This is a genomic window from Nonomuraea sp. B12E4, from assembly GCF_039871825.1.
GTDB lineage: Bacteria > Actinomycetota > Actinomycetes > Streptosporangiales > Streptosporangiaceae > Nonomuraea.
This window is the reverse complement of the sequence record NZ_JBDPME010000003.1, coordinates 57,672-171,704: the sequence shown is the minus strand read 5'-3', so window position 1 is coordinate 171,704 and position 114,033 is coordinate 57,672. Positions and strand designations below refer to the sequence as shown.

Sequence of the window (114,033 nt, the reverse complement as noted above, 5' to 3'; positions counted from 1 at the left end):
GCGACCATGCTGGCGACCGGGTCGCCGGGCATGAAGCGCGGGATCATCCAGTTGACCGTGACGGCGACGAAGAAGGTCAGTCCGTATATGAGGAGTTTCCTACCGAAATAGCGGCGCACGCGTGTCTCTCCCTGAAGGCCCTCCGCCCCCGGGGCCGGCTGGGGGCGGAGGGAAGGGTCAGTCCGGCCTGAAGGTCAGGAGCCCGAGGGCTGGAGCTGGGTGAGCGTCTCGAAGCCGCCGAGTTCGAGCCAGTTGCGCCACATGACGGCACCGGTCTTGGGTGCGCTGCCGTTCGCGGCCGGCCAGTTCTTCCACACGCTGGTGCTGGCCTGCGCCCACAGGCCGTTGTACCAGAGCGGGATGATCGGCATGTCGTCGAGATGGATCTGCTGGAGCTGCGAGATGACCTTCTTCATGCCCTCGATGTCATCCGTCTTGATCTGGTCGAGCTCCTGGACGAGGCCCCAGGCCTTCTCGTTCTCGTACCTGGCGAAGTTGACCGTGTTCTGCTGCTTCTGGACGGGGAGCTGGAACATGTACTCGTAGTAGGTGTACGGCGAGTTGGACAGTTGCCGCTCGTTGTTGATGAGCAGGTCGAAGTCGCCCTTGGCGCGCCGTTCCACCAGTGCGTTGAAGTCGGGGAAGTCGGGGGTGATCTGGATGCCGGCGGTCTTGGCGCTGGCCGCGATGGACCTGGCGGCCTCCATCCAGTCGGTCCAGCCGGACGGCACGATGAGGGTCAGGGCGATCTTGGCGCCGTCCTTGTTCTCCACGTACCCGTCGCCGTCACCGTCCCGGTATCCGGCGTCCGCCAGAAGCTTCTTGGCCTTGGCCGTGTCGAAGGCGAACCCGGACCTGCCGACGACGCCCTGGTCCACGAACTGGTCCCACTGCGGCAGCAGGCCGGTCGGGCTGGAGGCCTTGACGAGGTTGCCGTACACGCTCTCCACGATCTGCTTGACGTTGATCGAGGAGGCCAGCGCCTTACGGAAGGCCGGGTCGTCCATCGGCTTGCTGGTCGTGTTGGGCACCAGCCACGCGGTGTTGGCCGACAGCATGTACGGCGGCTGGTCGTAGTAGGTCGCCAGGCCGAAGTCGCCCTGCACCAGGTTGGCCACGCCGGGCAGGAAGTTGTTGCTGAGGTCCAGCCCCTTCTGCAGCAGCATGGCCATCGCGACCTCGTTGCTGGGGGTGGCGATGTCGACGATGTAGCGGGGCTTGGGCTCCATGTTGAGCACCGACTTGCCCCACCAGTCGTCACGCCGCTGCAGCACCACGCGGTCCTGGTCCTTGCTCATGAACGTGTACGCGCCCGTGCCGACCGGGTTCTCGTTGACACCGTCGAGGACCTCGCTCTCCGAGCGGTCCTTCCAGATGTGCTCGGGGACGATCGAGCGGCTGTAGAGCATGAAGTCCCATTCCTGATAGTTCGCCTTCGAGAAGGTGAACCGTACGGTCTGGTCGTCGGGGGCCTCCGCGGTCTTCAACCAGTCCCACAGGTTGTGGTACGGGATCGTCTCCATCTTGCCGAGCTCGAAGGAGAAGACGACGTCCTTGGCGGTGAACGGCCGGCCGTCGGACCACTTGATCCCCGGGCGCAGCTTGACCTCGTACGTGGTGTCGTCGGTCCAGGAGCCACTGGCGGCCAGCCAGGGCGTCAGCTTGGCCGCGTTGGGGTCGTAGTGGAACATCGTCTCGTACACCAGGCCCTTGGTGCCCACGGCCGAGTCCCACTCCCTGATCGGGTTGAAGTTGGGTGGCGGGCCCCACTGGGTGCCTGTCGTGTAGAGCGTCTCGTTGCGCGGCAACGAGCCGGGATTGGCAGTTGCTCCGGCGCCCTGGTTCCGCGCTTGGGAGGCCGGCGGGGTCGGCGTGGATCCGCCGCCGGTGCAGGCCGCGGCGAACAGGCCCGCCGCCACGAGCGGAATCATGATCCGAGCCCGGTTACGCATCGCTTCACTCCTTCCCTCCGCGCCCGGCGCGGAGGTTCGCACGTCTGCTAGCACCCCGATGGGCCGGCTTTCCGACGGGGCCGCGCCCCTATGGGAGCGCTCCCATCCACAACGCTGAACGCGCTCCGCCGTGGAGACCGGTAAGCGGTCACTCTTCAGTAGCGAACAGGCCGGAGGGCCTGCTGAACCGGATAAGTACCGCGAACGTAAATTCCGTGTGTCCGTGCCGTCAAGGGTCGTGACGCTTTCGAGACGTCGCCCTGCAAACGCTCTCACGCACGCGGGTGCGCGTGTCCAGGCACGATACGAGGGGGCGGGAGCGAGGTTGGCTAACCGGTTCAATCGAGAACGCATCCGGAGCTCCAAATAAGCGCATCCCACGCCCGCGCTCCGCACAGCGGCGCGCTTCTCTCTCCCCCGCGGCACCCGGCGAGACCGGTCGGCCCACCACTCGGCCGGACACCACCAGCCGCATTCCAGAGTGGCGACGACAGAGGGGGCGACTACGCGACGGGATGAGCGGCAACCGCGACGGCGGCAGCGCACGGCGCGCCATGCCCCCCGGGGATTGGCGCCCCGGCCTCCCGACAGGAGGGAGGCCGGGGCGTTGTGGGTGCCCTGCTTCCCGGAGTAGAGCCCCACCCGTCCATTTTAGGGTGCTTTGTTAGCTTTTGGGCGAATTTCAGATTTTGAAGGTCAGGCCATGGGCGGGCTGGTGCGCCGAGGCGGTCCGGGGGCCGTCACCGGACCGTGTGTTCGGGTCAGAGCCAGCCCATGCGCTGGGCGGTGCGGATGGCCTCCAGGCGGTTCTGGGCGTTGAGCTTGGTCATGGCGCTCGACAGGTAGTTGCGGACGGTGCCCTCCGTGAGGTGCAGCTCGCCCGCGATCTTGGAGATCGTGGCCCCGTCGCCGGCCAGCCGCAGCGCGTCGCGTTCCCGCTCGGTCAGCGGGCTGTCGCCGGCCGCCATCGCCGCCGCGGCCAGCTCCGCGTCCAGGTAGCGGCCGCCCCCCTGAACCTTGCGGATCGCCATCGCCAGCTCCTCCGCCGAGGCGTCCTTGCCGAGGAAGCCGCTCACGCCCGCCGCCATGGCCCGGCGCAGGTAGCCCGGACGGCCCAGGCTGGTGAGAATGACGATCTTGCATTGGGCGCTGATCTGCTCGGCCGCGCTCAGGCCGTCCATGCCCGGCATCTCGATGTCGAGCACGGCCACGTCCGGCCGGTGCTCGGCCACGGCGGCCACGACCTCGTCGCCCCGGCCCACCTGCGCGACGACCTCGATGCCCTCCTCCAGGTCCAGCAGGGCCGCGATGGCCCCCCTGACCAGGTGCTCGTCGTCGGCGAGCAGCACGCGGGTGGTCATATGGCCTCCGTATGGCTAGGCGTCACGCGGGCACCGCCGCCCGCAACAGGTAGCGGCCCGCGTCCGACGGCCGCGCTTCCAGGGTGCCGCCCGCCGCTCGCACCCGATCGGCCAGTCCGGCCAGGCCGATCGGCGAGTGCTCGCCCACCGGGCCGCTCACCCCGTCGTTGGACATCTCCAGGACGCCGTTCTCGATGGTGATCGTGCAGCGTCCGGCCTTGCTGTGCTTGAGCACGTTGGTCACGCCCTCGCGTACGACGGTGGCCAGCAGCGTGCGGGACTCCGGCGGCAGCGTGCCCGCCTCGACCTGGACGGAGCAGCGTACGTTGGCCGCTTCCAGCACCGCCCGTACGCTGGCGAGCACCTCGTCCAGATCGATGGACCGGTAGCTCTGCACCACGGAGCGGACCTCGCGCAGCGACCGCCTGGACAGGTCGCGGACCTGGAACATCTCCTCCGCGGCCGCCGTCGCGTCCACCCGCATCGTGCGCTCCGCGTCCGCGGTCCGGGCCGAGATGTCGGCGAGGCTCTGCCCGAGCAGGTCGTTGAGGTCGCGGGCGAAGCGCAACCGCTCCTCGGAGACCGCCAGCCGGGCCATGGCCTCCTGGCCCTCGTGGGCGTCCACGGCCAGCCGCCAGAGCCGCAGGTTGGCCCACACCCCGCCGACGGCGAGCGTGGTGATGAACACCTGCACCGCCAGGAACAGCGGCTCGAAGGACCCGAGCAGCACCGTCATGGCGGCGTTGTAGACCACGATCGACGCGACAGACAGGACGACGACGGTGCGTTTGCGGACGAACGCCGCCATCAGCCCGAGCCACGTCGCTATCGGAAACAGCATCAGGCTCAGGAGCAAGCCGATCACCCCGGTCACCGCCAGGATCCCCGTCGGGCGCGCACCTCCTCTGACGGCGATCCTGAACGGCCGCGTGGCCAGCACCTGGAAAACCGTCAGCAGCACGGCGGCCACCACGAGGACGGGCCGTGGGAGGCCGCTCGACCACAGGATGACCAGTTCGACGTAGCCGAAGGCGCTGAGCAGGAGGAGGAAGTCGGTGGAATAGACGATCAGCCAGCGGGCCTTGTCCAGGTTGGTGGCCCGGTGCAGCCGCTTCACGCGGGCACCGCCGCGCGCAGCAGGAACTCGCCCGCCGGGGTGGGTGCCGCCGTGAACGAGCCGCCCGCCGTGGCCAGCCGCTCCGACAGGCCGCGCAGGCCGTAGCCCGGCGTGGCCACCGCCACGGCCACGGCCTCGTACACGCCGTCGTTGCGCATCTCCAGCACGCCCCCCTCGATCGTGATCGCGCACCGCGTGGCCTTGCTGTGCTTGAGCACGTTGGTGCCTCCCTCGCGAACCGCCCAGGCCAGCAGCGTCCTGGCGGCCGGCGACAGGTCGCCGGCCCGGAAGTCGATCTCACAGCGGGCGCCCGCGGCCTCCAGCGCGGCACGCACCCCTTCGAGCTCCTCATCGAGATCCAGCGCCTGGTATCCGTGTACGGCCTGCTGCACCTCGGCCAGCGAGTCGCGGGTCAGCCCGCGCACCTCGGCCATCTCGGCGAAGGCGCGCCCGGCGTCCTTGGTCGCCAGCTTGGCGGCCAGCTCGCTCTTCAGCGTGATGACCGACAGGCTGTGCCCGAGCAGGTCGTGCAGGTCGCGGGCGAAGCGCAGCCGCTCCTCCGCCACCGCCAGCCGTGCCTTCGCCTCGCGGCTGTGGTGGGCGTCCCTGATCACCCACCACAGCCAGCGCAACTGCAACATGCCCACGGTCAGGAAGGCGCAGCCGAACGTGCTGGCGGCCAGCGCGATCAGCCAGTCCTGCCCCGCCACCAGGGCGTTGAACGTGGCGACCAGGCCGGCGGCGGCCACCGTCAGCAGGGCCGTGACCAGCGGCCGCAGGTAGAGGGCGGCGACCGACACCCACAGCAGCAGCGCCTCGAACCGGGCCGCCAGGGAGTCCTGGCCCGGCGGCAGGAGCACCAGGGCGCCCGCCGCGAACACCCCGGCGAGCAGCAGCCTCGGTGTGGGGCGGGGTCTGTGCTCGTAGGCCTCGCGCAGCAGGAACGGGAAGAGCCCGAAGAAGCCGAGCACGAACACGATGGCGATCGCCGCGCGCTCGATGGAAAGGGTGCCGGCCATCACGTCGGCAACGGCGTCCACGAGGTAGACGAGGCCGTAGAGAACCACCATGGCGTCCAGCCAGTAAACGATGATTTTCTTCGCCGTGTCCGGACGTGCCGCCATCACGCCTCCCCCTGACAAGTTGGGAAAATCCTAGTTCAGGGCAGGCCCCGCCGAAGAACCCTTAATACGCGGGGTGCGGGCGCCACACCGCGCAGTGACAACCAGGCCAGCCCGTGCGAGGCGGCGTAGTCGGCCAGTTTGTGCGCGTCGGACTCGCTCAGGTCGTCCGCTGCCGCCAGCACCGGGGTCAGCGCGATGCGCCTCCAGGCCCGCTCCGGGTCCGCCAGCCCCTGAGCCTCCGCGACCTGGTCGCGGGCCGCCAGCACCGCCACCGCCACCCTGTGCAGGCGCCCGTCCGAGGCGGCCCGCCGCTCGGTGACGGTGCGAGGCTCACTGGCGGCCCGCCGCTCGGTGACGGTGCGAGGCTCACTGGCGGTGCGGCGTTCGGTGACGGTGCGGCGCCCGGTGACGGTGCGCGGCCCGAGCGCGGTACGCGGCTCCATGGCGGCCAGCAGGTTGACGGTGCCGACGTCGGCGCCCGCCTGGCGGGTGGCCCGCAACATCGCGACGTCGCCCGGGCTCAGCCCGTCCGGCCGCAGGCGCAACGTGAAGCTCACCCGCAGCCGCCGCTCGCGCTGCACGGCCCGGATGGCCCTGGCCCGGCGTTGCACCGCGGCGCTGTCCGCACCGTCACGCACCTCGAAGTCGACGGCGGCGGCGTCGAACGCCCCGACCACCCGGCGGTAGGCGGCGGCCAGGCCGCCGGGCCGGAGGCAGGTGTCGGCCAGATCCTCGCCGCCGGGCCCACCGAAGACCGGAGCGGCGTCGCCGCCCAGCGCCCTGAGCCGGCCGATCCGGTTGGCCACCGGGTTCTCGCCGGGGTCGAGAGCGCCCGTCCATTTGGGGGCGCACCCGTCGCCACCTGCCACGAGGTGGCCCAGCGCGTACCGGCGGACTCCCGTACGCCGGAACTCGACGGGCAGGTCGAAGCCGGGCTCGCGAGCGGTGTCGACGAACCCGACGAACCCCTCGAACCCGGGCGGCTCCGGCGTCCCGGACGGCGTGGAGTGCCGCCGCCCGGCGGGCGGGTCCTGCCGTCGGTCGGCAGGTGTCGCGGGCGGCAGAAGCTGCGACGGGGCGGGGAGGGGCCGGGTCACGGGCTTCGGCGGCGGCTCCGCGCCCGCCGGGAGCAGGCGGATCGCCACCCCGGTGGCGGCGGTGAGCACGAGCGCGCCCAGTATCGCGAGCGGGCGCGGGAGCAGGCCAGGCTCTCTCTGGTGCCGCGGCATCGGCCACCCCAGGTGATCGGTCGGCTACGTACGGCGCTTGGCCCCGTGAACGCTAGCAAGCACCCACGGCGCGGCGCGCCCCTTTTCCGGTTCGCGTCCGTTGTGTGCGGATAATGTGGGCATGAAGCTGCGGATCTTCACTGAGCCCCAGCAGGGCGCGACATATGACGACCTGCTCGCCGTCGCCCAGGCCACCGAACGGCTGGGTTTTGACGCTTTCTTCCGTTCGGATCACTACCAGCGCATCGGCTCCGGTGACCCCGGTCCCGGCTCGACCGACGCGTGGATCACCCTTGCCGCCCTGGCGAGGGAGACCTCGCGGATCCGGTTGGGCACCCTGGTGTCGCCCGCCACGTTCCGGTTGCCGGGGCCGCTGGCGATCAGCGTCGCCCAGGTGGACCAGATGAGCGGCGGGCGGGTGGAGCTGGGTTTCGGCACCGGCTGGTACGACCGGGAGCACTCGGCGTATGGCATCCCGTTCCCGCCGGTCAATGAGCGGTTCGGGCGGTTCGAGGAGCAGTTGGAGATCATCACCGGCCTGTGGACGGCGGGGAAGGACTACTCCTTCGAGGGCCGCTACTACCGGCTGGCCGACTCGCCCGCGCTGCCCAAGCCCGCCCAGCGGCCCCGGCCCCCGATCATCATCGGGGGCACCGGGGCCAAGCGCACGCCGAGGCTGGCGGCCACGTACGCGGACGAGTACAACGTGCCGTTCCACACCCCGGCCGACACCGCCGAGGCGTTCCAGCGCGTGCGCGCGGCGTGCGAGGAGACCGGGCGCAAGGTGCGGTTCTCCGTGGCGCACACCACCGTCGTGGGCGCCGGCCGGTCGGAGGTGGAGCGGCGCGCGGCCGCCATCGGCGAGACCGCCGACGACCTGCGTGAGCGGGCCATAGCGGGCACCCCGGCCGAGGTGCTGGCCAGGATCGGCGAGTACGCGGAGCTGGGGGCGGACACCGTCTACCTGCAGATCCTCGACCTGGCCGACATCGAGCACCTGGAGCTCATCGCGGCCGAGGTCCTGCCGCACGTCCAGTAATCGGTTGGCGGCGTTTCGCGCGGTTACGGCACACTTGACACGTGCTGCTGACGATCACCACCACCGTGAGGCCCGCCACCGACCTGGGTTTTCTCCTGCACAAGCATCCCGGCCGCGTGCAGGAGTTCCGCCAGTCGTTCGGCACCGCCACGGTGTTCTACCCGGAGGCGGGCGAGGAGCGCTGCACGGCGGCGCTGCTGCTCGACGTGGACCCGGTCGCGCTGGTCAGGTCGCGGGGCAAGGGCTCGCCCGACTTCAGCCTGTCACAGTACGTCAACGACCGCCCCTACGCCGCCTCCTCGCTGCTGGCCGTGGCGCTGGCCGACGTGTTCCGCACGGCCCGCGCCGGCCGGTGCACGGCCCGGCCCGAGCTGCCGGGCACGCCGCTGCCGCTGGAGCTGCGGCTGCCCGCGCTGCCCTGCCGGGGCGGGCCGGATCTGGCGCGGCGGCTGTTCGAACCGCTCGGCTGGGAGGTGGACGCGCAGGCACTGCCGCTCGACGAGGCCTTCCCCGAGTGGGGCCAGTCGCGATATGTCGGGCTCACGCTGCGTGGCGCGTCCCGCCTGGCCGACGCGCTCAACCACCTGTACGTGCTGCTGCCCGTCCTCGACGACGCCAAGCACTACTGGATCGCTCCCGACGAGGTGGACAAGCTGATCAGGGCCGGTACGGGCTGGCTGCACGGCCACCCCGAGCGCGGCCTGATCACCCGGCGCTACCTGGGACGGCGCCACTCCCTGGCCCGCACGGCGCTGGCCCGGCTGGCCGAGCTGGGAGACGAGACCGAGGAGCAACTGGAGCCCGCGGTCGAGGAGGAGCCGCCCACCGAGGACCCGGCAGCCGGGGAGGCGGCGGAGGAGGAGACGGCGGCCGACGAACCGGCCGTCACGACCCAAGCCGACGCGGGGGCCGAGGCTGAGGCGGGGGCTGCCGAGGTCAGGCCGAAGGCGCTGAACGTGCGCCGGCGCGAGGCCGTACTGGCCAAGCTGGCCGAACTGGGCGCCGTCAGCGTGATCGACCTGGGCTGCGGCCAGGGCGAACTGGTCGGCGCGCTGCTGGCCACGCCCAGGTTCGCCAAGGTCGGCGGCATGGACGTCTCCTCGATGGCGCTCACCGTCGCCGCCCGCAAGCTGCGCCTCGACCGCATGCCCGACTCCAGGCGCGCCCGGCTCACCCTGTTCCAGGGCGCGCTCACCTACACCGACAAGCGCCTGTCCGGTTACGACGCCGCCGTGCTCATGGAGGTGGTCGAGCACGTGGACCCGTCCCGCCTGGAGGCGCTCGAACGCGTCGTCTTCGGCCACGCCCGGCCGGCGCACGTGCTCGTCACCACCCCGAACATCGAATACAACGTGCGATACGAGTTCCTGACCGGGCTGCGCCACCCCGACCACCGCTTCGAGTGGACCCGAGCCGAGTTCACCGCCTGGGCCTCGCGGGTGGCCGGCCGCCACGGCTACCGGGTCGCGTACGAGCCGGTCGGCGACGAGGACCCCGAGGTGGGCCCGCCGACCCAGATGGGAGTATTCACCCTTGATCAGCGTTCCTGAGCTGTCCCTCGTGGTGCTCGTGGGCGTGTCGGGCAGCGGCAAGTCCACGTTCGCCGCCCGGCACTTCGCGCCCACCCAGGTCATCTCCTCCGACTTCTGCCGCGGCCTGGTCTCCGACGACGAGAACGACCAGTCGGCCACCCCCGCGGCCTTCGACCTGCTGCACCACATCGTCGGCGTGCGCCTGGCCAGGGGCCTGTTCACCGTGGTCGACGCCACCAACGTCCAGTACGCCGCCCGCCGCGGGCTGATCGACCTGGCCAGGAAGCACGATGTGCTGGCCGAGGCCATCGTGCTCGACGTGCCGGAGGAGGTGGCCATCGAGCGCAACGCCGCCCGCCCGGACCGTGCCTTCGGCCCCGGCGTGGTACACCGCCAGCGCAGGGACCTGCGCCGCTCGCTGGGCAGGATCTCGGGGGACGGGTTCCGGCGGGCCCACGTGCTGCGTGGCGTGGAGGAGATCGACGCCGCGGTGATCACGTACGAGAAGGGCTGGTCGGACAGGACCGAGCTGACCGGGCCGTTCGACATCATCGGCGACGTGCACGGCTGCCGGGCCGAGCTGGAGGCGCTGCTGCGCCGGCTCGGCTGGGAGGGGATCAGGCACCCCGCGGGCCGGACCGCCGTGTTCGTCGGCGACCTGGTGGACCGCGGCCCCGACACCCCCGGCGTGCTCAGCCTGGTGATGGACATGGTGGAGGCGGGCACCGCGATCTGCGTGATGGGCAACCACGAGCAGAAGCTGGTGCGCGCGCTCAACGGCCGCAAGGTCAGGGTGGCGCACGGCCTGCGGGAGTCACTCGACCAGCTCGCCACGCGGCCGCCCGAGTTCGTGGACCGGGCCAGGGCGTTCATGGACGGGCTGCGCAGCCACTACCGCCTGGACGGCGGCCGGCTCGTGGTCGCGCACGCGGGGCTCAAGGAGGCCTACCACGGCCGCGCCTCCGGCCGCGTACGCGCCTTCGCCCTGTACGGCGACACCACCGGTGAGACCGACGAGTACGGCCTGCCGGTCCGCTACCCGTGGGCCGACGAATACCGCGGCCGGGCGATGGTCGTCTACGGCCACACCCCCACGGTCCGGCCCGAATGGGTCAACAACACGATCTGCCTGGACACCGGCTGCGTGTTCGGCGGCCACCTGACCGCGCTGCGCTACCCCGAGCGCCAGATCGTCCAGGTCCCCGCCGAGAAGGTCTGGTACGAGCCCGCCAAGCCGCTCGGCCACGCCCACGGCCGCGAGCCGGGCATGCTCGACATCACCGACGTGACCGGCACCCGTTACGTCGAGACCCGGTTCGGCCCCAATGTCAAGGTCATGGAGGAGAACACGGCCGCGGCCCTGGAGGTCATGAGCCGGTTCGCGGTGGATCCGCGCTGGCTGGTCTACCTGCCGCCGACCATGGCGCCGCCGGAGACGTCCAAGCTCGACGGCTACCTGGAGCACCCGCACGAGGCGTTCGAGGAGTTCGCCGCCGCCGGGGTGCGCGAGGTCGTGTGCGAGGAGAAGCACATGGGCTCGCGGGCCGTCGCCGTGCTGGCCAGGACGCCCGAGGTGGCGGCGGCCAGGTTCGGCGTGACGGACGGCAGCGCGGGGGTCGTCTACACGCGCACCGGACGGCCGTTCTTCGCCGACACCGCGCCGCTGGTCGCCGGGCTGCGCGAGGCGTGCGAGCCGCTGTGGGCCGCGCTCGGCTCCGACTGGGTGGTGCTCGACTGCGAGCTGCTGCCGTGGTCGGCGAAGGCGGGCGAACTGATCAAATCGCAGTACGCCTCCGTCGGGGCGGCGGCCCGCGCCGCGCTGCCCGAGGCTGTCGCGGCGCTTGAGACGGCGGCCGGGCGCGGACTGGATGTGGGCGAGCTGATGGCCCGCACCCGGCGCCGTGCCGACAACGCTGCCCTTTTCCGCGACGCTTACGCCCGTTACTGCTGGCCTGTTGACGGCCTCGACGGGATCAGGCTGGCGCCGTTCCAGATCCTGGCCTGCGAGGGGCGGGCCACGGCGGTGGAGCCGCACGCCTGGCACCTGTCCACGCTGGCGCTGCTCGACTCGCCGCTGATCGCCAGGACCGAGCACGTCTTCGTCACGCTCGGCTCGCCCGATTCCCGGGCCGAGGCGACCGCGTGGTGGGAGGCGCTGACGGCGGCGGGTGGCGAGGGCATGGTGGTCAAGCCCGCCGCGTACCAGCCCGGCCGGGTGCAGCCCGGGGTCAAGGTGCGGGGCCGCGAATACCTGCGCATCATCTACGGCCCCGACTACACCGAGTCGCTCGACGTGCTGCGCCGGCGCTTCCTGGGCAAGAAGCGCTCGATGGCGCTGCGCGAATACACGCTCGGCCTGGAGGCGCTGTCGCGGCTGGCGGAGGGCGAGGCGAGCTGGCGGGTGCACGAGCCGGTCTTCGCGGTGCTGGCGCTGGAGTCCGAACCGGTCGATCCGCGGCTCTAGCCACGCATGGGCTAGTCTCGCCCGTGTGATTGACGACGTCCTCGGCCCCTCGCCGGACGTGCTGTTCTGCGGCATCAACCCGGGGCTCGTGTCCGAGGCCACCGGCCACCACTTCGCCAGGCCGGGCAACCGGTTCTGGCCCGCGCTGCACCTGTCCGGCTTCACGCCGCGGCGGCTCGCGCCCGCCGAGCAGCACCTGCTGCCCTCGTACGGACTGGGGATCACCAACATCGTGCCCCGCGCGAGCGCCAAGGCGGCGGAGCTGACCAGGCAGGAGCTGGTGGAGGGGGCCACGGAGCTGACCGCGAAGGTGGCGGCGGCCGGGCCCGAGGTGCTCGCGGTGCTGGGCATCTCGGCCTACCGCACCGCCTTCGGCCGGCCCCGGTCCCGCATCGGCGAGCAGGCCGAGCCGGTGGGCGGGGCCAGGGTCTGGGTGCTGCCCAATCCGAGCGGGCTCAACGCCCATTGGACCCTGGCCGCCATCGCCGACGAGCTGCGCCGCCTGCGGCTGTCCCTGAGCCGGCCGGCCTACCGGGCGGCGAAGTCCTGCGTCCAGTAGATCCGGCCCCGGGCGTCCTTGACGGCACCCACCCCGATGAGGTTGAACCGGCAGTTCATGATGTTGGTCCGGTGACCGGGGCTGTTCATCCAGGCCCGCACCACGGACGCGGGGGTGGGCTGGCCGGCGGCGATGTTCTCCGCCCAGCTCGATCCGCCGGTGAAGCCGGCCGCCCTGATGCGGTCCAGGAAGCCGCGGCCGTCCTGCGAGTCGTGGTCGAAGAAACCGTTCCTGGCCATGTCGGTGGAGTGGCCCGCGGCCGCGGCCCGGAGCCGCGGGTCGTGCGCGAGCGACCGGCAGCCGCCCTTGGCCCGCTCGGCGTTGGTCAGCCTGACGACCTCGTTCTCCTCCGCCGTGCCGGCGGTGCCCGACGCGGGTGGCGGCGTGCTGGGGCTGGGGGTGGGGGCGGGCGTGGTGGTGCCCCGGCCGGGCGCGCAGGACAGCTTGACGGGCTTGGACTTGACGCTGTTGCCGCGATAGTCGGTGGCGACCGCGTAGTAGGTGCCGCGGCGGCACGGGATGGCCAGGGTGATGCGGCCCTTCCTGCCGGCGCCGCTCTTGACGACGCGGTCGGGGCCCGGCACGGCGCGCAGGATGCGGATGCGCATCAGTGCGGGACGGAAGCAGCCACGGCGCACCGCGAACGACTGGATCTTGAGAGCGGTGCTGAGGCGAGGCTTGGCCACGCTCACGCGGCACGCGGCCGCCAGGGCCGCGGGAGCCGCGGGAGCCGCGGCGGCCGTCTCGGCCGCCGTCGCGGCCTGCGCCGGGCTGAGCGGCGTGCACACGGCCGCCAGGCTCACGAGTCCGGCGAGCGCGCCAAGGGGTCTACGCATAGGGGAATTCCTCCAGTTGCGACAGACGCCCCGGCCGCCGCGCCCCCGGCCACTCGTCCGTGACCGAAACCCGAGCAGGCGACCTCCCGATCCGGACGTCTGCTCGTGGGTACGCAGACGCCCCGCCACCGGTTCGGTGAGCTCAGACCACATTCACAGGTCGCCGATCCGAGCCCGTGCGCTGCTGAGGCGCGATGATCTTCGACCATGCTTCCTCCACCGCACTGACCGGCCTTCCCGGAACGCCGTCTGGAATGTGGGAGGCGACCACCGGATCCTGGGTATCGGGTGGGTTCACGTACCGGTCGCGATTCGGGCTGGCCGCTGGTAACACAGCTCTAAGCGTTGAGGACGCGTCTTTTAACCAGCTGGCGGCAGGCTCTGGCTGGCGAGCACCTTTGCGGAGTTCTCGTTCGCGCGTCCTGGTGACTCCACCAACAAGGTCTTCATGGACGGCTCCACCGGTGATCTCCAGGGGACGTGGACGCTCAACGGTTCATCCATCAAGTCGTTCATCATCGATCACCCGGTGCACGAAGACCGATACTTGGCGCATGCCTGCACCGAGAGCCCGAACGCGGGAGTCGAGTACTGGGGCGAGACGACCCTGGACGACGCCGGGCAGGCGATCGTCACACTGCCCGACTATTTCGAGGCGCTTACCCTGAAGGATGGCCGTGCTGTTGCGGTCAACACCCGCACCGATGAGATCCGCAACGCGTCGGCCACCTACCCGACGGACGGAACGTTCCGCATCCACGGCGCCCCCGGCGTCCGTATGACGTGGATCGTCGCCGCGCGCACCGGCCCGGAGGTCGCCGATCCAGCCAGAGGCGAGTATCACGTTCAGGAGGTGCCGCTGACGGCCGCCGGGATCGCGTCGATCGATTTGAAGCCTGAGCAGGTGGCCGAGTTGCTGGCCGAGCACGAATCTGGGGTGTTCACGCTGGTCGACGCTCGCACGGGCATGGACCTGTAGACGGTCGCCGTTGCGCGACACACCTCAAGGGTAGAGCGGCCTCCGTCCCTCCTGCGTGGAGGGCCGGAGGCCGGTTCGTTGCGGCTCGGTCTATCGGTTCGGGCGGCCCAGGTCGGCCCACCAACAGTCACCGCCCTCGCACGTGATGTCCGGCGGCTCGTCACTCGACGGCGCCTTCGCCTCCCGGTCGTGCGCGACCGGGGCCCTGCGCTCAGGGGCCGAGCGGTCGTCCGGCGTGCCGGCCAGCCCGACCAACGCCATCCCGAGCACGAGCAACCAGCCAATACCGCTGTCCTTGGACTTCAACGATCACTCCTCAATTCCGCGCAGCGCCACGGACACCCGAGCCGTCACACACATGGCACACACGCCACCGGTCCGAGAAAGGGCTGTAATGCGGCCGCCTGTGCACCGGCGGCACCTCCTCTCCCGGTGGGAGCAGATCGTGAGGGTCGTCAAGCGGCGTATCGACTCGGGTGAGTATCCGCCCGGCCGCATGATCACGGAGCGGGCCGTGGTCGAGGAGTTCGGCGTGGCGAAGGTCACGGCCAGGAAGGCGATCGCGGGGTTGCGCGAGCGGGGGTTGGTCTACACGCGGCCGAACTTGGGGTCGTTCGTTGGCCCGGAGCCGCCCGACGATGAAGATTGATCGTTTTGGCGCGACCACGCCCCGTCACCGATCCGGGTGGCGGGGCGTTTCATGATCGTGCGTCACCCATGCGTCATGATCTTGAGATGTCGTGAGACACCCTGAGACATGCAGAGACATATTGACATATTCTGTTGTCCCGCTGCTGGTCAAAGCCATGATTCACTCCTTGACCAGCAGGGCCACGCACTCCACGTGGTGGGTCATCGGGAAGGCGTCGAAGGCCCGCAGCTCCGTCAGGGGGTAACCGCGTTCGGCCAGCCAGGCCAGGTCGCGGGCGAGGGTGGCGGGGTCGCAGGAGACGTACACGATGCGCAGGGCGTCCAGCGCGGCGATCCGGTCCACCACGTCGCGCCCCAGCCCCGCCCGCGGCGGGTCCACCACCACCACGTCCGCCCGCTCGATCTGGAAGCGGTCCAGGGCCTCCTCCACCCGACCCCGCTCCACCCGGGCCTGCGGCAGGTCGCGCAGGTTGGCGCGGGCGTCGCGGACGGCGGCCGCCTCCGACTCCAGCCCGAACACCGCACCGGACGGCCCCACGGCCTCCGCCAGGCCGGCCGCGAACAGGCCCACCCCGCAGTAGAGGTCGAGCGCCCACTCCCCCGGCTCCACCGCCGCGTAATCCAGCACCGCCTCCAGCAGCGTCTCGGCCGCGCCCGGGTGCACCTGCCAGAAGCCGCTGCCGGCCACCCGGAACTCCCGGTCTCCCACGTGCTCGTGCAGCACGCCGGAGCCACGCCGTGGCACCGTACGGCCCTTGCCCTGGTCGAGCAGGATCGAGGCGGGCGCTTCCAGGTCGGGCACGGCGACGCTGCGCCGGGGCCGGGGGGAGACCACCACGGCCCGGTCGCCGCCCGAGGAGGCGATGACCTCGACGCCGGCCGCCCCCGGCCAGGTGTGCTGCTCCGCCCCGACCGCCTCCACCTCGGGGTGGGCGATCAGGCAGGCGTCCACGAGCTCGATCTCGTGCGAGCGGTGCCGGCGGAAGCCCAGCTCACCGTCCGGCCGGGCGGCGAACTGCACTCGGGTACGCCAGCCGAGCCCGTCCTTGGCGCCCGGCATCTCCTCCACCACGACCTCGCGCTCGATGCCCGCGAGCCGGTGCAACTGCTCGGCCACGACCTGCGCCTTGAGCCGTCGCTGGGCCTCCAGGGTGGCGTGCTGCCAGTCGCACCCGCCGCAGCGGCCCGGCCCCGCGTACGGGCAGGGCGGGACGACACGGTCGGGCGAGGCCTCAAGGATCTCCACCGCGTCGGCCCGCAGGAACCGGGTGGTCTCCTCGGTGACGTCGGCGATGACGCGTTCGCCGGGCAGGGCGTGGCGGACGAACACCACGCGCCCCTCGTGTCGTGCCACACACCAGCCACCGTGGGCGACCGGACCTACCGTCAGCTCGAGAGATGCCTGTTTCACACCGGGTACCTTAGCGCCCCCGCCGGGATGACTACTTTTCCGACTTGATCCGCTACGGTGGGCGATCGCTCAGCGGCTCCTGATCTGCTCCCCGTTCTCCTGCACCGACTCATACCAGGGGCGGCGCACCGACCCGGGCGCGAACGGCTCCGGCCTGCCCTTGAGCCGGTCGGAGGAGTGGAGCTGCCACGGCACGCTCGTCACCATGACCCCCGGCTTGAACAGCAGCCGCGCCTTCAGCCGCAACGCGCTCTGGTTGTGCAGCAGGTGCTCCCACCAGTGGCCGACCACGTATTCGGGGATGAACACCGTCACAACATCACGCGGCGAGCGCCTGCGCAGCGTCTTGACGTAGTCGAGGATCGGCTGCGTGATCTCCCGGTACGGCGAGTCCAGCATCTTCAGCGGCACCTGGATGCCCCGCCGCTCCCACTCCTCCTGCAGCTTGCGCGCCTCCTCGCCCTCCACGCCCACGGTGACGGCCTCCAGTGAGGAGGGCCGGGTGGCACGGGCGTAGGCGAGCGCGCGCATGGTCGGCTTGTGCAGCTTGGAGACCAGCACGATCGAGTGGTTGCGCGCGGGCAGCATGGCCGGCTCGTAGTCCTCGGAGAGCTCCAGCTCGGCCGCCACGTTGTCGTAGTGGCGCCTGATGGCCTTCATCATGAGGAACAGGATCGGCATGGCGATGCACACGATCCACGCCCCCACCAAGAACTTCGTCAGCAGCACGACCACCAGCACCAGCCCCGTCATGATCCCGCCGAAGAAGTTGATCACGCGGGAGCGGTGCATCTGGTGGCGGACCTTGGCGTCGGTCTCGGTCTTCAGGTGGCGCGTCCAGTGGATGACCATGCCGGTCTGGCTGAGCGTGAAGGAGACGAAGACGCCGACGATGTAGAGGTTCAGCAGGCGGCTGACGTCGGCCTGGAACCCCCACAGCAGCAGGCACGCGCCGAGCGCCAGGATGATGATGCCGTTGGAGAAGGCCAGCCGGTCGCCGCGGGTGTGCAGCTGGCGCGGCAGGTAACGGTCCTGCGCCAGGATCGAGCCGAGCACGGGGAAGCCGTTGAAGGCGGTGTTGGCCGCCAGGAAGAGGATCAGCGCCGTCACCGCCGAGATCACCACGAACGGCAGCGATCCGCCCCCGAACACCGCGTCGGCCACCTGCGAGATGATCGGCTGCTGGTAGTAGCCGGGGCCGACCGGGGTGCCGTCCGGCCGGAGCAGGTCCTCGGGGACCACGGAGGGCTCGGCCACCTTCACCCCCGCGGCCAGGCCGAGCGCGATGATGCCGCCGAACATGGTGATCGCCACCAGGCCCATCATGAGCAGCGTGGTTGCGGCGTTCTTGCTCTTGGGTTTGCGGAAGGCGGGCACGCCGTTGCTGATGGCCTCGACACCGGTCAGGGCCGCGCAGCCGGAGGAGAACGCGCGCAGGATGAGGAAGGCCGCGGCGAAGGTGGCCAGGTTGGTCTGCTCGGGTTTGACGGTGAAGTGCGCGCTCGGCGCGTGGATCTGCTCGCCCAGCACCAGCAGCCGGAACCCGCCCCAGAGGATCAGCGCCAGCACAGCGATCATGAACGCGTACGTGGGCACGGCGAAGGCCGCCCCGGACTCGCGGATGCCCCGCAGGTTGACCACGGTGAGCAGGATGACGATGGCGATGGCGACGGCGGGCTTGTGCTGGCCCACGAACGGGAGGGTGGCACCGACGTAGTCGACGCCGTTGGCGACCGACACCGCGACCGTCAGCACGTAGTCGACCATGAGGGCGCTGGCCACGGTGAGCCCGGCGTTCTTGCCCAGGTTGGTGGTCGCCACCTCGTAGTCACCGCCGCCGCTGGGATAGGCGTGCACATTCTGCCGGTACGACGCCACGACCGTGAGCATCACGACCACGACGGCCATGGCGACCCAGGGGCTGTAGGCGTAGAAGGAGACCCCGGCCAGCGACAGGATGACCAGAATCTCCTGAGGCGCGTACGCCACGGAGGAGAGCGCGTCGCTGGCGAAAACGGGCAGGGCGATGCGTTTGGGCAGGAGTTGCTCGTGAAGCTGCCCGCTACGCAGGGCGCGCCCCACGAGCACGCGTTTGACAAGATCCGTTACCTTCGCCACGTAACGAGATGCTAGCCCCACGCCGAGGCCCTAAACGCGGCGCTCCCCCATCAGGCCATACTGTTGTCCAGCAACCGGCCGACCGCGAGCATGCGGGGGGAAATGCATATAGTGATCATGGGGTGTGGCCGGGTCGGATCGACCCTGGCACACATCCTCGAGGACAGCGGCCATTCCGTCGCCATCATCGACCGCGACCCGCAGGCCTTCCGCCGGCTGCGCGCCGGGTTCCGCGGGCGCCGGGTGACGGGCGTGGGCTTCGATCGCGACGTGCTCACCGAGGCGGGTGTCGAGTCGGCCGCGGCCTTCGTCGCGGTCTCCAGCGGCGACAACTCCAACATCATCTCCGCCCGGGTGGCGCGGGAGACGTTCGGTGTCGACAACGTGGTGGCCCGCATCTACGACCCCCGCCGGGCCGAGGTCTACCAGCGGCTGGGCATCCCCACGGTGGCGACCGTGCGGTGGACGGCCGACCAGATCCTGCGCCGCATCCTGCCGGAGGGCGCCGAGCCGCTCTGGCGCGACCCCACCGGCACGGTGGTCCTGGCCGAGGTCACCGTGCACCAGGGCTGGATCGGCACCCGCGTCCTGGCCCTCGAAGAGCGCTCCAGGACGCGTGCCGCCTTCATCAACCGCATGGGCGAGGCCCTCACCATCACGGAGGACACCGTGATACAGGAGGGTGACGTGCTGCACGTCATCGCCACCGAAAGCGACATGGACCGGATCAACAAGGTGCTCGCCGCGGCGCCGGAAGAGGAAGAGTGATGCGCGTCGCCATCGCCGGGGCGGGCGCCGTCGGCCGCTCCATAGCGGCCGAGCTCCTGGAGAACGGCCACGAGGTCCTGCTCATCGACGTCGACCCGCGCGCGATCAAGATCGACAGCGTGCCGCGCGCCGAGTGGCTGCTGGCGGACGCCTGCGAGATCGCCTCCCTCGACGAGGCCGGGCTCAACAACTGCCACGTCGTGGTCGCCTCCTCGGGCGACGACAAGGTCAACCTGGTCGTGTCGCTGCTGGCCAAGACCGAATACGGGGTGCCGCGCGTGGTGGCCCGCATCAACCACCCGAACAACGAGTGGCTCTTCAACGAGTCGTGGGGCGTGGACGTGGCCGTCTCGACGCCGCGCCTGCTGAGCGCGCTGGTCGAGGAGGCGGTGAGCGTGGGCGACCTGGTGCGCCTGATGACGTTCCGCCAGGGCCAGGCCAACCTCGTGGAGCTCACCCTGGCCGAGGACGCGCCGGTGGTGGGCCAGCGGGCGGGCTCGGTGCCGTGGCCGGTGGACTCGGCACTGGTGGCGATCCTGCGGGAGGGCCGGGTCCTGGTCCCGACGGCGGACGACCCGCTGGAGGCGGGCGACGAGCTGCTGTTCGTGGCCAACCAGGAGGTCGAGCAGGACCTGGCCCACCTCCTTTCCCAGCACTGACGGCGCCCACCGGGAGGCGCCCCGCCCGGCGCCTCCCGGATTCCCCTGTTCACAGTCGTGGCGGCGAGGGAAGAGGGGGACGATGGACCTCACCGTGATCCGGGCGCGGGTCGGCGAAGCGCGCGTGGCCCGCCTGGCGACCGTCGGCGCCGACGGCGCGCCGCATCTGGTGCCCGTGACGTTCGCCGTGCGGGGCGAGGTCGTGGTGACCGCCGTGGACCACAAGCCGAAGACCTCCACCGACCTGCGGAGGCTGCGCAACATCCGGCACAACCCGAAGGTGAGCGTCCTCGTCGACCATTACGACGAGGACTGGACCCGGCTCTGGTGGGTCCGCGGGGACGGCACCGCGGCCGTCCACGACGGCGGACCGGCCTGGGAGGACGCCGTCGCCGCCCTGACCGGCAAATACCACCAATATCGGCAGCGCACGCCGAGCGGGCCGGCCATCGTGATCGCCATCAGCCGCTGGTCCGGCTGGGCGTACTCGGGTTAGCCCGATGGTCTCGGCACCCATCCGCCTCGGAGTCCCGCTCTCGCTGTCCGGCGGCTTCGCCCGTTTCGGCGCGCAGGCCCGGCGCGGCCTGCTGGTGTGGCAGTCCTTCCAGGACGGCGTGGAGCTGGTCATCGAGGACGACCGGAGCGATCCGGACGCCCTGGAGCACGTACTGCGGCGCCTGTCGCGGCGCTGCGACCTGTTGCTGGGGCCCTACTCGACGCGGCTGACGCGGCGCGCGGGCGATCTCGCCGCCGCGTCCGGCCTCCTGCTCTGGAACCACGGCGGTTCGGGCGACGACGTCGAGCGGGCCCATCCCGGCCATGTGGTCTCGGTGCCGACCCCGGCCAGCCGGTACGCCGATCCCTTCGTCCGGCGTCTGGCCGCCTTCCCGGCGGCTCCCCATCTCTGGATCGTCCAGGGCAGGGGCGGCTTCGGGCGGCAGGTGACCGCCGGGGCTGAGAGGATGGCCCGCTCGATCGGGCTGTCCTGTACCCGCCTGGGGCGTGGGGAGAGCCTGCCCCGGGAGATCGGCGAGCCTTGGAGCCTGTTCTGCGCCGGTGCCTTCGAGGAGGACGTCGAGACGGTGAGGCGGGCACGGGCGATGAGGACACCGCCGGTGGAGGTGTGCGCGGTCGCGGCGGGCGTCCGCGAGTTCGGCACGGCGATCGCCGACCCGGTGGGCATCCACGGCGTCGGCCAATGGGCCCCCGGCGCCGCCCCCGTGGCGGAGCTCGGCATCCCGGAGTCCGACTTCCTGCCCCGCTACGAAGATCTCGCCGGCGCCGTACCGGACTACCCGGCCGTACAGGCGGTGGCCGCCGCCACCATCGCCACCCACTGCGCGACGCTGGCAGACGGCACCGCACGGGAGGCACTCTGGTCAGCGGCCTCGGCCCTGGACACGACGACCCTCTTCGGCCCGTTCAGGATCGACCCGAGCACGGGCCTCCAAACCGGCCACCAGGCCCTACTGACCCGTTGGGCCACCACCGGACCGGTCATCCAGCGCTGACCCCGCCTCTCGGGGGGCGGGCAGGCGGCGGGATGTGACCGCCGCCTTGGCTCCACCCGGCTAGCTACCAGGCACGAACGCCGCCTACGGAACCTGCGCCCCCTCGCTCGGGACCTCGTCCCACACGTGCGCCCCGGCCGATTCGTTGGTGTCGGCCAGCACGCAGCCGGCCTTGTTGGCCGCCGCGAACATGGGCGCGACGAAGTCCAGGAAGCGCGGCTCCTGGCTGGCGCACGGAGTGCGATGCGGCCCGGCGAAGTCGTCGTCCGCCAGCGCGGGCCCCGCGGCCAGGAGCAGCGCGGCGGCGGTGACGGTCGCGGCGGTAACGGCTCGTCTGTACATGATGGTCCCCCGATACGATGGATGATGATCGTTCGGCAGCTTCATACCCTCGCAAGTGGATCAAGAGCTTAAGGGATTGACCCCGAGCTCTTTACCTCGCCAGTCCCGCCCCCACCCCGGACCCGCCGCACCGGGCCCGAGACGGCACGGCTGTCGATGAGAACCCGCGCCACCTGCCGCCAGGGCCCCTGTCTCGCTCCAACTACGCGGCCTCCGCGGCCGTTTCGTCATCTCCCAAGACCCCCCGGGGGGCCGGCCTGCCCCGTGGCATCCTGGACTTCTTGGACGTTCAGTCCAGAAGTTCGTGGAGCCAGGCACGCTCGGCACGGCTGGTGGCGCGGGCGATGACGAGCATCCCGCGACGGTAGGGGTCGTCCATGTCGCCCGCCCGCAGCGGCTGGTCCCGGTCGTAGAAGAAGCTCGCGGGCTGCTCCAGGAACTCCAGGCGGCGGCGCAGCACAGCGTTGCGGGCGGCGACGTCCGGAAGCAAGGAGAGGAACGCCAGGATGGTGAAATAGCGGGTGCTGTCGGTGATGTCGTGGTCAGCGGGCTCTCGCAGGCGCCGGAGCAGCTCGTCGTGGCCGTCCTCGGTGAGGCTCAGCACGTATCGCTGAGCGGCCGAAGCACCCGGCTCGGCCCGCCGCTCCAGCAGACCCGCCTTGGCCAGCCGGTTGATCGCCGGATAGAGGCTGCCGTCACTGACCGGCCGGGTGTGCCCGGACAGCCCCGCGACCTTCTGACGGAGCTGATATCCGTGTTGCGGCCCCTCGGCCAGGAACCCCAGGATCGCCAGCTCCAGCATGCTGATAGTGTGCCACATCGAACCGATGTATATCGAATCGAGGTATGGCACAATGATCTACACCGAGGAATGGGTCGCGGAGCAGGCACGGGCGTCCTACGAGCAGGGGCGGGCGTCGTTCGAGGTCCGTCCGGAACGGTCGGCGCTGCTGGTCATCGACATGCAGGACGAGTTCGTCCGGCCCGGCTGGAGTCCGTACTGGGTGCCTGCCGCGACTCGGATGGCTCCCAGGTTGCGACGGCTCATCGAGCGCTGCCGAGACGTCGGCGTGCCCGTGATCTGGACCATCTTCGACGACACCCACCTCGGGCTCGATCGCCCGCACGCCCTGCGCTACCTGCCGCACGCCCGCACCGAGTGGCGCAGACCGGGTCCGGGCGAGGTCTGGGACGAGATGGGTTACCGCGACGACGAGGTCCTGATCCGCAAGCCCTCCTACGGGGCGTTCTACGACACCCCGCTCGACACGATCCTGCGCAACCTCGGCCGGGACACCGTCATCGTCACCGGGACGCTCACCAACTACTGCTGCGGCACCACCGCCCGGCAGGCCTACGAGCGCGGGTATCAGGTCGTGTTCGGCGCGGACGTCACGGCCACCGACGACGAGTCCCGCCAGGAGCCCGAACTCGCCGTCCTCCGCAAGGGCTTCGCCCTGGTCCTACCGGCCGAGGAGATCATCGCACTGCTGAAGCCGACACCGCAGTCCGTCGCCACGCGCTGAAGGTCCCGCGGAGCCGCTGCCCGCCGGAAGGATCCGCTCCCGGAGCCCCAGGACCCTAACCCCGGGCACCATGACCACACATCAGGCGAACCCCCAGCCCACATGGCGTCGCCTCAGAGCGAACGAGGGTCGCCCGAGGTCGCGCGCCGTGGCCCCGGGGTGGACGTTGTCGCCCGGGGCCGTTGCCATTGCCTCAGGCCGGAGCGACCGGGGCTTTGATGGGGGTGCGGCCGCGGCCGAGGAGCCAGAGCATGGCGGCGAGGGCGGCCACCTGGAGCGGCCAGCCCATGACGATCTTGGCGAACCCGAGCGCCGCCACCGCCTCATCCCCACCGCCGAACAGGTAAACAGGCCCCTGTACGGCCACCCGCACCGCGCACGGCAGCATCAGCAGCCATGTCAGCCGCGTGCACAGCCTCACGATGCCGGGGTCCTTGTGCCAGCCGGTCGGGTCGCCGGTGACCGACCCGATCAGGAAGCCCACGACCGGCCACCGGGCGACGATCGATATCAGCATCGCCACCATGTATCCGGCGTTGTAGAGGATGCCGGGCAGAAAGTAGTCCTTCGCGTCGCCGCTGCGGCTGGCGAAGAACGCGCCGATCGCGATCCCGATCAGGCTGTTGATCACGAACTGCGGCGTCGACCGCTGCACGATCCTGACCAGCAGCAGCACCACCGACAGCGCGATGCTGATGATCAGGGACATCTTCAGGTCCTCGGTGCTGATCCACGTCACCGTGAACGTGATCGTCGGCACCGCCGCCTCGATGATGCCGCGCACCCCGCCGAAGGCCTTGGCGAGCTGGGCTCGCACCGCCGCCTCAACGGTGTCGTGGGCGACCTCTTCCGCCTCAGCACTCACCTGATCAACTCCCTGGGCGCAGCTCGTATCGCGGATTGAACATCACTTTGCGCCCATCCTGCATGCTGACCAGCCCCTCGGCCTTCACCGTGCGGCCGGGCTCGATGCCCGCTATCTTGCGGCGGCCGAGCCAGACCAGGTCGATCACGTCGGACCCGTCGTAGAGCTCGGCCTCGAGAGCGGGGGCGCCGCCCCTCGGGCGCAGTGTCACTGTACGTAGCGTACCCGCTACGCAGAACCGCCGACGACCGCCACACGACGCGATCGGCGTCGCGCCGACTTCATCGGCGTCCTCGCGCAGCTCCTGGGCCTCGATCTCGGACTGGGGCGATGCCAGCCGACTGAAGAACCCACGCAATCCCCCGCGTTTGGGGGGCTCTGCCGTACTCATGATGACTCAGCCTATGTGATATCAGCTCTCAGCGAATCTCTGAGATTTCAGGTCCTCGCTTGAACGGGTTGAGTCCCGGGCGCTGATCCGCCGTCTCACCCGCCTGCTCGTTGGGCCGGCGCAGCGGGATCGGCTCCTCGCGGGCCATCGGCTCGTCGCCGCGTACGACCACGACATCCTTGATGAAGTCGATGAACGCCCCGGAGACGGCCTCGTCATGCGCGCCCTCGCCGGAGATCACCGCGAGCAGGAACCACCGCGGCCCGTCGATCCCGATGTATCGGGCCGGCCGCGGCGCGCCCTCGGCCTTGATCTCGCCGCTCAGCTCGCTGCCGAACGGCCCCTCCTGCTCCGTCAGGTCCTTCGCCTGCGACCGGATCTTGGTCTTGACCTCGTCCCAGAGGCCCGAGCTACGCGGCGCGGCCAGGGCCTGGAGCTGCAGCGTGCTGTCCTCGTAGAGAATGACCACGCCGACGTGCTGGTCTCCGACGGAGGCCAGCCGTACGTCGAAGTCGGGGTTGTGCGGCAACCGCAGCCCCCCGAGGTCGATCCTGTCGTTGTCCGGATGGGGTTCGTCGGCGTCCCACGGGCCGGACGCACGCGTGGGGGCGGCCGACTCCTGCTCGAACGCCTGCTCCGGCTGCTCACGACGACGACGTCGGAACACTTTCCTCACTCTCCCTGCTCATCGGGCCGCCGACCGGCCCGATCTCCTCAGGCCGCCGAGACGACCATCCATTCACCGGACCGCCTACCGGCCCCATGCCCACCGGGCCGCCGTCCACCGGTCAGCGTCCCGTCGATCCGAACCCGTTGTCGCCGCGCACCGATCCCGGCAGGCGTTCGACCTCGTAGAAGGCCGCGCGCTCGACCCGCTGGACCACGAGCTGGGCCACGCGGTCGCCCCGCTGGAGCCGGAACGGCTCCTTGGCGTCGGTGTTGATCAGCGTCACCTTGATCTCGCCGCGGTATCCGGCGTCCACCGTGCCTGGCGCGTTGACCAGCGTGACCCCGTGCCGGGCCGCCAGCCCGGACCGCGGGTGCACGAACGCGGCGTAGCCGTCGGGCAGGGCGATCGCCACGCCCGTGCGGACCACGGCCCGCTCGCCCGGCAGCAGCTCGACGTCCTCGGCCGTGCGGAGGTCGGCGCCGGCGTCTCCCGGATGGGCGTAGGAGGGCATCGGCAGCTCGGCGTCGAGCCGGTGGATGAGGACCTCGACCTTGCTCAAGGATTCACCTCGTAGTCCTGGTGTTCTGCGACGATGGCGGCGAGGTCGCCGTGCTTGGCGAAATGCTCCATCCCCACCTCTATGAACAGCGCCGCCGCGCGGACGGCGACCGGTCCGCCGGGGGCGCCGATCCGCCCCTCAGCCTCAAGGTACGCCTTTCTGCCCGTGATGCCGTTGCACCAGGCTCGCAGGTGGAGTGTCGTGCCCACGGGAACCGGGAGCAGGTAGTCGGTCTCCAACCGTCCCGTCACATACGGCTTGTGCAACAAATAGACGGACATTCCGATGACCTCGTCCATCGCGGCGGCCAGCACGCCACCATGCGCCAGTCTAGGCGCTCCCTGGTGTGCCTCCCCCACCGTGAACTCGGCCTCCACGGTGGCGCCGTCCGGTGTCCTGGCCGTGAGGTGCAGTCCGGTCGGATGGTCGGTGCCGCAACCGAAGCAGCGGCTGTAGTGGGCGGCCAGCGGGGCACCCGGCGGCGGCGCGCCGGTGGGTGCCGCGGGCACTACGGCGCCCGGCGGCGGGGTGGTGAGGGGGGAACGCGTCACGGGTGACGAGGTTACTCTGTGTCCACCCGTCCGCCGTCCTCGGTGGCCGCTCTCCCCACCCGCGAAAGCCCCTGCCCCCGCCCCTCGGCGTCGCGCCCCTCGGCATCGCGCCCGGGGTCCGGGTCGCCGCCCCGCTCGGCGTCCTCATCGGCCGGCGCGCGGTCGTCGCCTGGCGAGGTCCCGTCGTCGGCGGACGTCTCCCCGAGAGGTGTCGGGGGCCGCGAGGTCGGTCGATGTCGCAGCTCCGGCAGCGCCCGGTAGATGACCGCGGCCACGGGCACCGCCACCGCGGCCCCCGCGATCCCCGCCAGGATGCCTCCGATGGACAGCACCAGGATGATCGCCAGCGGATGGAAGTTGAGCGCCCGACCCACGATCAGCGGCTGCAGCACGTGGTTTTCCAGTTGCTGCTCCACGATCAGGATGCCCAGGAAGATCAGCGCGAGAACGAGCCCCCTGGCGCCCAGCGTGACGAGGGTCGCGACCGTGCCCGCGAAGAAGATGCCGACGATGGGGATGAAACTGGCGAAGAAGATCAGCACGGCCAGCGGCGCCCACAACGGCACCCCCATCCCGGCCAGCACGATCCCCATGACCACCCCGTGCACGGCGGCCACGGCCACGGTGCCCTGGACGTAGTGGGAGAGCGTGGCCCACGCGGCCCGCCCCGCCCGGTCGACCCGCGGCGCCACCCCGCCGAAGGCCCGCAGGAACCACGCCCAGATCCGGTCGCCGTCCTTGAGCAGGAAGAACGTCACGAACAGCAGCAGCACGATGGAGGCCAGCACCTCGAACGCGACCGCGCCCGCGGACAGCACGGTGCCGGTGATGGCCGTGCGCTGCGCGTTGACCAGGGCGGCGACCTCGTCGACATAGCCGGTGATCTGCGCTTCCTTGAGGTGCAACGGCCCGGTGATCAGCCAGTTTTGCACCGATCGGGCGGTCGCCTGCACCTGCTGGACCAGGTTGGGGAACTCCTCGCTCGCCCGCGCCCCCACGAGCCAGCCGGTGCCGGCGAGCACGGCCAGGGCCACCAGCATGGTGATCCAGGTGGCGTAAATCGGCCGCATGCCCGCGTTGCGCAGGCTTCGGGTGAGCGGGAAGAGCAGGGCGGTCAGCAACAGCGCGATCGCCACGGGCAGCGCCACGAACGTGAGCCTGGCGATGACCTGGACGAAGAAGTAGACGACCACGCCGACGAGGATCAGGCACGCGCACCATGCGGCCATCGTGGCCAGCACGGGCGGTACGAGCTTGGTTGGGCGGTCGGGCAGCACGTGTTCAAGACTGGCACGTCCGGCCCGTGGATGCGCGCCCTTAAACGCCCGGTCCTGGTCAGGGGCCGCTTCGCTGTCCGAGAACGACCGCCCACTTCCCCCGAAGCCACCCGAGATCGGACACCCACCCACCGAAGAAACCCCCAAGACCGAAGACCCGCCCCGCCGTAAAACCGCCCAAGACCAGACGCCCGTCCTCGCCGGAGAATCGCCCGAGACCGGACGACCTACGAAGAATCGCCCGGAACCGAAGTCCCGCCCCACCGGAGAATTGTCCGGCAACGGATGCTCACCGCCCGAAGATCGGGTCTGTGCAAGAGATGAACCGCGTGTCACCGTCAAGGTCATGAAGGCAGTGGTGGTCCTGATCGTGCTCGCGTCCCTCATCGGCTTACCCTCCCCCGCATACGCCTCCCGCTCCGGCCTCGCGCTGGACGTCCTCTCCAGCCGCCCCGACCAGGTCACCGGCGGTGACGCCCTGGTCAGGGTCCGCCAGACCCGCGGCGGCGGCACCCCCAAGATCCTGCGCAACGGCGAGGACGTGACCTCGTCCTTCAAGAAGACCGCGGACGGCCTCACCGGCCTGGTCACCGGCCTGGCCGAGGGGGACAACACGATCACGGCCGTCGCCTGGCCGCACAAGCAGACCCTGAAACTCCGCAACCATCCCATAGCGGGCCCCGTCTTCTCGGGCCCGCACCAGTACCCGTTCCTGTGCAAGACCGAGCGCAGCGGCCTCGGCCCGCCGTCGGTGGACAACCAGGACGGCCAGGGCATGCGCGTCGCCGGCGGCTGGAGCCGCGACTGCTTCGCCCCCACGGTGACGGACCGGCTCTACCGTTCGACGGACGGCACGTACAAGCCCATGCCCGCCGGGCGCCCCGCCGACATGGCCACGACCACGCTGCTGGACGGCCGTACGGTCGACTTCGTGGTGCGCCGGGAGCGCGGCGTGATCAACCGCTTCCTCTACTCGATCGCCATGATCGAGGGCGGCTGGAACGGCAGGGCGATCTACCGGTTCGACGGCGGCGTGGCGATCGGCCACGACCAGGGCACGCTCGGCGGCGCCGCCCTCGACCCGTACGGCCTGGGCACGGGCTACGCGATCCTGCACTCCTCCGGCACCCGCACCTCCACCCACTACAACCTGATCCTGGGCGGCGAGACGGCCCTCATGCTCAAGGAGCGCTTCATCGAGCAGTACGGCGTCCCGCTCTACACGGTGGGCGTGGGCGGCTCGGGCGGCGCCATCCAGCAGTACATCTACGGCCAGAACTACGGCGACCGGGTGATCGACGCGGCGATCCCGCAGTATTCCTATCCGGACATGGTCACCCAGACCATCCACGTGGGCGACTGCGAGCTGCTCGAACGGTACATGGACCACAACCCCCGCTGGGCCAGGTGGGACGACAGGACCGCACTGATCGGCATGAACGCCAGTGACACGGTCGCCAACCCGTACACCGGCAGGCCCGGCTCGGACGAGTGCGTGGAGGGCTGGCGCGGCCTGACCCCGCTGACCATGAACCCGCTGTGGACCTCCAACAACGACCCCGAGTGGCAGCGCATGGACCCGCCGGGCGTCAAGGACACCGTGCAGTGGACGCACTGGGACGACCTGCGCAACGTCTACGGCGTGGACGAAAACGGGTACGCCCGCTCCACCTGGGACAACGTGGGCGTCCAGTACGGATTGCAGGCGCTCACCGATGGAGTGATCACCCCGGCCGAGTTCCTCGACGTCAACGCGAAGGCGGGCTCGTGGAAGGAGGCGCCCGAGATGGTCCAGGAGGGCTGCCCGTTCGTGCAGTCCGCCTGCCCCGCCGACCTCGACCCGTGGAGCGCCCGCAACATCGACCTGGGCGACCCGTCCCCCAGGCGCACCGGCGACCCGGTCGCGATCAGGAACGTGGAGCGCAGCGGCCTGGTGTTCAGGGGCGACATCGACATCCCGATCATCGACTGGCGCCACTACCTGGAGGACGAGCTCGACATGCACAACTCGCACCAGTCGTTCGCCTCCAGGCAGCGCATGCTGGACCGCGACGGCCGGGCGGGCAACCAGGTCATCTGGTTCACGGACGCGCGCCCGAACGGGGCGATGTTCGACCAGACGCCCGAGGCGCTGCGGGTGATCGACGCCTGGATGGCCAACATCCGGAAATATCCGGCACGCGGTGTGGTCGGCAACAAGCCGCCCCAGGCCGTGGACCGCTGCTTCGCCACCGACGGCACCCAGATCGCGGCGGGCCCGCACGTCTGGGACGGCATCCTCGACCGCCGCTCCCCCGGCACCTGCACCCGGCACTTCCCGCTCTACTCCACCAGCCGCATCGTGGCGGGCGGCCCACTGGAGGGCGGCGTCTACAAGTGCCGCCTGCAGCCGGTGGACCGGGCCATCGCCAACGGCCTGTACGGGCCCTGGAAACCGGCACAGGACGAGCGCGCACGCCTGAAGCAGATCTTCCCCACGGGAGTCTGCGACTACTGACCCACCGCGGGAGGCGGGCCTACCGGCCCGCCTCCCGCGCGGCGGCCGGCTCGGCCGGGTGCTCGCGCATCGCGCGGATGGGCCCCGTGAGCAGCCACGGCAGCGCCAGGCACGTGCCGCAGGCCGCGACCAGCAGCGTCGGCCTGATCCCGATCACCTCCCCCAGCACGCCGCCGATCAGCCCGCCCAGCGGGACCGTCCCCCAGACGAGGAAGCGCACGGTGGCGTTCATCCGCCCGAGCAGCGCCTCGGGCGTGATGGACTGCCGGAAGCTGAGCTGGGTGACGTTGTAGACGACCACTCCCGCCCCGTAGCAGAACAGGGTCACCACCAGCAGCCCCAGCCGCCAGTCGGCCGCCAGCCACGGCAGCACGAACGTCAGCGGCGCCGGCCCCCCGATCGCCAGCCACATCGCTGGCCCCGGTCCGAGCCACCGGACCAGCCTGGCGTTGACCAGCGCGCCGGCCAGCCCGCCGAGCCCGGTCGTGGCCATCATCAGCCCGATCGTGCCCGCGGCCAGGCCGAGCTCCCTGGACAGCAGCAGCAGGAGCATCGGCTGGGCCATGGCCCAGAACAGGTTCGAGGTGGCGGTGCACCCCGCGATGCGGCGCAGCAGCCGGTGCCCGAGCACGAACCTGACCCCCTCGGCGATCTCCTTGCCCAGCCGGGCGCGGCGCGCCTCCCGGCGGGCCTCCGGCTTGCGGATCGTCGACAGGCACACGGCCGACCAGGCGAACCCGGCGACCGTGGCGAGCAGCGCGTAGGGCGCGGTGAGGAACTGGACGAGGTAGCCGCCCGCGCTCGGCCCGCCGAGTTGCGCCACCGTACGCACGACCTCCAGCGCCGAGTTGCCCTCGACCAGCCGCTCCCGCGCGACCAGGTGCGGCAGGTAGCTCTGGTACGCGACGTCGAAGAAGACGGTGAACACGCCCAGCACGAGCGCCACGGCGTAGAGCTGGTGGACCGACAGCACCCCCAGCCACCACGCCAGCGGCACCGACAGGAGCGCCAGCGCCCGCGCCCAGTCGCTGACGATCATCACGACGCGCTTGCTCAACCGGTCCACGATCGCGCCCGAGGGCAGCCCGATCACCGCGAAGGCCAGCGTCTGGCACGCGGCCAGCAGGCCCACCTCGAATTCGGAGACCCGCAGCGTCGCGACCGCGACCAGGGGCAGCGCCAGCGTGAGGATCTGGGTGCCGACCTGGCTGGCGGTGTCGGCGAGGAACAACCCGCGGAAGTCGTGGTCGCGTAATAGCTCCAATCGGCTCATTCGACGAGCATCGGCGACCGATTGGGAAAAGTCAATCAGTCGCCCGACCACATAAGGTTGCCGTCCATGGGCACCACACGCCGCCCCGCCACCGAGGCCGAGGCCCGCGCGCTGGCCTCCGCCGTACGCCTGCGCATCCTGCGGCTCTGCCTGGACCGGGCACTCACCAACAAGGAGATCGCCGCCCGCCTCGGCGCGAACCCCGCCACGACGCTGCACCACGTACGCAAGCTCGTCGGCACCGGCTTCCTGGCCGCCGAGCCCAGCCGTCCGGGACCGCGCGGCTCCACCGAGATCCCCTACCGCGCCACCGGCAAGTCGTGGCAGATGGACGTCCGCGAGAGCGGCGTGCCCGGCGGCCGCGCGGCGATGCTCGACGCCTTCCTGACGGAGGTCAGACTGGCCGGCGTCGACGAGGGCGCCTACACCAGGCTGGGGCTGAGGCTCACCCCCGAGGGCAGGGCCGAGCTGGACCGGCGGCTGCAGGAGGTGTTCGAGGACTTCGCCGCCCGGGAGCCGGCACCGGACGGCGAGCCCTACTCGCTGTTCCTGGCCATCCACCGCGACACCACGCGCGAGGGCTGAGGAAACAGGAACGCCGGGCGCCCCGAAGGGGAGCACCCGGCGCCCTGCCATCCGGACGTCAGCCCAGGTGGAGCTAGTCGAGGAAGGCGGTGACCTTCAGCGCCTCACCGTATTCCAGGACGAACTCCTCCACGTGCCCGGCGGCACAGATGTCGTCCTGAGCCTGCCGGACGAGCCCGGCCTCCGGCCCGGAGACGGTCAGCCGGGACACCTCCGCCCGCATCGACAGCTTGGCCTCCGACTTGGCCTTGCGCACCTGCCGGAGCACCTCGGAGGCCACGGTCAGGACCGCCGGATCCCCCGTCCCGCGCTCGACCGCGGGCCAGGCGGCCTGGTGCACCGACCCCGCGCGCCACCACGACCACACCTCCTCGGTCACGAACGGCAGGACCGGCGCGAACAGCCGCAGCAGCACGTCGAGCGCCTGCCGCAGCGCGGCGTGGGCGGAGGCGGCCGCCGGGCCCGACTCGTAGGCGCGGGCCTTGACCAGCTCCAGGTAGTCGTCGCAGAACGCCCAGAAGAAGCGTTCGACGGCCTCCAGCGCCCTGGTGTGGTCGTAGGCGGCGAACGCCTCGCCCGCCTCCCGCACGACGTCCGACAGGGCCGCCAGCATCGACAGATCCAAAGGTTCGGTGACCCTGTCCGATCCTTGGCCATCGCTCTCAGCCAGCCCGAGCACGAACCTCGACGCGTTGAGGATCTTGATGGCGAGCCGCCGGCCGATCTTGAGCTGCCCGACGTCGAACGCGGTGTCCACGCCGTAGCGCCCGTTGGCCGCCCAGTAGCGCACCGCGTCGGAGCCGTGCTGCTTGAGCAGGTCGAGCGGGGTGACGACGTTGCCCTTGGACTTGGACATCTTCTTGCGGTCGGGGTCGAGGATCCACCCGGAGATCGCCACGTTGCTCCACGGCGGCGTGCCGAACTCGTAGTGCGACCTGACCATGGTCGAGAAGAGCCAGGTGCGGATGATCTCGTGGGCCTGCGGCCGCAGATCGGCCGGGTATGTCCGCTGGAAGAGGTCGTCGTCGGTGCCCCAGCGGCCGGCGATCTGCGGCGTCAGCGACGAGGTGGCCCAGGTGTCCATGACGTCGGGGTCGGCCATGAACCCGCCGGGCACGCCGCGCTGGTCCTCGGTGTAGCCGGGCGGCGTGTCGGAGGACGGGTCGATCGGCAGCACGTCCTCGGACGGCACGATCGGCTTGTCGTGCAGGGGCTGCCCGGAGTCGTCGAGCGCGTACCACACCGGGATCGGCACGCCGAAGAAGCGCTGGCGCGAGATCAGCCAGTCGCCGGCGAGCCCCTCGACCCAGTTGTCGTAGCGCACCCGCATGTGCGCCGGGTGCCACGCCGGCTCGCGCCCGCGCTCCAGCAGCAGGCGGCGCAGCTCGGCGTCGCGCCCGCCGTTGCGGATGTACCACTGGCGGGTGGTGACGATCTCCAGGGGCTTGTCGCCGCGCTCGTAGAACTTCACCGGGCGCGACACGGGCCTCGGCTCGCCGCCGAGGTCGCCCGCCTCGCGCAGCAGCTCCACGATGCGCTCCCGGGCGCTGTGCACGGTCTTGCCGGCCAGCTCCTTGTACGGCTCCTCCTCCACGCCCTCCGGCGGCTCGGGCAGCAGCCGCCCGTCCCAGCCGATGACCGGCCGGGTCGGCAGGTGCAGCTCCCGCCACCAGGTGACGTCGGTGACGTCGCCGAACGTGCAGATCATGGCGATGCCGGTGCCCTTGTCGGGCTCGGCCAGCCGGTGGGCCAGCACCGGCACCTCGACCCCGAACAGCGGCGTCAGCACCGAGGTGCCGAACAGGTCCTGATAGCGCTCGTCGTCGGGGTGCGCGACCAGCGCCACGCACGCCGGGATCAGCTCCGGCCTGGTCGTCTCGACCCAGACCGGGCCCTTCTCCCCGTAGAAGGAGATCCGGTGGAAGGCGCCGGGCCACTCCCGGTCCTCCAGCTCGGCCTGCGCGACGGCGGTGCGGAAGCTGACGTCCCAGAGCGTCGGCGCCTCGGCGAGGTAGGCCTCGCCGCGCCGCAGGTTGCGCAGGAACGCCCGCTGCGACACCGCCCGCGACTGGTCGCTGATCGTGGTGTAGAGCAGCGACCAGTCCACCGACAGGCCGACCCGCCGCCACACCTCCTCGAACGCCTGCTCGTCGATGGCGGTCAGCCGGTGGCACAGCTCCACGAAATTACGCCGGGAGATGGAGACCTCGCGTTTGCCGGGCTTCTCCGGTGGAACGAAGTCGGGGTCATAGGGCAGCGACGGGTCGCAGCGCACGCCATAGACGTTCTGCACCCGGCGCTCGGTGGGCAGGCCGTTGTCGTCCCACCCGATGGGATAGAAGACGGCCTTGCCGGTCATCCGCTGATAGCGGGCCATGATGTCGGTGTGGGTGAAGGAGAAGACGTGACCGACATGCAGCGAACCCGACACGGTCGGGGGCGGCGTGTCGATGGCGTAAACCTGCTCACGCGGCTTGGAACGGTCGAACCGGTAGACGCCCTCGTCCTCCCAGCGAGCTACCCATACCTGCTCCAAGCCATCGAGGGTCGGCTTTTCGGGCATGGCTGCATGGTGTAGTCGCTGCTGAGTCATGCCTCCTTATGGTACGGCTTCGCCGGGCCGCCAAGCGGTAGAGACTAGTGTTCGTTACAAAGGGGAAGGGAGAGCGGTATGGCGGAGGACAAGCCCGATATCGCCTGGCGGGTGATCGGCGGCTTGGTCGGTCTGGTGACCGCATGGGCGGCGCGGAAGATCCTCGGGTTCGCCTGGAAGAAGGCCACCGGCAAGGAGCCGCCGATCGACAACGACTCGCCCGAGGTGAGCATGGGCGAGGCCATCGGCTACGCCGTGGTCATGGGGGTGGGCATGTCCGTGGCGCAGATCGTGGTCAACCGGACCGCCAAGAAGCGCTACGACGCGTGGAAATCGGTGAAACAGGTGACTCAAGAGCATTGAGAAACTCGTTCGCCCAGCGGTCCACGTCGTAGGTGGCTACCCGGCGGCGCATCGTACGCATCCGCCGGGCCAGCTCGTGCGGCGTGGCCCGCATCGCCGTCAGCATCTGCCGTTTGACGTCCTCCACGTCGTACGGATTGACCAGGTAGGCCTGCCGCAGCTCGTCGGCGGCCCCGGCGAACTCGCTGAGCACCAGCGCGCCGTGCAGGTCGTGGTGGCAGGAGACATATTCCTTGGCCACCAGGTTCATGCCGTCGCGCAGCGGGGTCACCACCATGACGTCGGCGGCGAGATAGAGCGCGGCCAGCTCGTCGTGGTCGTAGGACTGGTGGAAATACTGCACCGGCTGGTAGCCGAGCTGGGCGTGCTCGCCGTTGATCCGCCCGACCTGCAGCTCGATGTCGTCCCGCAGCCGCCGGTATTCCTCCACGCGCTCCCTGCTCGGCGTGGCGATCTGCACGAACACGGCCTCGTTCGGCGCCAGCCGCCCGTCCTTGAGCAGCTCCCCGAACGCCTCCAGCCGCTGCCCGATGCCCTTGGTGTAGTCGAGCCGGTCGACGCCGAGCAGCACGTGCTCGGGATCCCCCAGCTCCATCCTGATCTCCTTGGCACGGCTCACGATCTGCGGGTCGCGCACCAGGGAGTCGAGGTGCGCGAAGTCCACGGAGATCGGGAACGCCTGCGTGGTGACCACCCGGTCGTCCAGGAAGATCTCGTTCCCCTTGTACGGCAGCCCGAGCAGCCGCCGGCACAACCGCCGGAAGTTCGAGGCCCCGCCGGGTAGCTGGAACCCCACCAGGTCCGCCCCGAGCAGCCCTTCGACCAGCTCCTTGCGCCACGGCAGCCGCCAGAACAGCTCGGTCGGCGGGAAGGGGATGTGCAGGAAGAACCCGATGCGCAGGTCGGGCCGGAGCTTGCGGAGCATGGCGGGCACGAGCTGGAGCTGGTAGTCCTGCACCCAGACGACCGCGCCCTTCTCGGCGGCCGCGGCGGCGGCGTTGGCGAAGCGCTCGTTGACGCGCCGGTAGGTCTCCCACATCGTCCGGTGGTAGACGGGCGGCGCCACCACGTCGTGGTAGAGGGGCCACAGGGTGGCGTTGGAGAAGCCCTCGTAGTAGAGCTCGACCTCGCGGGCCGACAGGGGGACGGGAATGAGGTTCATGCCGCCCTGCTCGAACGGCCCCAGCTCCTCGTCGGGCGCCCCGTGCCAGCCGGCCCAGGCTCCGTGGCGGCGTTGCATCACCGGGGCCAGGGCGGTGACGAGTCCCCCGGGGCTCCTGCGCCACGAGGCCGTCCCGTCAGGCTCGATCGTACGGTCCACCGGCAGCCGGTTGGCCACGATCAGAAACGAGCTACGGCCACTCACGCAGTTTCCTCCTCGGAGTCAAATACCAGGCGAACCGCGAAGCACGCGGCTCACGGCGTCGACCACCAACTCAGGACCCGCATGGGGGATGATCGCGGCGATGTGGCAGTCAGGTCTGACCAGCCATGCTTCATCGGGCCCGGCGTCGAGCTTCTCGGCCAGTGAGCCGGACCCGTCCATCTCCGCGAGCCCGCGTACGGCGAGCGGCGCCGTAATGACCTTGCCCAGGACCTGCGCAAACAAACGCGAATTGCACATTTCGCCCAGGAGAACAAGAAAGCCGTCCCGGCAGAATTCGCGCAGCCTTCCCGCTGGAAGGCTCATGTCGGGCAGGATGACGCCGGGCGCGGGCACGCACAACGCGCCCTTGGGCGGCCTGCCCCGGAACGGCCGTTCCGGTTCTGGCGTGGTGAGCGGCGAGTCCACGTACCAGTACGGCTCGGCGAACCGCCCCGAGTCCACCTCCTCGGCCCGCCCCCCTTCCAGCACCGCCCGCCGGTGCATGCGCTCCTCCACCGTGCGGGGCGCGAGGAAGCGCATGGTCGCGCCGGTGACCTCCAGGTTCTCCCTGGCGGCCGCGTGCCGCTCGACGTGGTACGTCTCCAGCAGATCCTCCTCGGCCCAGCCGTTGAGCACGAAGGCCAGCTTCCAGGCCGCGTTCTCGGCGTCGCACACGCCGGAGTTGAGCCCCCGCGCGCCGAACGGGGCCACCAGGTGGGCGCAGTCGCCGGCCAGCAGGACCCGGCCGACACGCATGCGGGAGGCGATGCGCGAGTGGAAGCGGTACGTGGTGTGCCAGAGCAGCTCGTACGACCGTTCTCCAATGATTTGCCGGATTTTTCGCGAAATATCGGCTTCTGTTGGGATGTAGTCGGGCGCGATCTGCCAGTCGATCCGGAACGTGCCCCCGGGGCAGGGGTGGATGAGCACCTGCCGGCCGGGGTTCCACACGGGGTCGAAGTAGAAGCGGCGCTCGCTCTCCCAGTCCGGCAGGTCGGCCTTGATGTCACAGATCAGGAACTGGTCCTCGAACGTCTCGCCGTCGAACGTGACGCCGAGCGCCTGCCGTACCGGCTGGGACCTCGCCCCGGTGCAGGCGAGCACGTAGGGCGCGCGCAGGGGCCGCTGCCCGCAGTGCACGGTGACGCAGGCGGCGTCCTGGGTGAGGCCGGTGACCTGGTGGCCCCAGCGGACCTCGATGAGCGGCTGGGCGGCCGCGGCCTCGTCGAGGAGCTGCTCGGTGCGGGCCTGGGAGATGTTCACGCAGGCCGGCAGCGGCTCCTCGCACTCGAACGTCCAGGAGAACAGCTCCTTGCCGCGGTAGTAGGTGCGCGCCGTGGTCCACGCCAGGCCCTCCACCGCCACCTTGCCCGCGCCGGCGGCGGCCCAGATGTCGAGCACGTCGCGCTGCTGGCAGATGGACTTCGACCCGACCCGCTCCCGGCCCGGACGCTGGTCGAGCACCAGCACCTGGATGCCCCAGCGGGCCAGCAGCAACGCGGCGCTCAGCCCGACGGGCCCGGCGCCGACCACGATGACCTGTGCCTGGGTGCTCATCTCTGGAGCCGGTCCCACACTTCGCGGTCGCGCTCGGCCGTCCAGATCCGCGGCCGCTCGACACCGTGGAGCTCGTCCCACAGCCTGGAGACGTTGAACGGCAGGCAGTGCTCGAAGATGGGCCAGGAGCCGTATTGCGGCGCCAGCGCCCCGTGGGTGCGGCGGAAGGCCTCCTCCAGGGTGCCCGCCGCGCCGACCTCGCGCAGCATCACGGCCAGGAAGTCGCGGGTCTGGGCGATGGCCGCGGCCACGCCCCGCTCGCCCCTGGCCACCACTCCCCTGCCGCCCACCAGGGTCCGCGCGCCGAAGGCGGCCACCCGGTCCAGCGTCGCCGACGACCAGTCGCGGTGGAAGGCGTCGCCGGTGTAGAGGGCGGCCTGGGACTCGACCAGGTCACCGGCGAACATGATCCGCTGCCGGGGCAGCCACGCCACCAGGTCGCCCTCGGTGTGGCCGCGGCCGCAATACCGCAGCACCAGGTCGCCGCGCCCGCCGCCCAGGTCGATGGTGAACCTGTCGCTGAACGTCGCCGTGGGCCACGTCAGGCCCGGGATCGAGGCGGGCTCCTTGAACAGGCGGGGCATCCTGGCGTACTCGCTGGCCCAGTCCTGCTCGCCGCGCTCGGCGATCAGCTCGCGGGTCTTCTCGTGCGTGACGATCACCTCCGCCCCGAACGCCGACGCGCCCAGCACCCTGACCGCGTGGTAGTGGGACAGCACCAGGTATCTGATCGGCTTGTCGGTGTGCTCGCGCAACCGCGCCAGCCACTCCCTGGCGGCCACCGGCGTGGCCAGCGCCTCGAAGCAGACGAGGAAGTCCTCGCCCTCGATCGCGCCCACGTTGGGGTCGCCCTCGGCCGTGAGCGCGTAGACGCCCTCGGCCAGCACCTCCAGCGACTGCTGCTTCTCGCCGAGATCCGCCGACGAGGCGAACGGCCTGGCCATCAGCCCTCCTCCCGGAACGCGCTCACCACTCGTAGAATCCCTTCCCGCTCTTGCGGCCCCGGACATCCCCGGCCCTCCCGCCGAGCACCTCATGCCCAGATCCCGCCGCCTCAGGCGGGGCGCCGGGCATGGCGGTCGGCCTCTTGACAGGGATCGGCCGGACGGTGAATTGTTTACCGAACATTCGGTCAGTTGACAAGGGAGGCTTGCGTTGGAGAGCGCGCGTCGCATGATGGCCGCCGACACCGCCTCCGCCGCCCTGGGCATCGAGCTGGTCGAGCTGGCCGAGGGCCGGGCGGCGTGTCGCATGGCCGTGACCCGCCAGATGGTCAACGGACACGACCTCTGCCACGGCGGATACGTGTTCCTGCTGGCCGACACGGCGTTCGCGTGCGCGTGCAACAGCCACGGCCCCGTGACGGTCGCGGCGGGCGCGGAGATCACGTTCGTCGCTCCCGCCCGCGAGGGCGACGTCCTGGTGGCCGAGGCGGCCGAGCGCACCCGCTTCGGGCGCAACGGCATCTACGACATCACGGTGCGCGGGCCGGGCGGCCGGGTGGTCGCCGAGTTCCGCGGCCGCAGCAGGGAACTGACCTGAGGGTGTGAGGCGCATGAGGTTCGGCGATCCCCCCGCGCGGGACGAGCTCGACCCGATCGAGCGGGTGTCCCGCGACGAGCTCGCGGCACTGCAGCTCCGACGGCTGCGATGGACGCTCGGCCACGCCTACGAGAACATCCCGTTCTACCGGGAGAAGTTCGACGGCGCGGGGGTGCACCCGGCCGACTGCAAGGAGCTCGGCGACCTGGCCCGCTTCCCCTTCACCACGAAGCAGGACCTGCGCGACCACTACCCCTTCGGCATGTTCGCCGTCCCGCGCGAGCGGGTGGCCAGGATCCACGCCTCCAGCGGCACCACCGGCAAGCCCACCGTGGTCGGCTACACCAGGAACGACGTGGACGCCTGGGCGGAGGTCATGGCCCGCTCGATCCGCGCGTCCGGCGGGCGTCCGGGGGACATCGTGCACGTGGCCTACGGCTACGGCCTGTTCACCGGCGGCCTCGGCGCGCACTACGGGGCCGAACGGCTGGGGTGCACGGTGGTGCCCGTCTCCGGCGGCATGACCGCCCGCCAGGTGCAGCTCATCACGGACTTCCGGCCCCGCGTCGTCATGGTGACGCCGTCGTACATGCTGGCTCTGCTGGACGAGTTCGAGGCGCAGGGTCTGGATCCGCGGGAGTCGTCGCTGCGGATCGGGATCTTCGGCGCCGAGCCCTGGACCGAGCAGATGCGCGTGGAGATCGAGGAGCGCTTCGACGTGCACGCCGTGGACATCTACGGCCTGTCGGAGGTCATGGGCCCCGGGGTGGCCAACGAGTGTGTGGAGACCAAGGACGGCCTGCACGTCTGGGAGGACCACTTCTACCCCGAGACGGTCGATCCGCTGTCCGGGGAGCCGGCGGAGGCGGGCGAGCTGGTCTTCACCAGCCTCACCAAGGAGGCCATGCCGGTCATCCGTTATCGGACGCGCGACCTGACCAGATTACTGCCGGGCACCGCCAGACCGGCGTTCCGGCGCATGGAGAAGGTCACGGGCCGGACCGACGACATGATCATCGTGCGCGGGGTGAACGTGTTCCCGACCCAGATCGAGGAGCTCGTCCTGCGTACGCCGGGCCTGTCGCCGCACTTCCAGCTCCACCTGACCCGCCCGGAACGGCTGGACCTGATGACCGTCAGGGTCGAGGCGCGCCCCGGCCTCACGGACCGGGAGGCGGCGGGCGAGGTGCTGCGTCAGGCGGTCAGGGACACCGTCGGCGTGCGCGTGGAGGTCGAGGTGGTGGACCCGGAGACGCTGGAACGTTCGGTCGGCAAGCTCAAGCGCGTCATCGACAGGCGGACAACCAGGGATAATTAGCGCTATGGCCGCTCCGACCCCGACCCGCCCGCGCAGGCGCGGACATGACCCCGAGTCCGTCCTGTCCATCGCCGTGGACGTCTTCAACGAGCGCGGCTACGACGGCACCAGCATGGAGGACCTGGCCAGGGCGCTCGGCGTCACCAAGTCGGCCATCTACTACCACGTGCCGGGCAAGGAGCAACTGCTGGCGCGGGCGCTCGACCGGGCGCTCGACGGGCTGTTCGCGATGGTGGCCGACGAGCCCGCCGGGCCCGCGATCGAGCGCCTGGAGTGGGTCGTGCGGCAGAGCGTGCGCATCCTCGCCGACCGGCTACCCTACGTGACGCTGCTGCTGCGGGTGCGCGGCAACAGCGTCACCGAGCAGGCGGCGCTGGAGCGGCGGCGGGAGTTCGACCGGTTCATCAGCCGCCTGGTCATGGAGGCGGCGGCGGACGGCAGCATCCGGCCCGACGTGGATCCGGCGCTGGTCACGCGGCTGCTGTTCGGGACGGTCAACTCGATCGCAGAGTGGTACCGGCCCACGCGCGGCGCCTCGCCGGACGACGTGGCGGACGCGCTGCTCAAGATGGCCTTCAACGGCCTGCGCGCCGAACCGGCCGCGCGCGGCTGACGGGCCCGGGGCCGGGGGTGGCTAGCCTTCGAGCTCGTCGTGCCGTCCTGGATCGACTTCCGGCTTCCGTTGGTCACGCGGCACCGGTTGCTTGACGCGCAGGTCGTCGCGTATGACCTGGCCCAGCTTCTTCGTCGCGATCCGGTTGAGCGCACCGCCCGCGATCGCGCCGGTCAGGAAGGGGCCGAACGTGGTCAGGTGGCGCCCGAGCGTCCGCATCAGGCGGTTGCGGAGAGCCGTCTTGGTGGCCGCGCCTAGCGCGAGCGAGACGGAGGTGGGCGCGAGCGGGTCGATGCCGCGCTGCTTGGCCCAGGCCGCGGTGAAGGCGACGGCCCGCTGGGTGCCGTTTCCGTCCACGCGTACGCCGTAGACCTCGTGCAGTTCGGCCAGCAGCTTGACCTCGATGGCGGCGACGACGATCGTCTCGGCGACGAGCTGCGCTGGGGCGGAGAGCAGGAGGGGCGGTGCGGCGAACTCGGCCGCCGCGAGCGCTCCGCCGATGGCGCCGACCGTCATCGTGGCCTTCTGGGCGGTGCGCACCAGATCATCGGCGAGCTCCTCGCCGGTCAGGCCGTGATGGTGCTCGGAAAGAGTGTGCAGATCCCTGATCGGGATGCGGGGCGCGATGTTGAGGAAGACGTCGGCCAGCCAGCGCCCCCGGCCCGCGCCGTTCGCGCGCGCCTTCTTCGCCCCGGTGGACAGGGCCTGGGCTAGTCGGCCGAGCAGCCTGCGCCGCTCGGCCGGCTCGAGCTCACCAGATGTGGCGAGCCTGCCTACGAGCTCGCCGACCTCATGATCGGGGTCGGCGACCTCACTGCCTGGTCGGTGGTGGTCCTTCTCCGGTACGGCCACGCGATTGCCTCCTTATCAGGCGGCGCACTCCCTGCAGACCTGCTGGCCGTTCCGCTCAGCGGCCAGCTGGCTACGGTGATGCACCAGGAAGCAACGCGAGCAGGTGAACTCGTCGGCCTGACGAGGGATCACCCGCAGGGAGAGCTCCTCGTTGGACAGGTCGGCGCCGGGCAGCTCCAGCGACTCGGCCAGGTCGGTCTCGTCGATGTCGATACTGCCGGACGACTTGTCCGTGCGCCGCGCCTGGAGTTCCTGGAGGCTGTCTTCTCCCAGGTCGTCGTCGGTCTTGCGCGGGCTGTCGTAGTCGGTAGCCATTGTGCTTACTCCATCCCCCTCATCTATATGTCTTCGCGCTCGTCGCGCGTCTTCTAACGTCCGGGAGGCCCATCTTGTGCCCGTTCCGTCGGGGAGATTTCCCATCGGTACCCCGCTGGAACGGACAACGAACCTCCCAACACGTCAGGGCCTGCTGCCGTCGGCAATGGTTAGCCAAATATGGCGAAACCCACAGCCTTGGCCGCATGCACCACCGTGTTCGACGGCACATCCAACCACATGTGCGCCGGGAACGAGACGCCCCCTGTGCATCAACACGCTGACGAACCGCCCGAGCATGCCGCCCGTCAGCGTCCGGGAAGCCGAATGGTGACCACGAGCCCTCCACCATCACGCGGCACCGCGGCCACATTTCCGCCGTGCGCCTGGACCACCGCACGGACGATGGACAGCCCCAGACCTGCCCCCTTGGCCGATTCCACGCGGTCCGCATGGAGCCTCCTGAACGGCTCGAACAAGCTGTTCACCTCGTACGCCGGGACGAGTTGCCCCGTGTTCGCCACCTGAACAACCAAGCCACTGCCCGCCATTCCCGTCCGGATCCAGACTTTTCCGTTTTCGGGAATGTTGTACTTCACCGCGTTCTCCAGCAGGTTGCTGATGCAACGCTCCAGGAGCACCGGGTCTCCTGTGGTAGGCGCGCTGACCAGTTCGGTCGATACGGTAACCCCGTGTTCCCCGGCGAAGGGCATGACCTGTTCCACCGCCGTCTGAGCGACTTCCTCAACGTCGAGCGGTTTGCGCACCGCGAGTTCGCGTTCGCTCCTGGCCAGCAACAGCAGCCCCTCGATGAGCTTCTCGTTACGCGCGTTGACTTCCAGCAGGGTCCGGCCGAGCGCTTTGAGATCCTCCGACGCCTCCGGGTCTGACAGCGCGATCTCCAGCACGGTCCGGTTGATCGTCAAGGGCGTTCGCAATTCGTGGGAGGCGTTGGCCACGAATCTCCGCTGGGTGTCGAAGGCGATGTTGAGCCTGGTGAGCATCGCGTCGAAGGTGTCGGAGAGCTCCTTCAGCTCATCGTTCGGGCCTTCCAGCGCGATGCGCTGGTGGGCGAGGGTGCTCTCGGACAGCTTGCGGGCGGTGGCGGTCATCTGGGCCACCGGGCGCATGGCACGGTCGGCGACGAAGTAGCCGATGATCAGCGCCAGGATGCCCACCCCGAGCAGCGCGAGGAAGGCGCTGTTGAACAGCGCGTTCCTGGCGTTCGCGACCGCCAGCTGCTGCCACTTGGTCCAGGAGTCCTGGGCCAAGCGATCCAGGTTGGGGGGCAATCCCGTGTCGAGGGTCGGCCACGCGTTCTCGATCGCCGTGCCCAGGATCATGTAGACCGAGAGGAGCAGCACCGCGGCGGCCGCGAAGACGAGCGCGCCGTAGGTGAGCGTCAGCCGCCAGCGGATGCTGACCTTCTCCGGGAGCCCCTTCATCCACTCCATGGTGCTGCGCTGGACGGGCGCCTGCCCAGGCGGGGGCGGGCCGTCCCAGGCGGGCGGCCCGACCGGCGGCGGTGCCTCCTGCACCCGCGTCGCCTTCCTCGACGAATGGGGGCTGATCATCGGATGCGTCGGCCCCGCTTCACGCTCCGGCCTGTCAGTCACAACTTGTACCCCACCCCGGGCACGGTCTCGATCACCTGAGGCTCGCCCAGCTTCTTCCGCAGTGTCATCATGGTCACCCGGACCACGTTCGTGAACGGGTCGATGTTCTCGTCCCACGCCTTGTCCAGCAGGTCCTCCTGGCTGACCACGGCGCCGTCGGCGCGCAGCAGCTCCTCCAGGACCGCGAACTCCTTCTTGGTGAGCACGACCTCCTTGCCGTCGCGCCGCACCAGCCGCTTGCCCGGGTCGAGCGTGATCCCACCGCGCTCCAGGACCGGCGGCAGCGCCGGGGCCGAGCGCCGGCCGAGCGCGCGCACCCGCGCCACCAGCTCGATGAACACGAACGGCTTGGCGAGGTAGTCGTCGGCCCCCAGACCGAGCCCCTCCACCTTGTCGTCCACGTCGCCGGAGGCGGTCAGCATCAGGATCCGCGAGGCGGTGCGCTGCTCCACCAGCCGCCGGCACACCTCGTCACCGTGGACCACCGGCAGGTCGCGGTCCAGCACGATCACGTCGTAGTCGATGTAGGAGGTCCGCTCAAGAGCACCGCCCCCGTCGTAGGCGACGTCGACCGCCATGGCCTCGCGCCGTAGGCCGGTCGCGATCGCGTCGGCGAGCACCCGCTCATCCTCTACCACCAGCACCCGCACGCTCGGTACACCTCTCTCCGATCAGGTCACTCATTCTGGTCACAGCCTCGATAAGCGCACGGTAAGGCATGTCCAGGGATGCGTGACCCCCTGGCGAGACGAACCACACGAAATTCATGTTTCGGCAGCGGACCAGCCGGGGTATGCATGCGGACACCCCATTCCCCGGTTATCTACCGGCTATGGGAAACTTCGCCCCACGCACAGCACGGACCCCCAGAGAGTAGGTGAGATGGGCGAGTTCACGACCACGATCGAACAACGCCTCGACCAGGCTTACAGGGGCCTGCGGGAGGCCCGTAGCGTCGGCGACGACTACCTCGCCGACACGCTCACCGCCGAGATCGAAGACCTGCGCCGCCTGGCCGACGATCATGGCATCCCGCTGCCCCGTTAGACGCACGAGACGGCCGGAGCCCCGCTCCGGCCGTCCCGTCCCGTCGTGCGCCCTCGTATCAGGCGTCCCGCTCGGGGTCCAGCGACACCAGCACATCGTGCAGTTCCCCGAACAACCCCGGTGCCGCGCACAACGCGAAGTCGGGGCTGACCGGCCGGCCGCGCAACCCGCCGAGCCGGGCGCCGGACTCGGTGGCCACCAGGCCGGCCGCGGCGAAGTCCCAGTAGTTGACGCCCCGCTCGTAGTAGGCGTCCACCCGGCCCGCCGCGAGCGAGCAGATGTCGATCGCGCACGAGCCGCCGCGCCTGATGTCACGCACCTTCGGCAGCACCGCCGCGACCACCTCGCCCTGGACGGCGCGCCTGGCCACCGAATAGCCGAACCCGGTCGAGACCAGCGCCTGCGCCAGTGGCACGCCGGTGTTGCAGCGCAGCCGTACGTCGCCGAGCCAGGCGCCGGAGCCGAGCGCGGCGGTGTAGACCTCGCCGCGCGCGGGCACGTTGACGACTCCGGCGACGACCTGGCCGTTGACCTCGACGGCTATGGACACCGCCCATTCCGGCAGGCCGTACAGGAAGTTGACGGTGCCGTCGATGGGGTCGACGATCCAGCGCACGTCCGATTCGCCCGGCTCCTCGCCGCCCTCCTCGCCGAGGATCCGGTCGCGGGGCCTGGCGGCCAGGATGCGCTCACGGATGAGCTCCTCCGAGGCCGTGTCCAGGGCGGTCACCACGTCCGTGGGGCTGGACTTGGTCGCGACCTCCTCCGACATGGTGGGGCGTTTGGCCAGCAGCATGTCCCCCGCCTCGCGGGCGATGTCCTCGGCCAGCCGCAGGAAGTCCGTCATCACGCCACCGAGTCCGGGCGCTTCCACTCCTGGCCCAGCACGTGCTGGGCGAGGAAGGCGAGCACCGTCTCGTACCAGGCGACGGCGTTGCCGGGCTTGAGGACCCAGTGGTTCTCGTCCGGGAAGTACAGGAACTTCGCCTCCACGCCGCTGCGCTGCAGGTCCCACCACAGGCGCAGGCCCTCGCCGATCGGCACGCGGTAGTCCTTGTCGCCGTGGATGACGAGCATCGGCGTGGTGATCTTGTCGAGAGAGTGGTGCGGGGACAGCAGGTCGTAGCGCTCGGAGCCGGGGGCGCCGAACTCGCGCTGCCAGTACACGGACAGGTCGGTGGTGCCGGCGAACTGGTCGAGGTTCCAGAGCGAGGCATGGGTGACGATGGCCTTGTAGCGGTCGGTGTGGCCGGCGACCCAGTTGGCCATGTAACCGCCGAACGAGCCGCCCATCGCGGCGATGCGCTCGCTGTCGATGTCGTCCCTGGCCAGCGCCACGTCCACGATCGCGTCGAGGTCGGCCATGGTGCGCGGGCCCCAGTCGCCCCAGCCGCGGTCGATCATCTCCTGGCCGTAGCCGGTGGACAGGCAGGGGTCGGGCAGCAGCACGGCGTACCCGTGCTCGGCCATGATCGCGGGCTGCCAGCGCCACGCCCAGTCGTTCCAGGAGGAGACGGGGCCGCCGTGGATCCAGAGCAGGAACGGGGCCGGGTTCTCGGCGGAGGCGCCCTCTGGCAGCACCAGCCAGCCGCGGATCGTGGTGCCGTCGTCGGCGGTGGCGGTGATCTCGGTGAGCGTGCCCGGCACCTCGGGGCGTACCGCGGGCGTGGGCAGGTCGGTGATCTCGCCGGTGGCGGTGTCGATCCTGGCCGGGGCGGGGGCGACGCGGATGCCGCTGCGCAGCGCGTAGACGGCGCCGCCGTCCGCGGAGGCGCTGAGCCCGAGGTAGGAGGAGTCGTCCTGGGTGAGCCTGGTGACCTCGCCGTCCAGCGGTACGCGGAAGATCGGGCGGCGGCCCCGGTGGTCGCCGGCGACGTAGACGGCCGTGGAGTCGGGCGCCCATTCGACGTCCGAGGGGAAAAGGCCGGGCGCGTACTCGCGGCCCTCACCGGTGGCCAGGCCGGCGATCCACAGCTCGTGGCGGGCCGAGACCGCAGCCCCGGTGACCCTGCTGCGGGCGCAGGCCACGCGGGTGCCGTCGGGGGAGACGGCCAGCGGGCCGCCGAAGTCGTAGCCCTCCTGGCTGAGCAGGGTGCGCCGCTCACCGGTGGCCACGTCGATGGCCACCAGGTCGGTGCGCCGCTCGCCGTTGGACAGGGGGACGTGCCAGGTCGCGATCACGGTGGCGCCGTCGGGGGTCAGCTCGAACGCGGCCTCGCGCAGCGCCTCGCCCGCGTCGGGGGTCAGGTCGCGTACGTCCTCCAGCCGGTCGGCGCCGAGCCGCGCCACGAACAGCCGGGTACGGCCGGGGCCGAGGTCGTGGTCCCAGTAGCGGATCGGGTAGCCCTCGTGCAGGATGGCGCTGATCCCAGCCTCCTTGCGGGCCTTGCGCTTCTCCTCCTCGGCCGCCTCCTCGCCGTCGAGCACGTCGGAGGAGAACACGACGACGTCGCCGGCCGTACGGACGCCGGAGACGCCGCCGGGACGGGCGGCCACCTGGCGGGCCTCGCCGCCGGTGCGGGGCAGCAGCCAGAGCGCGGGGACCTCGTCGGTGGAGTCCTTGACGGTGACGTCGGGCCGGGCGGAGGTGAACAGCACGTCGCCCGCGTCGGTGAAGACCGCGGCCGACTCGCCCTTGGCGGACCGGGTGAGCCGGTACGGCTCGCCGTCGGCCGGGCGGTCGAGCCGTCCTTCGAGCGGGACGGCCCAGAGCGCGGTGCCGAAGGACTTGCCGTCGGGGTTGAGGGACTGGACGACCGAGATCAGCTTCGAGCCGTCAGGCGAGAGCCGCAGAGAGAGAACCCGAGGGATGGCCACATAGTCACGTATGTCGTTGAATGCGCTCACCCGACCGAACTTACCTCGCGATCGTGGCCACCGGCATCCCGGCATAGGGTTGTCACGTGGGAATTTACGACGCGTTGCTGGTCCTTTCATTCGGCGGTCCAGAAGGGCCTGACGACGTGCTCCCCTTCCTGGAGAACGTCGTGCGCGGCCGCGGCGTGCCGCGCGAACGGCTGCTGGAGGTGGCCGAGCACTACCAGTCCTTCGGCGGGGTCAGCCCGATCAACGGCCAGAACCGCGCGCTGGTCGAGGCGCTGCGCCCGGTCGCGGGAGTGCCGGTCTACTGGGGCAACCGCAACTGGCACCCGTTCGGCGAGGACACCGTGCGCCGGATGCGAGACGACGGGGTCAGGAAGGCGGCGGTGTTCGCGACCTCGGCGTTCGCGGGCTACTCCAGTTGCCGCCAATACTACGAGGACATCGAGCGGATCTCCGTCGAGGACGGCCCCGAGCTGGTCAAGATGCGGCACTTCGGCGACCACCCGGGGTTCGTGGCCGCCATGGCCGACCACACGCGGGCGGCGCTGGAGCGGCTCGGCCGAGACGACGCCACGCTGGTGTTCACCGCCCACAGCATCCCGGTCTCCATGGCCGAGACCGCCGGGCCCGCGGGCGGCCTCTACGAGGCGCAGCTCCGCCGGAGCGCGGAGCTGGTCAACCGGGCGCTGGGCCGGACGGGGCCGTGGGACCTGGTGTGGCAGTCACGCAGCGGCCCGCCGCAGGTGCCCTGGCTGGAGCCGGATGTCTGCGACTACCTCCGCAAGACCGGCGCCCGTTCGGTCGTGCTGGTGCCGATCGGGTTCGTCTCCGACCACATGGAGGTGGTCTACGACCTCGACACCGAGGCCCGGCAGGTGGCCGCCGAGCTGGGGCTGCCGATGGAGCGGGCGGCGACGGCGGGCACGCACCCGCGCTTCGTCCAGATGGTGCGCGAGCTGATGGACGAGCCCGAGCCCGTTCCCTGCGCCCTCACCTGCTGCCCGCCGCCCCGCCGCCGTCCTCGGGCGGCTCAGGAGGGATAGGTGCGGGCGTAGGCCGCGGCGATGGCCATGACCTTGTTCACGTAGTCCCACGAGTGGTTGTAGAACCAGATCGCCTTGCGCAGCCTCTCGCCGCCCTGGCCCGCCTTGTTGGCGCACAGGTAGTTGGCCGCTCCGGGCACCGCGTCGTACGGGCTCCAGATGTCGGATTCGCCGTCGCCGTCGCCGTCCACGCCGTAGTGCTTCCAGGTGGCGGGCATGAACTGCATCGGCCCCAGCGCGCCCGCGCTGGACGGGCCGTTGTTGCGCCCGTGCCCGCTCTCCACCTGCCCGATCGCGGCCAGCACGGTCCACGACAGCCCGGGGCAGCGGGTGGCCGAGGCCTTGTAGAGCTCCAGGTAGCTGCCGGGCCTGCCCACGGTGACCGTCTGCTGCTGTTGCCGCGGCGGCGGCTGCTGCTGTTTGGCGGTGCGGTGCCTGGCGTCCAGCATGAGGACCTGGGCGCCCTTGCCGAGCGCTTTGCGTACCCGTGACTCGCTGATCGCGCCCGGCTTGCCGTGCAGCAGCACCGCCACTCCCGGCGCGAACCCCAGCGACCTGCCGACGTCCGCGCTCACCAGCCCGTCCACGCCCGTGAGCCCGAGCGTGGCCGAGGCCGCGGCGCGCAGCCGCGGACCGCCGTCCACCTGGTAGAGGGCGCCGAGGATCATCCCGAACTTGCGCATCGCGCCGGCGTCGGCCACCAGTTCCCCCCTGGCCAGCGCGCTCCAGACGGCCGGCTCGTCGGCCACCGGCTGCGGCGTCCACGAGCGGAAGGCGGCCGGGTCGACGGCCAGCAGGTTCAGGGTCGTGCCGGACACCTTGACCGCGCCCGCGTCCACCACGGTGACCTTCTGCACGGCGGGAAGCTTGCCCAGGGCGAGCTTGGTCTCCTGCGGCACGGCCGCCTGGGTGATCGCCAGCACCCGCGCCGGAGTCGAGGTCACCCCCGGCCCGCCCGCACCGAACTCCTTGATCGGCTCCTTGATCGGCTCCTGGATCGGCTCCTGGATCGGCGCGGTCGTGGGCACGAGCCGGTCCAGCCGGGTGTCGGGCTGCTGCCGCGGCTGTTTCCGCGCCGGCTCCTGGGCGGTTTTGAGCAGGTCGTCGCCCAGGTACACGGAGATCCCACCGGCCGCGGCGGCGACCACGAGCACGGCGAGCATCATCAACATGACCATGCGGAACGCGGGAAGACCGGACACTCGGGACACGTTAACCCACCCGGCCCATAAAACAGTTGCTCTCGGGATTGTCAGTGCGTCATGGTTAGCTCTCGCGAGTAAGGAGGAAATGGCGTGGTCGGGCCTTACCGGGGGTTGTTCAACAGGCCCGGCGTCAAGGGATTCGTGCTCGCGGGGCTCGTCGCGCGGATGCCGATGTCGATGATGGGCATCGGGATCGTGCTCCTGATCACGGCCCTCACCGAGAACTACGCCACCGCCGGCGCGGTCTCCGCCACCACCAACGTGGCCTTCGCCGTCATGGCCCCCCTGTCGGGGCGGCTCGTGGACCGGTTCGGGCAGGGCCGCGTCATCGTGCCCTTCACCGTCGTCAACACGCTCGCGCTGCTGTCCCTCATGGTCTGCGCCGGGCTGCGGCTGCCCGACTGGACGCTGTACGCCTCCGGCCTGGTCATCGGGGCCGCGACCCTGTCCATCGGCTCCATGGTGCGGGCCCGCTGGTCGGTCATCCACGGCGGCTCGCACAAGCTGCACACCGCCTTCGCCTTCGAGTCCGTGGCCGACGAGGTCGTCTTCGTCACCGGACCGGCGCTGGTCACGGTGCTGGCCACGGGCGTCAACCCGTTCGCGGGCCTGGTGGTGGCGCTGGTCTGCCTGTTCCTGGGCTCCATGGTGCTGGCGGCGCAGCGGAGCACCCAGCCGCCCGTCCAGCCGGTCAAGTCCGCCTCCGGCACGCCCATCCTCATCCCGGGCATCGCCCTGCTGGCGTGCGTCTACCTGGCGCTGGGCTCGGTGTTCGGGTCGGTGGACCTGGTCACGGTGGCCTACGCGGACGAGCACGGGGCCAAGGGGGTCGCCGGGTTCCTGCTGGCCGCGTTCGCGAGCGGGTCGATGGTGTCGGGCCTGTGGTTCGGGTCCAGGACCTGGCGGATCTCGCTGCGTAGCCGGTTCATCCGCGCGCTGTGCGTGTTCGTGGTGGGGCTGATGCCGATCATGTTCATCGGCGATCTCCGGCTGATGGCCGGGGCGCTGTTCCTGGCCGGGCTCGCCATCTCGCCGACGCTCATCACGGGCTTCTCTCTCACCGAGCGGCTGGTGCCTCCGTCCCTGCTCACGGAGGGTCTGGCGTGGATCTCGACCGCGATCGGCTTCGGGGTGGCGATGGGCGCATGGGCGGGCGGCCGGCTCACCGAGACGTACGGCGCGTCCGGCGCCTACGCCTTCTCGGCCGGAGCGGCGGCGCTGGCGATGGTGGTGGGAATCGGAGGTTCGGGTTTGCTGAGACTTCCCGAAGCGCCTTCACCCTCGGCGAGGTGATCCGCTACCGTCGGGAAGATCCCTCGCAACACCCATCACAATGGAAGCTTTTCTTATGTCCCGACAAGTCAGTTCACTTCTAGCCATCGCAGCGGTTTGCGTCACGCTGGCTCCGGCCCCCGCGTTCGCCGCGGCGCCCAAGAAGGCGCCCGTCGACTGTAAGCAGGTCAAGTGCGTCGCACTGACCTTCGACGACGGGCCCGGCCAGTACGCGGGGACGCTGCTCGACACGCTCAAGAAGTACAACGCGAAGGCGACGTTCTTCCTCGAGGGCCAATACGTCAAGAGCCGCCCCGCCTTCGTCAAGCGCATGGTCGCGGAGGGCCACGAGCTCGGTAACCACAGCTACACGCACCCGGACTTCACCAAAAAGGAGATCTGGGACATCCGCGCCGAGGTCAAGAAGACTCAGGACGAGGTCAAGAAGGCGGCGGGCGTCGAGCCCAAGCTGATGCGCCCGCCGTACGGGCTGACCAACCTGCCGATCTCCGACGTGGCCACCGAGTTCGGCATGCCGATCATCCTGTGGACCGCCGGTTCGGAGGACTGGGCCTCGAAGAACGTCGAGAAGATCAAGAAGCAGACGATGGCGGTCGCCAAGCAGGACAGCATCATCCTCATGCACGACTGGGTGAAGCAGACCGTCGACGCCATGCCGTCCATCATCCAGTCACTGCAGAAGAAGGGCTACCACCTCGTCACCGTGTCCGAGGTGATCAAGCACGAGGAGCTGAAGCCCGGCGACGCCTTCCCGGTTCCGGAGGGCTGGAGTAACAAGTGAGTATTGTTCGGGTTTAAAACCGAACGATATTCCGGAGGGTGCTCATGGCGTTCATCAACTGGGCGCGCAACCAAACGGGCACCCCCGCCGAAGTCCGGGCCCCCGCCCGCGTGGCGGACGTCGTACGCGCTGTGCGGGACGCCGCCGCCACGGGCCGGCGGGTCCGGATGGTCGGCACGGGCCACTCCTTCACCGGAGTGGCCCTCACCGACGGCATCATGCTGAGCCCGTCCGCGCTCACCGGGATCCGGTCCTGGGCCGGTGACCGCGTCACCGTGCTGGCGGGCACGCCGCTGCGGGTCCTGAACGACCTGCTCGCCGGGCGCGGCCTGGCCCTGTCGAACATGGGCGACATCACCGAGCAGACGGTCGCGGGCGCGATCCAGACCGGCACGCACGGCACCGGGCGGGACAGCGGCGGGCTCGCCGACCAGGTCGCCGAGCTGGAGCTGGTGCTCGCCGACGGCTCGGTGGCGACCATCGGGCCGGGCGAGGAGCTGTTCGACGCCGCCCGGGTGGGGCTCGGAGCCATCGGGATCGTGACCGCCGTGACGTTCCGCGTGGAGCCCGCGTTCCTGCTGTGCGGCCGGCGGCGCCGGCTGCCGCTCGGCGAGCTGCTCGACTCGCTCGACCCGCTGACCTCCGCCAACGAGCATCTCGACTTCTTCTGGCTGCCGCACACCGACGCCTGCCTGGTCAAGACGGGCAACAGGGACCCGGGTCCGGCCAGGCCGGCCGGCGCGGTCAGGCACTGGGTGGACACCGTGCTCCTGGAGAACGCGGTCTTCGGCGCCGCCTGCGCCCTCGGGGCCCGCTTACCCGGCCTCATCCCGCGGATCAACGCCGCCGGCGTGGCGGCGCTCACGGACTCGGAGTCGGTGGACGCCTCGTACAAGGTCTTCACGGCGCGGCGGGACGTGCGCTTCCTCGAGATGGAGTACGCGGTCCCGCGCGAACGTCTCGCCCAGGCCCTACGCGAGATCAGGGACCTGATCGAGCTCACCGACTGGAAGATCAGCTTCCCGGTGGAGGTACGGGTGGCGCCTCCGTCCGACGCCTGGCTGTCCGCTGCGTACGCGCGGCGCACGGCCTACATCGCCTGCCACATCTACCGCCCGACCCCCAACCCCGCCTACTTCGAGGCGGTGGAGGACATCATGATCCGCCTGGCCGGGCGGCCGCACTGGGGCAAACTGCACACCCGGGACGCCGCGTACCTGGGCCGGGTCTATCCCCGCTTCGCCGACTTCACCGCCCTGCGGGACCGGCTCGACCCGCGCCGCCTGTTCACCAACGACTACCTGGACGCGGTGCTCGGCTAGCGTTAGGTAAAGACCTGCCGCCCGCGCGTGTCCCTGCGCCCCTGCGGCCCGCGGCCCCGGCACCCTCGTAACTCGTGCCCCGTCGACTCGGCCTGCCCTCCGTGTACCTCGCCGCGGCCCTGGCTACCTCCGCCACGGCCGCCGCCACCACCGTCCCGCTGGCCATGACGCCCGCTTCGGGACTCGCGCTGCGCCCCGCCCCGTCAGAGCCCACCCGCCCGTACGTCGTCACCGCGCGTAGCCGGGTGGCCGCCCGCGATCTGGTCGGCGAGGTCCGCTGGCGGGTCCGCCGCTACTACACGGCCGCCCTGCCCGGATTCGCCACTTTCCTCACCGCGGCCGAGCTCGCCGAGCTGCGCGCCGACCCGCGGGTGCTCGCCATCGAGCCCGACCGCCAGATCCACCCCATGCCCATGGCGGCACCCACCCGTCCGCTTCCCGGCGAGGGCACCGGCCGGGGCACCACCGTGTACGTCGTGGACAGCGGCGTCGACCCTGACCGGGTCGCGTTCGCGGAGCGGGTCTGGCGCGCGTTCGACGCCACCGGCGGCACCGGCCGCGGCTGCGCCGGGCATGGCACCCGGGCCGCGCGGCTGGCCCACGAGGCGGCGCCCAGGGCCGGGATCGCCTCGGTGCGCGTGCTCGGCTGCGCCGGCTCCGGCACGCTGGCCGACGCACTGGCGGGGCTCGACTGGATCCACCGGCACGCACGCGGGCCGGCCGTCGCCGCCCTGGCCCTCGACGGTGCCGGATCCCCCGCGCTCGACGCGGCCGTACGGGCTCTGGCGCGCTCGGGCGTGTTCGTGGTCGCGGCGGCCGACGCGGGCGCCTGCCGGGTCGTTCCGGGCGGCGCGGCGTACTCGGCTCACGCCGCTCACCTGGCAGGAGTCGCCGCCCGGCACCTGGAGCGCCATCCTGCCGCCCAGCCGCCTGTCGTGGCATCGTGGCTCAAATGCGCCACGGCGCACGGCGCGATTGGCCAGAATCCATCTGGGGCTCCCCACCTCCTCGTGCGCAACGGTGGGCGCTAGAGGGATGGATCCGACAAATGTGACCGGCGTCACATCGCCCCGGGGCTATCCCAGGAAGGCGATGTTCGGACATGCCGGGTACGGTGCTGGCAGGCAACCGGCACACGCGAGAGACTCAAGGGTCCGGGGGAAGAATGGCGACGCTGACGAAGGGACTCGCATGCAGGAGCTCCGACTCGTCGCGGTAAGTGAGGACGGCACCTATCTCGTGCTGGCTACTGCCGGGCGAGGTACGCGCTTCACGCTTCCCGTGGACGACCGGCTCCGTGCTGCCGTCCGCGGCAACTTCTCCCGTCTCGGCCAGTACGAGATCGAAGTGGAGAGTCCGTTGCGCCCCAAGGAGATCCAGGCCCGGATCCGTGCCGGAGAGACGGCTGAGGAGATAGCCGCGACCGCCGGGATCCCGGTCGAGCGTGTCCGCTGGTTCGAGGGGCCGGTGCTGCAGGAGCGCGAATACGTCGCCCAGCAGGCGCAGCGGGTCGCCGTACGCATGCCCGGGGAGTCCGCGCCCGGCCCCACCCTGGGTGACCTCGTGGCGGAGCGGCTGACCAGGCGGGGCGTGCCCACCGACGAGATCGACTGGGACTCCGCCAAGCGGGACGACGGGCTGTGGCGGGTCAAGCTCGGCTACGTCTGGAACGGTCACACGCGCCACGCCGAGTGGCTCTTCGATCCGCGCAAGCGCCACGTGACGCCCCACGACGACGAGGCCATGCGCCTGTCGTCCGCCGACTTCGACCCGGAGCCGGCCGCCGTGGAGGACACCACGGTGACGCCGTTCACGCCGCGGGTGGCCAAGCTGCAGCCGGTGCCGCCGCTGCCGTCGGGCGCCGTGCCGTTCCCCTCGGTGGTGCGGCGCGAGCCCGCGGAGCCCGCGGTGGGGTACAACCCGCCGCCGCGGGGCGCGGAGACGTCATATGGGCGCGCCCCGGAGTCTCCCTCCCGCGATGCGGCCTTCGACCGCGCCTCCGCCCACCGCGACCCGTCCTCGGAGCCGCCCCTCCGCCACGAACCACCGGCCCGCGAGCCCTTCCGCCAGGAACCGGCCGCCCGCGAGTCGTACCGCCCGGACGTTCCCGCCCGCGAGTCGTACCGGCCGGAACCTCCCGCCCGCGAGTCGTACCGCCCCGACGCTCCCGCCCGCGAGTCGTACCAGCCGGAACCTCCCGCCCGCGAGTCGTACCGCCCCGACGCTCCCGCCCGCGAGTCGTACCAGCCGGAGTCTCCCGCCCGCGAGGCCGGCTATGGCCGCCCGGGCGACGCCTCGCCGCGCCGCGGCGGCCCCTCGACGTGGCTGCCCGACTTCAGCTCGGGCCGTCCGGGCGAGCGCGACACCGACTCGATCTACTCCCCCGCCACCCCCCCGCCCGCACAACCCCCCACGGCGACCCCGCGGCCACCCGCCACGGATTCACAGCCGCCCGTCACGGGCCCGCGCCAGGACACCACGGCACCGCAGCAACAGCCCACGGCACCGCCGCGGCCCCTCCCCCGCGAACCACACGCGACCACCGGGGAGCCGCAGGCCACCGCCGGGGAGCCGCAGGCCACCACCGGCGACCGGCCCACTGTGGAAGCTCGGCCTGCCGCTGGGGAGCCCCAGGCAGCCTTCGAGGAGCCGCCGGCACGGCCCGAAGCCGTCGCACCGGCCCCCGCCGACCCGGCTCCGACCGCCGACCTGACGCCCACGACCGCATCCCGCCCGCACGTCGAAACGGTCCAGCCGGAGTCGTCAGCGCAGCCCGCCCAGCCGGACGTGTCAGGAGAGCCCGCCCAGCCGGACGCGTCAGCGCAGCCCGCGCAATCGAGCCCGTCAGCGGAGTCGGCCACGCGGCCGAGCGCCGCCGAGGAGTCCGTCGCCCAGCCGGACAATGTCGCCGACCCGGTCGCGCCGACATCACCGTCCTCCGGTACGGAAGCCGGTGATGTCACCTCTGCCACCGCGGACACAGCCGAAACGCCTGAGGCCTCGGTCGCAGCCCCGACGCCGGACTCCACGACCGCCGCCGCCAGCCGGCCCGAAGCGGCCACGGAGCAGAAGGCAGAAACCGCCCAGGACACGCCCGAGACGGCCGACGCGTCCACCCCTGTCGCTCAGGCCGAGACGCCTGCCGCGCAGGACAGCATGCCTGCCGCGCAGGGCCAGACTCCGGCCGCGCAGGCCGACACGCCCGCCGCGGAGATCGGGACACCGGCCGCGCAGGCCGAGTCGCCTGCCGTGACGGAGGCCAGGGGCTCGGAGATCGAGGGCTCCAGCGACGCACCCACCGAGGCGGGGACGGCGGCGGAGACCCCCGACGGCGCTGCCGCCGCAACCCCCGACACCAACGCCGCCGCATCGGACACCGCCGCCTCACCGGCACCCGAGGCCACCGCCGACGTGGCCGCCGACGCCACCGCCGACGTGGCCGCCGCGGCGACCACCGGCGACTCGAGCGCCGATATCGCCGCCTCTTCGGCGTCCCCGGCCGTCGCAGGCACGACGCCGGAGGCCACCGCCAAGGCGCCCGATGTCGCCACCGACGCCGAGGTTTCCGGCGCCGCCACCGTCCAGAGTCCCGACACGGCCACCAGGACCCCCGACGTCGCCACCAAGACACCCGACGTCACCAGTAACGCCGAGGTTTCCGGCGGGGCCACGGTCCAGAGTCCCGGCACGACCGCCGGGACCCCCGACGTCGCCGCCGAGACTCCCGAGGTCGTCGCCAAGCCCTCCGAGGTCGCCGCTCAGGCGCCTCGCGGCAGTGACGCCGAAGCAACACCCCAGGTCGCGGAGGACGAGGCCGCGGGTGTTGCGGACGCCGCCGCGACGGCCACGGACGGCAAGAAGGCCAAGGAGACCAAGGAGGCTCAGGCCGCCGCACCGGAGGGCAAGCCGAAGCGGGGCGGTGAGGCTCGGCAGCCCGCACCCGGGGCAGAGCCGGAGAAGCCCGCCCAGGAGGCCAAGCCACCGGCGCCCAAGCCCAAGCCCGGTCCTGCGGTGCCTGCGGCACGGGCGGGAAAGGACGACGCCAAGGAGGACCCGGCCGTGCCGGTGCCGTCCCCGCCGCCCGCCCCTGCCGCCCGTCCGGCACGCAAGTCGCGAGGCCGCCGGGCCTCGGTCCCGACGTGGGACGAGATCATGTTCGGTGCCCGCCGCCAAGATTGATCATCCCAGCCCGGCCGGCAAGGGCGCATCACCAGAACGCCCCCGGCCGCAGGCACCCGTCCGTCGAACGGGGCGAAGGCCGGGCGTCAGCGCGCCCGCCGTCCGACCACGGCGTTCGGGAAACGCACCCGTCGCCGGGACGCGACGCTTCCGGAGCACGCCCGTCAGCCGAGCACAAGGTTCACGAGCGCGCCCACCACCCAGCACGACGCGCGCCAACGCACCCATCGGCCGGCACACCGCTTCCAAGCGTGACCGTCAGCCGAGCACAACGTTTCCCGAGCGTCAGCGCGCGATCTTCCAGCGTCAGTGGGGCCCGTCTGACTGCGGCATTCGAAGGGTCGAGGCGACCGGTGCCCGGGACCGTCCAAGGCGCCGGACCGCCCGTTGCACCCTTCGGAGCGTCGCGCATCAGACGGCAACGTTCCTGAAGCGGCCGGGGTGTCCGATGCTCGACAGGCGGGGGTGTTCGGGCGGGGCGTTCGTTACCCGGTGGGTGGGGGTGTCGCCGGTTGGGTGAAAGGGCTGAGCCACTCGGGGGTCACCTCGGCGGGGAAGGTCGCGCCCTGGGTTACCGAGACGTCGATCGCCGAGTAGCCGCGCTTGCCCGCGCCCACCCCGGCGGTCAGCGTGAGCACCCCGGCGCGCCGCTGGAACCACGTCTGCCGCAGCCGCCAGCCCACCACGGCCCGGCGTTCCACCACCGCCTGGGAGCGGCGCAGTGACCCCGACCGCACCGCCAGCCGTAGCCCGTCGTAGCCGTGTCCCAGGGACGCGTACCTGTCGAGCCCCAAGGGGACCCCCAGACCCGCCAGGAGCAGCGCCACCACCAGCAGGATCCACCACACCACCTGGCCCGTCGCCCAGACCGGGACGGCGGCGAGTGCCGCCACGGCGAGCCACGGGATGACGGCGCGGAACAGGCGGCGGTTGCGGGCCACGGGCGGGTGCGGGCGCAGCACGGACCGGTAGGGGCCGATGGCGTCCGCGGTCACCTGGACGGCCACCGCGCGCGGCACGTCGGGCAGGAGTTGCCCGCGCGTCTGCGAGTCGCCCAGCCCTGTCACGATGGCCCAGGCGCGGACCACCCCGGCCCACCGCTCGGCCAGGCCGTCAACGACCTCGTAGCCGCGCACCCGGCCCGACTCCAGCGACACGCTGCGCCGGTTGACCAGCCCGCGCTCGGCCACCAGGTAGCCGTCGCGGTGCTTGAGCCGGAAGTCCCAGTTGAAGACCGCGTACATCAGCCCGCCCACGAGCGGCATCGCCACCACCAGCAGCAGCACCGCGACCAGCAACAGGTAGGGGTGGGTCCAGAGCCACTCTCCCGCGCTCAGGGCGGCGTCCTGGCCGAACCCCAGCTCGTCCCCCCACTGGAAGGTCAGTCCCACCGCACCGCCCGCCAGCGCGAACGGGGTGAGCAGGTAGGCGCCCGACAGCGGCCCGTACAGCAGCCACTTGCGCGGCACGCTGATGATCGTGCGCTCGGCCGGCCCGGCCGCCTCGGCGTCGGGTACGTGCGTCTCGGCGCGGGCGGTGCGGCGCAGGAGCACCGTCTTGAGGCGTTCGGCCTCCGCCGGCGTGACCCCGTCGAGCTCGGCCTCCTCGTCGCCGCCGCTCGCCCCGGTGTCGATCTTGAGCACGGCCAGGCCAAGCAGCCGGTGCATGGGCGGCGTGGACACGTCCACCCCGCGGATCCGCTCCAGCGGGATGGTACGGACGGAGCGGCTGATCAACGACCGTTTCGTCTCCAGGCGGTCGCCGAGGATCTCGTAGGTGAAGGTGGCCCACCGGATGATCGCGAACATGACGGTGCCCGCCACGCCGAGCGCCGCCCAGCCGTACGACCTGGCCGAGAACCCGCCCACGAACAGCACGCCGACGAGGGGGAGCAGAAGCGAGGGCAGCATGCGTACCGGATGGATGAGGAGGACCTTGGGGCTCAGCCGCAACGGCGCCCGGCCCGGGAGCGGGGCGTCCGTGGCGGGCGTCGGGGGCCCGTCCGCGTACGGCCGCCGCTCCCCGCCGGGAGGCGGCTCCGGGGCGGGCATGGGGCCGTCCTCCTGAGGCGGCGGGCGGTGGGGGCCGGTCATGTCGCGTCGTCCCTGAGCTCCTCGGCCCGGTGCGCGAGCTGCTCGGCGAGGCCCGCGGCGACCTGAACGTCCAGGCCCTTGATCGTCGAGGAGCCGGCATGGGACGCGGTGCGGATCTCGAGCGTCGCAAGCCCGAGCATCCGTTCCATCCAGCCTTGCCCCTTGTCGACCGTCTGGATGCGGCTCACAGGCACGAACACCCACTCCCTGGTCAGGAAGCCCGACCGGGCGTAGACGACGTCTCCTGAGAGCTCCCAGCGATGCACGGCATACCGTACGAAGGGCTCGGCCGCCAGGAACGGCAGGATCAGCACCACGACCGCGCCGGGCAGCAACCACGAGTTGTCGGCGAACCAGCCGGGCACCCACGACCAGCCGCTCCCGCCGACCCAGCGCGCCACCAGGAGTGACCCGCCGAGGAACAACACGAACGCGATCAGTGCCTCCAACAGCCACAGGCGGACGGCCTTGGGCGAGACGCGATTCGCCGGATCGCGCAGCGGGCCTGTTGACGTCACAAGGCCAGCTTAGGGCGCGAACCCGGATCATGATCCGCCGTCGGAGGTGGTAGAAGATCCACCGATTTTCCCGGCGTGTCTGCCGACGGGCCGCTCGGCGTCGGTGCCATGCTCGGTGGCGGCCGGCCGCAGGCTGTCGAGCTTGGCCACATCGGCGGCGCCACGTTCGTGCCAGCCAGGCCCGGCCAGCGCGGGACCGCACCACAGCGCGAGCCTCTCACGCGACGTGGCAGCCGCCGTTTCGCGCCCGCCGCCTTGACGCGCCGGCCGTGCCCGCTGCTGCGTCGGGTGCTCGGGGTGGAACCCGTACATCCGGCACGATCTGACGTGCCTGGTTTTTGCCACAGGGAGACGACCGAAACAGTGTCCATTTTGTCGGCTCACGGCGCCAGATCGCGTCCCGCGGCCCGCCACGGTGAACCGGCAGGCCAGAAAGGGCCCCCCGGTAGACCACGTTTCGACTCCGCCCGGGATGACAGAGGTCATGGTTGTGTCGAACCTCACTACCCGGATGCCGCGATTCTGGGCCGTTTCGGATCCTTTACCGGCCACCGACCATCGAGAAACGGTCTGCGCACCGCCGAGAGCCGCGTAGCATCATCCGACATGGGGCTGTGTAACGCGGCATCGCGCATGCGGCGCATCGCTGTCAGTGTGACGGCGGTGGCTGCCGTGTTCGCCTTGGCCGCTTGCGGCAGCTTCATCGGCAGGTCCAGAGCCAAGGACATCGCGGAGATCAACGTCTCGAGCCCGGAGTTGCGCGAGGGCAAGCCGCTGCCGAGCGACTACTCCTGTCAGGGCGATCAGGGCAGCCCGCCGCTGCGCTGGTCGAGCCAGCCGTTGTCCGAGGCCAAGTCGATCGCGATCGTGGTCGACTCCCACACCACTTCCGATTCGGCCGTGCACTGGGTGATCTACAACATCCCGGCGACCACGACCGAGCTGGGCGCCGACGCCGCCAGTGACCCGCCCGCAGGGTCCGGTCAGGCCAAGGTCACCAGCGGCAAGGGAGGCTACGAGCCCCCCTGCAACCCCGAGGGCAGCTACCGCTTCACCGTCTACACATTGAGCGGCAAGATCAACCCGAAGAGCGCCTCCCTCTCCGGGATCTTGAAGCAGATCGCGGACCAGACCATCGCGCGTGGCCGCCTCACAGCTGTTGGCATCCAGTGAAGGAACGAACACGGCACGTAGTACCTATGTACCAATTCTTCACGTAGGGTGTGACAACTCTCATAGTGGTCCGACACAATCAGATCCAATTGTTAGGCACTGGTGATCAAAGGGGGCAGATCGCGTCGATGGCCGCGCGATCTCATCGGTGCCGAAGGGAGGCCATGGCTTTGAGGGTGGTGCAATGATCGCGGTCGTAGTGAGCTTGGTCGCTGTCGTGCTCCTCGTGCTCGTCGTCGTGGCACTGGGCATGCGTTCCATGAACCGCCGGGAGAGCTCTCTCCCTCCGGAACGGCTGAAGGAGATGGCCGAGAAGGAGGAGCAGACCCTGGCTCGTTCCACGGACGAGTTCGCGGCGCACGAGCCGCGTATGGCCAATTTCAGTCCTGACTTCAGCCCTATCGACGAAGTCAAGCCGAAACCGGTCCGCACCGGTCAGCGCGGCAGGCGTGGCGTCGACGAGTGGGGCAACCCGAGCACGGACGACGACGACGAGGAGTTCTGGGCCAACATCCGCAGTGACGCGGAGGAGGGCGGCTTCGGCGCCGGCGGCACCGTGGCGGCCAGGAAGGGCGCCTCCCGTCCCGTCGAGCGCGAGCGCCAGGCCGAGCAGCAGCGCGGTGAGCGGCAGCGCCCGGCCGAACAGCGGCCCACCGAACAGCGCCCCACCGAACAGCGCCCCACCGAACAGCGGCCCGCCGAGCCGCGGCCGGAGCAGCAGCGCCCCGCGGCGCAGCAGCGGCCCTCGGGAGGGCGGGGCGAGCGGCCCAAGCGCCGCAGCGAGCGGTCCAGGCCGCAGCCCGCGACCGCCTCGGTCGACCCCGACGCCACCACCGTCCAGGGACCTCTGCCGCAGCGCCCGGTCCCCGCCGGGGCCGCGGCCTCCGGCCTCGCCGACCTGGTCGAGCCGGCCAAGCGTGCCACCCCGGCCCAGGCCGAGCTGGCAGACCAGCGCACCATGACCTTCGCGGCGCCGCCCGGCGACGTGATGAGCATCCTCAGCCCGGGCGCCCAGCCGGTGCCCGCCCCCACCCGCCCCGCCGACCAGGCCCCCGCCACGCGTCCCAGCCCGGTCTCGACCAACGCCTCCTACCCGGCGGCCGCCGGCGGCGGCTCCTCGAACGGCCACTCCTCCCCCGGCAGCGGCTCGTTCCCGGCCACGCCCGCCCCGACCGGCAGCGGCTCGTTCCCTGCGGTGAGCCCCACGTCCAGCGGCTCGTTCCCGGCCGCGCCCGCCCCCATCCACGGCGCGCCGACGAGCGACCCGTTCCCCGCCTACAGCGGCGGCGCGGCCGACCCGCTCGACACCACCTGGACCGCCCCGCCCGCGGCCACCTCGTCCGGCTCCTGGCCGGCCACGCCCGACATCCTGGACGACCCCACCCCGGCCGCCGCCTCCTACGGCGCCGGAAACTCGTGGCCGGCGTTCGACCAGTCCGCCTCCGGCTCCTACCCGGCCTCGTACGAGGTGCGCTCCGGCTGGGCCGTGGCCGACGACTCCTCCGACCCGCTGACCGGTCCCTCCCCCGCCACGGGCACCCCCACCACGCCGAGCCGGGCGGTCTCGTCCTACGACGACGTGCTGTCGGCCCCGACGCCGCCCTCGTCGATCGCGTACGAGACCGGCGACTACACCAGCAGCCCCGCGGGCTCCGCGGCCGCCTGGCCGGAGCCGCCCTCGGGCACCGCGGGCTGGCCGACGTACGGGAACCAGGCGGCGCAAAACGGCGGCGGTCACGGGCGCACGCCCGAGCAGGACTACCCGCACGACTACTACCGCTGATCCCAGGCTCCCATCAGGTCGAAGGCAGGGACCGCTCCCTGTTGGGAGCGGGGGCGTGCCGAGCGGGAAGGCGCCCGAACGTGCCTTACGTCGCAGGCCCGTGCGGTTTTCGGCGAACATGCGGGCACGCCCCAAACGCGGAGGTGGCCTGGGCGAGCAACCTCAAGGGAGCCGGGCCTGTCCTCCGACGATGCCCGCGCGGCGTGGCGCGAAGCCATCCCCTTTATGGGGTGGAGGAGTCACTAATCCGTAAAACCCGCGTGACGCGCATCTAAAGCAGGGCCGACGGAGCAATAGGGTTTGCTCCATGTTCCGCGACACGCAGAGTAGCTGGCTGAGCACCCTCCGGCATGACGTGCCAGCCTCGCTCGTGGTTTTCCTCATCGCGGTGCCCCTTTCCCTGGGCATCGCGATGGCCTCGGGAGCACCCCTGGCAGCCGGGCTGATCGCCGCCGTCGTGGGCGGCATCGTGGCCGGCGCGCTGGGCGGCTCGGCCGTCCAGGTGAGCGGCCCCGCCGCGGGGTTGTCGCTGGTGGTCGTGGATCTCGTGCACACGTACGGGTGGCGGGCCACCTGCATGATCACCCTGATGGCCGGGGCGGTCCAGCTCCTGCTCGGGGTGTTCAAGGCGGCCAGGGCGGCACTGGCGGTGTCGCCGGCCGTCGTCCACGGCATGCTGGCGGCCGTCGGCGTGATCATCGCGCTCTCCCAGCTCCACATCGTGCTGGGCGGCAGCCCGCAGCGCTCGGCCGTGGCCAACCTCATCGAGCTACCCGGGCAGGTCGCCGACCTGCACGGGCACAAGGTCGCGATCGGCCTGCTCACGATCACGGTGCTGGCGCTGTGGACGCGCCTGCCCAAGCGGGTCAAGGCGGTGCCGGCTCCGCTGGTCGCGCTGCTCGCGGCGGCGGGAACGGCGTGGATCTTCGACTGGGACGTCACGCGCGTCGACCTGTCCGACAGCGTCACCGAGTGGGCCTTCCCCGTGCTGCCCAGCGGCGACTGGCACATGATCGTGGCCGGGGTGCTGCTGGTGGCGCTGCTGGCCGGGGCCGAGTCGCTGCTGTGCTCGGTGGCGGTCGACGGGATGCACGGCGGCCGGCGCGCCGACCTGGACCAGGAGCTGACCGGCCAGGGAGTGGCGAACATGGTCACCGGCGCGCTCGGCGGCCTGCCGGTGGCCGGGGTGATCGTCCGGAGCACCGCGAACGTGCAGGCGGGCGCTCGTACTCGCTGCTCGGCGATCCTGCACGGGGTGTGGGTGCTGACGTTCGCGCTCGTGTTCGGCTGGCTGATCAAGCTGATCCCGCTGGAGGCGCTGGCGGCGCTGCTGGTGTTCATCGGCGTGCAGATGGTGAACCTCGGCCACGTCAAGAAGGTGCACGGCCACGGCGAGGTGCCCGTCTACGTGGTGACGATGGTCGCGGTGATCCTGCTCGGGCTCGCCGAGGGCGTACTGGCCGGGCTGGCGCTGGCCGCGCTGCTCGCGCTGCGCCGCCTGACCTGGGTCACGGTGCTGAAGCGGGAGGACCGCGAGGGCCGGCTGCACGTGACGATCTCGGGCTCGCTGACGTTCCTGGGGGTGCCCAGGCTGACGCACGAGCTGCGGGCGATCGCCGCGGGCACGCCCGTGGACCTCGACCTGAACATCGACTTCATGGACAACGCCGCCTTCGAGGCCATCCACTCCTGGCGGCTGGACCACGAGCGCATCGGCGGCACGGTCGACATCGACGAGCTGCACGACGAGTGGTACGCGCTGGCGGCCAGCGGGGCGCGCATCTTCCCCGTCAAGTCGCCGCCGAAGGCGCCGGACCGGTGGTGGCTGCCGTGGGCCCACCGGACCCGGCGTCCCACCGATCCCGCCATCACCCAGGACGGCGCGGCCGCGCGGGAGGAGTGCCAGCTCACGGTGGGGGCGCGGGAGTTCCACCGGCGTACGGCGCCGCTGGTGCGGCCCATCTTCACCGAGCTCGCCCGCAAGCAGCAGCCGTCGCATCTGTTCATCACGTGCGCGGACTCCAGGATCGTGCCCAGCCTGATCACGGCGAGCGGGCCCGGGGACCTGTTCACGGTGCGCAACATCGGCAACCTGGTGCCGCGCCGGGGGGCCGAGCCGCACGACGACTCGGTGGTGGCGGCGATCGAGTACGCGACGCAGGTGCTCGGCGTGCACACGATCACGGTGTGCGGCCATTCAGGGTGCGGGGCGATGGCCGGGGTGCTGAGCGGCGGCGTGCAGGCGGGTAGCCTGCCGGGGCTGAGACGGTGGCTGCGGCACGGGAACCACAGCCTGGCCACGTTCATCGAGACCGAGGGCGATCGGCTGCACACGGGCGCTCTGGACGTGCTGTGCCGGGTCAACGTGCAGCAGCAACTGGAGAACCTGCGCACTTACCGGAAGGTCGACGAACAGGTCAGGGCGGGCAAGCTGGAGCTGGTGGGGCTGTTCTTCGACATCGGCTCGGCCCGGGTGCACATGGTGCCGCCGCTGCGGCTCGGCTCTCCCGCGCGGCCGCAGGTTCGCCGTGTGGCCGAGGAGCGAAGCCTCGGCGCTTCCGAGTAAATCTGCGCAGACCCGGGCCCGGGCACCGGGTTAGCGTCGCGGGTGCCGGCGAGGTTCACCAGGTGCCCATGGCGCTCCTCGCGACGCCGGTCCTGGCTCCCAGGGGCCGGAGGGGCGGAGGTGCCCACTGTCGAGCCGCGCCCGCGGGGCCGTCGAGGCCGGCGAGACAGTGAAACAACACCTCCGCCCCTCACCATGTACGTATTCGGGCGATTACGGAGAGAAACCCCGGGCACATGACCGTTTACATTGCCTTCGGGGGAGGATCCGACAATGGCCTACGAATCACGGCATGTGACCGGATGGGTCGGCTGGGTGTGGTTCGCCGCGGCGCTGATGATCATCAGCGGCGTCTTCAACATCATCAGCGGAGTGTACGCGGTCCTCAACAGCGACCTGTACTTCCGGATGCCGGCCCGGTTGCTGCTCCTCGACATCTCCGGCTGGGGCTGGGCCCATCTCGTCTTCGGGATCGTGCTCTTCCTGGCCGGCCTCGCCCTGCTGGCCGGCCAGACCTGGGCCAGGATCGTGGCCGCGGTGCTCGTCATGATCAACGCGATGACACAGCTCGTCTGGATCACGGTGAACCCGTGGTGGTCGCTGGCGGTCATCGCGGTGGACCTGCTGGTGCTGTACGCGCTGATCGTGCACGGCCGGGAGGCCCGGCCCTTCGGCGCCTGACAGCTCCGGGGCAGCCCTCCTCGTCAGGTCATCGGGGCACCAGCCGCACGCCGTTCGTGGCGCGAGCGCGCCAGGTGGTAGGCCGTACGCAGGAGCTCGCTGGTCGCCACTTCCGCACGGGGGCCCGGGTTCACCACTGCCAGCCAGCCGACGGTGCCGTAGACAGGGTGCGCGATCACGGTGTCGTCGGCTCCGGGGGCGGCCTCGGGGGCGGCCGCTTCGCGTGGCGCGTGTCCTGTCCACCGGACGAACTCGTCCTTCCCGGCGGCCACGTTGACGCGGAAGGCGCCCGGCCGGTCCAGGCGGGACGTCTCGTCGCCGGGGTGGTTCTTCGTCACGATCGTCGCGAAGGGCTGGCCCGTCGTCGGGACGACGCCGTCGGGCGAGTAGTAGAAGAACGTGTCGCCCCAGCCGATCTCCGGCGAGCCGTCGCCGGGCTCCGGCCTCAAGGTCAGGACGCCGTCGAGGCCGGCCACGAAGCTGATGATCTCGTCCATCGTCATGTGGTCAAGCGTCGCATTAAAGTGCTTGTGGAGACTTCAGGGCTATGTTCGCGGGATATCAGGGTGGCAGGTCGCAAATCGCAGGACATGCGTACTGTCGATGTCGCGCGGCGTTCCGGATACTCCGTTCAACAGGTACGCAATCTTGAGCGTGACGGCATGCTCCCTCCGGCGACGCGTACGGCCTCGGGCTACCGGGTCTATGGAGAGATACACCTGCGGTCCGCGCTGGCCTACCGGGCCCTCGCGGCGGGCGCGGGTCCCGTCGAGGCCAAGAAGATCGTCCGTGCCGTCCACCGGTCCCCCGCCTCGCGGGTGCTCGCCCTGGTCGACGCGGCGCACGCCCGGCTCGACACGGAGCGCGGCGACCTGAGGCAGGCGGAGGAGGCCGCCCGGGCGATATCCAGCGAGCCGATCGAGGACGTCCGGGCCTCGGACTCGATGAGCGTCTCCGAACTCGCCGCCGCCCTCGGCGTACGTGCCTCGACGTTGCGGCACTGGGACGCGGAGGAGCTCGTCGTCCCCGACCGCGACCCCGCGCGCGGAACGCGCCGCTACACGCCCTCCCAGGTCCGGGACGCACGGATCGTCCACCAACTCCGCAAGGCCGGTTACCGCATCGCCCCGCTCCGGGCCCTCATGCCGGAGCTCCGCCGCGCTCGCCGGCTGGCGGACGTGACCTCCGCGCTGGCCGCCAGGGAAGCGGGCATCACGGCTCGCTCCCGGGCCCTCCTCGAAGGCGGCGCCGCTCTCAGCGCCGTGCTCGGGCTCGCCACCGGCCGCTCGCTCACGGACGACGGGCCTGCCCCGGACCAAGGTCCGGAAAGACATGCCGCACACCTCTGGTCCGAGGGGCGGGAGTGACCTCCCATGACTTGGGGGTGATTCGGGAGTCATCGTATCTGTCTGACTGATATCGTCGCCGTGCTCCCAGACCGACGAAATGGACAGTCGTGAACTCGCCTCTTGACGCCACGAGCGAGCCCCAGACCCCCAGCGAGCCCCAGACCACGAGCAGTGATCCTCAGATCACGGTCACGGTCACCCAGCCACCGGTGACCGTCACGAAAACGCGCAAGGTCGAGGTCACCATCACGAAGACCGTGAAGACCACGGCCACCGCCACGGCCACCGCCACGGCGACCCGCACGATCACGGCCACGCCGACCCAGACACCCAAGCGGACGCCCACGGTCACGGTCACGGCCAAACCCACGCCGACGCAGACGCCCAAATCCGCGACCGCGACCCCTCCAGCCACCGTCACCGTCACCCAGCAGGTGCCGCAGCAGGTCGCGCAGCCACCCGTTCCGGCGCCCACGAGCAGCCCCGAGGAGTCCGAGGCGCAGGCCCCCATCGTGGCCGCGGAGCAGCCCCCCGTCGTGGCTCCCACACCGGCGCCGACCGCCTCTGAGCCCATCCTGGAGGCCCAGACGGAGCTGCCGGCGGCCGCGCCCGTTTCGGCCGAAAGAAATGTCCTGGTCGATTCGGCCGCCCTGCTGGTGATCGCCGCGATGCTGGTGTTCGCAGGCTGGAAGATCCTTCGGTACCTGAAGCGCAACGACGTGATCAGATAAGGCACCGCAGCCGATCCTGACCGCGAGTCACAGGGACGACGAAGTGAGTGGCTCGCGAGTGAGATCGAGCTCCGGCCGCTGTTCGTGCGGACAAAAACCACCCTGACATCACGGATAGTAGCGACGGCGACATGGAGGGTTGACGCTTTGCGGGAGCGGCGTCTCGGCCGCGCCCACCCGGAAGGAATCGTGCATGCGTGTCCCCATTGCCGCCATGGCCCTGACCGCCGCAGGCGTCATGGCCATGGCCCCGCTCGCTCCGGCGCAGGCGGCCACGGGCTACGTGGTGATCAACGACACCCGCTACGACGACCCGAGCGGCTGCTACCCGCTCAACCACCTCGACCGCGCCTTCGTCGTCAACCACACCGGCGAGCGCGCCTACATCTACCACGACCCCGCCTGCACCAGGCGGTTCCTCGCCGAGGTCGTGCCGCCCGGGGACACTGAGGTCTTCTGGGGTGCCGGAAGTCTACGGATCGACTGACGCCGTACCCACCGATCCACGCCCGCCGCGGCCGGGACCGTCCGTCGGCGGGCCGGGGTCCTTCGTGGGGCGGCACGAGGTGCCGGGAGGCTGTCTAGCGTTGCTTGAGGCGGAGCGCTTCCTTGCGGTTTTCGGCCTGGACGGAGCGCTCGTGCTCCAGCCACTCCGGGTTCTCGGCTTTCAGCGCGTCGATCTCAGCGGTGGTGAGCGGTTCGGTGATCCCGCCTCTGAGCAGACCGGAAATGGAGATCCTGAGCTTCGCGGCGATGACCTGCCTGGGGTGCGGGCCGTTGCGGCGCAGGTCGGAGAGCCAGGCGGGTGGCTTCGCCTGCAGCTCGTTGAACTCGTCCCTTGAGACGACACCCGCCCGGAACTCGGCGGGCGTGGCCGAGAGGAGGACGCCCAGCTTCTTGGCCGCGGTCTCGGGCTTCATGGTCTGGGTGGTCTTCGGTTTCGGCGAGGTCATGGGCCAAGCGTAGTCAGTCGGACCGGGTTCCCCGAACATCAGTACTCTGAGCAAGTGACTGAAGGAGAGACCGGCAGGGTGTTTCGGCTGGCGTACGTGCCCGGAGTGACACCCGCGAAATGGGTCAACACCTGGACGGAGAGGATGCCCGACGTGCCGGTTACCCTGGCCGCGGTTCCCGCCGCCGAGGCTGTGGGACTCCTGCGGGACGGCGGCGCCGACGCCGGGTTCGTCAGGCTGCCCATCGACCGGCAGGGGCTCAGCGTGATTCCCCTCTACGTGGAGACCACGGTGGTCGTGGTGCCCAAGGACCACGCCGTGGCCGCCGCCGACGAGGTGCTGATCGCCGACCTGGCCGACGAGGAGGTGCTCCATCCTCTGGACGACACCATCGAGTGGGCGGTCCGGCCCGGGCTGCCCGCTTTCACCCGCCCGGCCACGACGGCGAGCGCGGTCGAGCTGGTCGCGGCCGGCACCGGGCTCCTCGTGGTTCCGCAGTCGCTGGCACGCCTCCACCACCGCAGGGATCTCACTTACCGGCCGGTGCCGGACGCGCCGCAGTCCCAGGTCGCGCTGACCTGGCCCACGGACGCGACCACCGACCTGGTGGAAGACTTCATCGGCATCGTCCGTGGCCGGACGGTGAACAGCTCGCGGGGCCGTACCCCTGCTTCCCCCGCGGAGAAACCGGCACAGCGGCAGGCGCAGAAACCTGTGCAGAAGGGCTCCGGTCGCCGGGCCGTGCAGGCCGGCCGTAGAAGGAAGGGCCACCGGCATCGGTGAGCCGCGACCCGGCCGGACCCGGCCGGGTGGCCGGTGCGACGTCCCCTCAGGATCCGTCGCCCGCGCGGAGGCGGCCTCGTTGCCTATGGGGTGATGATCGACACGTTGGCGTGCCAGGCCACGGGGAGTGGCCTGAGAGACAGCGTCCGCTCGCCGGGCCTCCAGGTGACGATCATGCTCGCGTAGCCGGTCTCCCGCGGATCGGCGTCCGCGGTCGTGACGAATGCGCCCGCGAGCACCAGCCGGCCGTCTGGCGTCCAGCCCATCCTGCGGGTCTTGACGTCGACGGGCACGGGCATCGACGGCACGCGCGTCCATCTCAGGGTCTCCGTGTCCAGCACCCGGACATCGAGATACTCCTGCGGCCCGCCGGTCGGGGCGAGGAACGGGACGGCGATGTACCTCCCGCCCGGACTGACCTCGCCGTCCTTGACCCCACCTGCGGCGGTCGGCCTGCCGGTCGGCCGCTCCTTCTCGGTGCCGGGGACCACCAGGGCGAGCGGCTGCCCGGAGAGAAGGCCGTAGCCATTGACTGCCGCGGAAGCCGCGTTCTTGAAGAAGCTGCCGATCTCCCCCCACAACTGTCCCGTCGGGTCGGCGTAGGTGACCGGGTTGTTGTTGCTGTAGGTGTAGGCGTTCATCTGCTGCGGGTCGGTCAGGTCCATGACCGGGTCCGCCGAGACGAACCGGCCGATCGACGGGTCGTATTCGCGTGCCCCCAGGTGGGTGAGCCCGGTGGAGGCGTCGATGGTGCCGCCGACGAAGCCCTTCTGACCGGGGAAGCCCACTGGCGCGCCGCGCGCTGCACCGAACGGCGTCTGGCGGCGCTGGGTCACCTTCTGTGTGCCGTTATCGATGGCGAACTGCGAGGTGCTGACGGCGTCGACCTGCTCACCGGGGACTGGCCCCGGCCATATCCGAGCCGCGGTCGCGAAGCAGTGCCGTACGGTGTCGATCAGGGCCCGCAGGACGGTCCGGTCAGCTCGACGGGCGGGGCCTTGCGGGTGCGCCGTCCGGCCGAGGTGCGCTCCTTGTGGTGGTCACGCAGGGCGATCTCGATCGACGCCAAGCCCGAGAAGACCTGGCGGAACAGAGCCGGAACAAAGGAGCATGAACCCTCAAGCTCCTGGTCAGAGGGTGTGTGACGAGTCGGCCTGTAGGCCGGGTTCTGTCCTTCGTGTGAAGGGGCGACCATCCATCTAGGGCCGCCGTTGCCGGCGGCCTCGAGCGGTCTACCCGCGCGGCTCGGGCGGGCAGCCCTCGAACGTCGCGCGCGGGACACTCCGTGGAGCGTCCCTTCTTGACCTTGCTCCGGGTGGGGTTTACCTAGCCGCCCACGTCACCGTGGGCGCTGGTGGTCTCTTACACCACCCTTTCACCCTTACCCCCCGTAGGCCGGGGGGCGGTCTGCTTTCTGTGGCACTGTCCCGCGGGTCACCCCGGGTCGGTGTTACCGACCACCCTGCCCTGTGGAGCCCGGACCTTCCTCGGCGGGCCCGTGGGCCCGACGCGGTCGCCCGGCCGACTCGTCTGCAGAACTGTACCAAGTCTCGCACTATTCCCGGCACGACACCGGCGTCTGGGGGACGATGGCGTCGGCGGCCGTGCCGGGTGTTCTGGCGGTATCCGGCACGGCCCGCTCGTTCAGCGGGGGCGCCCGGTCAGGTGCGAGATGTCGTTGAACGACTTCACCACGGCCGGCCCGTCCGCGTAGTACTCGATCAGCGACAGGCACGCCAGGTCGAGGTGCATCCGGTAGACGGACTCCAGCGGCGCCATCAGGGCGAACCTCAGCAGCATCTTGATCGGGGTCACGTGCGAGACCGCGAGCACGGTCTTGCCCTCGTGGCGCTCGACCAGCCGGGCGCCCGCCGCCTGGACGCGGCGGGCGGTGGTGGCGAAGCTCTCGCCGCCCGGCGGGGAGGCTTCCGGGTCGGTGAACCAGGCAGCCAGCTCGGTGGGCCAGCGACGCTGCACTTCGGTGAACGTGTGGCCCTCCCAGGCGCCGAAATCGGCCTCTCTGAGGTCTTCGTCCACCTCCACGTCGAGGCCGGTCAGCTGGGCGACCGCCTCCGCCGTCTGCCGGGCGCGCTTGAGCGGCGAGGTGACGATCGCATCCAGCCGGTACGGCTCCCGCGACAGCCTCTCCGCCACCGCCGATGCCTGGGCCAGGCCGTTGGCCGTGAGCTCGGTGTCGCCGCGGCCGGAGAACCTGCGCTCCAGAGACAGCTCGGTCTCACCGTGCCTGAGCAGGAGCAACGACGTCGCGACGCGGGTGGGCGGGGCCCAGCCGGTGCCCTTGCCGCGCTGCCGGGCGTCCTCCGTGACCAGGGAGGCGGTGGGGGCGGAGAGGTCGGAGACGTCGGGGGTGGCACGCGAGGCGGCTGAGGTCGCCGAGGCCGTGGGGGCCGTCTTGGAGGGCGTCGTGTCCGACGGTTTCGCTGGGCGTCCCGTGTCCGCTGCCGTGTCCGCTGCCGTGTCCGCTGCCGTGTCCGGGGCCCCGTGCGTGTCCGCGGCCGGGCCGGTGGTGCCGCCCGCCTTCCAGGTGAGGCCCTTGGCGGCGGCGTCCATGGCCTCGTTGGCCAGGCGGTCGGCGTGCTTGTTGCGGTCGCGCGGCATCCAGGTCCACTCCGTCACCCGCAGCCGCCTGGCCAGCGCGCCGGCCTCCAGCGCGAGCGGCCGCAGACCCTCGTTCTTGATCTTCCAGCGGCCCGCCATCTGCTCGATGACCAGCTTCGAGTCCATCCGGACGGCCACCGACGCCCCGTCGCCGCCCAGCCGGAGCACGGCCGTGAGACCGGCGATCAGGCCGCGGTATTCGGCGACGTTGTTGGTCGCGACGCCGATCGCCTCGGCCGCCTCCGCCAGCACCTGCCCGTCCGAGGCGTCCTTGACGACCGCGCCGTAACCCGCCGGCCCCGGGTTGCCCCGGGAGCCGCCGTCCGCCTCGACGAGGTAGGACGTCAAAGGCCCGACTCCGCCGTGCGTACGAGGATGCGGCGGCACTCCTCGCACCGGAGCACCTCGTCGTGGGGGGCGGCCTTGATGCGGTTCATCTCGGCGATGGACAGGGCCACCTTGCAGCCCTGGCACCGGCCGCCGTGCAGCATGGCGGCGCCCACGCCGTACTGGTCCCTGAGCTTCTCGTAGAGGGCGAGCAGGTCGGCGGGGATCTCGCCGGAGACGGCGGCGCGGCGGCCCTGGACCTCGCCCGACTCCTTCTCGATCTCGCCGAGCGCGGCGTCGCGCCGGTCCTCGGCGGTGGCGACGGCGGCGGCGACCTCGTCGCGCTGCGCCACCAGGTCGGTGGCCTTGGTGTCGGCGGCCTCGCGGCGCTCCATGATCTCCAGGACGACCTCCTCCAGGTCGCCCTGCCGCCGGTGCAGCGAGGTGATCTCGGACTGGAGGCTCGCCAGGTCACGGGGGGAGGTCACGGCGCCGGAGTCGAGGCGCTTCTGGTCGCGGTCGGCGCGGGTGCGCACCGCGTCGACGTCGCTCTCCGCCTTGGCCTGCTCGCGGGCCAGGTCACCCGCCTCGGTCTCGGCCTCGATGACCTGGGTGGAGAGCCGGGCGAACGCCTTCGAGCGCTCGTCGATCTCGGCCAGCTCGGGCAGGGTCCGGCGGCGGTGGGCCAGCCGATCGATCACGGAGTCGATCTCAGCCAGGTCGAGTAGTCTCTTCTGGGCCTCAGGGGCTGCTTTCATGATCAATATCCTCTTGTCCAAGCATCGGTGACCGTGGCGGAGACACGCGTTTCAACGGTAACGCCACTATCGCGCAGGATCGACGCGGCGCTGTCGAGCCACGGCCACTCGGTCGCCCAGTGCGCGGCGTCGATCAGCGCGGGCCCGCCCGACTCCACGAACTCGCTCGCCGGATGATGCCGCAGATCCGCCGTGAGGAACACGTCCACTCCCGCGGCCTTGGCCCTTTCGAGCAGTGAGTCGCCCGCGCCCCCGCTGACCGCCACCCGCGTGACGGGCCGGGACAGATCGCCCGCGACGCGGATGCCCGCCCCCGTCCGCGGCAGCCCCTCGGCCGCCCGCTCCGCGAACTCCTCCAGGGTCATCCTCCCCGGCAGCTCCCCGATGCGGCCGAGCCCGCGCCACGGGTCGTCGGGGAACGGCTGGAGCGGCACCAGGTCACCGGCCAGGCCCACGGCCCTGGCCAGGGCGTCGGACACGCCCGGGTTGGCCACGTCGGCGTTGGTGTGGGCGGTGTAGAGGGCGACGTCGTTCTTGATCAGGGTGCGGATCAGCCGCCCCTTCGGCGTGGTCGCGGCCACGCTCGTGGTGCCCCTCAGATAGAGGGGGTGGTGGGTGACGATCAGGTCGGCCTCCCACTCCAGGGCCTCGGCCGCCACCACCGCCACGGGATCGACGGCGAACAGCACCCGCCGCACCTCCTGGCCCGGATCCCCGCTGACCAGCCCCACCGCGTCCCACGACTCGGCCCGGGCGGGCGGGTAAGCCGCCTCGAGCACCTCGATCACGTCCGTCAACGTCACAGCAGCCACCTGCGCAGACTATCGGCCTCCGGGACGGCCTCGGCGGCCTTGGTGAGGGTGTTGGTGCTGTACGGCCCGAACACGAACCTCGGCCACAACTCCATCATCTTCATGATCGAGTGCCAGGTGGACCACATCATGTCCTGCCTGCCCCGCCTGTCCGCGTCCGGGCCCATCGAGGTGCGCCCCGGGGTGATGGCGGCGTGGAGCAGGCAACTGGACGCGGCGATGGAGCGGATGGTGTGGGGCGGCGGCGGCTGCCGGAGCTGGTACAAGACGGCTGAGGGCCGCGTCACGAACAACTGGCCGGGCCCCACATCTCTCTACCGCCGCCTGACAACCAAACCCCCAGAAGCGGCCTATCGAACCATCGACCCCAGCTAAACGACGAAAACCACCCAGCGGGCCCACAGGGCGCACGTGACTGGCGCCCAGCCACGCACCGGTCAGCAAGCGTTTTCCTGGAAGCCCCCAGCCACGTGCGGCGGGGGGCGGCCGACTCGGCCCCGCCGTAACCGATGGCAGGGGTTCTCTGGATGCCCCCGTGGGGGGGGCGGCTTGGTCCGCCGTGGCAGAAGTAAATATTGTCCGTAGCATGATGTCCTTGCACCAGCGTGCCGTTGTTGCCGACACTCACAATGATCTTCTGATGGCCGTTTCAGCCCGCCCGCCGGAGCTCTGGGCCTCGTTCTTCCGGGAGCGATGGCTGCCGCAGCTCGTCGAGGGCGGGGTGAACCTCCAGGTCCTGCCGGTCTTCGTCGAGGACGACTACCGGCCGGAGGGTGCGTTGCGGCAGACGTTGCGCATGATCGAGTGCGCGCACGTGCTCGCCGAGGGCAACGCCGACCAGGTACGGCTCTGTCTCGACGCCTCCGCGATCGACCGGGCGCTGGACGAGGGCAAGATCGCGCTGGTGCTCGCGATGGAGAGCATGCCGGGCCTCGACGCCGACGTGGAGCTGATCTCGACCGTCCACCGGCTGGGCGTGCGGGTGGCCTCCATCGCGCACTTCGGCCGTACGGCGCTGGCCGATGGCAGCGGCGAGGACGCCACGGGCAGCGGGCTGACCTCCCACGGCGTCGCCGCGCTGAAGGAGATGGAGCGGCTCGGCATCGTGTTCGACGTCTCCCACCTGGGCGCCTCCGGTGTCGCTCACGTGCTGGAGCTGGCCACCAAGCCGGTCATGGCCACGCATTCCGCCGCCGGCGCGCTGCGCGACCACCACCGCAACCTCACCGACGAGCAGCTCCGCGGGGTGGCCGGCACCGGCGGCGTCGTCTGCGTGAACTTCTTCGCCCCCTTCCTCACCGACCGCGAGGAGGACGCGACGCTCGACCGGCTGCTCGACCACATCGAGCACGTCGCGGAGGTCGCCGGGATCGACCACGTCGGCCTCGGCCCCGACTTCATCCGCGAAGTCATGGCCGACCTGACGCGGCCATGCTGCGAGGGCCTCAACAACCGGGGCGTGAACCCCAGGGCGGCGATCCCCGGGCTGGCGGGGCCGTCCGGGCTGCCCCTGGTCACCGAGGGCCTGCTCGCCCGCGGCCTGCCGGAGAAGGACGTCATGAAGATCATCGGCGGTAACGTGCACCGGTTCTTCGGCGACCTGCTCTGACGACCGCGCCGAAACGGAATGCCCGCCCGCGAGCGTCGCGGGCGGGCAGTGGCCATGGCATGGCATGACAGGCAGGGAAGGGCCACGACATGGGACAAGGGATGCGGCACCGCCCGGGCCACGCGAGGCGGGGCTGAACGACCGGGCCCGCGCCGTGCGGACCAGACGACCGGGCCGCTCGGTGCGGGCTGGACTGGCGGTGCAGGCTGGACCAGCGAGCCGCAGGGTGCCGGTCAGACGACCGGGCCGAGCTTGCGCTCCATGACGCAGGGGTTGGGGAACTCCTGGTAATACGGGTTCGGCCGCCCGTACCAGTGACCGTTCACCTCCACCTCGATCGGGTCCCAGATCAGCGGGCAGGGCCCCGGGTTGACGTTGAGGTCGCGGAAGTAGCCGTTGACCTCGTGCAGAGCCTTGCAGGCCTCCCGCGGCCGCGGGTAGATCCCCGCGTCCGGGTCGCAGGTGAGGCGCATCGAGTGCGCACCGCCGTCGCGCGGTGTGACGGTGATGTAGAGATCCGCGCCCGCCGCCGCGGCGGCGGGGAGCGCCGCGAACGGCGCCGCGAGGGTCGCGGCTACGCACAGTCCGATCGCGGCCGCCCTGCGGGCGGCGGTCAGCACGACCGTCATGAGAACCTCCCTGGTCAACGGCCGTCCCCACATGGGACGGCGCACCCCACATGACTACATTCAGTGACCGTCGAACGGCTACTGGTCACGCGGTAACCGCAGGGTGATCGCATGGATACATAGAGCTGTCGTCCTCGGTTCTTCACGGGTACGAAGTCGCGCCGGACGAAAGGTGGTTAACCAGGTATTCCACAGTCATTACGGATCTCTGTAACCTGGCTGCCAGGAAGCCGAACAAGGAGATCCGCATGGCGGAATTCACCCCCACCGTTCCTGCGCGAGTCCTACCCGCCGTCACCGTCCGCGACCTGCCCGAACCACCCCGCTCCACCTGGCGCGTCATCGGCCCCGGCCTGGTCGGCGCCGGTGTCGGCCTCGCTTCGGGCGAATTCATTCTCTGGCCCTACATCGCCTCACAAGTCGGGCTGATATTCGTCTGGGGCGCCGCGATCGGAATCATCACCCAGTGGTTCCTGAACATGGAGATCGAGCGTTACACCCTGGCCACCGGGGAGACCGCGCTGACCGGGTTCAGCCGGATGTGGAAACACTGGGGCCTGGTCTTCGTGTTCATGACGCTCTGCTCGAACCTCTGGCCCGGATGGGTGACCTCGTCCGCGACCATGGTGACCTATCTGACCGGTTCGGGCGAGGGCAGCGTGCGCTGGATCGCGATCGGCATGCTCATCGTGATCGCGCTCGGCCTGACCCTGGCTCCGGTGATCTACCTCGCCCTGGAACGGGTGATCTTCGTGAAGATCGCCCTGGTGGCGACGCTGATCGTCGTCGCCGTCCTCTTCGCGGTCAACGCCGAGAGCTGGGTCCAGCTCGGCAGGGGCCTGACCGTCGACGCCCGCTTCCCGGTGCCGCCGCTGGAGTTCTCGGTGCTCATGGGCGCCATCGCGTACGCCGGCGCGGGCGGCGGCCAGAACCTGTGCCAGAGCAACTGGATCCGCGACAAGGGCTTCGGCATGGGCCAGTACGTCCCGCGCCTGGTCAGCCCGGTGACCGGGCACCAGGAGGCGGAGGCGTCGACCGGGTTCCAGTTCGCGCCCACCAAGGAGAACCTGGCCCGCTGGCGGCAGTGGTGGCGGTTCGCCAACATCGAGCAGGCGTGGACGTTCGCCATGGTGTCGTTCGTGACGATCGCGCTGATGTCGATGCTGGCGTACTCGACCGTCTTCGGCCGGTCCGGGCTGGCCAACAGCATCGGCTTCCTGCAGGTCGAGGGCCAGGTGCTGCAGGAGACCGTGGGCACGTGGTTCGGGGTGCTGTTCTGGATGATCGGGGCACTGGCGCTGTTCGCCTCGGCCATGGGCATCGTGGACTACACCTCGCGGCTGGCCTCCGACACGATCAAGACGGTCTACCTGCGGGACAAGTCCGTCTCCGTGAACCAGGTCTACTTCCTGGTCGTCTGGGCGCTGGCGCTGGTCGGCATCGGGATCCTGCTGCTGGGCTTCGACCAGCCGCTCATCCTGCTGGTGTTCTCGGCGTGCTTCGCCGCCGTGATGATGTTCGTGTACTCGATCCTGCTGATCATCCTGAACCGGCGGGCGCTGCCCGAGGCCATCCGGGTCCGCTCCTTCCGGCTGGGCGCGCTGGTGTGGTCGGTGGCGTTCTTCGGCACGCTGACCGTGCTGGTCGTCATCCAGCAGGCACAGAACCTGTTCGGCGGGTGATCCGGCCCGGTTGACCTCAACCGGACTTGAGGTGCCAGGCTCGGGGCCATGGAAGTTGTCGAAGTGATGAAGTTCGGTGGCCCCGAGGTGCTCAGGACCCGCCGGGCCGAGGAGCCCGTCGCGGGTCCCGGGCAGGTGGTGATCGGTGTCTCGGTGGCCGACGTCATGTCGCTCGACGCGCAGTTGCGGGCCGGGTGGGGGCGCGAATGGTTCGGGAACGAGCCACCGTACGTGCCGGGGACCGGGGTGGCCGGGCGGGTGCTGTCGGCGGGTGACGGCGTGGACGCCGGATGGGTGGGCCGCCGGGTGGCCGCGTTCGTCCCCGGCGGGGGGTACGCCGAGCGGGTGGCGGCCGAGGCGGACCGGCTGGTCGCGGTGCCCGACGAGGTGCCTTCGTGGCAGGCGGCGGCGCTCGTGCAGGTGGGGCCCGCGGCGTTGAGCCTGGTGGCGGCCGCGGGGTTGCGGCCCGGGTCACGGGTGCTGGTCACGGGGGCCGGTGGGGCGCTGGGATTGCCGATCGTGCGGCTGGCGGCGGCGGCCGGCGCCCGCGTGACGGCCGCGGCGCACGGCCCGGCCAAGCGGGCGGCGGCCCTGCGCATGGGCGCGGCGGAGGTGATCGACTACCCGGCCCTGGGCGCGGCGGAGACGACCGGCGACCGGGCCCTGAACGAGCCTGAGGCGACCGGCGACCCGGCCCTCAACGAGCCTGAGACGACCGCAGCGACTGGGACGACCGGGTCCACAGCGGCTGGAACGACCGGCCGCGCGGCGCCGGAGGGGTTCGACGTCGTGTTCGACGGGGTCGGTGGGGAGGTCGGTGGGGCCGCGTTCGAGCTGGTCGCTCCCGGCGGGACGTTCTTCGCCTACGGCGTGCCCAGCGGGTCGCCGGCCCCGGTCGACCGGGAGCGGGCCATGCGGCGGGGGGTGCGGCTGGTCGGCATGGAGCAGGTCCAGTTCGCTCCGGACGAGTTCAGGAGGCTGGCCGAGCAGACCATGCGGGAGGCGGCCGCCGGCCGGCTGACGACGGTCGTGGGGCTGGCCGTGCCGCTGGAGCGGGCCTCGGAGGCGCACGCCGCGCTGGCGGCGCGCGAACTCGTCGGCAAGGCGCTGCTGCTCGTCACCGCCCAGGCCGTGCGCTACCGGGCCCACGGCGGCCCGGAGGTGCTGGCGCTGGAGGAGATCCCGCTCCCCCGGCCGGGCCGGGGCCAGGTACGGGTGGCGGTCAGGGCGGCCGGGGTGAACGGCATCGACTGGAAGATCCGCAAGGGTCTCATGGGCGCCCCGCCCGCCGGCCCGCAGGGCACGGGGATCGAGATGGCGGGCACGATCGACGCGCTCGGCCCGGGGGTCACCGGCCGGCGGCTCGGCGCGCCGGTGTTCGGCCAGGTCGCGTCCGGGGCGGCGGCCACACACGTGATCGCCGAGGCGGACGCGCTGGCGGCCAAGCCCGACGACCTCTCCTTCGAGGAGGCCGCCGCGCTCCCGGTCGCCGTGGGGACGGCCCGGCGGGTGCTGCGCGAGCTCGGGCTCCGGCCGGGCCTGACCCTGCTGATCCACGCGGTGGCGGGCGGCGTCGGCCTGGCCGCCGCGCAACTTGCCCTCGCCGCCGGCGCCCGCGTCATCGGGACGGCGAGCGAACGCCACCACCCCCACCTCCGCGGCCTCGGCGTCCACCCGGTCACCTACGGCGACGGCCTGGAGGAGCGCCTCCCGCCGAACGAGCCCATCGACCTGGTGCTGGACGCTTCGGGCAGGGGCGAGCTGGACATGTCGGTCAAGCTCACCGGCGACCCGGACAAGGTCATCACCATCGCCGACCCGCTGAACGCCGGGCGGCTCGGGGTGCGCTTCTCCTCGGGTGGCGGCCACGAGGCCGTCCCGATCGAGCACGTACGGATTCCGATCGCGGAGACGTTCCCCCTGGACCGCGCCGCCGACGCCCAGCGGCGCAGCGAGGAGGGCCATTTCCTCGGCAAGATCGTCCTGAACACGGAAGGCTTCTTGCCGCGTTAGCAGGCACACTGGTCCGCATGCTTGGTACCTCCGCCCGCCTGCTCAAGCTGCTCTCGCTCCTCCAGGCCCACCGGGAGTGGTCGGGTCCCGAGCTGTCCGCCCGGCTCGGGGTCTCGACCAGGACCATCCGCAACGACGTCGAGCGCCTGCGCTCGCTCGGCTATCCGGTGCACGCCACTCCCGGGGTCGCGGGCGGCTACCGGCTGGGCGCGGGGGCGGCGCTGCCGCCGCTGCTGCTCGACGACGACGAGGCCGTCGCGGTCGCGGTCGGGCTCGGCCGGGCGGCCGGGGGCGGTGTGGAGGGCATCGAGGAGACCTCGGTGCGCGCCCTGGCCAAGCTGGAGCAGGTGCTGCCGTCCCGGCTGCGCAGGCGGGTGAGCGCGCTCAACGCCTACACCGTGCAGATCCCCGTGGTGTCCGGCACCCCAGCTCCGGTCGCTCCCGAGGTGCTGACCACGATCGCGAACGCCGCCCGCGACCACGAGCGGTTCCGCTTCGACTACACCGGCCATGACGGCGAGGCGACCGTACGCGACGTCGAGCCGCACCGCCTGGTGCACCGGCGTGGCCGCTGGTATCTGGTGGGCTACGACGTCGAGCGGCGGGACTGGCGGACGTTCCGGGTGGACCGGCTGCGGCCGCGTACGCCGGGCGGGCCCCGGTTCACCCCGCGGGAGCTGCCAGAGGGCGGTGACGTGGCCAAATACGTGGAGAAGGGCGTCAGCGCGGCGATGTGGCGCCACCGGGCCACGGTGCTGCTGCACGCCCCGGCCGGGCGGATGGGCGCTCTGCCCCCGGGGCTCGAGGTCGAGCCGGTCGACGCGGCCTCCTGCCTGGTCAGGCTGGGCGGCGACGACCTGGCGGGGATGGCCGTGTGGATCGGGTTCATCGGCGTGGACTTCGAGGTGCTCGACCCGCCGGAGCTGGCCGAGCACGTGCTGCGGCTCTCGGAGCGCTACCGCCGCCCCGCCGGCGCACGCCCGCGGCGCGGCAGCCCGTAGCCGGGGGCGGTCAGCCTGCGGGCGGGGACGGTCAGCGGGTGGTAAGGGCCTGGTCAGCACGACTGGCGACGCCGCGGGGCATGCAGAACATGACGCAGGTCCCGGGCGGCAAGGACGACTTCCAGCTCGTACACCATCTGACGCTCAAGGGCAGCCGGTTCGAGATCGGCCGCGCGCTCGCCGAGGAGGCGCGCAGGCTGGGCTGGGCGCCCACCCCCGGCGACCCGGTGGTCAACCGTGCCCGGCGGACCTGGTTCGAGCGGCACTGGCCGCAGCACCACGCCCGCATGGACGGCGCGGCGGCGATCCTCGGCGACGGGCCGCTCTGCGTGACCAACCACCTGCTGCACCGCCACCCCGACCCGATGAACCTGCCCGAGGACACCGAGCTCAGCTTCCGGACGTTCGAACGGCTGCGCACACTGCACGAGCGCAGCAAGGGCGTGACCATGTCACCGCGGGACCTGCGCGAGACCCTGCGCTCGGTCCGGCCGCGGGAGGACCCCGCCACCCCCTTCCGCACCATGTGGACCACGGTCTTCGACACCGCGGACCGCACCCTGTCGACCAGCTTCTACCTGGGCGACGGGCGGCGCTACACCGAGGAGCTGGTGTTCCCCGGCCACGACAGATAGTCCTGGCGCACCTTGGAGCGCGACAGCTTGCCGGTGGGCGTGCGCGGGAGCTGGTCGCGGTATTCGACCACCTTCGGATGCTTGAACCTGGCGATCCGCGACCCGCAGTGCTCCAGCAGCTCGGCGGTCAGCCCGGGGCCCGGTGTGACGCCCTCGGCGGGCTGGACGAGGGCGGCCACGTTGTGGCCCCACTCCTCGTCCGGCACGCCGATGACGGCCACGTCCGCCACCGCGGGATGTTCGAGCAGGGCGGCCTCGATCTCGGCGGGGTAGATGTTCACCCCGCCCGAGATGATCAGGTCCGTACGCCGGTCACACAGGAACAGGTAGCCGTCCGCGTCCAGGTGGCCGATGTCCCCCGGCGCGTACCACTCCCCTCGCATGCTGGCCGCCGTCTTGGCCGGGTCCTTGCGGTACTCGAACTTGCCCAGGGCGGACCTGACGTAGATCATGCCGGGCTCGCCCGGCGGCAGCTCCTTGCCGTCGTCGTCGAAGATCTTGACCTCGAACGACGGCGCGGGCCGGCCCACGGTCCCCGGCCTGGCCAGCCAGTCGCGCGGCTTGACGGAGAAGGCGACGGTCGACTCGGTCGAGCCGTAGTACTCGTACAGGACGGGCCCCCACCAGTCCATGATCTGCTGCTTGACCGCGACCGGGCAGGCGGCGGCGGTGTGGATGACCTGGCGCAGGCTGGACACGTCGTATTTTGTCCTGACGTCCTCGGGCAGGCGCAGCATCCGGTGGAACATGGTCGGCACCATCATGGCGTTGGACACCCGGTAGCGCTCGATCAGCTCCAGGACGTTCTCCGGGTCGAACCTGGGCGCGATCACCACCGTGTGCCCGAGGTGCAGCGCGAACTGCGCGTGCGCGCACGGCGCCGAGTGGTACATCGGCGAGGTCACCAGATGCACCTCGGCGCCGGGCCGCAGGTCCACGACCTCGCCGAAGAACCACGTGTAGAGCGGCACGACCTCCTCGGGCGCGGCGCCGGGCAGCGGCCGCTGCACCCCCTTGGGGAAGCCGGTGGTGCCGGAGGTGTACCACATGACCGCCCCGGTCGCGCGCTCGCCGGGCGCGGTGACGGGCTGCCCCGCGGCCAGCCCGTCCGTCCCGACCTCCGCGCCGGGCACGGCGTGCTCCGGATCGGTGACGACGAGTTCGGCGTCGCAGTCCTTGAGGATGTACGCCACTTCGGACGCGGTCAGATGCCAGTTGATCGGCACGTAGTAGAGCCCGATCTGGCCGGTCGCCATGATCATGACGAGGGCGTCGATGCCGTTGCGCAGCACCCCCGCCACCACGTCGCCGGTGCCGATCCCGCGGGCCCTGAGCCCGTGGGACACCTGGTTGACCCGGGCGAGCAGCGCGCCGTAGGTGGTCTCGGTGCCGTCGGCGTCGATCACGGCGAGCCGGTCGGGGTCGGCCGCGGCGATGGCGTAGAAGCCGGGCAGCTCGCCGACGTCCACCGGTGCGCTCCCGGCCGGGGTGTCACGTCGCTGATCCATCAGAGCTCCAGCAGGTGCGCGAGACGAGCACGGTGAACGCGGGGCGGGCCGAGCAGGACCTCGTCGGCCTTGGCCCGCTTGTAGAACAGGTGCGCGTCGTGTTCCCAGGTGAAGCCGACGCCGCCGAACAGCAGCAGGTGGTCGCGGGCGACCTCGAAGCAGGTGCGGCCGACGTACGCCTGGGCGAGGGCGGCGGCGCCGGGCAGCTCCTCGGGCGCCTCGTCGGCGGCCCAGGCGGCGTATCTGACGATGGACTCGGCCTGTTCGAGCTTGCAGTGCATGTCGGCCAGCTTGTGCTTGACCCCCTGGTACGAGCCGATGTAACGGCCGAAGGCGACTCGGATCTTGGCGTAGGCGACGATGGCCTCCAGCGCCGCCCGCATCACACCGAGCTGCTCGGCCGCCAGCGCCACGCACAGCCGGTCCCCGATGCCGGACTCCGGCCGCGGGCCGAGCACGCGGGCGGGCGCGCCCTCCAGGGCCACCCGCGCCTGGCCGCGGGTGAGGTCGAGGGTGTCCAGCGCGGACCTGGTGACGCCGGGCCCGGCCAGCTCGACGGCGACCATGACCGGGCCGTCGCCGCCCCGCGCGGGGACCACCAGCACGTCGGCGTCCATGCCGCTGAGCACCTGCGCCAGCGTGCCGCTCACCGTGCCGTCGTCGTGGGAGAGCTCGGCCTCGGCGAGCGTGGCCGCGATCCTGCCCTCGGCGATGCCGGTCATCAGCTCCTTGTCCGGCACCGCGCGCAGCGCGATGGCCGCGAACGACGTGGCCAGGAAGGGCCCCGGCAGCAGCGCGGCGCCGGTCTCCTCCAGCGCGACCGCCAGCTCGGCCAGTCCCGCGCCCGCGCCGCCGTGCTCCTCGGGGATGATCAGCCCGGCCAGGCCGAGCTCGCCGTTCAGCCGCGCGTACACCTGGGGGTCGTAGCCGTCGCGGACCTTGGGCAGTGGCGAGGCCGTGCGCAGGAAGCCGCGCACGGCGTCGCGAAGCTGCCGCTGCTCCTCACTGAGTACGAGCTTCACTCCTGCGTCCCCACCTTCAGGTCCTTGAACGGCACGGTCTTGTCGACCCGGGGCTCGGGCGGCAGGTTGAGCACCCGGTCGCCGATGATGTTGCGCATGATCTCGTTGGTGCCGCCGCCGAGTGACATGCCGGGGGCCAGCGAGATGGCCTGCGCCAGCGGGTGATCGGACAGCACGGACTCCGGGCCGACGAGCCGCGTGGCCAGGTCGGCCTGGAACAGGGTCAGCTCGGCCAGCAGCAGCTTGGCGGCGCTGCCCCGGGCGCCGGGGAAGATCCCTGCCCTGGTCTCCTGGGCCAGCCGCTGGTTGAACAGCGCCAGCGCGCGGCTGCGGATGTGCAGCTCGACGAGCTCGTCGCGGACCAGCGGGTCGCTCGTGTCGACGCTCTGGCGCAGCGTCTCGAACGAGGTCGGGTCGTCGCGCCGCCCGCCCATACCGACGCCCGCCGAGATCGACAGCCGCTCGTGCAGCAGCGTCGTGACGGCCACGCTCCACCCGTCGTTGACCTCACCCACGCGGTGCTCGTCGGGGATGGCGACGTTGTCGAAGAAGATCTCGTTGAAGTTGGACCTGCCGCTCATGTCCTTCAGCGGCCGGACCGTCACCCCGGGGTGGTGCATGTCCACCACGAACATGGTCAGCCCCCGGTGCTTGGGCACCTCCACGTCCGTACGGGCCAGCAGCAGCCCCCAGTCGGCGTGGTGGGCGACCGAGGTCCACACCTTCTGGCCGTTGACGATCCAGCCGTCGCCGTCCCGCTCGGCCCTGGTCTGCAGGCCGGCCACGTCGCTGCCGGCGCCGGGCTCGGAGAAGAGCTGGCACCAGATCTCCTCGCCGCGCAGCAACGGCCGGACGAACCGCTCCCGCTGCTCGTCGCTGCCCCGGTCGACCAGGGTCGGCCCGGTCATGCCGAGGCCGATGGAGAAGACGTAGGTGGGCAGGGCGTAGTCGCGGGCCTCGGCGGCGAAGGCGCGCTCCTCCGCCTGCGTCAGCCCCTGGCCGCCCCAGCGTTCCGGCCAGGTGATGCCGGAGTAGCCGGCGTCGTAGAGGCGGGCCATGAACTCCTTGGCCCCGCCGGCCCCGTCCGCCCCGGGGTCATCCCGCGTTGGAGCGTTTTCCTGGAGCCAGGCCCGGGCGGCGCGCCGATACTCTGCGAGGTCCACATCGCCTCCTTGGCATCAGTGCCCACTTACTCTAGTCAGCTCACCGCGAGAGGCATAGAGCGTCGCTCTGGACGACTTTTTCACCCGATTTGTCGGTGGATCTCCGCAAATTTGAGCGATAACCACTTGGTGTGATCACCTGGCTACAGGGGGATGGCGTGATCACACGGCTGGGCCGGTCCATACGCACACGGCTATCGCTGTACGCCAGCGCGGCCATGGCGGCGCTCTGCCTCGCGACGAGCTGGGTCCTGCTGCTGACCGCGCACAGCACGGTGATCGACATCCGGACCAACGAGATGCTCAACGTCGCCCTGCGCGTGGTCCACCTGATCAAGCGGCACGAGCTGCCCCCGGTGATCCGCCTCGACCTGCGGGGCGTCCAGGTCGTCGACGACACCGGCCGCGTGGTGGCCTCGACGCCGAACCTGGCGGGCGTGCCCCGCCTGACCGCCCAGCCCCCCGACCCCTACAGCGCCAACCGCACCGGTATGGTGTGCGACCTGCCGCAGTTCTCCGGCGAGTGCCAGATCACGGTCGCCTTCCGCGTGTACGGGGACGACCAGGAGGGCGACTGGTTCGTCTACGCCTACGACACCCTGCCCCCCTGGTACGTCAGCCCCACCGTGACCGGCTTCCTGGCCGGCGTCTCCCTGATCCTGGTGACCCTGACCTGGTTCGGCGTCTCGCGGGTGGTGGCCGGCACGCTGGCGCCGGTCAACCGCATCACCCGCAGGCTGGCCATGATCACCGCCGGTGACGCGAAGATGCGGGTGCCCGTGCCGCGCAACGCCGACGAGATCAAGGAGCTCGCGCAGACCGCCAACCAGATGCTCGCCCGGCTGGAGTCGGCGATGGAGCAGCAGCGCAGGTTCGCCTCCGACGCCTCGCACGACCTGCGCAGCCCGATCACGGCCATGCGCACCGAGCTGGAAGAGGCCCTGATCAGCCCGGACCAGACCGACTGGAGGCAGACCTCCTCCCGGCTCATGCTCAGCCTGGACCGGCTGCAGAACATCGTCACCGACCTGCTGACGCTGGCCAGGCTCGACGCGGGCGCGCCCGGCCGGCTCGAACCGGTGGACCTCGCCGACCTGGTGGCCGGCGAGACCGCCAGGGCGCGCGGCAAGCGGGTGGTCACCTCGTTGCGGCGCGACGTGGTCGTCCTGGGCGACCGGCTCAGGCTGGCCCGCCTGCTGACGAACCTGCTGGACAACGCCGAGCGGCACGCCGAGAGCACGGTCACCGTGACCGTCCGCCGGGAGGGCGACGAGGCCGTACTGGAGGTCTTGGACGACGGGGCGGGCATCGTGCCCGAGCTGCGCGAGGTCGTCTTCAGGCGCTTCACCCGGCTGGACGCCTCGCGCAACCGCGACGCCGGCGGCACCGGGCTCGGCCTGCCCATCGCCCGCGAGATCGCGAGGATCCACCACGGCACGCTCACGATCGAGGACTCCGAGACCGGCGCCCGGTTTGTGCTGCGGATGCCGGTACGGACGCGGTGATGGTGGGTAGCTAAAAGTTTTGACCCTGATCAGGAACCCCGGAGGACCGCATCTACCATGATCACCTGAGTGTTCGCCGTCAACGCGGGGGTCATGCGAACAGCGCCCACCGTCCATGCCCGATTTGTCCATAAGACACCATTAAGCAGAAGTTAGAGTTACTCGCTGTGACATCAGGTTTCAGCCGATTACGGCGCGAGGATTTGTTGAAGACGGCTTGCGAGGTGATCGCGGATCAAGGCTTCGGCCACACCAGGACCGTCGACATCGCCAAGGCGGCCGGCGTCAGCCAGGGGCTGCTCTTCTACCACTTCGAGACCAAGGAACGACTGTTCGCCCAGGCCTTCACCTACGCGGCACGACTGCACCTCAACGCGCTGGGCGGCATCGAGAGATCCACGGGCACGCCGTTCGACCGGCTGCGCACGCTGCTGCGCCTCTGCTCCCCCGCGATACCCACCGAAGGCTGGCGGCTCTGGATCGACGCGAACGCCGAGGCCATGCGCAGCCCCGAGCTGGAGCAGATCTCGCGCCGCATCGACGCCCAGGGACGGCTGCTGATGCGGGCGATCATCGAGGCCGGCGTGGCGTGCGGGGAGTTCGCGTGCGAGGACCCCGACTCGACGACATGGCGCCTCTTCGCACTCATCGACGGGCTCGCGATCCAGACGCACGTCCATCCCAAGGTGCTGTCCCGGCGCCGGGTCAACCTCCTCATCCGCACGGCCGCCGCGAACGAGCTGGGCCTGTCCGCCGACACGCTGTGATCCTCTCCCTTTCCGGCGCTATTGGATGCTGCGTACAATTAGGGGAGTGGCGAGGAGAGGAGCGCACGCGATGGCATCCGCACCGAGCTCTACCGCCGCCGGCGACCGGGCGGCACGACGCGACGAGCGGGCCGCGGGCAGGAGCGCCTACGAGTCGGTCATCGAACGCCTCTCGAAGGCGTCGGTGGACAAGCACTGGGAGCCGTACCGGGACATTCCGTGGGACGAGCCGGAGTTCCTGGTACGCCGGGCCGATCCCCGGTGGGAGTTGCCCGAGGCGGACCGGCTCGGCGGCCACCCGTGGTACCGGAGCCGGCCACCCGAGGTGCGCGCGGAGATCGGGCTGTGGCGGGTGGCCACCGCCATGAAGATCGGCCTGCAGTTCGAGAACCTGCTCAAACGCGGCCTGCTCAACTACGCCTACCGGCTGCCGAACGGGTCACCCGAGTTCCGCTACGTCTACCACGAGACCATCGAAGAGGGACATCACGGGATGATGTTCCAGGAGTTCGTGAACCGCACCGGGTTGCCGATCCGGGGCATGGCGCGGCCGCTGTCGGCGGTCGCGCAGGTGGCGCCGTGGATCCCGCTGATCTCGACCGAGCTGTTCTTCGTGTTCGTGCTGGGCGGCGAGGATCCGATCGACCACGTGCAGCGCAAGGTGCTGAAGGAGGGCCGGGCGCACCACCCGCTGGAAGAGACGATCATTCGCATCCACGTCGCGGAGGAGGCCAGGCACATCTCCTTCGCCCGGCACTACCTGCGGGACCGGGTGCCGCGGATGCCCGCGTACCGGCGTCACCTGCTGGGCGTCGCCGCGCCTGTCGTGCTCGGGGTGATGGCCCGGATCATGCTGGCCCCGCCCGGGCCGATGATCAGGCGGTTCGGGATCCCCGCCCGGGTGGTGTCCGAGGTCTATCTGCGCAGTCCGGCCGCCAGGCAGGAGATCCGCGACTCCGTGAGCCGGACGCGGGAGTTGTGCGCGGAGACCGGGCTGATCAACGGGTTCACCCGGCGGATCTGGCAGGTCATGGGGATCTCCTGAGCCGCGCGTCGCCGGGCCGCCGGGCGAGCAGCACCTCCGTCACGTCCACCTCCTCCCAGGTCCCCGCCGGGTTGAGCCGGAGCAGCTCCTGCCTGGCCGCCTCGGTGAACGACTCCAGCCGGTCGCCGAGCCGGGCCGGGGCGCTGAAGGAGTAGGAGAGCTGCAGGCCGAGCACGGCCTCCACGTCGTACGTCAGGCGTTGCTCGAAGGCGGTCACGTCGAGGTCGCCGAACGGCGTGGTGACCAGCACGTCGTGCGGGTGCTCGCCGGTGGCCTGGAAGGTGTTGGTCGCGGTCAGCGTGTTGACCCCGAACCGCTCGCGGACCCGCCGCATGACCGGCTCCCACGGCGGCTCGCCCGGGTCGCGGCCGGGCCCCAGGAGCGCCACGACGCCGCCCGGCGGCAGCAGCGCGTCCAGCTCGGCCAGCACCGCGCGGCGGTCCATCCAGTGGAACGACCTGCCCATGACGATGTGGTCGAACCTCGGGAGCTCGGCCAGCCTCGTCGAGTCACCCCGGAGCCAGCGGATGTTGGGCACCTCCGCGGCCAGGCGGGCGCCCTCGGCCAGCATCTCCCCGTCCGGGTCGACCGCCAGCACCTCGCGCACGCCGGGCGCCAGCGGGATCGCGACCGTGCCGGGCCCGCAGCCGAGGTCCAGCACGGTGCTGTCCGGGCCGAACGTCGTGGCGAGGCGCTCGATCGCCGGAGCGGCGTGCGGGGAGCGGTATCTGGCGTAATAGGGGGCCGTGCCGCCGAAGAGATCGCTCATGGATGGGACCATATACGGGTTCGAGACGTGCGGTTGTTCCAGGAAGGGCGCTGATCTTTGAGGCGGCTACTCACGGTCCTGCTGTTGGCCCTCGTCGCCGCCGGGACCGTTCCCGGCGCGGCGCGGGCCCACAATGTGCTGGTCGGCAGCGACCCGAAGGACGGAGCCACGCTCCCGGCCGCACCCGGGCAGGTGACGCTGGTGTTCGACCAGGCGGTGCGCCAGGGGTACGCGCAGGTCGGTGTGACGGCGGCGGACGGGTCCGGGTGGGCCGACGGCAACGCGGTGGTGGCCGCCGAACGGGTGTCGGTGAAGGTCAGGCCGCTGCGTGCCGGCGGGTCGTACACGGTGGGCTACCGCATCCTGTCGGCCGACGGGCATCCGGTGACCGGCAGCGTCTCCTTCCGCCTGGCCCCGGACGCCACGGGCACCACCGCCGGCCCGGCGGCTCCGGGCACAGGGGCGGCGGGGGCGGCTCCGGGTACAGGGGCGGACGCCGCGGAGGCGGGGGCCGGCGGCGGGGCCGGGATGGCCGTGGTGTGGATCGTGGGGGCCCTGCTGGTGCTCGCGGCCGGCACCGTGGTCGCCCTGCGCCGCTCCCGCTCGGACGAGGGGGCCCGGACGTGACCCCACACGGGCCTCACAGCGAGGATGGTGCCCTGATGACCGTCACCGCCCCGCCTCTCCCCCGGAAGCGCGCGGGCGGGCGGCTCGTCGCCGGCGCGTTCGGGGTCTGCGCGGTCGTGGCGGCCGTGGCGGCGAGCTCGTTCACCGCGCAGGAGGCCGTGCCCGGCATCCCCATGCCCGGCCCGCTGGTGACGGTCGGCCTGCCGGTCGTGCGGGTGCTGCTCGACCTGGCCGCCGTCGCCGTGGTCGGGCTGAGCCTGCTGCCCAAGCTGCTCGGGTTCGACGCCCCCGACCGGACCGAGCCGGTCATGCGGCGGGTGCGGCCCCTGGCCGTGACCGCCGCCTGGGCGTGGGCGATCTGCGCGCTGCTCGCCATCGTGCTCCAGACGGCCGAGCTGAATCCCGGGAAGGTTCCGACGTTCGGCATGATCGCCGAATACGTCGGGACCGTCGGCGCCGGCCAGGGCCTGCTGTTCAGCGCGGCGTGCGCGCTGGCGGCGGCGGGCATCGGGCTGATGGCGGTGCGGTTCGGCGAGAAGGTGCCGGCCGAGCTGCGGGTGATCGTGGGCATGTTCGGGCTGCTGCCGATCCCGGTCACCGGCCACGCGGTCAACTCGGTCTGGCACGACCCCATCATGATCTCCATGGAGATCCACGTGATGGGCGCGGCGGCCTGGGCCGGCGGGCTGGCGGCCACGGCCGTGTTCGTGGGGCCGCACCGGGACCTGCTGGCCACGGTGCTGCCCAGGTTCTCCAGGATCGCCACCGTATGCCTGCTCGCGGTGGGATCGTCCGGCCTGGTCACCGGGCTCGCCACGATGGCGCTCACGCCCGGCGTGAGCCTGCCCGGCGCGATCGTGACCAGCCACTACGGGCTGCTGCTCGTGGTCAAGGCGGTGCTGGTGGCGGCGCTGGTGCCGCTGGCGGCGCACATCCGCTTCCGCCTGCTGCCCGCCGTACGCGCGGGCCGCGCCACCGCCCTGGTGGGCTGGGCGGCGGCCGAGGTGGGGGTGATGGGCCTGGCGTACGGCGTGGCGGTGGCGCTCACCCGGGCCCCGGTCGCCTGACCGTGCGGTGAGGCGCGGCCCGGGCCCCCGGTGGGGCGGCGCCCGGCCTACGGGGTGGCGGGGGCGACCACGGGCCGGGGCTCGACGGGACTGACCCGGCGCCTGCCCACGAACCATTCGACGGCCAGCCAGGCGGCCAGCAGCCCGAGCCCGGCCCAGACGGCCGACGAGACGGCCAGGGGAGGCGCCCCGAGCAGGCCCTGCTGGCCCTTCAGCGCCCCGTACACCGGCCCCATGACCGCGCTCTGCGCCGCCAGCGCCGCGTAGGCACCGGCCGTCACGCCGGCCGACCCCAGCACCGCCCGCGCCACCGGCAGCCGCACCAGGAACGCCACGTCCACCAGCAGCCCGGCGACGACCAGGAAGAGCGGCACCGCCGAGGGCGGAAACCCGGTGTAGGTCAGCAGCGGCCAGAGCACGATCCGGACCCCCACGTAGCCGCCCGCCACGAGGGTGGCCGCGCCGAACCTGCCGATCAGCGCCCGCGCCGCCACCAGCACCGCCAGCCCGACGACCACCGCGTAGACCGGATACAGGAAGTCGGGCACCGGCAGCGCGAAGCCCGTCATCATGGTCCGGTCCACCGGCCGCCCCATCTGGTCGGCCGCGAACCGCAGCAGGATCGGCTCGGCGTAGGTGGTGTGGTTGTCCCAGGCGCCGATCGACAGGATGCCGTACTCCTGGTGCTGCTCGGGGAAGTGCACGTTCTCCAGGAAGAACGCGAAGAGCGCGCCCAGCACGACCGTGCGTTCCCGGCCGGGCCGCGCGCCCATGAACCAGCCGCGGAGGACGCCGGCGATCATGAAGAACGTTCCAGCATAGAGCATGATGTGCGAGGGGCTCCACGAGGTGATGTCGAGCCCGTTCACGCGGTGGTTGATCAGGTCGAGCGGGACGGCGACGAGGAAGATCCCGGTGCCCCACTGGATCAGCCTGAGGGCGGCCTTGTCCACGCCGTAGCCCGTGTATCCGTGGATCACGGTCAGCGCGAGGGCGAGCGCCGTGCCGACGGAGTTGAGCAGGTGAGGCGGGGCGAGATCGTCACGCAGCCACTTGAAGTGCCACGAGACGTCCCACGCGGAGCCGAGCACCTTGAGCGTGAACGCCACCAGCCAGCCGTAATAGAGCACCCGGAACAGGTCCTGCGGGGTGTCGCGCCCCGCCTGTCCCCGGGTCCAGTACGGCAGGGCCCAGGCGGCGGCCTTCTTGATCGATGCTGGAGACTTCACGGGAGAGAATCTTACGGTCCGCCGGAGCGCCGTCCCGCGACCCCCTCGTCGCGTGGAGCACGACCCTCCCATCTGCGACAATCTCGATCATGTCCTTCGAAATCCGCAAGGCCTTGCCAGAGGACTCGGGCGCCATCGAGGCGGTGCGGATCGCCACGTGGCGCGTCGCCTATCGCGGGGTCATGCCGGACACGTTCCTCGCCGGGCTGGAGGTGCGGCCGGAGCCGGTGCGAAACCGTTCCGAGTGGCTGGCCAGGGGGCACGGGAGCGCCATGGTGGCGGTGCGCGACGGGTTCGTACGCGGGTTCAGCATCTACGGCGCGAGCCGCGACGACGACATTCCGGGCATGGAGGTGTACGCCATCTACGTGTTCCCGGCCGAGTTCTCCACCGGCATGGGGCGAGCCCTGATGGCGGCCTCCACCGAGGAGATGTCCTCGTCCGGCCACTCCCAGGTCGGGCTGTGGGTGCTGGCGGACAATCCCCGGGCGCGGCGGTTCTACGAGCGGTTCGGGTTCACGCTGTCGGGGCGGACGAAGATGCTGCCGAATCCCCCGCTGGAAGAGGTCCACTACCGGATGAGGCTCGCAGCGAGTACATGAGAGGGATCCCGGGGGCGCCCTCGGGCCGTCGGTATTCGGCGCCGCCGCCGACCAGCGTGCCGAAGCGCTGGAAGAGGGTGTGGGCGTGCTCGTGCAGGAACTCGACCCGCAGCCCCGCCGCCGCCACCGCGCTGACGACCTCGCCCAGCCCGTGCTGGAACTGCACCGAGGTCTGATGCTCCAGGACGTCGTCGCCCGTGTAGGTGTGCGGCTCCTCCCAGACGTGCGGGCCGCGGTCGAAGTAGTCGTGGGTGACGGTGGTGCCCGTGGCATCGTCCATGGTGTCGGCGAACGGATGGAACTCCGCGAGGTAGAGGAATCCGCCCGGGTTGAGCAGGGCGGCGACCGTCTCGGCCCAGCGGGTGAGGTCGGGCAGCCACACCAGTGCCCCGATGCCCGTGTAGACGATGTCGTACGTCTCGCCGAGCGCCTCCACCGCGTCATGGACGTCGGCCGTGACGAACCGCGCCGGGATCCCGCACTCGGCGGCCACGGCCCTGGCCTGGTCGATGGCGGCCTCCGAGAAGTCGAGGCCGGTCACCTCGGCGCCGAGCCGGGCCCAACCGAGCGTGTCGAGGCCGAAGTGGCACTGCAGATGCGCCAGCCGGCGGCCGGTCACGTCGCCGACCTCCGCCAGCTCGAACGGCCGCAGCGGGTTGCGGCCGTCCTTGAAGCCCTTGACGTCGTAGAAGTCGCTGCCGACGTGGATCGGGACCCTGGAGTCCCAGTTGGCCCGGTTCACCCGCAGATAATCCATGAGGCTGAGCCTAGGCGGTCACGACAGGCGGCGGCTCAGGCGTACGGGGAGGTGTTTGAGCCCGTTCTGGAAGTTGGACGTGAGCCGTCGCGGCGGGCCCGCCGGCTCCACGTCCCAGGCGAGCAGCTCCTTGAACACCGAGCGGAGCTGGGCGCGGGCCAGGTGGGCGCCGAGGCAGAAGTGCGGGCCGAAGCCGAAGCTGACGTGGTCGTTCGGGGTGCGGGTGATGTCGAAGCGGTCCGGGTCGGGGAAGACGGACGGGTCGCGGTTCGCGGCGGCGTGGTAGACGACGACCTTGTCCCCCGCGCGGATCCGCATGCCGCCGAGGGTGAGGTCGCGGGTGGCGGTGCGGCGGAAGTCCATCACGGGTGGCCAGTGGCGGAGCATCTCCTCGACGGCGGAGTCCAGCAGGGAGGGGTTCGCGCGCAGGCGGTCCAGCTCGGCGGGATGCCGGAGGAGGGTGAGCAGCCCGCCGGGGATGGCGTTGCGCAGGGTCTCGTTGCCGGCGACGGCGAAGAGGAAGAACATGTTCTCGAACTCGGCCTCCGTCAGGCCGCCCCGCCGCATGGCCGACATGACGGATTCGTCGTCCAGCGGGGTGGCGGCGAGCGCGTGCGCGTAGGCGAACATGTCGGCCAGCGCCGCCCTCGACCGCGGGTTGCGGCCGGGCTCGAACTCCGGCTTCGACGCGACCGCCAGGCGGCCGACGAGGGTGAGGGACTCCACGCCGGCCGTGGACAGGCCCGCGTAGTCGGCGTCCTGATAGCCGATCACCCTCGACGCCCAGTCGTACAGCAGCCGCTTGTCCTGCGGGGGCACCCCCATGACGTGGGCCAGCGTCCAGACCGGCAGGTCGGCGGCCACCTCCACGAAGTCGCACTCGCCCCCGTCGGGATGACCGGCGAACAGCGACGCCGCCCGCTCGGCGATCGTGCGCTCCAGCGCGCGCACGGCACGCGGGGTGAAGGCCGCCGCCACGATCCTGCGCAGCCTGGAGTGTCCGGGCGGGTCCATGTTCAGCATCATGTCCTGGACGAAGGCCAGGTCTGAGGGGGTGTCGGGGTCGCGGATCTGGGTGGCGCCCAGGTGCGAGGAGAAGTCCGCCGGGGTGCGCAGCACGTGCTTGACGTCGGCGTGCCGGAAAACCCCCCAGTAGCCGGGGCCCGCCCGCCAGGGGCCGATCGCGGGCTCGGGGATCCAGCACACCGGGCTTTCCGCCCTGAGCCGGGCGAACAGGTCGTACGGGACGCCTGTCTCGTAGGTGGACGGCAGGAACACCGCCGACCACTCGGGACCCGCTCCGGCCACCACCGGCATGCCGCCTCCTCCCGGTTCCGTTCCACCTTCGCGCACGCTCGCGCCCGCGCATAGTCCCGGCCCCGGCGCGGCGTGCATGATGGGCGCGTGACTCCAGCAGACGCACAGGCGATCTTCCAGGACTACTTCGCCCCCTGGGTCCAGCAGCTCGGACTGCGCGTGGAGGAGGTGGGCGAGCGCCACGCGGTCGTCCGGCTGCCCTGGTCCGACGACCTGGCCCGGGAGGGCGGCGGGCTGTCCGGCCAGGCGATGATGGCGGCCGCCGACACGGCCACGGTCATCGCGATCTCCTCGGCGCGGGGCGGGTTCGTGCCGATGACCACGGTGCAGCAGTCCACGACGTTCCAGCGGCCGGTGGTGGGCAAGGACGTCATGGTCGACGTCCGCATCACGAAGCTGGGCCGCACGCTGGCCTTCTCCGAGATCACCCTCACGATCGCGGGCGACGGCGAAACGGTGGCCCGGGCCTCCACGGTCTACGCCATCCTGGCCTGACGACCCGCCCCCGTCGACATGTCCGAAGCGCCCGCGATGGAGATGGAGGCGGCCGGGACGAACGCGACGCGCTCCTGCGCGCGTGGGCGCCTCCAGCTCATCGGGACGCCTACCTGACGAGTAATCGCCACGGTGCACGATCAGCGGAAGACTCATCCACGGCACAGCGTCCCCACAAGGAGAGATCATGACCCGTGACATCGTGGAAGAGCTGCTCCGCAGGACCGGCGCGAACGATTATGACCGGGCCGCCGACCTGTTCGCGGACAAGATCGACTGGCAACTGGACTGGCCGGCGGGAGAGCACCCGTCCGCGCCGTGGATCCGCCCGCGCACCGGCAGCCGCGACATGGCCGAGCACTTCCGCCTGCTTGACGCCCACCACGTGCTCGAACGGGACGCCACCACGGTGGCGCGGATCCTGGTGGACGGGGACGACGCGGTGGTGACCGGCGAGATCGTGCGGACCTCCAAGGCCACGGGACGGGCCTTCACCGCCGCTTTCGCGCTCCACCTGACGGTCGAGGACGGTCTGATCACGCGGTTCCACCTCTATGAGGACAGCCTCTCCGTGTTCTGGGCCCACACCGCTTCGGGCGGCGACGCGTGATCGCCCAGGTCAGCCGACCCCGCGCCGCGGGCGCTCCCGGCGTGAGCCGCGTCTCAGGGATCTCTCAGGTGTGGAAAGTAGGCTCACCGCATGAAGCGTGTGGCCGCGCTGGTCGTGGCATTCGTCCTCATCGGGGTGACGGCGTGGCTGGTGTGGCCGACCGCTCCTGATGTGCGAGGCCAGGACCAGCGGATAACCGTCGTCGATGGACCTTCCGGCGACCAACGGGTGGAGCTCGACACGACGTTCTTCCCGCCGCCCGGGGGCGGGAAGGCGCCCGCCGTGTTGATCGCCCACGGTTTCGGCGGCAGCAAGCGGAGCGTGCGGGATCAGGCGATCCGCGTCGCCCAGGACGGTTACGCCGTGCTGACCTGGTCGGCGCGCGGGTTCGGCCGCTCGACCGGCCAGATCGCGCTCAACTCGCCCGACTACGAGGTCAAGGACGTCAAGCAGCTCATCGACTGGCTGGCCAAGCGGCCCGAGGTCCAGCTCGACAAGGCGGGCGACCCGCGGGTGGGCATCGCGGGCGGCTCGTACGGCGGCGCCATCGCGCTCATGGCTGCGGCCCACGACCACCGGGTCGACGCGATCGTCCCCCAGATCACCTGGTCCGACCTGGCCGACGCCCTCTTCCCCAACACCGCCGTCCAGAACCCGCCCGTCCAGCCGAACGCAGCCGGTCAGGGCGCGGCCGGTCAGAGGGCCGAGAGCGGGGTCTTCAAGCGGATGTGGGCGGGCATCTTCTTCGGCCAGGGCGTCTCGCTGGACAACCTGGCCACGTCGCTGGGCGCCGGGCGCGAGCAGGCCACCGCGCCGCTGACCCCCGAGCATGCCCGCTGCGGCCGGTTCCTGCCCGCGATCTGCGACGTCTACCAGCAGGTCGCGACGGACGGCAAGGCCACCCCGGAGGCCGTCGCGCTGCTGCGCAGGTCGAGCCCGATCACCGTGGCCGGCCAGATCAAGGCCCCCACCCTGCTCCTGCAGGGCCAGCGGGACTCGTTGTTCCCGCTCAGCCACGCCGACGCCAACGCCAGGGCGATCGCCGCCGCGGGCACCCCGGTCAGCCTGGCCTGGTTCGACGGCGGGCATGACGGCGGGGACGGCGAGGTCGACTGGTTGTTCGAGCAGTCGTCGGCCTGGTTCAACCGTTACCTGAAGGGTGAGGGCCCGGCCGGGACGGCGACGCCGGTCAGCGCGTTCACGGTGACGCGGGACGGCGGCCGCGACCCCGGCACCCGCCAGCGCATCCGCCTGCACCCGGAGGCGGCCTCGTACCCCGGGCTGCTGGGCACCGGCACCACCGCCGTGCCGCTGAGCGGCCCCCAGCAGAACATCGTCAATCCGCCCGGCGGCGCGCCCGCCTCGATCTCGGCGGTGCCCGGCATCGGCGGCCTGCTGGGCGGCGGCGGGAACAACCCCGGCGTGTCGATCGACATGCCGGGGCAGAGCGCCGCGTTCGAGTCCCCGCCGCTCAGCGCCCCGCTCCAGCTCACCGGCACCCCCACCGCCAGGATCAGGGTGTCGGGCAAGGGCGAGGCGACTCTGTTCGCGAAACTGTACGACGTCGCCGACAGCGCCCAGCCGCCCACCCTGCCCGCCGGCCTGGTGGCCCCGATCCGGGTCACGATCCCGGAGGACACCGGCAGCGTGGAGGCCACGGTCACCCTGCCCGCCGTGGACCACGACTTCGCCGCGGGCCACCGGCTCCGCCTGGTCGTGACCACGACCGACATGGGTTACGCGACCCCCGCCCAGCCCGCCGCGTACCAGGTGGCCCTGGCCGCGCCCGCGCTGGCCGTCCCCACCGTGCGGACGCTGGCCGCCGCCCCGGCCGGAGTGGCCTGGTGGGTCTGGGCGATGCCGCTGGCCGCCGTGGTGATCGCCGCCGGGATCCTGGTGACGGGGCGCACGGGCGCGCGACGCCACCGTGCCGACCCGGTGCCCGCGGGCTCGCCCGGGGGGAACGGCCAGGCGCCCGACCGGCCCGCCGCGGACCTGAGCGAACCGGACCGGGCCGCGGAGGTGCCGCTGGAGATCAGCGGGCTGACCAAGGCGTACCGGAACGGGGAGCTCGCCGTCGACGGGCTGTCGTTCCGGGTCGAGCAGGGCCAGGTGCTCGGCCTGCTCGGACCGAACGGCGCCGGCAAGACGACCACGATGCGGATGATGATGGGCCTCATCCGGCCCGACGCGGGCGAGATCCGGATCTTCGGCGAGCCGGTGACGCCGGGCGCGCCCGTGCTGTCGAGGCTGGGGTCGTTCGTCGAGGGGCCGGGCTTCCTGCCGCATCTGTCCGGCCGGGACAACATCGAGCTCTACTGGGCCGCCACCGGACGCCCGGCCGCCGACGCCCACTTCGACGAGGCGCTGGAGATCGCTAACCTGGGCAAGGCGCTGGAGCGTGCCGTGCGCACCTACTCGCAGGGCATGCGCCAGCGGCTGGCCATCGCCCAGGCCATGCTCGGCCTGCCGGACCTGCTGGTGCTCGACGAGCCCACGAACGGCCTCGACCCGCCCCAGATCCGCGAGATGCGGGAGGTGCTCAAGCGCTACGCCCGCGACGGCCGTACCGTGATCGTCTCCAGCCACATGCTGGCCGAGGTGGAGCAGACCTGCAGCCACGTCGTGGTCATGCAGCGGGGCCGGCTGGTCTCGGCCGGGCCGGTGTCCACCCTGCTCGGCGCGGCCACGGTCGCGAACGGTCACGGGCCGCGCCTGGAAGACGTCTTCCTCGACCTCATCGGAGACAAATCATGACCGCCGCGACGGGCTACGCGCCCCGCCGTACGCTGCCGCTGCGTGTGGAGATCGTCAGGCAGTTCAAGCGGCGGCGGACGCTGGCCATGTTCGGGCTGCTGCTGGCGTTGCCGTGGGTGCTGGTGATCGCGTTCCAGTTCGGGCCACAGTCCAGCGGGCAGGGGCCGTCGTCGCTGCGCATCTCGGACCTGGCCACCGCGAGCGGCCTGAACTTCGCCGCCTTCGCCCTGTCGGTGTCGGCCAGTTTCCTGCTGGTGGTGGCGGTGGCCCTGTTCTGCGGCGACACCGTGGCCAGCGAGGCGAACTGGTCGTCGCTGCGCTACCTGCTGGCCGCCCCGGTGCCGCGTGACCGCCTGCTCCGGCAGAAGCTGGTCGTGGCGCTCGGCTACTCGGCCGCGGCCGTGATCTGCCTGCCGCTGATGGCGCTGCTGGCGGGCACGGTGGCCTTCGGCTGGAACGACATCCAGGTCCCCGGCACGGGCGAGCTGATCCCGGCGCTCGACATCCTGCCGAGGTTCGGCATCGTGATCGGGTATGCGCTGGTCAGCCAGCTCGTGGTGGCCGCCCTGGCCTTCCTGATCTCCACCATGACCGACTCCCCGCTGGGCGCGGTCGGCGGCGCGGTCGGCCTGTGGATCGTCTCCACCATCCTGCAGGCCGTCGAGGCGCTGGGCTCGCTGCGGGAGTTCCTGCCCACGTTCTGGAACAACGCCTGGCTCGACGCCCTGGCCCCGGAACTGGACTGGAGCGGCATGGTCAAGGGCGCCTCGGTGTCGGTCACGTACGCGGTGATCCTCATGGCCGTCGCCTTCCGCCGCTTCCGCGTCAAGGACGTCGTCAGCTAGCCGCGGCGGCTCCCGGCCGCCGCGAGGGTGACCGAAACACACCCACCCACAAGGCCCGTTACCAGCCATAACCTGGCACGGTGGACACGAGTCGCCTGTTGGGAGAGTTCTTGCGCGCCCGGCGCCAGGCCATCACGCCGGAGTGGGCCAATCTGCCCGACGTCGGCTTCCGCCGCACCCCGGGACTGCGCCGTGAGGAAGTGGCCGTGCTCGCCGGCATCAGCACCGACTATTACGCCCGCCTGGAGCAGGGCCGCGAGCGCCACCCGTCCGAACAACTCCTGCGGGCCCTGGCCCGGGTCCTGAACCTCGGCTCCGACGCCACGGCGTACCTGTACGAGCTCGCCTACCCCGAGCTCCGCCAGAACCCGGGCGGCGACCGCCTGGACCGGGTCAGCCCCCACCTGCTGCGGCTCATGGAGAGCCGGCCGTTCCCCGCCGTGGTGTGCGACCGCCGCCAGGACGTGCTCGCCCACAACCGCCTGTTCACCGCCCTGTACACCAGCTTCCAGCACATCGACAACCTGCTCCGCCTGGTGTTCCTGGACCCATCCGCGCGCGGGTTCTACCGCGACTGGGAGGAGGTCGCCCGGGCCAGGGTGGCCAGTCTGCGCGCCGCGGCCGGGGCCGACCTCGCCGCCCCGCACATGGTCGCGCTGGTCACGGAGCTCAGCCGGCGGAGCAAGGAGTTCGCCGAGCTGTGGGCCTGCCACGAGGTGATCGGCGAGACGCGGGCCGTCAGGCGCGTGCGCCACCCCGAGCTCGGGAACCTGACCTTCGCCTATGAGGCGTTCAGCCCGAACGCCTCGGACGGCCAGCACCTGATCATGCTCCATCCCGAGCCGGGCAGCGTGACCGAGCGCCGCCTGGCCCTGCTGGACCCGTCAGGCGCCCGCCTCGGGCCCGCCAAGCCCTGAGCCGGTCATGCCGGTCATCCGGCGTCAGCTCCAGTGCGGCGGCTTGTTCTCCAGGTAGAACGCGTCAGGGTCGGTCTCCGGGTAGTCGCCCCAGCCCTCGTCCAGATCGTCGGCTGTCTGCTCGGGTAGAAAATCCTTCACGGCCAACATGCTACCCAGACGTACAAACCCACACCGAGCGTGTCCACGGCTCCAAGGACAGCTGAGAATGGCGGCGGTACGATGCCAGGGCAGGTGTCGCCTATCCCCCGTGAGGCTGCTCATGGCCACCCCCACCGGCTGGCGGCGAGAAGGGAACCTTCCAGCCGAGCTCACCAGCTTCGTCGGCCGGACCCGTCTCCTCGCCAACCTCAAACGGCACCTGAGCGAGTCCCGCCTGGTGACCGTCACCGGCATCGGGGGAGTCGGCAAGTCCCGCACGGTGTTGCGACTGGCACACCAGGTGCGCGCGCAATATCCCGACGGCGTCTGGTTCGCCGACCTGGCCCGGTTGCAGGACGCGGGCATGGTCAAGCACGCGATCTCCTCCGCGCTCGGCATCGCCGACCAGTCCCAGCGGGCGGAGTCCGAGTCGCTGTCGGAGTGGGTGGGCGAGCGCGACATGCTGCTCATCATCGACACCTGCGAGCACCTGGTGCAGGGCTGTGCCGAGCTGATACACGAGCTGCTGGAGGCGGCGCCGCACCTGAAGGTGCTGGCCACCAGCCGGCAGTCGCTCAACCTGCCCTACGAGCACGTCGTGCCCGTGCCGCCGCTCCTGGTGCCCGGCGATGATCCCGAGGAGAGCCTGTTCACCAACGAGTCCGTGCAGTTGTTCGCGGCCCGGGCCGGGGCCAGCGTGCCCGCGTTCGCGCTCGAGGACGACAGCATCGGGGCCGTGGCCGAGCTGTGCCGGCGGCTCGACGGCATCCCGCTCGCGATCGAGCTGGCCGCCGTGCGGCTGCGGGCCCTGTCCGTGGAGCAGATCCTGGGGTTGCTGGCCGACCGGTTCAGCCTGCTGGCGGGGGCCAGCCGCACCGCGCTGCCGCGGCACCAGACGCTGCGGGCGGCCATCGGCTGGAGCCACGAGCTGTGCGAGCCGGCCGAGCGGCTGCTGTGGGCGCGGCTGTCGGTGTTCGCCGGGGACTTCGAGCTCGACGCCGCCCGGTTCGTGTGCGCCGACGGGCGGCTGCCCTCCGAGGAGATCACCGATCTGGTGGCCGGCCTGGTCGAGAAGTCGATCCTGCTGATCAGGAGCAACCACGCCGGCGTGCGCTACAAGCTGATCGACACCCTGGCCGAATACGGCGAGGAGTGGCTGGACAAGCTCGGCCAGGCCGAGCAGATCCGCCAACGGCACCTGGATTACTACTTGAGCCTGGCCCAGCGAAGCGAGGACGCCTGGTCGGGCCCGCGGCAGATCTACTGGTTCGTCCGGATGCGTCAGGAGCACGACAACGTCCGGGTGGCGCTGGAGCACGCGCTGAACGCGCCCGGCAGGACGACGCAGGCGCTGACCCTGTTGTCGTCGTTGTGGTTCATGTGGGTGTGCTGCGGATTCGCCCGCGAGGGCCGCCTCTACCTCGAAAGGGCGCTCCAGGCCAACCCTGATGTGAGCAAGGAGCGCTGCAAGGCGTTGTGGGTGCTGTCCTACGTCAAGAGCGCCCAGGGTGACAGCGCGGGCGCGCTGAAGGCCGCCGAGATGTGCAGCAACGAGGCCGTCCAGGTCGGCGACTCCCGGGCGGTGATCCTCGCCTCCAAGATGCAGGGCACGGCGGCGCTGCTCCAGGGTGACCTGCAGAAGGCCAGCGCGTTGCTCGGCGTGGCGATCGAGTTCAACACCAGCAACAAGGAGCTCAACCCCGGCCTGCTGCCCGCCATCGTCGAGTTGTCGATCGTGCTGACGGCGCAGGGCGAGTTCTACGAGGCGGAGTCGCTGTTGCAGGACTGCCTGCAGGTGTGCCGGGAACGTGGCGAGCTGTGGGTGAGTTCCTACGCCCAGTGGTGCATGTCGTTCACCAGGCTAGCGGCCGGTCGGGCCGACGATGCGCTGCAGAGCGCCAGGGAGGGGCTGCGGATCAAGCGGCACTTCCACGACACCCTCGGCACGCTGGTCGCGCTGGAGACGACGGCGCGGATCTTCACGGCGCTGGACGAGCCGACGAAGGCGGCCCGGCTGCTGGGAGCGCTGCAGCAAAACTGGAAGTCGGCCGGGTTGCCGCAGCTGGGCTCGCCGTTGCTGAGCGACGACCACAACGCGTGCGTCCGCGACTGTGTGCGGCGGATAGGCGAGCTGGCCTACAAGAAGGCTTACGAGGAGGGGGCCAGGCTCGATCTCGATGAGGCGTCCGACGTCGCGCTCGGCGAGCTGGACCCGGACGCCTCGGTCGAGGACTGAGGTCGCGAGGCCTCAGGCATTGAAGCGGCGGGTGCCATCGGGCCAGGCGTGCATGTAGCGCGCGCTTCCCAAGGAGAACTCGATGTGCCCGCTCACCCAGTGTTCGAGGCCGCGGACATATGTGCGCACCGGCAGCGAGGCCCACTGGTCGAGCAGCGCGCGCCGGGCCTGGAAGGCGCTGATCGCCTCGTTGTGCATGCAGGAGACCTCGATCAGCGCGTCCTGGAGTGCATGGGTCTTGTGCGTGGCCAGCACCGTGACGAGATTGTGCCTGGCCTTATCGTCGCCGTGTTCCTTCGCGTACGAGAGCAGGTCGTTGTCCCAGCCGATGAGGTCGCACGCCAGATCAGAGAGCGCGCGCACGTCGGGATGGTGCCACTCGTCCGTCTCAAGGCGGTAACCACCACCAACGTCGATCAGGGCGAAGCAGGTGAAGGTGGCCCCGGTGATGCGGCGCATCAGGATGTAGTCCTCAGGGGTGGGGATGAGATCGATCTCGCGGTTGGCCGCCTCCCAGATCTGGGAGAGCAGGGACTCCTTCACCGTGATCCGCCACCGGTCCACCTGTGCGGGGATGGCGGCTTCGGAGATCCGGTGCACGAGCTCGTTGAGTGCGAGGCCGAACGGGTCGTCGGCATCCGGCTCCCGCCGGCCGTCGAGGATCTCGAGGAGCGGCGACAGGGCGCGCGCCAGCGCCGAGGGCCGATGTCTCATCGACTCTCCCTCGCAGAACGCGTCGTCGAACGCGAAGCACCAGTTGTACCAGTCGGTGAGCAGCCGGAGACTTTCCCGCGGCACGGTGGGATTGGTCCGCGCCGCGAGCAGGCCGATCTTCGAGCGCCTGAAGTGCTCGATCATCTCGGCGCTGTTGAGCATGTTTGAGGCGACCAGCCATGCGTGGCTCTCCGCGTCGATCTCCGAGGCATGCACGTTGATCTCGCTGGGGAACGGACATGGCAACGGAGGGATGTGGAGTGGTCGCCTACCGAAGGAGTGCGCAGAAGTAGCCACGCCAACCAGCATGACTATGGGCTGCTCGAATGGCCACAGTCGATAACTTCTACACCATTTACTCTTATTTCATACTATGAAGCCCTTTGTGTAAACCATTGGATAAACTGCTCATTTGCGAACATTCGCGCTGTGTCCATCGCGGACGGCCTGCCCACCTCCGGATCGGCATCGGCGTCGAGCAGCGCCCTGACCACAGCAGACTCGTTCTTGAACACGGCACCGGCGAGCGGCGTCTGCCCGCGATCGTTGATCCGGTTTGGACTGGCCCCGCATGCTACAAGCATCCTGACCGTCTCAGCGTGACCGTAATAAGCCGCCAGCATCAGCAAAGTGTCACCTTTGCCGTTGGTCAGGTTGGGGGGCACTCCGGCCTGCAGAGATGAGCGTAACGAATCGGTGTCACCCGCCCTGGCCAGGTCGAACGCCTTGGCGGCCAACTCCTCGTGCTCCGGGTCCGTGTTCATGTGTCCCATTGTCCCTCGATAGGGTGCCGTGCACGGAATCGTTGCGACTCGCCATAGGTTCTGGGGAAGAGTACCTAGGGAAAGGCTGTCCAGAAGTGTTCGACCCGAAGGATCTCTACAAGCTCGCAGACGACGCGCCCGAGCTGCCCGATCCGGTATTGCTATACCACTTCGACGGATTCGTCGACGCGGGTGGCGCCGGACGCCTCGCGCTGGGCCACCTGCTGGCCGAGCTGGAGCACCGGGTCGTGGCGACGTTCGACGTGGACCGGCTGCTCGACTACCGGTCGCGGCGGCCCATCATGACCTTCGACACCGACCGCTGGGTCGAGTGCGAGAGCCCGGAGCTGGCGGTTCACGCCGCGAAGGACTCAACGGGGACGCAGTTCCTGGTGATGAGCGGGCCCGAGCCCGACCGGGAGTGGGAGCTGTTCACGCGGGCCGTGTCCGCGCTGGTGCAACGGCTGAAGGTGAGCAAGCTGGTGACGCTGCACGGCATCCCGATGGCGGTCCCGCACACCCGGCCGCTCGGCCTCACGATGCACGCCAGCCGGCCCGAGCTGATCAACTCACAGACGAGCGTGTTCGGGCGGGTCCAGGTGCCCGGCAGCGTCGCCGCGCTGCTGGAGCTCCGGCTGGGCGCGCAGGGCCACGACGCGCTGGGGTACGCGGTGCACGTGCCGCACTACCTGTCGCAGGCGGAATACCCGACCGCCGCCGTGACGGCCCTGGAGGCCGTGACGCGGGCCACGGGGCTGGTGTTCCCGATGGAGGGGCTGCGCGACGCCGCCCGCCGCACGACCACGGAGATCGAGGAGCAGATCCAGGCCTCCACCGAGCTGTCCACGGCGATCAGCGGGCTGGAGCAGCAGTACGACGCCTTCGCGGGCGGCGCCGACCGCGAAAACCTGATGGCCGAGACCACACCCATGCCCACGGGGGATGAGCTCGCCGCCCAATTCGAACGCTTCCTCGCCGAGCGTGACGACGAATAGATCCCCCTGTCTATCTGACTCTTACGGCGGAGCCGAGCCGACCGCCGCACGTGGCTGAGCGCCTCCAGGAAAACGCTCGCCGACCGGCTCTCCATCTATCCGTTACGGCGGAGCCGAGCCGACCGCCACCCGCCGCACGTGGCTGAGCGCCTCCAGGGAAACGCTCGCTGACCGGCGCGTGGCGGGGCGCCGTCACGTGCGCCTCGTGGGCCATCTGGGTGGTCCACGGGGCACCGGCGGAGAAGTCCCACCGCCACCGGAATGCCACCGGAATGCCACCGGGGCCATCGGGCACAGATCCGCCACGGCTCCATCCGGCCTCACATGCGCCACAGGCTCGTCGGCATTGGCGACCGCGGCCCACTCGTCCGGCACCCGGATCACCACGGGACAGCCGGCATCGGGATGGCCGCCGGCTGGGGCGGTGACGGATGGGGGTTGGGGATAGCCTGGGGCGGTGGTGGAGATCCGGGTTGGGCTGGTTGGTTATGGCACCGCGGGGGCGTATTTTCATGCGCCCCTTATCCGGGCAACGCCGGGTTTGGGGCTGGCCGCGGTCGTGACGAGGGATCCGGGGCGGCGGGACGAGGTGGTCGCCAAGTACGGCGCCGCAGTCGTGTCCGATGTGTCGGAGTTGTGGGACTTGTGCGATCTTGTAGTGGTCGCCTCGCCCAATCGGACCCACGTGGGCCTCGCGGCCGCGGCCCTGACCCAGGGCAAACCCGTCGTCGTGGACAAACCCCTGGCGCCGACCGCCGAGGAGGCCCGGGAGCTGGTGCGGCTGGCCAAGGAGCGGGAGCTCATGCTGACCGTCTACCAGAACCGGCGCTGGGATGGGGACTTCCGGACCGTGCGACGGCTGGTGGAGGACGGGCGGCTGGGGCGGGTGCTGCGGTTCGAGTCGCGGTTCGAGCGGTGGCGGCCGGTGCCCAAGGGCGGCTGGCGGGAGTCGGGGGGCACGGCGGAGGTCGGCGGGCTGCTCTACGACCTGGGCAGTCACCTGGTCGACCAGGCCCTGCAACTGCTCGGGCCGGTGCGCGAGGTCTACTGCGAGAGCGACGTCAGGCGGGATGGAGTGGTCTCCGACGACGACACGTTCGTCGCCTTGACCCACGGCGACGGGGCCCGGTCGCATCTGTGGATGAGCGCGATGGCCGCCAGTCCCGAGCCGAGGTTCCGGGTGCTGGGGTCGGCGGGGGCGTACCTGAAGCACGGAATGGACGTGCAGGAGGAGCGGCTGCGGGCCGGGATGGCGCCGGACGCGCCGGGGTTCGGCGACGACGAGGAGGGGCGCTGGGGGTTGCTCGGCACGCCCGACGAGCGCCGGGCCGTGGTGACGGAGCCGGGGGCGTACCTGGACTTCTACCGGGGCGTGGCGGCGGCGCTGCGCGACGGCGGGCCGCCACCCGTGGACCCCGAGGGCGTGGTGGACGTGCTGACCGTCATCGAGGCGGCCCGGCTCTCGGCCACCCAGCGCATCGTCGTCCACCTGAGCTGAGCCGGGCCGCCCAGAACTCGCCCGGCGACGGACGTCCGAGGCGATGCCACCGAGTGCGAGGTCCACACGGTGTCAGGCGGAGTTCGGCCGGGTGGGGTCAGGCGCGGAGGCGGGCGTGGAGGGAGGCTGTGTCGGAGTCGGTCCAGCCGTGCTGGGTCAGCCAGCCCATGGGGCCGTCGAAGCGGTCGTCGAGGACGTTCAGGAACTGCTGGATGTAGCGGCGGCGCGGCATGTGGTCGTCCGTGGGGCGCGAGTCCAGGTCGCCGCGGTAGGTGTCGCTGGCGCGCAGCCGCTTGAGGATCAGCTCCAGCCGCTCCCCCGTGGCCGTGTAGTCCTCGATGATCGCCTCGCGGGTCGCGCCCGCCACCTCCAGCGCCAGCGCCGACAGCACGCCCGTGCGGTCCTTGCCCGCCGCGCAGTGCACCAGCGCCGCCCCGTCGGTCCGCGACATCGCGCGCAGCGCCGCCACCACGGCGTCCGGCCGGTCGCGCAGGTAGCCGAAGTAGATGCCGCTCACCCGCAGCTCCTCGTCCAGCTCGCGCTCCGCCCAGGGCAGCACCCGGTCCCCGTCGATGGTGTCGGCGTCGACGTCGGTGTGCCGGCCGCGCTCGGCGAACAGCGTCAGATGGTGATGCCGCACCTCGGGCACCTGGGTGAGCGGCCCTGGCCCCTCCAGCGCGACTTCGGCGTTCGAGCGCAGGTCCACCACGTGCCGCAGCCCCAGTCCGGTCACCAGCAGGGACACGTCGGCGGCGGTGAGCCCCTGCAGATTGTCGGCGCGGAAGATCCGTCCACGCCGGGTCTCGCCACCGTCGCTGGTGGGAAGACCTCCCAGGTCACGCGCGTTGACCGCGCCTTCTAGATCGATCCATCTCGTCAGCTCTTCCATTATCTCGACCCTATATGTCCCTCAAATATGAGCGGATTCGGGCTTCGTAACGCAGCATGAACGTATGGATCCACGAGCTCTGCCTCCACGGCTGGTGATCGATCCATCGCTGCCCTCAGAGGTCTCCCTCGAGTTGCGGTCGAGCCCGCACATCCTCCGGATGGCTCGGTCAGGCGCACAAGTCGACACCGCCCACAACCCCGCCCTGATGTTCGCGCTGCCCGGTTTCCTGCTGCTGCTCTCCCTGATGCTCGGCGCTAGCGTCCTGTTCGTGGGGAGCCTGGGGTTCGGTCTGATGGTGTTGATGCGATGGATGGCAACGGACAGCACATATCGCTCGACGAGACGAAGACTGCGCCTGGCCAGGGCGTACGCGGCCCACTACATCCTGCCCGAGGACCTGGACCACCCCTGCCAGATGCTGCTGCGCCGGGCCCAGAACGCCGTCGACGCGATCCTGAGCTCGCGGGTCCACCATGCCGGCCTGATCGACACCATCGACAACCAGGTGACCCTGCCGGAAGAGGTCTGGCAGATCGGCCAGCGGCTGCGGCAGTTGTCGTCCATGCACGCCGAGCAGGGCCGGATCATCCCGCGTGAGCTGCCGCCCGGCATGGAGGACGCGTTCAAGCCGTACACGAAGGCCCTGGACGCGGCCTGGACGTCCCTGTCTCAGCGGGTGCGCCACCTGGAGTCGTACGCCAAGCAGGTGCTCAAGGCGGACAAGGTCTACCAGACGCACCGCAGGCTGGAGGCGCTGGCCGCCAAGACCCCCGAATACCAGCAGTTGATCGCCGACACCGTGCGGGACGAGCTGGCCCACGAGCGCATCAGAGAGCTGGCCGGCCAGGCGGCGCACGTGCGCAAGCTGTTCGAGGAGAGCATCCTGGAGGCCAGGCTGGCGGCGGGCGAGCTGATCAGGACGCCGCTGAGCTAGAGGGTCCGGCCCGCTGGAGGAGCTCCAGGGTCCTGCGCAGGCCGGCGTCGTTGCCCAGGCTGCGGTAGATCTCCCTGGCCTGCTCCAGCGGCTTCACGGCGGCCGTGCCGCCGCCCGCGTCCAGGTGGGCCTCCCCGAGGTAGCGCAGGCTCCTGGCCATCCACCACCGGTCCTCCAGATCCTCGAACGCCTCGACCGCCCGGCGCAACTCCCGCTCCGACTCCTTGATCCGGCCCAGCCGGGCCAGCGCCCGGCCGGCCGACACGGCGTTGCGGGCCACCCCCCAGGAATCGCCCAGCCGGACCAGGATGTTGTCGGCGCGCCGTACGTAGTCCAGTTCGCGCAGCCCGTTGTCCGGGTCGCCGACCTCGCCGGCGGCCCGCAGGCAGCGCGCCTCCTCCCACAGCTCGCCGCGCTGCCTGAACATCTCCGAGGCCCGGTCGAGACTGAACCCGGCCCGGGTGAACAGGTTGGCGGCGAGCCGGTGGTCGCCCGCCTGGTACTCGCCGCGCGCCTGGGCCGCCAGCACCTCCCCGTACACGCGCAGGGTCTGGGCCTCGGAGTAGCGGTTGCCGTGCCGCTTGAAGATCTCCAGGGCGTCCTCCAGCAGCTCCCTGGCCTCCTCCGGCCGGCGCTCCGCCATCCGCATCTCGGCCAGGTTGCGCTGGGTGCGGGCCATCCACCACAGGTCGTCCTCGCCCTTGAACGCGGTGATGGCCCCGATGAGGTAGTCCTGGGCCCGGTCGAGATGGCCGTCGCTGAACAGCGTCATCCCGATCGTGCGCGTGCAGCGGGCCGCCCACCACGACTCGCCCAGCTCGGTGAAGATCTCCAGCGCCCGCTCGGACTCCTCCAACGCCCGCTCGCGCAGGCCCAGACCGCCGTGCACGGAGGCGCTGTCGAGCAGCGCGATGGCCAGGGCGCGCCGGTCGCCGGTCTTCGCGGCCGCCTCGCAGCCCAGCTCGGCCACCACCACCCAGTCGGCCCAGTACGCCCGAAGCGAGTGGCAGAGCGAGCAGAACGCCCTGGCCAGCCCCCAGGTCAGCTCCCAGAGCCGGAGCTGCTCGGCCTGGTGGATCATGGCGAGCAGCGAGAGCCGCTCGGCGTTGAGCCAGTCGCCGGCCCTGACCTGCCCGTCGGCGCTGGAGCGGCGCCCGCCCCGGCTCCAGTCCTGCGGCCAGCGGTTCTGGGCCGCGTCCTCGGCGCGCCGGCGGTAGCCGTACAGGACCCGCTCGACGGCGGCGCGGCGGCGCTCGGCCTCGTCCTGGTCGGCCAGCTCCGCGGCGAACACCCTGACCAGGTCGTGCAGCCGGTAGCGCATCGTACCGGTCTGGTCGGTGCCCGAGCACTCGGCGAGCTGGGCGTCGATGAGGGCTTCGAGCTGGTCGGAGCCGTCGAGACCGGAGATGTCGAGCAGCTCGCCGGCCACCCAGCCGGGCACGTCGGGCGCGTTGAGCGAGCTGAGCAGGCGCAGCAGGCGGCGCTGCATGCCGGTGCAGTCGTCGTAGCTGAGCTGTACGGACGCGCGCACGCTCTTGTCGACCGTGGGCGCCACTTCGAGCTGGTCGAGGCGGCGGCGGGTGTCGGCCAGCCGGCCGGCCATCTCGCGCATGGTCCACTGCTCGCGGGTGGCCAGCCGGCCGCCGCTGATGTTGATCGCCAGTGGCAGGTAGTCGCACATCCGCACGACTTCCTTGGCCGATTCGAGGTCCTCGACGATCCTGGCGCCGCCGGCGAGCCTGGCCAGCAGCTCCACCCCGTGCGCCTCGCTGAACACGCCCAGCCGCGTGTCGTGGGTGCCGTCCAGGAACAGCGGCGAGCGCGAGGTGACCAGGACGGCGCAGCCCTGCTCGGCCGGGATCAGCGGTTTGACCTGGGCGGCGTCGTGGGCGTTGTCCAGGCCGATGAGGATCTTGCGGCCCTTGGTCCAGGTCAGCCAGAGCTTGCGTAACTCGTCCAGGCCGCCGGGGTCGGTGGTCAGGCGCACGTCCAGCGCGCGCAGGAACCCCATCAGCACCTCGTCGGGGCGCACCGGGGCGTCGACGCCGCCGCGCAGGTCGGCGTAGAGCCTGCCGTCGGGGTACCAGTCGGCGACCTCCTGCCCGAACCTGGTCATCAGGGCCGACTTGCCGACGCCGCCGCGGCCGTACAGGGAGACGACGAGCGGGGGCGAGAGGTCCGAGGACCTGCGCCGCTCGGCGAAGACGGCCCGCAGGCCGGCGAGGGACTCCGTGCGCCCGGTGAAGTGCTCGGGGACGGGCGGCCACTGGTCGGGCGCGAGCGAACCGGAATCCGTCAGCGCCGGGCGCCTGGCGCGCGACTCGGTGGTGGCCCACGTGGTCAGGCCGACCAGGACGGCCGCCCCGAAGGTCACGCCCACCTTGGCGGCCGGTGGGATGTCCCAGTCCACCGACGCCGCCAGCACGGTCCCCACGGCCGCCGCCAGGCTCGCGAAGGCAGGCGCGGCCCACGAAATCTTTCTACGTTTTTGTCGTGGTTTGTCCGGTAGATCCCCTGTCAACGAACACCCCCTTGGGGGTTGATTCAAGCCGATGGGGTACGGCTCGCGCTAGCCGTACCCCATCGTTCTTCTAAAGACCGATCACGTGACAGGTGGCGGTCATCGTCTTGCCCGGGTCGCTCTCCGACGTGGCGGTGAGCCTGACCCTCGCCAGCCGGTCACCGCCGGACGCGCGCACGGCGTTCACGGGGACGAGCTGCTGCTTGCCGAACTGGACGGCGGCCAGGGCATTCGGGAGCTGGGCGGTCCAGCCCTTGCCCTGCACCTCGGCCTTGAGGCGGTAGACGTCGGAGTTGAGGTAGGCGCTGACGTCCTCAGGGTGCTGACCCTGCGCCTTGGCCGCCTTGCCGGTGTTGAGCAGCGGGAACTGGCAGGTGGACAGGTTCTTGCCGGCGGGGACGCCGGTCGCGGGCAGCACCTTCACGCCGCGCTTCTGCGGGCCCGCGCCGTCGAGCGAGCGGATGGCGACGGAGTAGGACAGGGTGCCGTCGCGATCACGCTTGAGGTCGGTGACGTAGAAGTGCAGGCGGTTGGCCTCGTCGACGTACTCGTACTCGCTGCCGGAGTCGGTGCCGGCGTGGAAGAGGGCGTCGGAGAGCTGCCGGTAGTCGCCGATCGTGATCGGCACCTTGGTCCCGTCCGGCATGACGTAGTCCGTCATGTTGATGTCCTGCGGGTTGGCGTCGATCACCCACTCGAACGGGGCCCGGTCCTCGTTCTTGGTCTTGGCCAGCAGGACGCCGGAGTCGGGGGTGAAGGAGTCGGTGCCCATCCGGTCCACGACCTCGACGGTGTAGTTCTCGTAGCCGCCGCCGTCGCAGAGCGGCTCCTGCTGCGGGTCGCAGGCGGGGCTCTTGTCGCCGGTGTCGAAGGAGATGTTGATGCCGGCCAGCTCGTTCTCGCCCGGCTGCGCCGCGCGGGCCTTGACCTTGGCGGTGACCAGGCCGGACTCGTCGAGCGCCGCACGGGACAGGCGCAGGACGTTCCGCTCGTCCACCATCTCCAGCTTGATCTTGTTGCGCAGCATGTGCTGCGCGCCCATGGACGCGCCCCCGGTGGGCGGGATCATCCAGCGCGAGTGCGGGCCGCCGGGGCCGTTGAAGCTGCCGCGGCTGAGCATCTCCCAGATGCCGGTGTACGCCCGGCGCGCGGGTATCCCGTACGGGTTGTTGTAGTTGTCGGCGATGCCCATGATGTGGCTCAGCTCGTGGGCGTAGGTGGCCATGCCCGAGCTCTCGGCCTGGACCGAGTCGACGCCGAAGCGGGCGTTGGGCCAGAAGGTGGAGCCGGCCTGCCACGAGGTCCAGTCGACGTAGCGGGTGTCGACCCAGTTGGGCAGCGCGGTGTCGCCCTCCGGGCCCCACTCGTCCGGCACGTCCTCCTTCGTCGGGAACTTCATCATCCCGAACTCCTGCCAGGTGGACGACTCGTCCTGGCCGGCGGTCAGGTAGAAGACGAAGTCGAACTGGTCGGCCACCTCCTGGCCGACGTCGGCGAGCCAGGCGGCGTTGCCGTCGGCGCGCAGGTTCTTGTTGCACGAGTCGCCCGCGGGGCAGCCGGTGCCGCCCTGGAACTCCATGGCGTACTCGTGGTCCTTGCCGGACAGCGTGTACGGGCCGAATCCGGTCAGGTCCACGCCGTACCGGCCGCCCGAGTCCTCCATCCAGTACTCGTGGATGGTGTGGCCGCGGTTGAGGTCGTTCGGGGTGTTGAGGAAGTCCTGGTAGAACTTCGCCACCTGGTCGCGCGGGATGTCATGGGCCTCGGCGCTGGGGTTGGCGAAGATCGTCGAGCCCTTGGGCTGGGTGACCACGAACGGCTGGTTGGGGTAGTCCAGCAGCACGAGCGCACCCTTGAAGGTGCGGCTCGACCCCTTGACCGATGGGTCGTTCCACTTCGTGCCGGGCGGACGCTTGTAGTCCGCCCAGGTCATGTTGTCGGGATTCT

General features: G+C 71.0%; 104 protein-coding genes and 1 other RNA gene (2 of these 105 running past the window's edge). 53 read left to right on the top strand and 52 right to left on the bottom strand.

The window, feature by feature from the left end; genetic code table 11:
- From ABGB18_RS09550 to ABGB18_RS09525, 6 genes are all read right to left on the bottom strand, one after another.
- On the bottom strand, positions 1–119 hold the 5' portion of the coding sequence (locus ABGB18_RS09550) for an ABC transporter permease (protein ID WP_347695037.1). The gene continues 877 nt to the left of window position 1, outside the view; only the first 119 of its 996 coding nucleotides appear in the window; it begins with the start codon at positions 117–119; its stop codon lies off the left edge, out of view.
- Between the two features lie 75 nt (positions 120–194).
- A complete protein-coding gene (locus ABGB18_RS09545) occupies positions 195–1,952 on the bottom strand; it encodes an ABC transporter substrate-binding protein (RefSeq protein WP_347695036.1) in 1,758 nt (585 codons plus the stop codon).
- A 761-nt stretch (positions 1,953–2,713) separates the two neighbouring features.
- Positions 2,714–3,313 carry a response regulator transcription factor gene (locus ABGB18_RS09540; RefSeq protein ID WP_347695035.1) on the bottom strand — a complete coding sequence of 200 codons (600 nt, stop codon included), beginning with the start codon at positions 3,311–3,313 and terminating at the stop codon, positions 2,714–2,716.
- Between the two features lie 22 nt (positions 3,314–3,335).
- Positions 3,336–4,430 (bottom strand): histidine kinase, encoded by a 1,095-nt coding sequence (locus ABGB18_RS09535; RefSeq protein ID WP_347695034.1) that lies wholly within the window; start codon positions 4,428–4,430, stop codon positions 3,336–3,338.
- Positions 4,427–5,554, bottom strand: coding sequence for a histidine kinase (locus tag ABGB18_RS09530; protein ID WP_347695033.1), 1,128 nt, complete (start codon positions 5,552–5,554; stop codon positions 4,427–4,429). Before ABGB18_RS09530 ends, ABGB18_RS09535 begins: the two co-directional genes overlap by 4 nt.
- Before the next feature lie 35 nt (positions 5,555–5,589).
- Positions 5,590–6,783: a hypothetical protein gene (locus ABGB18_RS09525; protein ID WP_347695032.1), complete on the bottom strand. Its 1,194-nt coding sequence runs from the start codon at positions 6,781–6,783 to the stop codon at positions 5,590–5,592.
- Between the two features lie 121 nt (positions 6,784–6,904).
- Here ABGB18_RS09525 and ABGB18_RS09520 point away from each other — a divergent pair, with 121 nt between their 5' ends.
- From ABGB18_RS09520 to mug, 4 genes are read left to right on the top strand one after another with little or no spacing between them, the layout of a single operon-like run.
- Positions 6,905–7,822 carry an LLM class F420-dependent oxidoreductase gene (locus ABGB18_RS09520; protein ID WP_347695031.1) on the top strand — a complete coding sequence of 306 codons (918 nt, stop codon included), beginning with the start codon at positions 6,905–6,907 and terminating at the stop codon, positions 7,820–7,822.
- 41 nt (positions 7,823–7,863) lie between these two features.
- On the top strand, positions 7,864–9,372 hold the full coding sequence (locus ABGB18_RS09515) for a 3' terminal RNA ribose 2'-O-methyltransferase Hen1 (RefSeq protein WP_347695030.1): 1,509 nt from the start codon (positions 7,864–7,866) through the stop codon (positions 9,370–9,372).
- The gene (locus tag ABGB18_RS09510) at positions 9,356–11,818 is read left to right on the top strand and encodes a polynucleotide kinase-phosphatase (protein WP_347695029.1); all 2,463 of its coding nucleotides are present in this window, start codon (positions 9,356–9,358) and stop codon (positions 11,816–11,818) included. The genes ABGB18_RS09515 and ABGB18_RS09510 overlap by 17 nt, the downstream gene beginning before the upstream one ends.
- A gap of 25 nt (positions 11,819–11,843) precedes the next feature.
- On the top strand, positions 11,844–12,377 hold the full coding sequence (mug, locus tag ABGB18_RS09505; RefSeq protein ID WP_347695028.1) for a G/U mismatch-specific DNA glycosylase: 534 nt from the start codon (positions 11,844–11,846) through the stop codon (positions 12,375–12,377).
- Here mug and ABGB18_RS09500 read toward each other — a convergent pair.
- Positions 12,347–13,213 carry a CAP domain-containing protein gene (locus ABGB18_RS09500; RefSeq protein WP_347695027.1) on the bottom strand — a complete coding sequence of 289 codons (867 nt, stop codon included), beginning with the start codon at positions 13,211–13,213 and terminating at the stop codon, positions 12,347–12,349. The genes mug and ABGB18_RS09500 overlap by 31 nt on opposite strands.
- Before the next feature lie 448 nt (positions 13,214–13,661).
- Here ABGB18_RS09500 and ABGB18_RS09495 point away from each other — a divergent pair, with 448 nt between their 5' ends.
- Positions 13,662–14,192 (top strand): hypothetical protein, encoded by a 531-nt coding sequence (locus ABGB18_RS09495; protein ID WP_347695026.1) that lies wholly within the window; start codon positions 13,662–13,664, stop codon positions 14,190–14,192.
- A gap of 90 nt (positions 14,193–14,282) precedes the next feature.
- Here the strand turns inward: ABGB18_RS09495 and ABGB18_RS09490 are convergent, their stop codons facing one another.
- Positions 14,283–14,498 (bottom strand): hypothetical protein, encoded by a 216-nt coding sequence (locus tag ABGB18_RS09490; protein WP_347695025.1) that lies wholly within the window; start codon positions 14,496–14,498, stop codon positions 14,283–14,285.
- A gap of 139 nt (positions 14,499–14,637) precedes the next feature.
- On the opposite strand from ABGB18_RS09490, the gene ABGB18_RS09485 reads away from it, so the two are divergent.
- Entirely contained in the window at positions 14,638–14,841 is a 204-nt protein-coding gene (locus tag ABGB18_RS09485; RefSeq protein WP_347695024.1) for a winged helix-turn-helix domain-containing protein, read from the top strand.
- A gap of 162 nt (positions 14,842–15,003) precedes the next feature.
- On the opposite strand, the gene ABGB18_RS09480 is transcribed toward ABGB18_RS09485, so the two are convergent.
- Both ABGB18_RS09480 and ABGB18_RS09475 read right to left on the bottom strand, forming a co-directional pair.
- A complete protein-coding gene (locus ABGB18_RS09480; protein ID WP_347695319.1) occupies positions 15,004–16,233 on the bottom strand; it encodes a class I SAM-dependent RNA methyltransferase in 1,230 nt (409 codons plus the stop codon).
- A gap of 90 nt (positions 16,234–16,323) precedes the next feature.
- Positions 16,324–18,372 (bottom strand): APC family permease, encoded by a 2,049-nt coding sequence (locus ABGB18_RS09475; protein ID WP_347695023.1) that lies wholly within the window; start codon positions 18,370–18,372, stop codon positions 16,324–16,326.
- Positions 18,373–18,474: 102 nt separating this feature from the next.
- Here ABGB18_RS09475 and ABGB18_RS09470 point away from each other — a divergent pair, with 102 nt between their 5' ends.
- The 4 genes from ABGB18_RS09470 (at position 18,475) to ABGB18_RS09455 (ending at position 21,310) form a co-directional block, all read left to right on the top strand.
- Complete coding sequence (locus ABGB18_RS09470; protein WP_347695022.1) at positions 18,475–19,140, top strand: TrkA family potassium uptake protein; 666 nt, start codon at positions 18,475–18,477, stop codon at positions 19,138–19,140.
- Positions 19,140–19,799, top strand: coding sequence for a TrkA family potassium uptake protein (locus tag ABGB18_RS09465; RefSeq protein WP_347695021.1), 660 nt, complete (start codon positions 19,140–19,142; stop codon positions 19,797–19,799). The genes ABGB18_RS09470 and ABGB18_RS09465 overlap by 1 nt, the downstream gene beginning before the upstream one ends.
- 82 nt (positions 19,800–19,881) lie before the next feature.
- Positions 19,882–20,295: a TIGR03668 family PPOX class F420-dependent oxidoreductase gene (locus ABGB18_RS09460; protein ID WP_347695020.1), complete on the top strand. Its 414-nt coding sequence runs from the start codon at positions 19,882–19,884 to the stop codon at positions 20,293–20,295.
- A gap of 4 nt (positions 20,296–20,299) precedes the next feature.
- A complete protein-coding gene (locus ABGB18_RS09455) occupies positions 20,300–21,310 on the top strand; it encodes an ABC transporter substrate-binding protein (protein ID WP_347695019.1) in 1,011 nt (336 codons plus the stop codon).
- 84 nt (positions 21,311–21,394) lie between these two features.
- On the opposite strand, the gene ABGB18_RS09450 is transcribed toward ABGB18_RS09455, so the two are convergent.
- Entirely contained in the window at positions 21,395–21,652 is a 258-nt protein-coding gene (locus tag ABGB18_RS09450; RefSeq protein ID WP_347695018.1) for a hypothetical protein, read from the bottom strand.
- Positions 21,653–21,941: 289 nt separating this feature from the next.
- Positions 21,942–22,454 (bottom strand): PadR family transcriptional regulator, encoded by a 513-nt coding sequence (locus ABGB18_RS09445; RefSeq protein WP_347695017.1) that lies wholly within the window; start codon positions 22,452–22,454, stop codon positions 21,942–21,944.
- Between the two features lie 52 nt (positions 22,455–22,506).
- On the opposite strand from ABGB18_RS09445, the gene ABGB18_RS09440 reads away from it, so the two are divergent.
- Positions 22,507–23,178, top strand: coding sequence for an isochorismatase family cysteine hydrolase (locus ABGB18_RS09440; protein ID WP_347695016.1), 672 nt, complete (start codon positions 22,507–22,509; stop codon positions 23,176–23,178).
- Positions 23,179–23,371: 193 nt separating this feature from the next.
- Here the strand turns inward: ABGB18_RS09440 and ABGB18_RS09435 are convergent, their stop codons facing one another.
- The 6 genes from ABGB18_RS09435 to ABGB18_RS09410 all read right to left on the bottom strand — a co-directional run bounded on the left by ABGB18_RS09435 (position 23,372) and on the right by ABGB18_RS09410 (position 27,491).
- Entirely contained in the window at positions 23,372–24,043 is a 672-nt protein-coding gene (locus tag ABGB18_RS09435; RefSeq protein WP_347695015.1) for a DUF3159 domain-containing protein, read from the bottom strand.
- Between the two features lie 4 nt (positions 24,044–24,047).
- Positions 24,048–24,434: an OB-fold nucleic acid binding domain-containing protein gene (locus ABGB18_RS09430; protein ID WP_127935160.1), complete on the bottom strand. Its 387-nt coding sequence runs from the start codon at positions 24,432–24,434 to the stop codon at positions 24,048–24,050.
- 28 nt (positions 24,435–24,462) lie between these two features.
- Positions 24,463–25,101 (bottom strand): DUF3710 domain-containing protein, encoded by a 639-nt coding sequence (locus ABGB18_RS09425; protein WP_347695014.1) that lies wholly within the window; start codon positions 25,099–25,101, stop codon positions 24,463–24,465.
- A gap of 121 nt (positions 25,102–25,222) precedes the next feature.
- Complete coding sequence (dut, locus tag ABGB18_RS09420) at positions 25,223–25,663, bottom strand: dUTP diphosphatase (protein ID WP_347695013.1); 441 nt, start codon at positions 25,661–25,663, stop codon at positions 25,223–25,225.
- The gene (locus ABGB18_RS09415; RefSeq protein WP_347695012.1) at positions 25,660–26,214 is read right to left on the bottom strand and encodes a PaaI family thioesterase; all 555 of its coding nucleotides are present in this window, start codon (positions 26,212–26,214) and stop codon (positions 25,660–25,662) included. The genes dut and ABGB18_RS09415 overlap by 4 nt, the downstream gene beginning before the upstream one ends.
- An 11-nt stretch (positions 26,215–26,225) precedes the next feature.
- Complete coding sequence (locus ABGB18_RS09410; RefSeq protein WP_347695011.1) at positions 26,226–27,491, bottom strand: AI-2E family transporter; 1,266 nt, start codon at positions 27,489–27,491, stop codon at positions 26,226–26,228.
- A gap of 346 nt (positions 27,492–27,837) precedes the next feature.
- Here ABGB18_RS09410 and ABGB18_RS09405 point away from each other — a divergent pair, with 346 nt between their 5' ends.
- Entirely contained in the window at positions 27,838–29,988 is a 2,151-nt protein-coding gene (locus ABGB18_RS09405; RefSeq protein ID WP_347695010.1) for a DUF6351 family protein, read from the top strand.
- 19 nt (positions 29,989–30,007) lie between these two features.
- Here the strand turns inward: ABGB18_RS09405 and ABGB18_RS09400 are convergent, their stop codons facing one another.
- Positions 30,008–31,261: an MFS transporter gene (locus tag ABGB18_RS09400; RefSeq protein ID WP_347695009.1), complete on the bottom strand. Its 1,254-nt coding sequence runs from the start codon at positions 31,259–31,261 to the stop codon at positions 30,008–30,010.
- 66 nt (positions 31,262–31,327) lie between these two features.
- On the opposite strand from ABGB18_RS09400, the gene ABGB18_RS09395 reads away from it, so the two are divergent.
- Entirely contained in the window at positions 31,328–31,846 is a 519-nt protein-coding gene (locus ABGB18_RS09395; RefSeq protein WP_347695008.1) for a winged helix-turn-helix domain-containing protein, read from the top strand.
- A 73-nt stretch (positions 31,847–31,919) separates the two neighbouring features.
- Here ABGB18_RS09395 and valS read toward each other — a convergent pair whose 3' ends face one another.
- Positions 31,920–34,409: a valine--tRNA ligase gene (gene valS, locus ABGB18_RS09390; RefSeq protein WP_347695007.1), complete on the bottom strand. Its 2,490-nt coding sequence runs from the start codon at positions 34,407–34,409 to the stop codon at positions 31,920–31,922.
- Positions 34,410–34,517: 108 nt separating this feature from the next.
- Between valS and ABGB18_RS09385 the strand changes: the two genes are divergently transcribed.
- Positions 34,518–34,802, top strand: coding sequence for a DUF4235 domain-containing protein (locus ABGB18_RS09385; protein ID WP_347695006.1), 285 nt, complete (start codon positions 34,518–34,520; stop codon positions 34,800–34,802).
- Here the strand turns inward: ABGB18_RS09385 and ABGB18_RS09380 are convergent.
- From ABGB18_RS09380 to ABGB18_RS09370, 3 genes are read right to left on the bottom strand one after another with little or no spacing between them, the layout of a single operon-like run.
- Complete coding sequence (locus ABGB18_RS09380) at positions 34,735–36,168, bottom strand: trehalose-6-phosphate synthase (protein ID WP_347695005.1); 1,434 nt, start codon at positions 36,166–36,168, stop codon at positions 34,735–34,737. The genes ABGB18_RS09385 and ABGB18_RS09380 overlap by 68 nt on opposite strands.
- Before the next feature lie 18 nt (positions 36,169–36,186).
- Positions 36,187–37,725 carry an FAD-dependent monooxygenase gene (locus tag ABGB18_RS09375; RefSeq protein ID WP_347695004.1) on the bottom strand — a complete coding sequence of 513 codons (1,539 nt, stop codon included), beginning with the start codon at positions 37,723–37,725 and terminating at the stop codon, positions 36,187–36,189.
- Complete coding sequence (locus ABGB18_RS09370; RefSeq protein ID WP_347695003.1) at positions 37,722–38,669, bottom strand: MBL fold metallo-hydrolase; 948 nt, start codon at positions 38,667–38,669, stop codon at positions 37,722–37,724. Before ABGB18_RS09370 ends, ABGB18_RS09375 begins: the two co-directional genes overlap by 4 nt.
- A gap of 229 nt (positions 38,670–38,898) precedes the next feature.
- Here ABGB18_RS09370 and paaI point away from each other — a divergent pair, with 229 nt between their 5' ends.
- Genes paaI through ABGB18_RS09355 form a run of 3 tightly spaced genes read left to right on the top strand, consistent with a single transcriptional unit; the run spans position 38,899 to position 41,198 of the window.
- Positions 38,899–39,267 (top strand): hydroxyphenylacetyl-CoA thioesterase PaaI, encoded by a 369-nt coding sequence (gene paaI / locus ABGB18_RS09365; RefSeq protein ID WP_347695318.1) that lies wholly within the window; start codon positions 38,899–38,901, stop codon positions 39,265–39,267.
- A gap of 13 nt (positions 39,268–39,280) precedes the next feature.
- Positions 39,281–40,585 (top strand): phenylacetate--CoA ligase PaaK, encoded by a 1,305-nt coding sequence (gene paaK / locus ABGB18_RS09360; RefSeq protein ID WP_347695002.1) that lies wholly within the window; start codon positions 39,281–39,283, stop codon positions 40,583–40,585.
- Positions 40,586–40,589: 4 nt separating this feature from the next.
- Positions 40,590–41,198: a TetR/AcrR family transcriptional regulator gene (locus ABGB18_RS09355; RefSeq protein WP_347695001.1), complete on the top strand. Its 609-nt coding sequence runs from the start codon at positions 40,590–40,592 to the stop codon at positions 41,196–41,198.
- A gap of 21 nt (positions 41,199–41,219) precedes the next feature.
- Here ABGB18_RS09355 and ABGB18_RS09350 read toward each other — a convergent pair whose 3' ends face one another.
- The 4 genes from ABGB18_RS09350 to ABGB18_RS09335 form a co-directional block, all read right to left on the bottom strand.
- The gene (locus ABGB18_RS09350) at positions 41,220–42,050 is read right to left on the bottom strand and encodes a hypothetical protein (RefSeq protein WP_347695000.1); all 831 of its coding nucleotides are present in this window, start codon (positions 42,048–42,050) and stop codon (positions 41,220–41,222) included.
- 15 nt (positions 42,051–42,065) lie between these two features.
- Positions 42,066–42,365: a DUF4193 domain-containing protein gene (locus ABGB18_RS09345; RefSeq protein ID WP_347694999.1), complete on the bottom strand. Its 300-nt coding sequence runs from the start codon at positions 42,363–42,365 to the stop codon at positions 42,066–42,068.
- Between the two features lie 308 nt (positions 42,366–42,673).
- Positions 42,674–43,903 (bottom strand): HAMP domain-containing sensor histidine kinase, encoded by a 1,230-nt coding sequence (locus tag ABGB18_RS09340; protein ID WP_347694998.1) that lies wholly within the window; start codon positions 43,901–43,903, stop codon positions 42,674–42,676.
- Positions 43,904–43,977: 74 nt separating this feature from the next.
- The gene (locus tag ABGB18_RS09335) at positions 43,978–44,631 is read right to left on the bottom strand and encodes a response regulator transcription factor (RefSeq protein ID WP_347694997.1); all 654 of its coding nucleotides are present in this window, start codon (positions 44,629–44,631) and stop codon (positions 43,978–43,980) included.
- Between the two features lie 232 nt (positions 44,632–44,863).
- Between ABGB18_RS09335 and ABGB18_RS09330 the strand changes: the two genes are divergently transcribed.
- Positions 44,864–45,028 (top strand): hypothetical protein, encoded by a 165-nt coding sequence (locus ABGB18_RS09330; RefSeq protein ID WP_347694996.1) that lies wholly within the window; start codon positions 44,864–44,866, stop codon positions 45,026–45,028.
- Between the two features lie 58 nt (positions 45,029–45,086).
- On the opposite strand, the gene ABGB18_RS09325 is transcribed toward ABGB18_RS09330, so the two are convergent.
- Together ABGB18_RS09325 and ABGB18_RS09320 are read right to left on the bottom strand one after the other, a co-directional pair.
- Positions 45,087–45,875: an inositol monophosphatase family protein gene (locus ABGB18_RS09325; RefSeq protein ID WP_347694995.1), complete on the bottom strand. Its 789-nt coding sequence runs from the start codon at positions 45,873–45,875 to the stop codon at positions 45,087–45,089.
- Positions 45,875–47,920: a S9 family peptidase gene (locus tag ABGB18_RS09320; protein ID WP_347694994.1), complete on the bottom strand. Its 2,046-nt coding sequence runs from the start codon at positions 47,918–47,920 to the stop codon at positions 45,875–45,877. The genes ABGB18_RS09325 and ABGB18_RS09320 overlap by 1 nt, the downstream gene beginning before the upstream one ends.
- 11 nt (positions 47,921–47,931) lie before the next feature.
- Between ABGB18_RS09320 and ABGB18_RS09315 the strand changes: the two genes are divergently transcribed.
- Positions 47,932–48,894, top strand: coding sequence for a ferrochelatase (locus tag ABGB18_RS09315; protein WP_347694993.1), 963 nt, complete (start codon positions 47,932–47,934; stop codon positions 48,892–48,894).
- On the opposite strand, the gene ABGB18_RS09310 is transcribed toward ABGB18_RS09315, so the two are convergent.
- A complete protein-coding gene (locus tag ABGB18_RS09310) occupies positions 48,882–50,096 on the bottom strand; it encodes a lytic transglycosylase domain-containing protein (protein ID WP_347694992.1) in 1,215 nt (404 codons plus the stop codon). The genes ABGB18_RS09315 and ABGB18_RS09310 overlap by 13 nt on opposite strands.
- Before the next feature lie 93 nt (positions 50,097–50,189).
- Between ABGB18_RS09310 and ABGB18_RS09305 the strand changes: the two genes are divergently transcribed.
- From ABGB18_RS09305 to sepH, 5 genes are all read left to right on the top strand, one after another.
- Entirely contained in the window at positions 50,190–51,392 is a 1,203-nt protein-coding gene (locus ABGB18_RS09305; protein WP_347694991.1) for an MFS transporter, read from the top strand.
- A 55-nt stretch (positions 51,393–51,447) separates the two neighbouring features.
- Positions 51,448–52,173, top strand: coding sequence for a polysaccharide deacetylase family protein (locus ABGB18_RS09300; protein ID WP_347694990.1), 726 nt, complete (start codon positions 51,448–51,450; stop codon positions 52,171–52,173).
- A gap of 44 nt (positions 52,174–52,217) precedes the next feature.
- Positions 52,218–53,495, top strand: a complete 1,278-nt coding sequence (locus tag ABGB18_RS09295) for a D-arabinono-1,4-lactone oxidase (protein WP_347694989.1) — start codon at positions 52,218–52,220, stop codon at positions 53,493–53,495.
- A 74-nt stretch (positions 53,496–53,569) separates the two neighbouring features.
- Positions 53,570–54,526: a S8 family serine peptidase gene (locus ABGB18_RS09290; RefSeq protein WP_347694988.1), complete on the top strand. Its 957-nt coding sequence runs from the start codon at positions 53,570–53,572 to the stop codon at positions 54,524–54,526.
- 160 nt (positions 54,527–54,686) lie between these two features.
- A complete protein-coding gene (gene sepH / locus ABGB18_RS09285; RefSeq protein ID WP_347694987.1) occupies positions 54,687–57,674 on the top strand; it encodes a septation protein SepH in 2,988 nt (995 codons plus the stop codon).
- A gap of 485 nt (positions 57,675–58,159) precedes the next feature.
- On the opposite strand, the gene ABGB18_RS09280 is transcribed toward sepH, so the two are convergent.
- Together ABGB18_RS09280 and ABGB18_RS09275 are read right to left on the bottom strand one after the other, a co-directional pair.
- Positions 58,160–59,767, bottom strand: a complete 1,608-nt coding sequence (locus ABGB18_RS09280) for a PH domain-containing protein (RefSeq protein WP_347694986.1) — start codon at positions 59,765–59,767, stop codon at positions 58,160–58,162.
- A complete protein-coding gene (locus ABGB18_RS09275) occupies positions 59,764–60,285 on the bottom strand; it encodes a PH domain-containing protein (protein ID WP_347694985.1) in 522 nt (173 codons plus the stop codon). The genes ABGB18_RS09280 and ABGB18_RS09275 overlap by 4 nt, the downstream gene beginning before the upstream one ends.
- Before the next feature lie 663 nt (positions 60,286–60,948).
- Between ABGB18_RS09275 and ABGB18_RS09270 the strand changes: the two genes are divergently transcribed.
- From ABGB18_RS09270 to ABGB18_RS09255, 4 genes are all read left to right on the top strand, one after another.
- On the top strand, positions 60,949–61,458 hold the full coding sequence (locus ABGB18_RS09270; protein ID WP_347694984.1) for a YbhB/YbcL family Raf kinase inhibitor-like protein: 510 nt from the start codon (positions 60,949–60,951) through the stop codon (positions 61,456–61,458).
- 184 nt (positions 61,459–61,642) lie between these two features.
- Positions 61,643–63,241, top strand: coding sequence for a hypothetical protein (locus ABGB18_RS09265; RefSeq protein ID WP_347694983.1), 1,599 nt, complete (start codon positions 61,643–61,645; stop codon positions 63,239–63,241).
- A gap of 307 nt (positions 63,242–63,548) precedes the next feature.
- The gene (locus ABGB18_RS09260) at positions 63,549–65,807 is read left to right on the top strand and encodes a bifunctional SulP family inorganic anion transporter/carbonic anhydrase (protein WP_347694982.1); all 2,259 of its coding nucleotides are present in this window, start codon (positions 63,549–63,551) and stop codon (positions 65,805–65,807) included.
- A 273-nt stretch (positions 65,808–66,080) separates the two neighbouring features.
- Entirely contained in the window at positions 66,081–66,488 is a 408-nt protein-coding gene (locus ABGB18_RS09255; protein WP_347694981.1) for a hypothetical protein, read from the top strand.
- Positions 66,489–66,511: 23 nt separating this feature from the next.
- Here ABGB18_RS09255 and ABGB18_RS09250 read toward each other — a convergent pair whose 3' ends face one another.
- Complete coding sequence (locus ABGB18_RS09250; protein ID WP_347694980.1) at positions 66,512–66,991, bottom strand: DUF6194 family protein; 480 nt, start codon at positions 66,989–66,991, stop codon at positions 66,512–66,514.
- An 87-nt stretch (positions 66,992–67,078) separates the two neighbouring features.
- Here ABGB18_RS09250 and ABGB18_RS09245 point away from each other — a divergent pair, with 87 nt between their 5' ends.
- The 3 genes from ABGB18_RS09245 (at position 67,079) to ABGB18_RS09235 (ending at position 69,055) form a co-directional block, all read left to right on the top strand.
- Complete coding sequence (locus ABGB18_RS09245) at positions 67,079–67,855, top strand: MerR family transcriptional regulator (protein ID WP_347694979.1); 777 nt, start codon at positions 67,079–67,081, stop codon at positions 67,853–67,855.
- A gap of 89 nt (positions 67,856–67,944) precedes the next feature.
- Entirely contained in the window at positions 67,945–68,568 is a 624-nt protein-coding gene (locus ABGB18_RS09240) for a hypothetical protein (RefSeq protein ID WP_347694978.1), read from the top strand.
- 193 nt (positions 68,569–68,761) lie between these two features.
- The gene (locus tag ABGB18_RS09235) at positions 68,762–69,055 is read left to right on the top strand and encodes a hypothetical protein (RefSeq protein ID WP_347694977.1); all 294 of its coding nucleotides are present in this window, start codon (positions 68,762–68,764) and stop codon (positions 69,053–69,055) included.
- A gap of 94 nt (positions 69,056–69,149) precedes the next feature.
- Here ABGB18_RS09235 and ABGB18_RS09230 read toward each other — a convergent pair whose 3' ends face one another.
- A complete protein-coding gene (locus ABGB18_RS09230; RefSeq protein WP_347694976.1) occupies positions 69,150–69,521 on the bottom strand; it encodes a DUF5997 family protein in 372 nt (123 codons plus the stop codon).
- Positions 69,522–69,575: 54 nt separating this feature from the next.
- On the opposite strand from ABGB18_RS09230, the gene ABGB18_RS09225 reads away from it, so the two are divergent.
- Positions 69,576–70,304: a LysR family substrate-binding domain-containing protein gene (locus tag ABGB18_RS09225; RefSeq protein ID WP_347694975.1), complete on the top strand. Its 729-nt coding sequence runs from the start codon at positions 69,576–69,578 to the stop codon at positions 70,302–70,304.
- A gap of 83 nt (positions 70,305–70,387) precedes the next feature.
- Here ABGB18_RS09225 and ABGB18_RS09220 read toward each other — a convergent pair whose 3' ends face one another.
- From ABGB18_RS09220 to ABGB18_RS09200, 5 genes are all read right to left on the bottom strand, one after another.
- Positions 70,388–71,140, bottom strand: coding sequence for an RHS repeat-associated core domain-containing protein (locus ABGB18_RS09220; RefSeq protein WP_347694974.1), 753 nt, complete (start codon positions 71,138–71,140; stop codon positions 70,388–70,390).
- Between the two features lie 305 nt (positions 71,141–71,445).
- Positions 71,446–71,833: RNase P RNA component class A (gene rnpB / locus ABGB18_RS09215), an RNA gene on the bottom strand.
- A 115-nt stretch (positions 71,834–71,948) separates the two neighbouring features.
- On the bottom strand, positions 71,949–73,271 hold the full coding sequence (locus ABGB18_RS09210) for a bifunctional RNase H/acid phosphatase (RefSeq protein ID WP_347694973.1): 1,323 nt from the start codon (positions 73,269–73,271) through the stop codon (positions 71,949–71,951).
- The gene (locus ABGB18_RS09205) at positions 73,268–74,008 is read right to left on the bottom strand and encodes a C4-type zinc ribbon domain-containing protein (RefSeq protein ID WP_347694972.1); all 741 of its coding nucleotides are present in this window, start codon (positions 74,006–74,008) and stop codon (positions 73,268–73,270) included. Before ABGB18_RS09205 ends, ABGB18_RS09210 begins: the two co-directional genes overlap by 4 nt.
- A 2-nt stretch (positions 74,009–74,010) precedes the next feature.
- Positions 74,011–74,811: a Nif3-like dinuclear metal center hexameric protein gene (locus tag ABGB18_RS09200; RefSeq protein WP_347694971.1), complete on the bottom strand. Its 801-nt coding sequence runs from the start codon at positions 74,809–74,811 to the stop codon at positions 74,011–74,013.
- Between the two features lie 111 nt (positions 74,812–74,922).
- On the opposite strand from ABGB18_RS09200, the gene ABGB18_RS09195 reads away from it, so the two are divergent.
- Both ABGB18_RS09195 and ABGB18_RS09190 read left to right on the top strand, forming a co-directional pair.
- Positions 74,923–75,195, top strand: coding sequence for a hypothetical protein (locus tag ABGB18_RS09195; protein WP_347694970.1), 273 nt, complete (start codon positions 74,923–74,925; stop codon positions 75,193–75,195).
- A 211-nt stretch (positions 75,196–75,406) separates the two neighbouring features.
- A complete protein-coding gene (locus ABGB18_RS09190) occupies positions 75,407–76,429 on the top strand; it encodes a membrane dipeptidase (protein ID WP_347694969.1) in 1,023 nt (340 codons plus the stop codon).
- A 233-nt stretch (positions 76,430–76,662) separates the two neighbouring features.
- Here the strand turns inward: ABGB18_RS09190 and ABGB18_RS09185 are convergent, their stop codons facing one another.
- A complete protein-coding gene (locus ABGB18_RS09185; RefSeq protein WP_347694968.1) occupies positions 76,663–77,058 on the bottom strand; it encodes an SSI family serine proteinase inhibitor in 396 nt (131 codons plus the stop codon).
- A gap of 248 nt (positions 77,059–77,306) precedes the next feature.
- Between ABGB18_RS09185 and ABGB18_RS09180 the strand changes: the two genes are divergently transcribed.
- The 4 genes from ABGB18_RS09180 (at position 77,307) to ABGB18_RS09165 (ending at position 82,389) form a co-directional block, all read left to right on the top strand.
- Positions 77,307–78,740, top strand: coding sequence for an Nramp family divalent metal transporter (locus ABGB18_RS09180; protein WP_347694967.1), 1,434 nt, complete (start codon positions 77,307–77,309; stop codon positions 78,738–78,740).
- Positions 78,741–78,788: 48 nt separating this feature from the next.
- Positions 78,789–80,753, top strand: coding sequence for a zinc-binding dehydrogenase (locus tag ABGB18_RS09175; RefSeq protein WP_347694966.1), 1,965 nt, complete (start codon positions 78,789–78,791; stop codon positions 80,751–80,753).
- A 17-nt stretch (positions 80,754–80,770) separates the two neighbouring features.
- Positions 80,771–81,754, top strand: a complete 984-nt coding sequence (locus ABGB18_RS09170; protein ID WP_347694965.1) for a YafY family protein — start codon at positions 80,771–80,773, stop codon at positions 81,752–81,754.
- 80 nt (positions 81,755–81,834) lie between these two features.
- Entirely contained in the window at positions 81,835–82,389 is a 555-nt protein-coding gene (locus tag ABGB18_RS09165; RefSeq protein WP_347694964.1) for a hypothetical protein, read from the top strand.
- Here the strand turns inward: ABGB18_RS09165 and ABGB18_RS09160 are convergent.
- From ABGB18_RS09160 to ABGB18_RS09150, 3 genes are read right to left on the bottom strand one after another with little or no spacing between them, the layout of a single operon-like run.
- The gene (locus ABGB18_RS09160) at positions 82,350–83,897 is read right to left on the bottom strand and encodes an AMP-binding protein (RefSeq protein WP_347694963.1); all 1,548 of its coding nucleotides are present in this window, start codon (positions 83,895–83,897) and stop codon (positions 82,350–82,352) included. The genes ABGB18_RS09165 and ABGB18_RS09160 overlap by 40 nt on opposite strands.
- Positions 83,897–84,919, bottom strand: a complete 1,023-nt coding sequence (locus ABGB18_RS09155) for an acyl-CoA dehydrogenase family protein (protein ID WP_347694962.1) — start codon at positions 84,917–84,919, stop codon at positions 83,897–83,899. The genes ABGB18_RS09160 and ABGB18_RS09155 overlap by 1 nt, the downstream gene beginning before the upstream one ends.
- Positions 84,916–86,082, bottom strand: a complete 1,167-nt coding sequence (locus ABGB18_RS09150; RefSeq protein WP_347694961.1) for an acyl-CoA dehydrogenase family protein — start codon at positions 86,080–86,082, stop codon at positions 84,916–84,918. The genes ABGB18_RS09155 and ABGB18_RS09150 overlap by 4 nt, the downstream gene beginning before the upstream one ends.
- 158 nt (positions 86,083–86,240) lie before the next feature.
- On the opposite strand from ABGB18_RS09150, the gene ABGB18_RS09145 reads away from it, so the two are divergent.
- The 3 genes from ABGB18_RS09145 (at position 86,241) to ABGB18_RS09135 (ending at position 89,399) form a co-directional block, all read left to right on the top strand.
- Positions 86,241–87,587: a HAMP domain-containing sensor histidine kinase gene (locus tag ABGB18_RS09145; RefSeq protein ID WP_347694960.1), complete on the top strand. Its 1,347-nt coding sequence runs from the start codon at positions 86,241–86,243 to the stop codon at positions 87,585–87,587.
- A 167-nt stretch (positions 87,588–87,754) separates the two neighbouring features.
- Entirely contained in the window at positions 87,755–88,354 is a 600-nt protein-coding gene (locus tag ABGB18_RS09140; protein ID WP_347694959.1) for a TetR/AcrR family transcriptional regulator, read from the top strand.
- A 70-nt stretch (positions 88,355–88,424) separates the two neighbouring features.
- Positions 88,425–89,399: a diiron oxygenase gene (locus ABGB18_RS09135; RefSeq protein WP_347694958.1), complete on the top strand. Its 975-nt coding sequence runs from the start codon at positions 88,425–88,427 to the stop codon at positions 89,397–89,399.
- Here the strand turns inward: ABGB18_RS09135 and ABGB18_RS09130 are convergent.
- Positions 89,383–90,168: a class I SAM-dependent methyltransferase gene (locus tag ABGB18_RS09130; protein ID WP_347694957.1), complete on the bottom strand. Its 786-nt coding sequence runs from the start codon at positions 90,166–90,168 to the stop codon at positions 89,383–89,385. The genes ABGB18_RS09135 and ABGB18_RS09130 overlap by 17 nt on opposite strands.
- A 57-nt stretch (positions 90,169–90,225) precedes the next feature.
- Here ABGB18_RS09130 and ABGB18_RS09125 point away from each other — a divergent pair, with 57 nt between their 5' ends.
- Both ABGB18_RS09125 and ABGB18_RS09120 read left to right on the top strand, forming a co-directional pair.
- Positions 90,226–90,795 carry a copper resistance CopC family protein gene (locus tag ABGB18_RS09125; protein ID WP_347694956.1) on the top strand — a complete coding sequence of 190 codons (570 nt, stop codon included), beginning with the start codon at positions 90,226–90,228 and terminating at the stop codon, positions 90,793–90,795.
- Between the two features lie 35 nt (positions 90,796–90,830).
- On the top strand, positions 90,831–91,862 hold the full coding sequence (locus tag ABGB18_RS09120; protein ID WP_347694955.1) for a CopD family protein: 1,032 nt from the start codon (positions 90,831–90,833) through the stop codon (positions 91,860–91,862).
- A 47-nt stretch (positions 91,863–91,909) separates the two neighbouring features.
- Here the strand turns inward: ABGB18_RS09120 and ABGB18_RS09115 are convergent, their stop codons facing one another.
- The gene (locus tag ABGB18_RS09115) at positions 91,910–93,091 is read right to left on the bottom strand and encodes a hypothetical protein (protein ID WP_347694954.1); all 1,182 of its coding nucleotides are present in this window, start codon (positions 93,089–93,091) and stop codon (positions 91,910–91,912) included.
- An 89-nt stretch (positions 93,092–93,180) separates the two neighbouring features.
- Between ABGB18_RS09115 and ABGB18_RS09110 the strand changes: the two genes are divergently transcribed.
- Complete coding sequence (locus ABGB18_RS09110; protein WP_347694953.1) at positions 93,181–93,693, top strand: GNAT family N-acetyltransferase; 513 nt, start codon at positions 93,181–93,183, stop codon at positions 93,691–93,693.
- Here the strand turns inward: ABGB18_RS09110 and ABGB18_RS09105 are convergent.
- A complete protein-coding gene (locus tag ABGB18_RS09105) occupies positions 93,608–94,450 on the bottom strand; it encodes a class I SAM-dependent methyltransferase (protein WP_347694952.1) in 843 nt (280 codons plus the stop codon). The genes ABGB18_RS09110 and ABGB18_RS09105 overlap by 86 nt on opposite strands.
- Positions 94,451–94,468: 18 nt before the next feature.
- On the bottom strand, positions 94,469–95,767 hold the full coding sequence (locus ABGB18_RS09100; RefSeq protein WP_347694951.1) for a cytochrome P450: 1,299 nt from the start codon (positions 95,765–95,767) through the stop codon (positions 94,469–94,471).
- Positions 95,768–95,854: 87 nt separating this feature from the next.
- Here ABGB18_RS09100 and ABGB18_RS09095 point away from each other — a divergent pair, with 87 nt between their 5' ends.
- The 6 genes from ABGB18_RS09095 (at position 95,855) to ABGB18_RS09070 (ending at position 103,768) form a co-directional block, all read left to right on the top strand.
- Positions 95,855–96,262, top strand: a complete 408-nt coding sequence (locus ABGB18_RS09095; RefSeq protein ID WP_347694950.1) for a PaaI family thioesterase — start codon at positions 95,855–95,857, stop codon at positions 96,260–96,262.
- A gap of 187 nt (positions 96,263–96,449) precedes the next feature.
- Entirely contained in the window at positions 96,450–96,872 is a 423-nt protein-coding gene (locus ABGB18_RS09090; RefSeq protein ID WP_347694949.1) for a nuclear transport factor 2 family protein, read from the top strand.
- Positions 96,873–96,962: 90 nt separating this feature from the next.
- Positions 96,963–99,629, top strand: a complete 2,667-nt coding sequence (locus ABGB18_RS09085; RefSeq protein WP_347694948.1) for a CocE/NonD family hydrolase — start codon at positions 96,963–96,965, stop codon at positions 99,627–99,629.
- Positions 99,626–100,474 carry an ABC transporter permease subunit gene (locus ABGB18_RS09080; protein WP_347694947.1) on the top strand — a complete coding sequence of 283 codons (849 nt, stop codon included), beginning with the start codon at positions 99,626–99,628 and terminating at the stop codon, positions 100,472–100,474. Before ABGB18_RS09085 ends, ABGB18_RS09080 begins: the two co-directional genes overlap by 4 nt.
- A gap of 80 nt (positions 100,475–100,554) precedes the next feature.
- Positions 100,555–101,391, top strand: a complete 837-nt coding sequence (locus ABGB18_RS09075) for a helix-turn-helix transcriptional regulator (protein WP_347694946.1) — start codon at positions 100,555–100,557, stop codon at positions 101,389–101,391.
- A gap of 250 nt (positions 101,392–101,641) precedes the next feature.
- Positions 101,642–103,768: an ATPase gene (locus tag ABGB18_RS09070; protein WP_347694945.1), complete on the top strand. Its 2,127-nt coding sequence runs from the start codon at positions 101,642–101,644 to the stop codon at positions 103,766–103,768.
- 12 nt (positions 103,769–103,780) lie between these two features.
- Here the strand turns inward: ABGB18_RS09070 and ABGB18_RS09065 are convergent, their stop codons facing one another.
- Positions 103,781–104,698, bottom strand: coding sequence for a hypothetical protein (locus ABGB18_RS09065; RefSeq protein ID WP_347694944.1), 918 nt, complete (start codon positions 104,696–104,698; stop codon positions 103,781–103,783).
- A 155-nt stretch (positions 104,699–104,853) separates the two neighbouring features.
- Complete coding sequence (locus tag ABGB18_RS09060) at positions 104,854–105,255, bottom strand: ankyrin repeat domain-containing protein (protein ID WP_347694943.1); 402 nt, start codon at positions 105,253–105,255, stop codon at positions 104,854–104,856.
- Between the two features lie 86 nt (positions 105,256–105,341).
- Here ABGB18_RS09060 and ABGB18_RS09055 point away from each other — a divergent pair, with 86 nt between their 5' ends.
- Entirely contained in the window at positions 105,342–106,241 is a 900-nt protein-coding gene (locus ABGB18_RS09055; RefSeq protein WP_347694942.1) for a PAC2 family protein, read from the top strand.
- Between the two features lie 457 nt (positions 106,242–106,698).
- Positions 106,699–107,739, top strand: a complete 1,041-nt coding sequence (locus ABGB18_RS09050; protein WP_347694941.1) for a Gfo/Idh/MocA family oxidoreductase — start codon at positions 106,699–106,701, stop codon at positions 107,737–107,739.
- Between the two features lie 97 nt (positions 107,740–107,836).
- Here ABGB18_RS09050 and ABGB18_RS09045 read toward each other — a convergent pair whose 3' ends face one another.
- Positions 107,837–108,628 carry a tyrosine-protein phosphatase gene (locus ABGB18_RS09045; RefSeq protein ID WP_347694940.1) on the bottom strand — a complete coding sequence of 264 codons (792 nt, stop codon included), beginning with the start codon at positions 108,626–108,628 and terminating at the stop codon, positions 107,837–107,839.
- Between the two features lie 64 nt (positions 108,629–108,692).
- Here ABGB18_RS09045 and ABGB18_RS09040 point away from each other — a divergent pair, with 64 nt between their 5' ends.
- The gene (locus tag ABGB18_RS09040; protein WP_347694939.1) at positions 108,693–109,565 is read left to right on the top strand and encodes a hypothetical protein; all 873 of its coding nucleotides are present in this window, start codon (positions 108,693–108,695) and stop codon (positions 109,563–109,565) included.
- Here ABGB18_RS09040 and ABGB18_RS09035 read toward each other — a convergent pair.
- Together ABGB18_RS09035 and ABGB18_RS09030 are read right to left on the bottom strand one after the other, a co-directional pair.
- Complete coding sequence (locus tag ABGB18_RS09035; protein WP_347694938.1) at positions 109,546–111,999, bottom strand: tetratricopeptide repeat protein; 2,454 nt, start codon at positions 111,997–111,999, stop codon at positions 109,546–109,548. The two genes, ABGB18_RS09040 and ABGB18_RS09035, sit on opposite strands and share 20 nt — an antisense overlap.
- A 157-nt stretch (positions 112,000–112,156) precedes the next feature.
- Positions 112,157–114,033, bottom strand: partial view of a M6 family metalloprotease domain-containing protein gene (locus tag ABGB18_RS09030; protein WP_347694937.1) — the 3' portion only. The gene runs 232 nt beyond the window's last position; only the last 1,877 of its 2,109 coding nucleotides appear in the window; its start codon lies off the right edge, out of view; its stop codon occupies positions 112,157–112,159.

Excerpts from the sequence above, each read along its gene's own strand:
- ABGB18_RS09545 (WP_347695036.1), bottom strand. The coding sequence starts at position 1,952 with ATGCGTAACCGGGCTCGGATCATGATTCCGCTCGTGGCGGCGGGCCTG.
- ABGB18_RS09540 (WP_347695035.1), bottom strand. The coding sequence starts at position 3,313 with ATGACCACCCGCGTGCTGCTCGCCGACGACGAGCACCTGGTCAGGGGG.
- ABGB18_RS09530 (WP_347695033.1), bottom strand. The coding sequence starts at position 5,554 with ATGGCGGCACGTCCGGACACGGCGAAGAAAATCATCGTTTACTGGCTG.
- ABGB18_RS09525 (WP_347695032.1), bottom strand. The coding sequence starts at position 6,783 with ATGCCGCGGCACCAGAGAGAGCCTGGCCTGCTCCCGCGCCCGCTCGCG.
- ABGB18_RS09520 (WP_347695031.1), top strand. The coding sequence starts at position 6,905 with ATGAAGCTGCGGATCTTCACTGAGCCCCAGCAGGGCGCGACATATGAC.
- ABGB18_RS09500 (WP_347695027.1), bottom strand. The coding sequence starts at position 13,213 with ATGCGTAGACCCCTTGGCGCGCTCGCCGGACTCGTGAGCCTGGCGGCC.
- ABGB18_RS09495 (WP_347695026.1), top strand. The coding sequence starts at position 13,662 with ATGGACGGCTCCACCGGTGATCTCCAGGGGACGTGGACGCTCAACGGT.
- ABGB18_RS09470 (WP_347695022.1), top strand. The coding sequence starts at position 18,475 with ATGCATATAGTGATCATGGGGTGTGGCCGGGTCGGATCGACCCTGGCA.
- ABGB18_RS09465 (WP_347695021.1), top strand. The coding sequence starts at position 19,140 with ATGCGCGTCGCCATCGCCGGGGCGGGCGCCGTCGGCCGCTCCATAGCG.
- ABGB18_RS09460 (WP_347695020.1), top strand. The coding sequence starts at position 19,882 with ATGGACCTCACCGTGATCCGGGCGCGGGTCGGCGAAGCGCGCGTGGCC.
- ABGB18_RS09455 (WP_347695019.1), top strand. The coding sequence starts at position 20,300 with ATGGTCTCGGCACCCATCCGCCTCGGAGTCCCGCTCTCGCTGTCCGGC.
- ABGB18_RS09450 (WP_347695018.1), bottom strand. The coding sequence starts at position 21,652 with ATGTACAGACGAGCCGTTACCGCCGCGACCGTCACCGCCGCCGCGCTG.
- ABGB18_RS09445 (WP_347695017.1), bottom strand. The coding sequence starts at position 22,454 with ATGCTGGAGCTGGCGATCCTGGGGTTCCTGGCCGAGGGGCCGCAACAC.
- ABGB18_RS09440 (WP_347695016.1), top strand. The coding sequence starts at position 22,507 with ATGATCTACACCGAGGAATGGGTCGCGGAGCAGGCACGGGCGTCCTAC.
- ABGB18_RS09430 (WP_127935160.1), bottom strand. The coding sequence starts at position 24,434 with ATGAGTACGGCAGAGCCCCCCAAACGCGGGGGATTGCGTGGGTTCTTC.
- ABGB18_RS09405 (WP_347695010.1), top strand. The coding sequence starts at position 27,838 with ATGAAGGCAGTGGTGGTCCTGATCGTGCTCGCGTCCCTCATCGGCTTA.
- ABGB18_RS09400 (WP_347695009.1), bottom strand. The coding sequence starts at position 31,261 with ATGAGCCGATTGGAGCTATTACGCGACCACGACTTCCGCGGGTTGTTC.
- ABGB18_RS09395 (WP_347695008.1), top strand. The coding sequence starts at position 31,328 with ATGGGCACCACACGCCGCCCCGCCACCGAGGCCGAGGCCCGCGCGCTG.
- valS (WP_347695007.1), bottom strand. The coding sequence starts at position 34,409 with ATGCCCGAAAAGCCGACCCTCGATGGCTTGGAGCAGGTATGGGTAGCT.
- ABGB18_RS09385 (WP_347695006.1), top strand. The coding sequence starts at position 34,518 with ATGGCGGAGGACAAGCCCGATATCGCCTGGCGGGTGATCGGCGGCTTG.
- ABGB18_RS09375 (WP_347695004.1), bottom strand. The coding sequence starts at position 37,725 with ATGAGCACCCAGGCACAGGTCATCGTGGTCGGCGCCGGGCCCGTCGGG.
- ABGB18_RS09370 (WP_347695003.1), bottom strand. The coding sequence starts at position 38,669 with ATGGCCAGGCCGTTCGCCTCGTCGGCGGATCTCGGCGAGAAGCAGCAG.
- paaI (WP_347695318.1), top strand. The coding sequence starts at position 38,899 with ATGATGGCCGCCGACACCGCCTCCGCCGCCCTGGGCATCGAGCTGGTC.
- paaK (WP_347695002.1), top strand. The coding sequence starts at position 39,281 with ATGAGGTTCGGCGATCCCCCCGCGCGGGACGAGCTCGACCCGATCGAG.
- ABGB18_RS09355 (WP_347695001.1), top strand. The coding sequence starts at position 40,590 with ATGGCCGCTCCGACCCCGACCCGCCCGCGCAGGCGCGGACATGACCCC.
- ABGB18_RS09345 (WP_347694999.1), bottom strand. The coding sequence starts at position 42,365 with ATGGCTACCGACTACGACAGCCCGCGCAAGACCGACGACGACCTGGGA.
- ABGB18_RS09330 (WP_347694996.1), top strand. The coding sequence starts at position 44,864 with ATGGGCGAGTTCACGACCACGATCGAACAACGCCTCGACCAGGCTTAC.
- ABGB18_RS09325 (WP_347694995.1), bottom strand. The coding sequence starts at position 45,875 with ATGACGGACTTCCTGCGGCTGGCCGAGGACATCGCCCGCGAGGCGGGG.
- ABGB18_RS09320 (WP_347694994.1), bottom strand. The coding sequence starts at position 47,920 with ATGCCGGGATGCCGGTGGCCACGATCGCGAGGTAAGTTCGGTCGGGTG.
- ABGB18_RS09300 (WP_347694990.1), top strand. The coding sequence starts at position 51,448 with ATGTCCCGACAAGTCAGTTCACTTCTAGCCATCGCAGCGGTTTGCGTC.
- ABGB18_RS09295 (WP_347694989.1), top strand. The coding sequence starts at position 52,218 with ATGGCGTTCATCAACTGGGCGCGCAACCAAACGGGCACCCCCGCCGAA.
- sepH (WP_347694987.1), top strand. The coding sequence starts at position 54,687 with ATGCAGGAGCTCCGACTCGTCGCGGTAAGTGAGGACGGCACCTATCTC.
- ABGB18_RS09280 (WP_347694986.1), bottom strand. The coding sequence starts at position 59,767 with ATGACCGGCCCCCACCGCCCGCCGCCTCAGGAGGACGGCCCCATGCCC.
- ABGB18_RS09265 (WP_347694983.1), top strand. The coding sequence starts at position 61,643 with ATGATCGCGGTCGTAGTGAGCTTGGTCGCTGTCGTGCTCCTCGTGCTC.
- ABGB18_RS09260 (WP_347694982.1), top strand. The coding sequence starts at position 63,549 with ATGTTCCGCGACACGCAGAGTAGCTGGCTGAGCACCCTCCGGCATGAC.
- ABGB18_RS09255 (WP_347694981.1), top strand. The coding sequence starts at position 66,081 with ATGGCCTACGAATCACGGCATGTGACCGGATGGGTCGGCTGGGTGTGG.
- ABGB18_RS09250 (WP_347694980.1), bottom strand. The coding sequence starts at position 66,991 with ATGACGATGGACGAGATCATCAGCTTCGTGGCCGGCCTCGACGGCGTC.
- ABGB18_RS09245 (WP_347694979.1), top strand. The coding sequence starts at position 67,079 with ATGCGTACTGTCGATGTCGCGCGGCGTTCCGGATACTCCGTTCAACAG.
- ABGB18_RS09235 (WP_347694977.1), top strand. The coding sequence starts at position 68,762 with ATGCGTGTCCCCATTGCCGCCATGGCCCTGACCGCCGCAGGCGTCATG.
- ABGB18_RS09230 (WP_347694976.1), bottom strand. The coding sequence starts at position 69,521 with ATGACCTCGCCGAAACCGAAGACCACCCAGACCATGAAGCCCGAGACC.
- ABGB18_RS09205 (WP_347694972.1), bottom strand. The coding sequence starts at position 74,008 with ATGAAAGCAGCCCCTGAGGCCCAGAAGAGACTACTCGACCTGGCTGAG.
- ABGB18_RS09195 (WP_347694970.1), top strand. The coding sequence starts at position 74,923 with ATGATCGAGTGCCAGGTGGACCACATCATGTCCTGCCTGCCCCGCCTG.
- ABGB18_RS09190 (WP_347694969.1), top strand. The coding sequence starts at position 75,407 with ATGATGTCCTTGCACCAGCGTGCCGTTGTTGCCGACACTCACAATGAT.
- ABGB18_RS09185 (WP_347694968.1), bottom strand. The coding sequence starts at position 77,058 with ATGACGGTCGTGCTGACCGCCGCCCGCAGGGCGGCCGCGATCGGACTG.
- ABGB18_RS09180 (WP_347694967.1), top strand. The coding sequence starts at position 77,307 with ATGGCGGAATTCACCCCCACCGTTCCTGCGCGAGTCCTACCCGCCGTC.
- ABGB18_RS09175 (WP_347694966.1), top strand. The coding sequence starts at position 78,789 with ATGGAAGTTGTCGAAGTGATGAAGTTCGGTGGCCCCGAGGTGCTCAGG.
- ABGB18_RS09170 (WP_347694965.1), top strand. The coding sequence starts at position 80,771 with ATGCTTGGTACCTCCGCCCGCCTGCTCAAGCTGCTCTCGCTCCTCCAG.
- ABGB18_RS09165 (WP_347694964.1), top strand. The coding sequence starts at position 81,835 with ATGCAGAACATGACGCAGGTCCCGGGCGGCAAGGACGACTTCCAGCTC.
- ABGB18_RS09160 (WP_347694963.1), bottom strand. The coding sequence starts at position 83,897 with ATGGATCAGCGACGTGACACCCCGGCCGGGAGCGCACCGGTGGACGTC.
- ABGB18_RS09135 (WP_347694958.1), top strand. The coding sequence starts at position 88,425 with ATGGCATCCGCACCGAGCTCTACCGCCGCCGGCGACCGGGCGGCACGA.
- ABGB18_RS09130 (WP_347694957.1), bottom strand. The coding sequence starts at position 90,168 with ATGAGCGATCTCTTCGGCGGCACGGCCCCCTATTACGCCAGATACCGC.
- ABGB18_RS09120 (WP_347694955.1), top strand. The coding sequence starts at position 90,831 with ATGACCGTCACCGCCCCGCCTCTCCCCCGGAAGCGCGCGGGCGGGCGG.
- ABGB18_RS09110 (WP_347694953.1), top strand. The coding sequence starts at position 93,181 with ATGTCCTTCGAAATCCGCAAGGCCTTGCCAGAGGACTCGGGCGCCATC.
- ABGB18_RS09105 (WP_347694952.1), bottom strand. The coding sequence starts at position 94,450 with ATGGATTATCTGCGGGTGAACCGGGCCAACTGGGACTCCAGGGTCCCG.
- ABGB18_RS09100 (WP_347694951.1), bottom strand. The coding sequence starts at position 95,767 with ATGCCGGTGGTGGCCGGAGCGGGTCCCGAGTGGTCGGCGGTGTTCCTG.
- ABGB18_RS09090 (WP_347694949.1), top strand. The coding sequence starts at position 96,450 with ATGACCCGTGACATCGTGGAAGAGCTGCTCCGCAGGACCGGCGCGAAC.
- ABGB18_RS09085 (WP_347694948.1), top strand. The coding sequence starts at position 96,963 with ATGAAGCGTGTGGCCGCGCTGGTCGTGGCATTCGTCCTCATCGGGGTG.
- ABGB18_RS09080 (WP_347694947.1), top strand. The coding sequence starts at position 99,626 with ATGACCGCCGCGACGGGCTACGCGCCCCGCCGTACGCTGCCGCTGCGT.
- ABGB18_RS09060 (WP_347694943.1), bottom strand. The coding sequence starts at position 105,255 with ATGGGACACATGAACACGGACCCGGAGCACGAGGAGTTGGCCGCCAAG.
- ABGB18_RS09045 (WP_347694940.1), bottom strand. The coding sequence starts at position 108,628 with ATGGAAGAGCTGACGAGATGGATCGATCTAGAAGGCGCGGTCAACGCG.
- ABGB18_RS09040 (WP_347694939.1), top strand. The coding sequence starts at position 108,693 with ATGGATCCACGAGCTCTGCCTCCACGGCTGGTGATCGATCCATCGCTG.